Source organism: Burkholderia sp. ABCPW 14, assembly GCF_001523835.1.
Taxonomy (GTDB): Bacteria; Pseudomonadota; Gammaproteobacteria; order Burkholderiales; family Burkholderiaceae; genus Burkholderia; species Burkholderia mayonis.
The window spans coordinates 1-112,888 of record NZ_LOVS01000113.1 but is presented as its reverse complement, the minus strand read 5'-3'; the positions used below and the strand labels follow the sequence as shown (position 1 = coordinate 112,888).

Annotated in this window: 103 protein-coding genes, 1 other RNA gene, 5 pseudogenes and 1 riboswitch (1 of these 110 cut by a window edge); of the genes and pseudogenes, 54 read left to right on the top strand and 55 right to left on the bottom strand. The window is 66.9% G+C overall.

The window, feature by feature from the left end; genetic code table 11:
- Together lptG and lptF are read right to left on the bottom strand one after the other, a co-directional pair.
- Positions 1–988: the 5' portion of an LPS export ABC transporter permease LptG gene (gene lptG, locus WS62_RS18065; protein ID WP_066494085.1), read on the bottom strand. Its footprint begins 161 nt before the window's first position; only the first 988 of its 1,149 coding nucleotides appear in the window; its start codon is at positions 986–988; the stop codon falls past the left edge of the window.
- 3 nt (positions 989–991) lie between these two features.
- On the bottom strand, positions 992–2,089 hold the full coding sequence (gene lptF / locus WS62_RS18060; protein ID WP_066573403.1) for an LPS export ABC transporter permease LptF: 1,098 nt from the start codon (positions 2,087–2,089) through the stop codon (positions 992–994).
- A 120-nt stretch (positions 2,090–2,209) separates the two neighbouring features.
- Here lptF and WS62_RS18055 point away from each other — a divergent pair, with 120 nt between their 5' ends.
- Genes WS62_RS18055 through WS62_RS18045 form a run of 3 tightly spaced genes read left to right on the top strand, consistent with a single transcriptional unit; the run spans position 2,210 to position 4,829 of the window.
- Entirely contained in the window at positions 2,210–3,721 is a 1,512-nt protein-coding gene (locus tag WS62_RS18055; protein WP_066573401.1) for a leucyl aminopeptidase, read from the top strand.
- A 43-nt stretch (positions 3,722–3,764) separates the two neighbouring features.
- On the top strand, positions 3,765–4,181 hold the full coding sequence (locus tag WS62_RS18050) for a DNA polymerase III subunit chi (RefSeq protein ID WP_066573398.1): 417 nt from the start codon (positions 3,765–3,767) through the stop codon (positions 4,179–4,181).
- A gap of 21 nt (positions 4,182–4,202) precedes the next feature.
- Entirely contained in the window at positions 4,203–4,829 is a 627-nt protein-coding gene (locus tag WS62_RS18045) for a DUF2486 family protein (RefSeq protein ID WP_066573396.1), read from the top strand.
- A gap of 130 nt (positions 4,830–4,959) precedes the next feature.
- Here WS62_RS18045 and WS62_RS18040 read toward each other — a convergent pair whose 3' ends face one another.
- The gene (locus WS62_RS18040; RefSeq protein WP_066573393.1) at positions 4,960–5,283 is read right to left on the bottom strand and encodes a c-type cytochrome; all 324 of its coding nucleotides are present in this window, start codon (positions 5,281–5,283) and stop codon (positions 4,960–4,962) included.
- A gap of 205 nt (positions 5,284–5,488) precedes the next feature.
- The gene (gene ilvD / locus WS62_RS18035) at positions 5,489–7,162 is read right to left on the bottom strand and encodes a dihydroxy-acid dehydratase (protein WP_066573391.1); all 1,674 of its coding nucleotides are present in this window, start codon (positions 7,160–7,162) and stop codon (positions 5,489–5,491) included.
- A gap of 178 nt (positions 7,163–7,340) precedes the next feature.
- On the opposite strand from ilvD, the gene WS62_RS18030 reads away from it, so the two are divergent.
- Positions 7,341–8,312, top strand: coding sequence for a LysR substrate-binding domain-containing protein (locus tag WS62_RS18030; RefSeq protein WP_066573389.1), 972 nt, complete (start codon positions 7,341–7,343; stop codon positions 8,310–8,312).
- A gap of 101 nt (positions 8,313–8,413) precedes the next feature.
- A complete protein-coding gene (lgt, locus tag WS62_RS18025) occupies positions 8,414–9,304 on the top strand; it encodes a prolipoprotein diacylglyceryl transferase (protein WP_066573387.1) in 891 nt (296 codons plus the stop codon).
- A gap of 263 nt (positions 9,305–9,567) precedes the next feature.
- Here lgt and WS62_RS18020 read toward each other — a convergent pair whose 3' ends face one another.
- The 5 genes from WS62_RS18020 to WS62_RS18000 form a co-directional block, all read right to left on the bottom strand.
- Complete coding sequence (locus tag WS62_RS18020; RefSeq protein ID WP_066573385.1) at positions 9,568–10,305, bottom strand: SIMPL domain-containing protein; 738 nt, start codon at positions 10,303–10,305, stop codon at positions 9,568–9,570.
- A gap of 197 nt (positions 10,306–10,502) precedes the next feature.
- Positions 10,503–10,964, bottom strand: coding sequence for an EVE domain-containing protein (locus tag WS62_RS18015; RefSeq protein ID WP_066573383.1), 462 nt, complete (start codon positions 10,962–10,964; stop codon positions 10,503–10,505).
- Between the two features lie 75 nt (positions 10,965–11,039).
- Positions 11,040–11,221: non-coding RNA, 6S RNA (gene ssrS, locus WS62_RS18010), on the bottom strand.
- 82 nt (positions 11,222–11,303) lie between these two features.
- The gene (locus WS62_RS18005; RefSeq protein ID WP_059469217.1) at positions 11,304–11,618 is read right to left on the bottom strand and encodes a cell division protein ZapA; all 315 of its coding nucleotides are present in this window, start codon (positions 11,616–11,618) and stop codon (positions 11,304–11,306) included.
- Positions 11,615–11,965, bottom strand: a complete 351-nt coding sequence (locus tag WS62_RS18000; protein ID WP_066573380.1) for an ATPase — start codon at positions 11,963–11,965, stop codon at positions 11,615–11,617. The genes WS62_RS18005 and WS62_RS18000 overlap by 4 nt, the downstream gene beginning before the upstream one ends.
- Positions 11,966–12,168: 203 nt before the next feature.
- A riboswitch (cobalamin riboswitch) is annotated at positions 12,169–12,430 on the top strand.
- A gap of 67 nt (positions 12,431–12,497) precedes the next feature.
- Here WS62_RS18000 and WS62_RS17995 point away from each other — a divergent pair.
- The 6 genes from WS62_RS17995 to cobC all read left to right on the top strand — a co-directional run bounded on the left by WS62_RS17995 (position 12,498) and on the right by cobC (position 18,808).
- A complete protein-coding gene (locus WS62_RS17995; RefSeq protein WP_066573377.1) occupies positions 12,498–14,447 on the top strand; it encodes a TonB-dependent receptor domain-containing protein in 1,950 nt (649 codons plus the stop codon).
- A gap of 96 nt (positions 14,448–14,543) precedes the next feature.
- Complete coding sequence (locus WS62_RS17990) at positions 14,544–15,545, top strand: FecCD family ABC transporter permease (protein WP_066573428.1); 1,002 nt, start codon at positions 14,544–14,546, stop codon at positions 15,543–15,545.
- The gene (locus WS62_RS17985) at positions 15,542–16,375 is read left to right on the top strand and encodes an ABC transporter ATP-binding protein (RefSeq protein ID WP_066573370.1); all 834 of its coding nucleotides are present in this window, start codon (positions 15,542–15,544) and stop codon (positions 16,373–16,375) included. The genes WS62_RS17990 and WS62_RS17985 overlap by 4 nt, the downstream gene beginning before the upstream one ends.
- Before the next feature lie 43 nt (positions 16,376–16,418).
- Positions 16,419–17,474: a nicotinate-nucleotide--dimethylbenzimidazole phosphoribosyltransferase gene (gene cobT, locus WS62_RS17980; RefSeq protein WP_066573368.1), complete on the top strand. Its 1,056-nt coding sequence runs from the start codon at positions 16,419–16,421 to the stop codon at positions 17,472–17,474.
- Between the two features lie 6 nt (positions 17,475–17,480).
- Complete coding sequence (locus tag WS62_RS17975; RefSeq protein WP_066573366.1) at positions 17,481–18,239, top strand: adenosylcobinamide-GDP ribazoletransferase; 759 nt, start codon at positions 17,481–17,483, stop codon at positions 18,237–18,239.
- Entirely contained in the window at positions 18,224–18,808 is a 585-nt protein-coding gene (gene cobC, locus WS62_RS17970) for an alpha-ribazole phosphatase (RefSeq protein ID WP_066573365.1), read from the top strand. The genes WS62_RS17975 and cobC overlap by 16 nt, the downstream gene beginning before the upstream one ends.
- A 360-nt stretch (positions 18,809–19,168) precedes the next feature.
- Here cobC and WS62_RS17965 read toward each other — a convergent pair whose 3' ends face one another.
- The 4 genes from WS62_RS17965 to cobU all read right to left on the bottom strand — a co-directional run bounded on the left by WS62_RS17965 (position 19,169) and on the right by cobU (position 22,665).
- Entirely contained in the window at positions 19,169–20,077 is a 909-nt protein-coding gene (locus WS62_RS17965) for a cobalamin-binding protein (RefSeq protein ID WP_066573363.1), read from the bottom strand.
- Positions 20,078–20,157: 80 nt separating this feature from the next.
- A complete protein-coding gene (cobD, locus tag WS62_RS17960; RefSeq protein WP_066573362.1) occupies positions 20,158–21,177 on the bottom strand; it encodes a threonine-phosphate decarboxylase CobD in 1,020 nt (339 codons plus the stop codon).
- Positions 21,170–22,114, bottom strand: coding sequence for an adenosylcobinamide-phosphate synthase CbiB (gene cbiB, locus WS62_RS17955; protein ID WP_066573359.1), 945 nt, complete (start codon positions 22,112–22,114; stop codon positions 21,170–21,172). The genes cobD and cbiB overlap by 8 nt, the downstream gene beginning before the upstream one ends.
- Complete coding sequence (gene cobU / locus WS62_RS17950; RefSeq protein WP_066573356.1) at positions 22,108–22,665, bottom strand: bifunctional adenosylcobinamide kinase/adenosylcobinamide-phosphate guanylyltransferase; 558 nt, start codon at positions 22,663–22,665, stop codon at positions 22,108–22,110. The genes cbiB and cobU overlap by 7 nt, the downstream gene beginning before the upstream one ends.
- A gap of 27 nt (positions 22,666–22,692) precedes the next feature.
- On the opposite strand from cobU, the pseudogene WS62_RS17945 reads away from it, so the two are divergent.
- The 3 genes and pseudogenes from WS62_RS17945 (at position 22,693) to WS62_RS17935 (ending at position 26,008) form a co-directional block, all read left to right on the top strand.
- Positions 22,693–24,302, top strand: a pseudogene (locus WS62_RS17945) (cobyric acid synthase).
- Positions 24,303–24,772: 470 nt separating this feature from the next.
- Positions 24,773–25,189, top strand: a complete 417-nt coding sequence (locus WS62_RS17940; protein WP_066573351.1) for a DoxX family protein — start codon at positions 24,773–24,775, stop codon at positions 25,187–25,189.
- A 195-nt stretch (positions 25,190–25,384) separates the two neighbouring features.
- Positions 25,385–26,008 carry a ParA family protein gene (locus WS62_RS17935; protein ID WP_066573348.1) on the top strand — a complete coding sequence of 208 codons (624 nt, stop codon included), beginning with the start codon at positions 25,385–25,387 and terminating at the stop codon, positions 26,006–26,008.
- Between the two features lie 137 nt (positions 26,009–26,145).
- Here WS62_RS17935 and panD read toward each other — a convergent pair whose 3' ends face one another.
- The 4 genes from panD to WS62_RS17910 all read right to left on the bottom strand — a co-directional run bounded on the left by panD (position 26,146) and on the right by WS62_RS17910 (position 29,300).
- Positions 26,146–26,532: an aspartate 1-decarboxylase gene (gene panD / locus WS62_RS17930; protein WP_059469203.1), complete on the bottom strand. Its 387-nt coding sequence runs from the start codon at positions 26,530–26,532 to the stop codon at positions 26,146–26,148.
- A 53-nt stretch (positions 26,533–26,585) separates the two neighbouring features.
- Complete coding sequence (gene panC, locus WS62_RS17925; RefSeq protein WP_066573346.1) at positions 26,586–27,425, bottom strand: pantoate--beta-alanine ligase; 840 nt, start codon at positions 27,423–27,425, stop codon at positions 26,586–26,588.
- An 806-nt stretch (positions 27,426–28,231) separates the two neighbouring features.
- Positions 28,232–29,107 (bottom strand): segregation and condensation protein A, encoded by an 876-nt coding sequence (locus WS62_RS17915; protein ID WP_066494053.1) that lies wholly within the window; start codon positions 29,105–29,107, stop codon positions 28,232–28,234.
- Between the two features lie 4 nt (positions 29,108–29,111).
- Positions 29,112–29,300 (bottom strand): DUF3460 family protein, encoded by a 189-nt coding sequence (locus tag WS62_RS17910; RefSeq protein WP_066494052.1) that lies wholly within the window; start codon positions 29,298–29,300, stop codon positions 29,112–29,114.
- Between the two features lie 209 nt (positions 29,301–29,509).
- On the opposite strand from WS62_RS17910, the gene WS62_RS17905 reads away from it, so the two are divergent.
- From WS62_RS17905 to WS62_RS17890, 4 genes and pseudogenes are all read left to right on the top strand, one after another.
- Positions 29,510–31,327, top strand: coding sequence for an autotransporter assembly complex protein TamA (locus tag WS62_RS17905; RefSeq protein ID WP_066573343.1), 1,818 nt, complete (start codon positions 29,510–29,512; stop codon positions 31,325–31,327).
- 13 nt (positions 31,328–31,340) lie between these two features.
- Positions 31,341–35,435, top strand: coding sequence for a translocation/assembly module TamB domain-containing protein (locus WS62_RS17900; RefSeq protein WP_066573340.1), 4,095 nt, complete (start codon positions 31,341–31,343; stop codon positions 35,433–35,435).
- 313 nt (positions 35,436–35,748) lie between these two features.
- On the top strand, positions 35,749–36,459 hold the full coding sequence (locus tag WS62_RS17895) for a hypothetical protein (protein ID WP_066573338.1): 711 nt from the start codon (positions 35,749–35,751) through the stop codon (positions 36,457–36,459).
- Positions 36,456–37,466 (top strand): annotated as a pseudogene (locus WS62_RS17890) (methyltransferase); the annotation flags it as partial. The gene WS62_RS17895 and the pseudogene WS62_RS17890, both read left to right, overlap by 4 nt.
- A gap of 195 nt (positions 37,467–37,661) precedes the next feature.
- Here the strand turns inward: WS62_RS17890 and metG are convergent.
- On the bottom strand, positions 37,662–39,827 hold the full coding sequence (gene metG, locus WS62_RS17885) for a methionine--tRNA ligase (RefSeq protein WP_066573336.1): 2,166 nt from the start codon (positions 39,825–39,827) through the stop codon (positions 37,662–37,664).
- Positions 39,828–40,301: 474 nt separating this feature from the next.
- Positions 40,302–40,949 carry an OmpA family protein gene (locus WS62_RS17880; RefSeq protein WP_066494046.1) on the bottom strand — a complete coding sequence of 216 codons (648 nt, stop codon included), beginning with the start codon at positions 40,947–40,949 and terminating at the stop codon, positions 40,302–40,304.
- 372 nt (positions 40,950–41,321) lie between these two features.
- Between WS62_RS17880 and apbC the strand changes: the two genes are divergently transcribed.
- The 5 genes from apbC (at position 41,322) to WS62_RS17855 (ending at position 46,834) form a co-directional block, all read left to right on the top strand.
- Positions 41,322–42,410: an iron-sulfur cluster carrier protein ApbC gene (gene apbC, locus WS62_RS17875; RefSeq protein ID WP_066573334.1), complete on the top strand. Its 1,089-nt coding sequence runs from the start codon at positions 41,322–41,324 to the stop codon at positions 42,408–42,410.
- A gap of 132 nt (positions 42,411–42,542) precedes the next feature.
- Complete coding sequence (gene sodC, locus WS62_RS17870; RefSeq protein ID WP_066494044.1) at positions 42,543–43,082, top strand: superoxide dismutase [Cu-Zn]; 540 nt, start codon at positions 42,543–42,545, stop codon at positions 43,080–43,082.
- Positions 43,083–43,186: 104 nt separating this feature from the next.
- The gene (dcd, locus tag WS62_RS17865) at positions 43,187–43,756 is read left to right on the top strand and encodes a dCTP deaminase (protein ID WP_066494043.1); all 570 of its coding nucleotides are present in this window, start codon (positions 43,187–43,189) and stop codon (positions 43,754–43,756) included.
- 85 nt (positions 43,757–43,841) lie between these two features.
- Positions 43,842–46,121, top strand: coding sequence for an arginine/lysine/ornithine decarboxylase (locus WS62_RS17860; RefSeq protein WP_066494042.1), 2,280 nt, complete (start codon positions 43,842–43,844; stop codon positions 46,119–46,121).
- 2 nt (positions 46,122–46,123) lie between these two features.
- Positions 46,124–46,834, top strand: a complete 711-nt coding sequence (locus WS62_RS17855) for a lysozyme inhibitor LprI family protein (RefSeq protein WP_066573332.1) — start codon at positions 46,124–46,126, stop codon at positions 46,832–46,834.
- Positions 46,835–46,966: 132 nt separating this feature from the next.
- Here WS62_RS17855 and WS62_RS17850 read toward each other — a convergent pair whose 3' ends face one another.
- The 4 genes and pseudogenes from WS62_RS17850 to WS62_RS17830 form a co-directional block, all read right to left on the bottom strand.
- The gene (locus WS62_RS17850; protein WP_066573330.1) at positions 46,967–47,641 is read right to left on the bottom strand and encodes an HAD family hydrolase; all 675 of its coding nucleotides are present in this window, start codon (positions 47,639–47,641) and stop codon (positions 46,967–46,969) included.
- Between the two features lie 301 nt (positions 47,642–47,942).
- On the bottom strand, positions 47,943–49,352 hold the full coding sequence (argH, locus tag WS62_RS17840; RefSeq protein WP_066573323.1) for an argininosuccinate lyase: 1,410 nt from the start codon (positions 49,350–49,352) through the stop codon (positions 47,943–47,945).
- Positions 49,353–49,531: 179 nt separating this feature from the next.
- Positions 49,532–51,112 (bottom strand): annotated as a pseudogene (locus WS62_RS17835) (fimbria/pilus outer membrane usher protein); the annotation flags it as partial.
- Between the two features lie 131 nt (positions 51,113–51,243).
- Positions 51,244–52,056 carry a helix-turn-helix transcriptional regulator gene (locus WS62_RS17830; RefSeq protein WP_066573320.1) on the bottom strand — a complete coding sequence of 271 codons (813 nt, stop codon included), beginning with the start codon at positions 52,054–52,056 and terminating at the stop codon, positions 51,244–51,246.
- A gap of 191 nt (positions 52,057–52,247) precedes the next feature.
- Here WS62_RS17830 and WS62_RS17825 point away from each other — a divergent pair, with 191 nt between their 5' ends.
- Positions 52,248–53,003, top strand: a complete 756-nt coding sequence (locus WS62_RS17825; RefSeq protein WP_066573317.1) for a class I SAM-dependent methyltransferase — start codon at positions 52,248–52,250, stop codon at positions 53,001–53,003.
- A 275-nt stretch (positions 53,004–53,278) separates the two neighbouring features.
- Here WS62_RS17825 and ppc read toward each other — a convergent pair whose 3' ends face one another.
- Positions 53,279–56,260 (bottom strand): phosphoenolpyruvate carboxylase, encoded by a 2,982-nt coding sequence (ppc, locus tag WS62_RS17820; RefSeq protein WP_066573423.1) that lies wholly within the window; start codon positions 56,258–56,260, stop codon positions 53,279–53,281.
- Between the two features lie 332 nt (positions 56,261–56,592).
- Here ppc and hemC point away from each other — a divergent pair, with 332 nt between their 5' ends.
- The 3 genes from hemC to WS62_RS17805 are packed head-to-tail and all read left to right on the top strand — an operon-like array spanning position 56,593 to position 60,750.
- Positions 56,593–57,576 (top strand): hydroxymethylbilane synthase, encoded by a 984-nt coding sequence (gene hemC, locus WS62_RS17815; protein ID WP_066573314.1) that lies wholly within the window; start codon positions 56,593–56,595, stop codon positions 57,574–57,576.
- Entirely contained in the window at positions 57,576–59,555 is a 1,980-nt protein-coding gene (gene hemDX / locus WS62_RS17810; protein WP_066573312.1) for a fused uroporphyrinogen-III synthase HemD/membrane protein HemX, read from the top strand. The genes hemC and hemDX overlap by 1 nt, the downstream gene beginning before the upstream one ends.
- A gap of 4 nt (positions 59,556–59,559) precedes the next feature.
- The gene (locus tag WS62_RS17805) at positions 59,560–60,750 is read left to right on the top strand and encodes a heme biosynthesis protein HemY (RefSeq protein WP_066573307.1); all 1,191 of its coding nucleotides are present in this window, start codon (positions 59,560–59,562) and stop codon (positions 60,748–60,750) included.
- A gap of 102 nt (positions 60,751–60,852) precedes the next feature.
- Here the strand turns inward: WS62_RS17805 and WS62_RS17800 are convergent, their stop codons facing one another.
- From WS62_RS17800 to WS62_RS17790, 3 genes are all read right to left on the bottom strand, one after another.
- Positions 60,853–62,160, bottom strand: a complete 1,308-nt coding sequence (locus tag WS62_RS17800) for an MFS transporter (protein WP_066573304.1) — start codon at positions 62,158–62,160, stop codon at positions 60,853–60,855.
- A gap of 53 nt (positions 62,161–62,213) precedes the next feature.
- Entirely contained in the window at positions 62,214–62,972 is a 759-nt protein-coding gene (locus WS62_RS17795) for an SDR family oxidoreductase (protein WP_066573301.1), read from the bottom strand.
- An 87-nt stretch (positions 62,973–63,059) separates the two neighbouring features.
- Positions 63,060–64,499, bottom strand: coding sequence for an aldehyde dehydrogenase family protein (locus WS62_RS17790; RefSeq protein WP_066573298.1), 1,440 nt, complete (start codon positions 64,497–64,499; stop codon positions 63,060–63,062).
- A 160-nt stretch (positions 64,500–64,659) separates the two neighbouring features.
- Here WS62_RS17790 and ppa point away from each other — a divergent pair, with 160 nt between their 5' ends.
- Complete coding sequence (gene ppa / locus WS62_RS17785; RefSeq protein WP_066573288.1) at positions 64,660–65,187, top strand: inorganic diphosphatase; 528 nt, start codon at positions 64,660–64,662, stop codon at positions 65,185–65,187.
- Positions 65,188–65,242: 55 nt separating this feature from the next.
- Here ppa and WS62_RS17780 read toward each other — a convergent pair whose 3' ends face one another.
- From WS62_RS17780 to WS62_RS17770, 3 genes are all read right to left on the bottom strand, one after another.
- On the bottom strand, positions 65,243–65,938 hold the full coding sequence (locus tag WS62_RS17780; protein ID WP_066573277.1) for a GIY-YIG nuclease family protein: 696 nt from the start codon (positions 65,936–65,938) through the stop codon (positions 65,243–65,245).
- Positions 65,939–66,041: 103 nt separating this feature from the next.
- Positions 66,042–67,436: a DHA2 family efflux MFS transporter permease subunit gene (locus tag WS62_RS17775; protein WP_066573272.1), complete on the bottom strand. Its 1,395-nt coding sequence runs from the start codon at positions 67,434–67,436 to the stop codon at positions 66,042–66,044.
- Positions 67,437–68,186: 750 nt separating this feature from the next.
- Positions 68,187–69,365: a GNAT family N-acetyltransferase gene (locus WS62_RS17770; protein WP_066573269.1), complete on the bottom strand. Its 1,179-nt coding sequence runs from the start codon at positions 69,363–69,365 to the stop codon at positions 68,187–68,189.
- Between the two features lie 145 nt (positions 69,366–69,510).
- Here WS62_RS17770 and WS62_RS17765 point away from each other — a divergent pair, with 145 nt between their 5' ends.
- Positions 69,511–71,211, top strand: a complete 1,701-nt coding sequence (locus WS62_RS17765; RefSeq protein ID WP_066573266.1) for an NAD+ synthase — start codon at positions 69,511–69,513, stop codon at positions 71,209–71,211.
- A gap of 62 nt (positions 71,212–71,273) precedes the next feature.
- The gene (locus tag WS62_RS17760) at positions 71,274–71,612 is read left to right on the top strand and encodes a P-II family nitrogen regulator (RefSeq protein WP_010102269.1); all 339 of its coding nucleotides are present in this window, start codon (positions 71,274–71,276) and stop codon (positions 71,610–71,612) included.
- A gap of 310 nt (positions 71,613–71,922) precedes the next feature.
- Here the strand turns inward: WS62_RS17760 and WS62_RS17755 are convergent, their stop codons facing one another.
- The 6 genes and pseudogenes from WS62_RS17755 to WS62_RS17725 all read right to left on the bottom strand — a co-directional run bounded on the left by WS62_RS17755 (position 71,923) and on the right by WS62_RS17725 (position 77,334).
- Positions 71,923–73,017, bottom strand: a complete 1,095-nt coding sequence (locus WS62_RS17755; protein WP_010114417.1) for a porin — start codon at positions 73,015–73,017, stop codon at positions 71,923–71,925.
- Positions 73,018–73,605: 588 nt separating this feature from the next.
- Positions 73,606–74,132, bottom strand: a pseudogene (locus tag WS62_RS17750) (LysR substrate-binding domain-containing protein); the annotation flags it as partial.
- Positions 74,133–74,148: 16 nt separating this feature from the next.
- Positions 74,149–74,928 (bottom strand): ABC transporter ATP-binding protein, encoded by a 780-nt coding sequence (locus WS62_RS17745; protein WP_066573261.1) that lies wholly within the window; start codon positions 74,926–74,928, stop codon positions 74,149–74,151.
- A 19-nt stretch (positions 74,929–74,947) separates the two neighbouring features.
- A complete protein-coding gene (locus tag WS62_RS17740) occupies positions 74,948–75,661 on the bottom strand; it encodes an ABC transporter permease (protein ID WP_010102276.1) in 714 nt (237 codons plus the stop codon).
- Positions 75,658–76,347, bottom strand: coding sequence for an ABC transporter permease (locus WS62_RS17735; protein WP_066573258.1), 690 nt, complete (start codon positions 76,345–76,347; stop codon positions 75,658–75,660). Before WS62_RS17735 ends, WS62_RS17740 begins: the two co-directional genes overlap by 4 nt.
- Positions 76,348–76,557: 210 nt before the next feature.
- Positions 76,558–77,334 (bottom strand): ABC transporter substrate-binding protein, encoded by a 777-nt coding sequence (locus WS62_RS17725; protein ID WP_066573255.1) that lies wholly within the window; start codon positions 77,332–77,334, stop codon positions 76,558–76,560.
- A gap of 412 nt (positions 77,335–77,746) precedes the next feature.
- On the opposite strand from WS62_RS17725, the gene WS62_RS17720 reads away from it, so the two are divergent.
- Positions 77,747–78,445 (top strand): pirin family protein, encoded by a 699-nt coding sequence (locus WS62_RS17720; protein ID WP_066573252.1) that lies wholly within the window; start codon positions 77,747–77,749, stop codon positions 78,443–78,445.
- A gap of 452 nt (positions 78,446–78,897) precedes the next feature.
- Here WS62_RS17720 and WS62_RS17715 read toward each other — a convergent pair whose 3' ends face one another.
- A complete protein-coding gene (locus WS62_RS17715) occupies positions 78,898–79,443 on the bottom strand; it encodes a periplasmic heavy metal sensor (protein WP_066573249.1) in 546 nt (181 codons plus the stop codon).
- Positions 79,444–79,685: 242 nt separating this feature from the next.
- Here WS62_RS17715 and WS62_RS17710 point away from each other — a divergent pair, with 242 nt between their 5' ends.
- Together WS62_RS17710 and WS62_RS17705 are read left to right on the top strand one after the other, a co-directional pair.
- Positions 79,686–80,411, top strand: a complete 726-nt coding sequence (locus tag WS62_RS17710; RefSeq protein WP_066573246.1) for a response regulator — start codon at positions 79,686–79,688, stop codon at positions 80,409–80,411.
- Positions 80,395–81,708, top strand: coding sequence for an ATP-binding protein (locus WS62_RS17705; protein ID WP_066494020.1), 1,314 nt, complete (start codon positions 80,395–80,397; stop codon positions 81,706–81,708). The genes WS62_RS17710 and WS62_RS17705 overlap by 17 nt, the downstream gene beginning before the upstream one ends.
- Positions 81,709–81,781: 73 nt before the next feature.
- Here the strand turns inward: WS62_RS17705 and WS62_RS17700 are convergent, their stop codons facing one another.
- Together WS62_RS17700 and WS62_RS17695 are read right to left on the bottom strand one after the other, a co-directional pair.
- Entirely contained in the window at positions 81,782–82,048 is a 267-nt protein-coding gene (locus tag WS62_RS17700; RefSeq protein ID WP_066494019.1) for a double-stranded DNA-specific endonuclease, read from the bottom strand.
- A gap of 126 nt (positions 82,049–82,174) precedes the next feature.
- Positions 82,175–82,441, bottom strand: coding sequence for a hypothetical protein (locus WS62_RS17695; protein ID WP_066573244.1), 267 nt, complete (start codon positions 82,439–82,441; stop codon positions 82,175–82,177).
- 104 nt (positions 82,442–82,545) lie between these two features.
- Here WS62_RS17695 and WS62_RS17690 point away from each other — a divergent pair, with 104 nt between their 5' ends.
- The gene (locus WS62_RS17690) at positions 82,546–84,300 is read left to right on the top strand and encodes an ABC transporter permease (RefSeq protein WP_066573238.1); all 1,755 of its coding nucleotides are present in this window, start codon (positions 82,546–82,548) and stop codon (positions 84,298–84,300) included.
- 42 nt (positions 84,301–84,342) lie between these two features.
- On the top strand, positions 84,343–85,683 hold the full coding sequence (locus WS62_RS17685) for an ABC transporter ATP-binding protein (RefSeq protein WP_066573235.1): 1,341 nt from the start codon (positions 84,343–84,345) through the stop codon (positions 85,681–85,683).
- 213 nt (positions 85,684–85,896) lie between these two features.
- Here the strand turns inward: WS62_RS17685 and WS62_RS17680 are convergent, their stop codons facing one another.
- A complete protein-coding gene (locus WS62_RS17680) occupies positions 85,897–86,415 on the bottom strand; it encodes a hypothetical protein (protein WP_082721059.1) in 519 nt (172 codons plus the stop codon).
- Positions 86,412–86,963: a hypothetical protein gene (locus WS62_RS17675; RefSeq protein WP_066573232.1), complete on the bottom strand. Its 552-nt coding sequence runs from the start codon at positions 86,961–86,963 to the stop codon at positions 86,412–86,414. Before WS62_RS17675 ends, WS62_RS17680 begins: the two co-directional genes overlap by 4 nt.
- A 287-nt stretch (positions 86,964–87,250) precedes the next feature.
- Here WS62_RS17675 and WS62_RS17670 point away from each other — a divergent pair, with 287 nt between their 5' ends.
- From WS62_RS17670 to WS62_RS17660, 3 genes are all read left to right on the top strand, one after another.
- Complete coding sequence (locus WS62_RS17670) at positions 87,251–87,448, top strand: hypothetical protein (RefSeq protein ID WP_066573230.1); 198 nt, start codon at positions 87,251–87,253, stop codon at positions 87,446–87,448.
- A 130-nt stretch (positions 87,449–87,578) separates the two neighbouring features.
- A complete protein-coding gene (gene otsA, locus WS62_RS17665; RefSeq protein WP_066573228.1) occupies positions 87,579–88,997 on the top strand; it encodes an alpha,alpha-trehalose-phosphate synthase (UDP-forming) in 1,419 nt (472 codons plus the stop codon).
- Positions 88,990–89,592, top strand: coding sequence for an AAA family ATPase (locus tag WS62_RS17660; RefSeq protein WP_066573226.1), 603 nt, complete (start codon positions 88,990–88,992; stop codon positions 89,590–89,592). Before otsA ends, WS62_RS17660 begins: the two co-directional genes overlap by 8 nt.
- 150 nt (positions 89,593–89,742) lie before the next feature.
- On the opposite strand, the gene WS62_RS17655 is transcribed toward WS62_RS17660, so the two are convergent.
- The 4 genes from WS62_RS17655 to WS62_RS17640 form a co-directional block, all read right to left on the bottom strand.
- A complete protein-coding gene (locus tag WS62_RS17655) occupies positions 89,743–90,360 on the bottom strand; it encodes a glycine zipper domain-containing protein (protein WP_066573224.1) in 618 nt (205 codons plus the stop codon).
- 410 nt (positions 90,361–90,770) lie between these two features.
- Positions 90,771–92,144: an MFS transporter gene (locus WS62_RS17650; RefSeq protein WP_066573222.1), complete on the bottom strand. Its 1,374-nt coding sequence runs from the start codon at positions 92,142–92,144 to the stop codon at positions 90,771–90,773.
- Between the two features lie 120 nt (positions 92,145–92,264).
- A complete protein-coding gene (locus tag WS62_RS17645) occupies positions 92,265–92,768 on the bottom strand; it encodes a YbhB/YbcL family Raf kinase inhibitor-like protein (protein ID WP_066573220.1) in 504 nt (167 codons plus the stop codon).
- Positions 92,769–93,189: 421 nt separating this feature from the next.
- Positions 93,190–93,570: a DUF5594 family protein gene (locus WS62_RS17640; RefSeq protein ID WP_066573413.1), complete on the bottom strand. Its 381-nt coding sequence runs from the start codon at positions 93,568–93,570 to the stop codon at positions 93,190–93,192.
- A 159-nt stretch (positions 93,571–93,729) separates the two neighbouring features.
- Between WS62_RS17640 and WS62_RS17635 the strand changes: the two genes are divergently transcribed.
- Positions 93,730–94,098, top strand: a complete 369-nt coding sequence (locus WS62_RS17635) for an ecotin precursor (RefSeq protein WP_066494007.1) — start codon at positions 93,730–93,732, stop codon at positions 94,096–94,098.
- Between the two features lie 379 nt (positions 94,099–94,477).
- On the opposite strand, the gene WS62_RS17630 is transcribed toward WS62_RS17635, so the two are convergent.
- Positions 94,478–94,870, bottom strand: coding sequence for a hypothetical protein (locus WS62_RS17630; RefSeq protein WP_066573218.1), 393 nt, complete (start codon positions 94,868–94,870; stop codon positions 94,478–94,480).
- 173 nt (positions 94,871–95,043) lie between these two features.
- Between WS62_RS17630 and eco the strand changes: the two genes are divergently transcribed.
- The gene (gene eco / locus WS62_RS17625; protein ID WP_066573216.1) at positions 95,044–95,580 is read left to right on the top strand and encodes a serine protease inhibitor ecotin; all 537 of its coding nucleotides are present in this window, start codon (positions 95,044–95,046) and stop codon (positions 95,578–95,580) included.
- A gap of 95 nt (positions 95,581–95,675) precedes the next feature.
- On the opposite strand, the gene WS62_RS17620 is transcribed toward eco, so the two are convergent.
- The 3 genes from WS62_RS17620 to WS62_RS17605 all read right to left on the bottom strand — a co-directional run bounded on the left by WS62_RS17620 (position 95,676) and on the right by WS62_RS17605 (position 98,687).
- Complete coding sequence (locus WS62_RS17620) at positions 95,676–96,818, bottom strand: serine hydrolase (RefSeq protein ID WP_066573214.1); 1,143 nt, start codon at positions 96,816–96,818, stop codon at positions 95,676–95,678.
- A 170-nt stretch (positions 96,819–96,988) separates the two neighbouring features.
- Positions 96,989–97,213, bottom strand: coding sequence for a hypothetical protein (locus WS62_RS17615; protein WP_066494003.1), 225 nt, complete (start codon positions 97,211–97,213; stop codon positions 96,989–96,991).
- 487 nt (positions 97,214–97,700) lie between these two features.
- A complete protein-coding gene (locus WS62_RS17605) occupies positions 97,701–98,687 on the bottom strand; it encodes a hypothetical protein (RefSeq protein ID WP_066573208.1) in 987 nt (328 codons plus the stop codon).
- 271 nt (positions 98,688–98,958) lie between these two features.
- Between WS62_RS17605 and WS62_RS17600 the strand changes: the two genes are divergently transcribed.
- On the top strand, positions 98,959–99,435 hold the full coding sequence (locus WS62_RS17600) for an inhibitor of vertebrate lysozyme family protein (protein ID WP_066573206.1): 477 nt from the start codon (positions 98,959–98,961) through the stop codon (positions 99,433–99,435).
- A 15-nt stretch (positions 99,436–99,450) separates the two neighbouring features.
- On the opposite strand, the gene WS62_RS17595 is transcribed toward WS62_RS17600, so the two are convergent.
- Both WS62_RS17595 and rpsU read right to left on the bottom strand, forming a co-directional pair.
- Positions 99,451–99,795 carry a hypothetical protein gene (locus WS62_RS17595; protein ID WP_231748336.1) on the bottom strand — a complete coding sequence of 115 codons (345 nt, stop codon included), beginning with the start codon at positions 99,793–99,795 and terminating at the stop codon, positions 99,451–99,453.
- A gap of 49 nt (positions 99,796–99,844) precedes the next feature.
- Positions 99,845–100,057 carry a 30S ribosomal protein S21 gene (gene rpsU, locus WS62_RS17590; RefSeq protein WP_066573198.1) on the bottom strand — a complete coding sequence of 71 codons (213 nt, stop codon included), beginning with the start codon at positions 100,055–100,057 and terminating at the stop codon, positions 99,845–99,847.
- A gap of 95 nt (positions 100,058–100,152) precedes the next feature.
- Between rpsU and WS62_RS36585 the strand changes: the two genes are divergently transcribed.
- On the top strand, positions 100,153–100,332 hold the full coding sequence (locus tag WS62_RS36585; RefSeq protein WP_156441032.1) for a hypothetical protein: 180 nt from the start codon (positions 100,153–100,155) through the stop codon (positions 100,330–100,332).
- 52 nt (positions 100,333–100,384) lie between these two features.
- On the opposite strand, the gene WS62_RS17580 is transcribed toward WS62_RS36585, so the two are convergent.
- Positions 100,385–100,669 (bottom strand): hypothetical protein, encoded by a 285-nt coding sequence (locus tag WS62_RS17580; protein ID WP_059469147.1) that lies wholly within the window; start codon positions 100,667–100,669, stop codon positions 100,385–100,387.
- Positions 100,670–102,059: 1,390 nt separating this feature from the next.
- Between WS62_RS17580 and WS62_RS38250 the strand changes: the two genes are divergently transcribed.
- Together WS62_RS38250 and WS62_RS38245 are read left to right on the top strand one after the other, a co-directional pair.
- Positions 102,060–102,743, top strand: a complete 684-nt coding sequence (locus tag WS62_RS38250; RefSeq protein ID WP_231748335.1) for an AAA family ATPase — start codon at positions 102,060–102,062, stop codon at positions 102,741–102,743.
- A 64-nt stretch (positions 102,744–102,807) separates the two neighbouring features.
- The gene (locus WS62_RS38245; protein ID WP_231748334.1) at positions 102,808–104,115 is read left to right on the top strand and encodes an AAA family ATPase; all 1,308 of its coding nucleotides are present in this window, start codon (positions 102,808–102,810) and stop codon (positions 104,113–104,115) included.
- A gap of 185 nt (positions 104,116–104,300) precedes the next feature.
- Here the strand turns inward: WS62_RS38245 and WS62_RS17560 are convergent, their stop codons facing one another.
- The 3 genes from WS62_RS17560 to WS62_RS34005 form a co-directional block, all read right to left on the bottom strand.
- A complete protein-coding gene (locus WS62_RS17560; protein WP_066573186.1) occupies positions 104,301–104,876 on the bottom strand; it encodes a recombinase family protein in 576 nt (191 codons plus the stop codon).
- A gap of 344 nt (positions 104,877–105,220) precedes the next feature.
- Positions 105,221–105,499, bottom strand: coding sequence for a hypothetical protein (locus tag WS62_RS36580; RefSeq protein WP_156441031.1), 279 nt, complete (start codon positions 105,497–105,499; stop codon positions 105,221–105,223).
- 1 nt (position 105,500) lies between these two features.
- On the bottom strand, positions 105,501–106,337 hold the full coding sequence (locus WS62_RS34005; protein WP_082721057.1) for a toll/interleukin-1 receptor domain-containing protein: 837 nt from the start codon (positions 106,335–106,337) through the stop codon (positions 105,501–105,503).
- 810 nt (positions 106,338–107,147) lie between these two features.
- Between WS62_RS34005 and WS62_RS37460 the strand changes: the two are divergent.
- The 10 genes and pseudogenes from WS62_RS37460 to WS62_RS38240 form a co-directional block, all read left to right on the top strand.
- Positions 107,148–107,349 (top strand): annotated as a pseudogene (locus tag WS62_RS37460) (transposase); the annotation flags it as partial.
- A 288-nt stretch (positions 107,350–107,637) separates the two neighbouring features.
- Entirely contained in the window at positions 107,638–108,534 is an 897-nt protein-coding gene (locus WS62_RS17550; RefSeq protein WP_231748333.1) for a hypothetical protein, read from the top strand.
- Positions 108,513–109,448: a hypothetical protein gene (locus tag WS62_RS17545; RefSeq protein ID WP_231748332.1), complete on the top strand. Its 936-nt coding sequence runs from the start codon at positions 108,513–108,515 to the stop codon at positions 109,446–109,448. Before WS62_RS17550 ends, WS62_RS17545 begins: the two co-directional genes overlap by 22 nt.
- 699 nt (positions 109,449–110,147) lie before the next feature.
- Complete coding sequence (locus WS62_RS17540) at positions 110,148–110,870, top strand: hypothetical protein (protein ID WP_082721056.1); 723 nt, start codon at positions 110,148–110,150, stop codon at positions 110,868–110,870.
- A 102-nt stretch (positions 110,871–110,972) separates the two neighbouring features.
- The gene (locus WS62_RS17535; RefSeq protein WP_066573178.1) at positions 110,973–111,236 is read left to right on the top strand and encodes a helix-turn-helix transcriptional regulator; all 264 of its coding nucleotides are present in this window, start codon (positions 110,973–110,975) and stop codon (positions 111,234–111,236) included.
- Positions 111,236–111,517, top strand: a complete 282-nt coding sequence (locus tag WS62_RS17530; protein WP_066493415.1) for a hypothetical protein — start codon at positions 111,236–111,238, stop codon at positions 111,515–111,517. Before WS62_RS17535 ends, WS62_RS17530 begins: the two co-directional genes overlap by 1 nt.
- Before the next feature lie 361 nt (positions 111,518–111,878).
- Positions 111,879–112,055 carry a hypothetical protein gene (locus WS62_RS34000; RefSeq protein ID WP_082721055.1) on the top strand — a complete coding sequence of 59 codons (177 nt, stop codon included), beginning with the start codon at positions 111,879–111,881 and terminating at the stop codon, positions 112,053–112,055.
- Positions 112,048–112,305 carry a hypothetical protein gene (locus WS62_RS17525; RefSeq protein ID WP_066493416.1) on the top strand — a complete coding sequence of 86 codons (258 nt, stop codon included), beginning with the start codon at positions 112,048–112,050 and terminating at the stop codon, positions 112,303–112,305. Before WS62_RS34000 ends, WS62_RS17525 begins: the two co-directional genes overlap by 8 nt.
- Positions 112,302–112,646, top strand: a complete 345-nt coding sequence (locus WS62_RS17520) for a hypothetical protein (protein ID WP_066573172.1) — start codon at positions 112,302–112,304, stop codon at positions 112,644–112,646. The genes WS62_RS17525 and WS62_RS17520 overlap by 4 nt, the downstream gene beginning before the upstream one ends.
- A 10-nt stretch (positions 112,647–112,656) precedes the next feature.
- Positions 112,657–112,888 (top strand): hypothetical protein (locus WS62_RS38240; protein WP_156441029.1); only part of this gene is annotated, 232 nt, incomplete at its 3' end.

The following is a 112,888-nucleotide window of genomic DNA, read 5'->3' as shown; positions in this document are numbered from 1 at the left end:
ACACCTTCACGCCGACGACGCCCGCGCGCGTATGCAGATACGCGAACGGCAGCGACAGCACGAGCATCACGAACACCGCGAACGGATACAGCAGCTTGCGCCACAGCGCGATGTCGTAGCGCTGCGTGTCCTGCTGATTTTCCTTCAGATGCTGGATGTAGCGGAACAGGTTGAAGAGCGACATCCGCTCGGGCGACACGAGCAGCACCGACAGGATCTGCGGCGTCAGGTCCGAGCGCAGCGAATACTGCGGCAGCGTAACCTGCTGCGCGCGGTAGACGGGGTTCAGCGCGTCGGCCGGCCGGCTGCCCGCGCCCGACAGGTTCGTGAGCTGCGTGTCGGTGACGTCCGTCAGCAGCCAGTGGCCGGGCGGCTGATAGCGGCCGCGCTTCGCGATCCGCACGTTCTGCAGATTGAACTTCGAATCGAACTCGTAGATCCGCACGTCGCTGATCGTCGAATCGGGCGATAGCTGGCCGACGTTGACGAAGCGCGTGACGGGCTCGCCGTTGTCGCGCGCGGTCAGCGTGTCCTTCACCCAGACGCCCGATGCGAAGTTCGTCGACACCGACGAGCCGAGCGCCTCGAGCCGCACGCGCTCGGACAACTGGTCCGAGTACGGGCCGATGAATTCGCCGATCAGGTAGGTCGCGATGACGATCGGCACGCCGATCTTGATGAGCGAGCGCAGCGCCTGGTTCGTCGCGAGGCCGGACACGCGGAAGATCGTGAACTCGGAGTTCGCGGCCATCTGCGCGAACACGTAGATCGAGCTGATCAGCGCCGCGACCGGGATGATTTCGTAGAAGCGCGACGGCGCCTGCAGCGCGACGCGCAGCACCGCGTAGCCGAACTTGTAGTTGCCGTGGCCGACCGAGTTCAGCTCGCTGATCAGGTCGAAGAAGAAGAACAGTCCGGAGAACGCGAACAACACGAAGACGAACGTGATGTAGATCTGCCGCGCGAAGTACTTCTCGTAGAGGCGCATCAGTCAGACCCCCTGCGAGCGGCCGAACGCGGCGCGCGAGAACAACGGCCTGTTGCGCACGCGCAGCCAGAACAGGAACGCGACGACTCCGGCGACGACGACGTGCAGCCCGATGAGCCCGATGCCGAACGGGAGCTTGCCCCGTTCCATTTGCGATTGGACGACGTTCAGCAGGTTCGAATAGGTGAGGTAGATCAGCACGGCCATCACGAGGTTCACGGTCCGGCCGCGGCGCGGGTTCTGATACGCGAGCGGGATCGCGAGGATCATCAGGTTGATCGCGATGAGCGGCAGCCCGGCGCGCCACGCGAATTCGGCGAGATTCTGGTTGGTCGGATTGCGCAGCAGGTCGATCGTCGACGTGCCCGTCGTCGTCGGCTGGCTGACGATCTGCTTGCTCTGGATCTTCACGCCGTAGCGCTCGAACTCCATGATCTTGAAGTTCGGCTGGCCCGGCACGCCGTCGTAGCGGCGGCCGTTCTCGAGCACGATGAAGCGGTCGCCGTTCTTCATCGTCTCGGTATGGCCCGTCTGCGACACGACGACGTTCACCTTGCCGTGCTCGGTCGTCGTGACGAACACGTTCTGCACCTTGGCCTGGTCGGGCGACATCTTCTCGATGAAGAACACGCGGTTGTTCGCGGCGGACTCGCGGAACTGGCCGGGCGCGAGCAAGGACACCTCGTCGCGCTGCTGGAAGCGCGCCTTGATGAGCTTGCTCTGCTGGTTCGACCACGGCCAGCCGACGAAGGCGAAGAAGGCGATCAGGAGCACGATCGGCGTCGCGAACACGCCGATCGGCTTGATGAGCCGCGTGAGGCTCACGCCGGACGCGAGCCAGACGACCATTTCGGAATCCTTGTACCAGCGCGTGAGCACGAACAGGATCGACACGAACAGCGTGCCGACGAGGATCATCGCGAGATAGCCGATCACGGTGAGGCCGATCAGGACCAGCACGTCCTTCGGGTTCACCTCGCCGGACGCGGCGTAGCCGACGATGCGGATCATCATCGACGTCAGCATGATCGTGAGCAGCACCATGAAAACGGCGCCGGCGGTGTACGCAAGCTCGCGCTGGAGGGAGCGTTCGAAGATCATTATTGATGCGAAGAGGGCGGGAAACAGCGCACGAGTGGGGGGCGCTCACGCCGCACGGGAAAAATAGCGGATAATTGCGGCTTTCATCCTTAGCCCAGATTTTATCCGAGGACAAGCGCGATGGACTTTAGCATAAAAGGCTGTGATTGGAGCAAAGGCACGGCGAACGGCTTCCTGACGGGGAAATCCGACTGCATCGTACTCGGCGTGTTCGAGGCGCAAACCTTGTCCGGCGCGGCGCTCGACATCGACGAAGCGACGAAGGGCCTCGTCTCGCGCGTCATCAAGGCGGGCGACGTGGACGGCAAGCTCGGCAAAACCTTGTTCTTGCACGAGGTTTCGGGCATCGGCGCGTCGCGCGTGCTGCTCGTCGGCCTGGGCAAGCAGGATGCTTTCAGCCAGAAAGCCTACAACGACGCCGTCAAGGCCGCGTGGCGCGCGCTGCTCGGCACGAAGGTGGTCCAGGTCACGTTCACGCTCGCGCAGTTGCCCGTGCCCGAGCGCGCGTCCGACTGGGGCGTGCGCTCGGCGATTCTCGCGCTGCGCAATGAGACGTACAAGTTCTCGCAGATGAAGAGCAAGCCGGACGCGAGCGCGCAGGCGCTCAAGCGTATCGTGTTCAGCGTCGATCCGGCCGACGGCAAGGCGGCGAAGGTCGCCGCGAAGCGGGCCGTCGCGCTCGCGAACGGGATGGACCTGACGCGTGACCTCGGCAACCTGCCGGGCAACGTCTGCACGCCGGCCTACCTCGCGAGCACCGCGAAGAAGCTCGCGAAGGACTGGGGCCTGAAGGTCGACGTGCTGGGCATGAAGCAGGTCCAGGCGCTCAAGATGGGCTCGTTCCTGTCGGTCGCGAAGGGCTCGATCGAGCCGCCGCAATTCATTGTGCTGCAGTATCAGGGCGCGGCCGCGAAGGCGGCGCCCGTCGTGCTCGTCGGCAAGGGCATCACGTTCGACTCGGGCGGCATTTCGCTGAAGCCGGGCGAGGGCATGGACGAGATGAAGTACGACATGTGCGGCGCGGGCTCGGTGCTCGGCACGATCCGCGCGGTCGCCGAAATGGGCCTGAAGATCAACGTCGTCGCGATCGTGCCGACCTGCGAGAACATGCCGGCCGGCAACGCGAACAAGCCGGGCGACATCGTCACGAGCATGAAGGGCCTGACGATCGAGGTGCTCAATACCGACGCGGAAGGGCGCCTCATCCTGTGCGACGCGCTCACGTACGCGGAGCGCTTCAAGCCCGCCGCGGTGATCGACGTCGCGACGCTGACGGGCGCGTGCATCATTGCGCTCGGCCACCACAACACCGGCCTCTTCTCGAAGGACGACGCGCTCGCGGGCGAGCTGCTCGACGCGTCGCGCGAGGCGGGCGATCCGGCGTGGCGCCTGCCGCTCGACGACGAGTATCAGGATCAATTGAAGTCGAACTTCGCGGATCTCGCGAACATCGGCGGCCGCCCGGCAGGCAGCGTGACGGCCGCGTGCTTCCTGTCGCGTTTCGCGGACGGTTATCCGTGGGCGCACCTCGACATCGCGGGCACCGCGTGGAAGAGCGGCGCGGCGAAGGGTGCGACGGGCCGCCCCGTGCCGCTCCTCGCGCAGTTCCTGATCGACCGCGCCGGCGCGTGATGGCGCAGCGTTCGACGACCGGCACGGCGGGGCGCGGCGAGCGATGACGCGGATCGATTTCCATACGAACGTCGGCGATTCGCTCGCGTACGCGTGCCGGCTGCTGCGCAAGGCGTATCAGGCGGGGCAGCCCGTCGTCGTGTGCGCGGAGCCCGCGCGGCTGCGCGCGCTCGACGAGCGTCTGTGGACGTTCTCGCCGCTCGATTTCATTCCGCATTGCGCGATCGACAACGCACACGCGGCGAATACGCCGATCGTGCTGACCGCGGACCTCGAGCGCGCGCCGCATTACCAGATCCTGCTGAACCTGGGCGCGGATGTGCCGACGCAGTTCGCGCGTTTCGATCGCCTGCTCGAATTGGTCGGCAACGCGCCCGACGAGCTCGCGGCCGGGCGCGACCGGTACCGGTTCTACCGCGACCGAGGCTACGCGCTCAACAACCACAAGCAGGGCGGCTAGCCCGAGCGGACGGAGGACAACGTGGTCGAAGCCAACGAATTGTCGATTCCCGTGCTGACCGACGTGCTCGTGCCCGGCAATCCGGCGCTCGCGCGGCAGCCCGTCGCCGAGCACGCGCAGGCGGGCGTGTCGGCCGGTGCCGCGAGCGCGAAGGTCGGCGGCGCGGCGCCCGTCGCACCGTTGCCGTCATCGGAAGCGGCGAGCACGCCGACGCATGCCGAGCCGCCGTTCGTGTCGACGCCGGAGCCGTTCGTGCCCGAACTGCCGACCGCGTATGCCGCACCCGCGACGTACGCGGACGAGCTGCCCGCCGCGCACCCCGCGCCGGATCTTGCGCCGCCCGCTGCGCTGCCGTCGTCGACGCCCGATGCGGCGGACGCCAGGCCGTCGTTCGTCGCGAGCCTCGAAGCGCAGCAGATCGCCGAGCGGCTGAAGAGCCGAATGACCCACTATCTGACGGTGGAAGGGCGCGGCCTCATCGAGGCGCGTTGCCGCGATGCGCTGCAGGACCATGCGGGCTGGCTTGTCGGCCAGATCGCGCGCGAAGTGGCGCTTGCGCTCGAGACCGAGGTCGCCGGTTGGGTGACGGAGGAAGTCGGCGCGGCGCTTGCCCGCCGCAACGAGCCCGGATCGGGCGACATCGCTTGAAGGACGATGGGCGGGCCGACCCGGCTTTCCCGCCGCGCGTCACGCGGCGGTGCGAGGCCTGAGCCGTGCAACCGGAGTCGTTGCGCGCAACCGTGTCACGGGCGCCATCGGCGGCGCCTCTCGATTCGGCTTACTTGAGCGACAGGACCCAATGCGCGAGCGTGCCGGCTTCGGCGCTCGTCAGTTGCGTGTTCGCGGGCATCGGCACGTTGCCCCACACGCCGACGCTGCCCTTGACGATCGTCTGCGCGAGATAGCCGGCGGCGTCGCCGCGCGCTGCATATTTGTCGGCGATCGCGTGGAACGACGGTCCCATCAAAGTCTTGTCGATTGCATGGCATGCCATGCAGTTCTTGTGTTGCGCGAGCGTGAGCCCATCGGCCTGCTGGGCATGCGCATGTGCGGCCGCAGCAACGAGCGCGATTGCCATCAGGCGCAAGGTCGTTCTGTTCATGCTGGTCTCCGCCGGAACAGCGTCCGGCTTGGCGGTGCGCGCATTATAAGAGGAAAGGGGGCGCGAGTATGTCGCGCCCCCTTCGTCGTCTTGTTGCTTTTTGTCGCGTCGCCGTCGCGCCGTTGCGCCGCCACGGCTTCGCGATGCGAGGTGCATCGCGCGCCGGGCGCACGCGCCGGACCCCGGTCCGGCGTGCGTACGCGCGTCAGCCCGTCACCGCGCCCTTGTTCGCCGGGCGGGCGAGCGCCGCATACTTCGCGAGCACGCCGCGCGTGTAACGCGGCGTCGGCTGCTTCCACGCGGCGCGGCGGCGCGCCAGCTCGGCGTCGTCGACGTTCAATTGCAGCAGCAGCTTGTGCGCGTCGATCGTGATCGAGTCGCCTTCCTGAACGAGCGCGATCGTGCCGCCGGCGAACGCTTCCGGCGCGACGTGGCCGACCACCATCCCCCACGTGCCGCCCGAGAAGCGGCCGTCGGTGATGAGGCCGACCGATTCGCCGAGGCCCTTGCCGATGATCGCCGATGTCGGCGCGAGCATTTCCGGCATCCCCGGGCCGCCTTGCGGGCCGAGGTAGCGCAGCACGACGACGTCGCCCGCGCCGATCTTGTCGTCGAGGATCGCCTGCAGCGCGCTCTGCTCGTCGTCGAACACGCGGGCCGGGCCGGTGATGACCGGGTTCTTCAGGCCGGTGATCTTTGCCACCGCGCCGTCTTCGGCGAGGTTGCCCTTCAGGATCGCGAGGTGGCCTTCCTTGTACAGCGCGTCGGCGATCGGGTAGATCACCTTCTGGTCGGCGCGCGGCACGCTCGGCACGTCCTTCAGCTCTTCGGCCATCGTGCGGCCCGTGATCGTCACGCAATCGCCGTGCAGCAGGCCCGCGTCGAGCAGGATCTTCATCACTTGCGGAATGCCGCCCGCCGCGTGCAGATCGGTCGCGACATACTGGCCCGACGGCTTCAGGTCGCAGATCACCGGCACGCGCTTGCGGATGCGTTCGAAGTCTTCGATCGACCAGTCGATCTCGGCCGCGTGCGCGATCGCGAGATAGTGCAGCACCGCGTTCGTCGAGCCGCCCGTCGCCATGATCACCGACACCGCGTTCTCGATCGACTTCTTCGTGATGATGTCGCGCGGCTTCAGGTCCTTCTTCACCGCTTCGACGAGCACGCGCGCCGATTCGGCGGCCGAGTCGACCTTTTCCTGATCGGGATTCGCCATCGTCGACGAATACAGCAGCGACATGCCGAGCGCCTCGAACGACGAGCTCATCGTGTTCGCGGTGTACATCCCGCCGCACGAGCCCGTCGTCGGGCACGCGTTCTTTTCGACCCCTTCGAAATCTTCCTGCGACATGCGTCCCGCGGTGAACTCGCCGACCGCCTCGAACGACGACACGATCGTCAGGTCCTTGCCCTTCCAGTGGCCCGGGCGGATCGTGCCGCCGTACACGTAGATGCCCGGCACGTTGATCCGCGCGAGCGCGATCATGCCGCCCGGCATGTTCTTGTCGCAGCCGCCCACGACGACGACGCCGTCCATCCACTGGCCCTGCACGCAGGTCTCGATACAGTCGGCGATCACTTCGCGCGACACGAGCGAATACTTCATCCCTTCGGTGCCCATCGACATGCCGTCCGAGATCGTCGGCGTGCCGAAGATCTGCGGGTTCGCGCCGGCCGCCTTCACGGCCGCGACCGCGGCGTCCGACAGGCGCTGCAGGCCGGCGTTGCACGGCGTGATCGTCGAGTGGCCATTCGCGATGCCGATCATCGGCTTGTCGAAATCGTCCTTTTGATAGCCGAGCGCGTAATACATCGAGCGGTTCGGCGAACGGGCCACGCCTTGCGTGATGTTCTTCGAGCGGCGGTTGTACGACATGGGGGACTCCATCTATCGACTGGTTGACTGTGGGGCGGCGCGGCGCGCTGCATCGGCGCAGTCCGGCTCAGGTGGGCAAGAATGCAGTTTCTCTTAGGGAATGTCCAATATATTATTCATCATCCATTAGGTCGCTATACATATTAATCCGCGTGTCGAAGCGAGTGAGGAGCGTGATTTGACCCCCGATCTACGTCAATGGCGCTATTTCGTGGCCGTCGCCGACGAGCGGCACTTCGGCCGCGCCGCCGAGCGCCTGTCGATGACGCAGCCGCCGCTGTCGCAGGCGATCCGCGCGCTCGAGGACGCGCTCGGCGTCGCGCTGTTCGCGCGCACGAAGCGCTCGGTCGAGCTGACCGCGGTCGGCGCGGCGCTGTTGCCCGACGTGCGGCGGCTGATCGCCGCCGCCGACGCGCTGCCGCCGCTCGCGCAGAGCCTCGCGCGCGGCGAGGCGGGATCGCTCGCGCTCGCGTTCGTTTCGACGGCCGATTACGGGCTCTTGCCGCAGTTGCTGCGCGAGTTCGGCGCGCGCTATCCGCACGTGCGGCTGCAACTGACCGAGGCGACGAGCGACGTGCAGCTCGAGGAGCTCGTCGCGGGCCGCATCGACGCCGGGCTCGTGATTCCGCCCGTGCCGCCGAGGCATGCGGCGTCGCTGTCGTATCTGCCCGTGCTGCGCGAGCCGCTCGTCGTCGCGATGCCGGCCGACGCCGCCGAGGCGGCGGACGACACGCCCGTGCGGATCGCCGATATCGCGTCGCTGCCGCTCGTCGTCTTCCCGCGTCGTTTGGCGCCCGGCTTTTATGACATCATTACGGGCTGCTACGGCGCGGCGGGCGTCGCACCGCGCATCGGCCAGGAGGCGATCCAGATGCAGACGATCGTCAGCCTCGTGTCCGCGGGCATGGGCGTCGCACTCGTGCCGCAATCGCTGCGTAACCTGCGGCGCACGGGTGTCGTCTACCGCGCGCTCGCCGGCGCGGCGCCCGTCGTCGAGACAGGCCTCGTGTGGCGCACGGACGACGTGAGCCCCGTGCTCGCGGGCTTCATCGACGTCGTGCGCGGCGATGCGCGGCGTGCTTCGCCGCTCGGCACGCCGCCCGACGCGGTCGACCGGCCGGGTTCGGGCACGCGCGCGACGCGGCCGTGAACGTTCGCGCGGCGCGCCCGTCGAACCGCGGTCGCGGCATGCGCGTCGTCGTTGTCGTCGCCGTGCGAGCCGCATCGATTCAGAACCTTCAACGCTAACTCATGATCACTCATCCGAATTTCGATCCCGTCGCGATTCACCTCGGCCCGCTCGCCGTGCGCTGGTACGGGCTCATGTATCTCATCGGCTTCATCCTCGCGATCGTCGTCGGCCGGCTGCGTCTCAAGCTGCCGCACGTCGCCGCGCAGGGATGGACCGCGAAGGACATCGACGACATGATGTTCTACGGCGTGCTCGGCGTCGTGCTGGGCGGCCGGCTCGGCTACGTGCTGTTCTACAAGGCCGGGTATTACTTCACGCATCCGCTCGACGTCTTCAGGGTATGGGAAGGCGGGATGTCGTTCCACGGCGGCTTCCTCGGTGTCACGTTGGCGATGATGCTGTTCGCGTGGCAGCGCAAGCGGCACTGGCTCGAAGTGACGGACTTCGTCGCGCCGATGGTGCCGACGGGGCTCGCGGCCGGGCGTCTCGGCAACTTCATCAACGGCGAGCTGTGGGGCCGCGTGACGAGCCCCGACGCACCGTGGGCGATGCTGTTCCCAGGCGCATCGCGCGACGATGCCGCGTGGCTCGCCGCGCACCAGGATCTCGCGGCGAAGTGGAATCTGAACGAGGTGTTCCTGTCGCACCAGATGCTGCCGCGCCATCCGTCGCAGCTTTACGAAATCGCGCTCGAAGGCATCGCGCTCTTCTTCGTGCTGTGGTTCTTCTCGCGCAAGCCGCGACCGATGGGCGCGATCTCGGCGCTCTTCCTGATCGGCTACGGTCTCGCGCGCTTCACGGTCGAATTCGCACGCGAGCCGGACGATTTTCTCGGCCTGCTGACGTTCGGTCTGTCGATGGGGCAGTGGCTGTCGCTGCCGATGATCATCGCGGGCGTGCTGATGATGATCTGGGCGTATCGGCGCGGCGGCGCAGCCAAGCCGGCCTGAGTGCCGCGTCCGGCGGCCGCGGTTGCGCGATCGCCGGGCGTGCGTGGGCAGGCGGGTTGTGCGTATGCCGATTGCGACGCAAGACGCAGGGGCACGTGGTGCGCGATCGCACATGCACGCAATGTGCGGCACATGATCGCAAGCGCAAGGCACCGCGCGCGGCCTGCGACATGGCGCCGCAAACCGCGACATGTGCAATACGCAAAAAAAACGCCGGCGACGAGCCGGCGTTTTTTTCGACCGCATGCGGCGCGCCGCCGCCGTCACTTCATCTGCACCGAGCCGTTCACGTTGACGGTCACGGTCGTCTTGCCGCCCTCGACGGCGATCGGCGCGCTGACCTTCGCGCTGTCCATCGCGGGCGCGGCCATCGCGAACATCCGCGGATACGGCTGCACGTTGCGACCGCTGCCGACGTTCACGTCGCGGATCGAATAGCTGTTGTAGCCGAACGCGCGCGTCGCCTCCTCGGCGCGTGCGCGAAACGCCTTGATCGCTTCCGTCGTGAGCTTCTGCTCGGCCGCGCGCTGCGCTTCGGGCGACAGCGAGAACGCGACGTTGCCCACCTGCATCATCGGATTCAACTGGCCGGCGAGCTTCGATGCGGCCGCGAAGTCGTGCGATTCGAGCACGACCTCGGTGCGGCCGCGCCAGGCGGAGATCTTGCCGTCGCGGTCGACGCTCGGCGACACCGAGAATTCGCCCGTGCGGGCCGTGACGCCCGTGACGCCGCGCGCCTGCGCGAGCGCCGCGTCCGCGCGCTTGTTGAGCTCGGCGGTCAGGGTGCCCGGGTCTTTTGCCTGCTGTTCGTAGAACAGCGTGATGTCGACGACGTCCTGCGGGACGTCGGTGCTTGCCTGCGCGGACAGCGACAGCACGCCCGCAGGCGGCTGCATCTGGCCCATGCTTTGCGCGCGTGCGGCGGACGGCGCGAGCGCCAGTGCGATCGGCAGCGCCGCCGCGAGCGTGACGGCAACGGCTAGAGCGGATTTTTTCGTCATTGTTGACTCCTTGAGCGTAAGCGCGCACGCAACATGCGGCGTGCGGGGCGCGGACGGACGCCGCGCTTCTTTCGAAACGCCCGGCGGACGCGGCACTGCATCCGTCGAGCGCCCGTTAGGCCGTCGAAAGCGGGCCGAGGTTCCGGCCGGCGCGGCTTCGCGCGCCGTGTCTGACGATGTTTGACGTGGCCGCCGCGTCACTTCATCAGGCGCTTCGTGATGAAGCGCCATTCATCCGGCGTGACGGGCGTGATCGACAGCCGGTTGCCCTTCGCGAGCACGCGCATGTCGGCGAGCGCGTCGTGTTCGCGCAATGCGGCGAGCGGAATGAGCGGCGCCTTCTTGACGAAGCGCACGTCGACGAGCACCCAGCGCGGCGTTTCCTGCGTCGATTTCGGGTCGTGGTACGGACTTTGCGGATCGAACTGCGTCGGATCGGGGTAGGGCGTCGAGCACACCTCCGCGAGCCCCGCGATGCCGGGCTCGGGACAGCTCGAATGGTAGAACAGCACGCCGTCGCCGATCTGCATCGTGTCGCGCATGAAGTTGCGCGCCTGATAGTTGCGCACGCCGGTCCATGGCAGGATCTGGTCGGAGGCGGCGGCGAGGTCGTCGATGCTCGCCTCGTCCGGTTCGGATTTCATCAGCCAGTAGCGCATGGATCGGAATGACTCGACGCAATGAAAAGGCAGCACAAAAGAAAACGGCATCGGGGCTTGCCCGATGCCGTCGAATAGGCCCCCGCCTTAGCCGCTAGGCCGGCATCCTGAACCTGAGGTTCAGAATTGGTCGCAGTTAGCAGCACTTCGGGTACATCAGACAGAGTGACGCGCGCGCCCGTGCTACAAATTTCCGCAACCGTGCACATGGCATTGGTTCAAGGAATATATGACCTTGGCGAACCAGGCAGGGAAGCTGACTTAACTGTTCGAATCACCTTTGAATTCAGCAGCTTGACCACGATGGATCAAGCATGGGCCGAACCCGGTGAAACTTGCTTACTGCACCTCGTGCTGTGCGAGCACTGCACCGAGTTGTTCATTCATTTGGCGCATTGTACGCCGGATTTCTTCCGCAGGGAACGCTTCTCCGTGACGCACGCTCTGTTGCAGCCTCAGCAACTCCGACGCGAGCGACAGCGCTGCCATCACGGCGATGCGATCGGTGCCGCGCACCGAGCTGTTCGCGCGGATCTTCGACATTTCCGCGTCGACGCGCGCGACCGCTTCGAGGAGCGCCGCTTCGGTTTCGGGCGAGCAGGCGAGACGATACGCCTGGCCGAGAATCGACACTTCGATCTGCTTGGCGCTCATGCATGTTCTCCGTGGCCCGTCGTGCCTTCGCCTTCCTCGCTCGCGTGCGGCGCGAGCAGGTCGAGCTGGTTTTCCGCATCCGGCACACTTTTCGTGCGCGGCAATTTTTCAAGGATTGCGTTGAGCTTCACCTGCGCGTCGTCGATCTTCGCCGACAGCGTGTCGCGTTCCGCCGCGAGCGCGTTGCGCTCGTCGCGTAGTTGCTCGAGTTCCGCGCGCAGCGTTTCCGCTTCCGTGCGCAATTGCGCGACCTGCTCCTCGAGCGCGAGCCGTTCCGCTTGATGGCGTTGATTCAGCGCGATCAGGCGGCCAATGTTTTGAGATAGGGTTTCGAGTTCGTTGAGCATCTGCTGCGTCCTCTAAAGACCGAACATTTTAGCGCGGAATAAGCGACATTCCGATATCTGTAACGTTTCTAGACGTAACACCCCCGCTTCTCGCCGCGAAATCGTCTTCGCCGTTCGTTGATGGCGATCTGTTTATCGGCATGCGCGGCGAGGTTTCTTGCGCTGCGTCGTCGCGTTTCCTTGACGCTGCCGCGCGCGCGCTCCTAAACTGGCGCCGCCTCGGTGCTCGCGCGCTTCGCGCGCGGTTAAACGGGAAGCAGGGCGCGACGTCCGCCAGGACCGAGCCAACCTGCGCTGCCCCCGCAACGGTAAGCGATCGCATCGGTTCCGATGCAAGCCGCACTCTCGATGCGTCGGCCCGGCCTCCTCGGCCGGCCGCCGACACTGTGCCACTGCGCTTCGCGCGCGGGAAGGCGAGGCGGTGACGTCGTCAGCCCGGATACCGGCCAAGGCGGGGAGACGGGCGAGCCCGTCTCCGTGATGCGGGGCCTGCGGGGAAGCGGGCCCCGCAGTGGCTCAACAGGATGCCTTCATGCAAATCCCTCTCGCCCGCGCAGCGCTCGCCGCTCTGTCCGGGCTGCCGTGCGTCGCGCTCGCGCAAGGCGACGCGTCCCTTGCGTCTTCGTTGTCTTCTCCGTTTTCTTCGTCCGCTTCTTCCGTCTTGCCTGCGTCGCCCTCGGCTTCCGCGTCTTCTGCTTCTTCCGCATCGGCTTTCGCCGCGCAGCTCGCGCCGATCGTCGTCACCGCGCAGCGCGGGCCGCAGACGCTCGCCGACGCGATCCCGCAAACGACGCTCTTCGATGCGCAGGACATTGCCGACAGCGGCGCGACCGATCTGCCCGGCCTGCTCGCGCTCGCGCCCGGCGCGCAGATCGTGCGCAACGGCGGGCCGGGCGCAAGCGCAAGCCTCTTTCTGCGCGGCGCACAGCCGACGCAATCGCTCGTGCTTATCGACGGCGTGCGTGTCGATTCGGCGAGCCTCGGGCAGGCGCAGATCAGCCAGTTGCCGCTCGACCAGATCGAGCGCGTCGAAGTGGTGAACGGCAACGTGTCGTCGCTGTATGGGTCCGGTGCCATCGGCGGCGTCGTGCAGGTGTTCACGAAGCGCGGCGGCAATCATCCGCCGCGCTTCGATTTCTCGGCGAGCTACGGCAGCTATCACGCGCAGATGCAGAGCGCAGGCGTGTCGGGCCGGCTCGGCCAGGATGGAAAGACGACGTTCAGCGTGTCGCTCGCGCGCTTGAAGACCGATGGATTCTCGTCGCTCGATCCCGCGCTCAAGCCGCAGGCGAATCCGAACGCGAACGGCTATCTGAACGAGAGCGCGTCCGCTTCGCTCAGGCACGCGTTCAGCGACAAGTGGGATGCGGGCGTCACGTACTTCCAGGCGAACGGCAAGAACAGCTTCGACGACGCATTTGGCTTGCCGACCGATCTGAACGATCTGTACAGCCGGGTCCAGCAGGTGTCCGCGTTCGCGAACGGCCAGCTCACCGGCTGGTGGACGACGCGCGTGAACGTGTCGAGCGGCAAGGACCGCAGCCAGTCGGCGCTGAACGGCGCGTACACCGACCACTTCGACACCGACAACCGCCAGTACACGTGGCAGAACGATTTCACGATCGCGCGCGGCCACAAGATCCAGGCGGGCTACGAGCGGCTCGACCAGTCGTTCGGATCGAACGTGTTCGCCGCACCCGAGCGCCACGTGAATTCCGGCTGGCTCGGCTATACCGGGCGCATCGGCGACAGCCAGTTCCAGGCGAACGTGCGCCGCGACCAGTACTCCGATTTCGGCGGCGCGAACAGCTACTATCTCGGCTACGGGCTCGACGTCACCGAGCGCTGGAAGGTGTCCGCGAGCTATTCGAGCGCGTTTCGCGCGCCGAGCTTCAACGATCTGTACTATCCGAACGCAGGCAATCCGTCGATCCGGCCCGAGCGCAGCCATTCGATCGAGGCGGCCGTGCAGTATGCGTCGGATGCGGTGGGCGTCGTGCGCGTCACTGCGTTCCAGACGCGCTACACGAACCTGATCGACTATCGGCCCGCCGCGAGCGGGCCCTACTATGTCGCGCAGAACGTCGGCCGCGCGAAAGTGCAGGGCGTCGAGGGTTCGTGGCAGGGGCATGTCGGCAAGACCGACGTGCGGGTCGCGGCGACGCTGCAGAACCCGACCGACGAAACCGCCGGCCAGGATCTGAACCGGCGCGCGCGGCGCTTCGCGTCGGTCTCGGCGAATCGCCCGTTCGGCGGCTGGCGCGTCGGCGGGGAATGGCTCGTGAGCGGACCGCGCGACGATTACGGCAACCGCCTCGGCGGATACGGGATCGTCAATCTGTCGGCGCGCTACGACATCACGAAGTCGTGGTACGTGAGCGCGCGCATCGACAATCTGTTCGACAAGGACTACGAGCTTGCATATGCGTACAACACGCCGCGCCGCGGCGCCTATGTCACGCTCGGCTGGCAGCAGCGCTGACGGCCGGTCGCGGCGTCGGCGCAGTCTGGGCCGTTCGCGGCGGTCGTGCCTTCGCGCGCGGGAGGCGACATGAGAGCCGATGCGCGCGGCGCCGGCATGCACGCGGCGCGCGCAGCCGCGATCTGGGCCGCGCTCGCGCTCGTCGCGTGCACGGCGTTCGTCGCGTCGCTCACGCTCGGCAGCGTGCCGATGACGCCGCTCGACGCGCTCGCGGCGCTCGTTCATCGCGCGAGCGCCGATCCGCTCGCGGCCGACATCGTCCGCACGCTGAGGCTGCCGCGCGCGCTCGCCGGCTTCGGCTGCGGCGCGCTCCTCGCGCTCGCGGGCGCGCTGCTGCAGGTGCTGCTGCGCAATCCGCTCGCCGAGCCGTACGTGCTCGGCGTGTCGGGCGGCGCGGCCGCGTTCGCGCTCGTCGCGATGATCGCGGGCGGCGCGTGGTGGCTCGTCGATGCGGCATCGTTCGCCGGCGCGCTCGTGTCAATCGCGTTCGTGCTCGGGCTCGCGCGCCGCGAGCTGTGGCGCGGCGAGCCGCGCGACGCGTCGCCGCGGCTGCTGCTCACGGGCGTCGTGGTATCGGCAGGGTGGTTCGCGCTGATCACGCTGATGCTGTCGATCGCGCCCGAGGAGCGGCTGCGCGGCATTCTGTTCTGGCTGTCGGGCGACTTGAGCGGCGCGGCGTCGCCGTGGTTCGCGCTGGCGGCGCTCGTCGTCGCCGCGCTCGCCGCATTGCCGGCCGCGCCGCAATTGAACGTGCTGCTGCGCGGCGACGCGGCGGCGGCCGCGCTCGGCGTGCCGGTCGCGCGGTTGCGGCTGCGCATCTATCTGATCGCGTCGCTCGCGGCGGCCGCGGCCGTCACGACGGCGGGCACGATCGGCTTCGTCGGCCTCGTCGTGCCGCATGCGCTGCGGCTCGCGTTCGGCAACGATCAGCGGATGCTATTGCCCGCGACGATGCTCGCGGGCGGCGCCGGCGTGATGGCCGCGGACTTGCTCGCGCGCACGGCGATCGCGCCCGCGCAGTTGCCGGTCGGCGTGATGACTGCGCTGATCGGCGTGCCGCTCTTCCTGTGGATGCTGCTGCGGAGGGCTTCGCGATGACGACGCACGGCGCGCCGACGGCGCGCTCCGCCCGCTACGGCACGCGGCGTCTCGCGCTGAAGGCGGGCGCGCGCACGCTGCTCGACGATTTCACGCACACGTTCTATCCGGACGAGCTGTGGTGCATCGCCGGGCCGAACGGCGCGGGCAAGACGACGCTGATCACGACGCTCGCGGGGCTCGCGAAGCCCGCGGCCGGACACGTCGAGGCAGACGGCGCGCCGCTCGCCGATTGGCGGCCCGAAGCGCTCGCGCGGCGACGCGCGCTGATGGCGCAGACGCTGCACGATGCGTTCAGCGCGAGCGTGTTCGACACGGTGCTGCTCGGCCGCTTCCCGCATTTGACCGGCTGGGGCTGGGAGCGTCCCGACGATCGCGCTGCCGCGCACGCGGCGCTCGAGCGGCTCGGACTCGAATCGTTTGCCGCGCGCGACGTGCTGTCGCTGTCGGGCGGCGAGCGGCAGCGCGTCGCGCTTGCCGCCGCGCTGTGCCAGGATGCGCCGCTGCTGCTGCTCGACGAGCCGCTCGCGCACCTGGACCTGCATCATCAGATCGACTGCCTCGCCGCGCTTGCCGACTGGCTGCGCGCGGGCGAGCGCACGGCGATCTTCTCGTGCCACGACCTGAATCTCGCGCGCCGTTTCGCGACGCACGCGCTGCTGCTCGACGGCGACGGCGCCGCGCACGCGGGCCCGGTGCGCGACGTGCTGACGCCCGAGTTCGCGAGCCGCGCGTTCGGCTATCCGCTCGTGCTGATCGAGCGCGACGGCCACGAGGCGCTCGTGCCCGCGTGGCCCGACGCGCGCGGCGGCCGCAACCGCATCACCTGATCGACGTGCATCACGCGACCTTTTCCATTCACAAGACGAACCGATGACCTCCACCTTCTCCCTGCCGCACGTCGACCCGCTCGACGACGCCGAACTGCGCGCGACGCTCGCACGCATCATCGATCACAAGACGAAGCCGCCCGGCAGTCTCGGCCGTCTCGAAGCGCTCGCGCTGCGGCTCGGCCTGATCCAGCGCACGACCGCGCCGAGCATCGTGCGTCCCGCGATGATCGTGTTCGCGGGCGACCACGGGATCGCCGCCGAAGGCGTGAGCCCGTATCCGCAGGCGGTGACCGCGCAGATGGTCGCGAACTTCGTTGCGGGCGGCGCGGCGATCAACGCGTTTTCGGGCGTCGCGGGCCTGACGCTCGAGATCGTCGATGCGGGCGTCGCGTCGCCGTTGCCCGAGTCGCCGCTGATCGTCGGCGCGGCGATCGCGCGCGGCACGCGCAACTTCGCGCACGAGCGCGCGATGTCGCGCGACGAAGCGTTCGCCGCGCTCGCCGCGGGCGCCGCACGCGTGCGGCATCACGCGGCGCTCGGCACCAACGTGATCGGCTTCGGCGAGATGGGGATCGCGAACACGTCGCCCGCCGCGTGCGTGATGAGCCGCCTGCTGAACGTGCCGCTCGACGCATGCGTCGGGCGCGGCACGGGCCTCGACGACGCGGGGCTCGCGCACAAGCGCGCGGTGCTCGAACGCGCGCTCGCGCGCCACGCCGACGCGATCGAGCCGCTCGACGTGCTCGCGACGTTCGGCGGCTTCGAGATCGCGATGATGGCGGGCGCGTTCATCGAAGCGGCGCGCGCGCGGATGACGATTCTCGTCGACGGCTTCATCGCGACGTCGGCGCTCCTCGTCGCCGATGCGCTTGCGCCTGCGGTACGCGACTACTGCGTGTTCTCGCACGTGTCGAACGAAGCGGGGCATCGGCGCATGCTCGATCATTTCGGCGGCGAGCCGCTCCTTGCGCTCGACCTGCGTCTCGGCGAAGGCACGGGCGCCGCGCTCGCGCTGCCGCTCGTGCGTGCGGCGGCCGCGTTCGTCAACGAAATGGCGAGCTTCGAGTCGGCGGGCGTCGCGAACCGGGATGCGTGACGCGCGATGAATCCGCTCGCCGAACTGCGCTACTTCGTCGTCGCGCTCGGGTACTTCACGCGCGTGCCGGTGCCGCGCGCGATCAGCGGCGCCGCCGTCGATCTCGCGCACGCGGCGCGTTATTTTCCGCTCGTCGGCGTGTGCGTCGGCGCGCTCGCGGCGGCCGTGCATCTCGCCGCGTCGCGCGTGTGGCCGACGGGCGTCGCGGCGCTGCTGTCGATCGCGGCGACGCTCGTCGCGACGGGCGCGCTGCACGAGGACGGCCTCGCCGACAGTTGCGACGCATTCGGCGGCGGCTACACGCGCGACGACGTGCTGCGGATCATGCGCGATTCGCGAATCGGCACGTTCGGCGCGGCGGCGCTCGTCGTCGCGCTTGCGCTGAAGTGGCAGACGCTCGCCGCGATGCCGCCGATGCGGGCCGCCTGGACGATGATCGCCGCGCATGCGGCGAGCCGCACGCTCGCCGCGAGCTTGCTCGTCACGCTCGACTACGCGCGCGCCGAAGGCAAGGCGCAGCCGGTCGCCCATCGAATGAGCGCGAGCGCGTTGATGTTCGCGGCCGCGTTCGGCCTGCCGTGGCTGTTCTGGCCGGACTGGCGCGCGGGCGCGCTCGCGCTTGCGGTGACGCTCGCGCTGCGCGCGTGCATCGCGCGTTATCTCGACAGGCGCATCGGCGGCTACACCGGCGATTGCCTCGGCTTCGCGCAGCAGGTGTTCGAGCTCGCGATCTATCTGGTGATGCTCGGATGGATCTCGTCCTGATTCGCCATCCGGCCGTCGCCGTCGAAGCGGGCGTCTGCTACGGCAGCAGCGACGTGCCGCTCGCGGCCGACGCGGCGATGGGCGCGGCCGACGTGCTGCGCCGGGTCCGCGCGCTCGACGCGGGCATTGCGCGCCACGTGTGGTCGAGTCCGCTCGCGCGCTGCGCGGACGTCGCGCGCGTGCTCGCGCGCGAGGCGGGCGCAACGCTCGAATGCGATTCGCGCTTGCGCGAGATCGATTTCGGCGCGTGGGAGCTGAAGCGCTGGGAGGCGATCGGCCGTGACGCGCTCGATCGATGGAGCGCCGATCTGATGCATGCGCGCGAGCACGGCGGGGAGAGCGCCGCGCAGTTCGTCGCGCGCGTGCGGCCGGCGCTTGCGGCGTTCGCTGCTTCGGGGCGGGCGGGCTGGGTCGTCACGCATGCGGGCGTGATGCGCGCGCTGGCGGCGCATGCGCTCGACGCGTCGCTCGAAACGATGCTCGCGCGGCCGATCGCGATGGGCGGCATCGTGTGGCTCCGACGCGGCGGCGATGCGGGCGGCTGGCGGCTCGTTCATTGGGACGCGTGATTCGACGGCGATTCCGCGCGTTCGAGGCGACGCTTGCATGAAGGTGCGCTGGCGCGCGTCGTTGCATGACGCGCGTTCGAACGACGAAGATCGCGAGATGCCGTGCGCGCACGAAGCGTGGGTGCTTCGAATCCGGGCCCGTTCGAATCGATGAGCGTTACGGCGAACTGCCGAATCGCCTTCGGGCGGGATCGAGCGATGTGCGCGGCATGCCGCGGCGCGTGGGCGTCCGACCGGTTCCTGACCGAAGTCGATCGAACGCCGGCGTGCGCGGACAGGCTCCGGACGCTCCCGTCGAAGACGAGCGATGCGCCCGCGCATCTCGCGGCATTGTCAATGCGACGGAGGCAAGACGCCGCTTCACGGCTTCGGCCGCCGAGACCGCGCGACGTCGAGATCCCGGCACAGCGCTTCGGCCCCTTGCGCGATGCGCGGCGCGGGCCGCGTCAGCAGATCGCCGTCGATCGCGAAGAGATTGCCGCGCGCGACCGCCGTCATCTTCGGCCATGCGCGCCAGCGTGCGAAGTCGGGCAGTGAATCGCGCGTCGCGGTTGCGCCGGCGGCCGTCGTCACGATCGCTTCCGGGTTGGCTGCGAGCACCGCCTCGTCGGTGACGGACGGCGCGATCGGCTGCAATTGCGCAAACACGTTGCGCCCGCCGCACAGCGCGATCACGTCGCTGACGATGTGATCGCCGTTCAGCGTGATGAGCGGCTTGTCCCATGCCTGGAAGAACACGGTGACGGGCGGCTTGTCCGCGTAGCGCGCGCGAAGCTGCGCGATCCGCTGCCGGTACGCGTTGGCCGCCGCCGACGCGATGTCGCGCGTGCCGAACAGCATGCCCAGCTTGTCGAGCGACGCCGCGACGTCGTCGAGATGCCGCGGCTCGCTGAAGTAGAGCGGGATGCCGAGCGCGCGCAGCCGCTCGGTCTCGCGCTCGGCGTTGCCGTGGCGCCAGACGACGATCAGGTCGGGCTTGAGCGCCGCGATCCGTTCGAGATCGAGCGCCTTGTTCGAGCCGACGCGCGAAATCGCCTTCGCGGCGGGCGGGTAATCGCTGTACGACACCGCGCCGACGAGCCTCGCGCCGCCGCCCGCCGCATAGATCAGCTCGGTCACGTGCGGCGCCAGGCTCACGACACGCTGCGCGGGCGCGGCGAGCGTGATCGTGTGGCCCGCGTCGTCGGTGACGGCGATGCTCGCGCACGCGGCGGCGAACGGAAGCGCGCAGGCGCAGGCAGCGGCAAGACGAAAGAGGGCGGCGCGCATCGGCCTCGATCTCGTCGATCTCGTCGATGTTGTCGATCTTGTCAATTTCATCGATCCCGGCGGTCTCGTCATGTCGCCCGTCAAGCGGAAAGCATCGGTACGCACTCAGCGAGCGCATGTTCGAGCTGTCGCCATTCTTCTTCATGAGCGGGCAGCCCGATCCGCACGCTCGGCGCGTGTGCGAAGTAGCGGGTCCAGATGCCGCGTGCGGCGAGCGCTTCGTGCAGCGCGTGCGCGCGCGGATCGGCGGTCCAGCCGAAGAGCGGCGTCGCGTGCGTGACGAAGCCGTTCGCGCGCAGCAACGCGGCCACGCGCGCGCCGTCGCGCGCGAGCCGCTCGCGCGTCGCTTGCTGCCATGCTTCGTCGGCGAACGCGGCGAGCACCGCATGACGCGCCGGGCCGCTGACGGTCCACGCGCCGAGCGTGTCGCGCAGCCGCTTCAGCAGCGCGGGCGCGGCGAGCGCGAAGCCCGCGCGCACGCCCGCGAGCCCGAAGAACTTGCCGACCGAGCGCAGCACGACGAGGCCGTCGCGGTTCGTTTCGGCGGCGAGCGACGTGCTCGCGGGCGCGTCGGCGTCCGCGAACGCCTCGTCGACGACGAGTGCGCCGCCGCGCGCGGCGAGCTGCGCGTGCCATCGCAGCAGTCGCGCACGGTCGACGCGCTCGGCGGTCGGGTTGTTCGGATTCGCGACGATCGCGTATGTGAGCGATGCGGGCAGCGCGTGGCTGCCGTAGTCGAGCGACGCAATCGCATGGCCGTGGCGCGCGAACGCGGGCGCGTACTCGCTGTACGCGAGCGGCGCGACGCCGACCGTGCCGCGCTCGAACAGCGCGGGCAGCGCGCGGATCGCCGCCTGGCTGCCCGCGACGGGCAGCACGTGCGCGGCGCTCGGCGCGCCGTAGTAGCGCGCCGCGTGCCCGGCGAGCACGCCGTCGTCCTCGGGCAGCCGGCGCCATGCGTCGGCGGGCACGGGCGGCACCGGATAGCCTTGCGGATTGATGCCCGTCGACAGGTCGAGCCATGCGTCGCGCGGGATGCCGTAACGGAGCGCGGCTTCGTGCAGATTGCCGCCGTGCGCGATTATCGGTGCGTCAGCCATGATGCGTGGCGATCGTGAGGGCGGCGCCGGCGATCAGCAGCGCGAGCCAGAGAATCATCGTGCGCGCGACGAGCGACAGCGCCGCCGCGACGTGCCTGGGCGCTGCGGGCTCGCCCGCGCCGAGCACCGGGCGCGCCTCGATTTCGCCGTGATAGACGGCGGGGCCGCCGATCACGACGTTCAGGCTGCCGGCGCCCGCCGCCATCACGGGGCCGGCGTTCGGGCTGTCCCAGTGGCGCGCCTGCGCGCGCCAGCAGCGCCATGCGTTCGCGGTGTCGCCGAGGAGCGCATAGCTTGCCGCGGTGAGGCGCGCGGGCGCCCAGTTGAGCGCGTCGTCGATGCGCGCGGCCGCCCAGCCGAAGCGCGCGAAGCGCGGCGTCCGGTAACCCCACATCGCGTCGAGCGTGTTCGCGAGCCTGAACAGCAGCGCGCCCGGGCCGCCCGCGACCGCGAACCAGAACAGCGCGCCGAAGATCGCGTCGTTACCGTTCTCGAGCGCCGATTCGACCGCTGCGCGCGACAGCGCGGCTTCGTCGGCGGCGCTCGTGTCGCGCGAAACGATGCGCGACGTCAACGCGCGCGCGGCCGCGAGATCGCGCCGCAGCAATGCGGCGGCGATCGGCGCGATGTGTTCGGCGAGGCTTCTCGCGCCGAGTGCGAACCACAGCAGCGCGACATGCAGCGCGGCGGCGAGCGGCCACGGCAGCGTCGCGACGAGCCATGCGGCGAGCGCGACGGGCGGCGCGACGACGGCGAGCCATGCGGCGAGGCCGGCGAGCCGGCCGCGTCGGCCGGTGTTGAGGAGGCGTTCGACGTGCGCGGCGAGCCGGCCGAAGCCGACGAGCGGATGCGCGGCGCGTGGCTCGCCGACGAGCTTGTCGACGACGCAGCCGGCGACCGCGAGGAAGGCGACGGCGGGCAGGGACAGCATCAGCATCGCGGATCGCCTTCGTGCTTCACCGTGACGGGCAGCCCGGCCACGCACAGCGTGACGCGCGTCGCGAGCGCCGCGATGCGCTGGTTGACGCGGCCGAGCGTATCGACGAAGCGGCGCGTATCCGCGCCAAGCGGCACGACGCCGAAGCCGATCTCGTTGCTGACGACGATCACCTGCGCGCGCGTCGCGCGCAGCGCCGCCTCGAGCTCGGCGACGCGCGCGTCGCACAGTGCGTCGTCGACGCCTTGGCCGTCGGCCGGGCAGAGCAGGTTCGTGAGCCAGAGCGTCAGGCAATCGACGAGCACGCACGCGTTCGGCTCGTCGAGCTGCATGATCGCGCGCGCGAGCTCGACGGGCGCCTCGACGAGCGCCCAGCCGACGGGCCGGCGCGCGCGATGGTGCGCGACGCGCTCGGCGAATTCGTCGTCGGCGACGCGCGCGGTGGCGATGTAGGTGACGGGTCGGCCGCCGGCGGCGGCGAGCCGTTCGGCGTGCGCGCTCTTGCCCGGGCGCGCGCCGCCGAGAACGAAGGTGAGGTCGCGCGGAGTCATCGCATGATTGTAACGGGCCGCGCGATAATGCGGCCTTCGCCATTTGTCTTTGTCGCGCGCCGCGCGTCGCGCATTTCGAATCCACGATGACTGCCAACGCCAACGCCAACGCCAACGCCAACGCCAACGCCAACGCCAACGCCAACGCCAACGCCGCGCTTGCGCGCGGCACGCTGATGATCCAGGGCACGACGTCCGATGCGGGCAAGAGCACGCTCGTCGCGGGCCTGTGCCGGCTCGCGCGCCGCGCGGGCGTGCGCGTCGCGCCGTTCAAGCCGCAGAACATGGCGCTCAACAGCGCGGTGACGGCGGACGGCGGCGAGATCGGCCGCGCGCAGGCGCTGCAGGCGCTCGCGGCCGGCATCGACGCGCACACCGATCTGAATCCCGTGCTGCTGAAGCCGACGGGCGACCGCGGCGCGCAGGTGATCATCCACGGCAAGACGCGCGCGAACCTGAACGCGCGCGCCTATCACGACTACAAGCCTACCGCGATGCGGGCGGTGCTCGAATCGTACGGCCGGCTGCGCGGCGCGTACGATGCGGTGATCGTCGAGGGCGCGGGCAGTCCCGCCGAGATCAACCTGCGCGAAGGCGACATCGCGAACATGGGGTTCGCGGAAGCGGTGGACTGCCCGGTCGTGCTCGTCGCGGACATCGATCGCGGCGGCGTGTTCGCGCATCTCGTCGGCACGCTCGCGTGCCTGTCGGACAGTGAGCGCGCGCGCATCCGCGGCTTCGTGATCAACCGCTTTCGCGGCGATCCCGCGCTGCTCGAGCCGGGGCTGCGCTGGCTCGAGCAACACACGGGCAAGCCCGTGCTCGGCGTGCTGCCGTATCTGCACGGGCTCGCGCTCGACGCGGAGGACATGCTGCCCGCGCGCGCGCGCACGTCGGCTTCGCGGCGCGACGCGGGCGTGCTGCGGGTCGTCGTGCCCGCGCTGCCGCGGATCAGCAACCACACCGATTTCGACGCGCTGCGCGTTCATCCGCGCGTCGATTTCACGTACTGGAAGAGCGGGCCCGTGCCCGACGCCGATTTGCTGATCCTGCCCGGCTCGAAGAACGTGCTCGCCGATCTCGCGTGGCTGCGCGACGCGGGCTGGGATGCGCTGATCAAGCGTCATCTGCGCTACGGCGGCAAAGTGATCGGGATCTGCGGCGGCATGCAGATGCTCGGCCGCGCGCTCGACGATCCGCATGGCGTCGAAGGCGCGGCGGGCGCGACGAGCGCGGGTCTGGATCTGTTCGACTACGTGACGACGCTGATGCCGGACAAGACGCTCGTCAACGTGACGGGGCGGCTCGCGTTCGCGGACGGCGCGCGCGTATCGGGCTACGAGATCCACATGGGGCAGACGCGCGGGCCGGCGCTCGCGTCGCCCGCGCTGCGGCTCGCGGGGCCGGGCGGCGAGCGGCCGGACGGCGCGGTGTCGGCGGACGGGCAGATGCTCGCGACCTATCTGCACGGCCTCTTCGACACGCCTCACGCCTGCGCGGCGCTCCTCGAATGGGCGGGGCTCGGCGGCGCGGAGCCGGTCGACTATCCGGCGCTGCGCGAGGCGTCGCTCGAGCGGCTCGCCGATACGCTCGCCGAGCATCTCGATCTCGATCGCGTGTTTGCGGCGTTCGCCTGACGGGCGTCGTCGTCGCTCGAAGTTCGGGGCTGGCCTGCGTACGTCGAGCGCGTGCGTGGGGGCCGTGGGCGGCGGTGGTTCGGTGATTTGGTCGCGCGCTGGTTCGGTGCCGGCTGGCCGGCCAGTGCCGAGGCGCGACGCGAAAGGACCCGGCCGGCTCGACGCCACCCATGTTCACTCGTTTCGGGGCTTCGAACGCATTCCCTTGCATTTGTCGGCCGACGGCGAGGCCGCGCGTGCGCTCGGTGCTTGGTGTTCTGCGAGCGATGGACGACGGGCAACGAGAGACGGACGGCACAAGGCACAAGGCACAAGGCACAACGGCCTCGGTCGCCCCCTCCGGCCCGCCTCGTTTTATCGGCGATTAATTCCTTTTGAGAATTAATTTAAGTTAAGGCGGCTGTTTTTCAGCGAAAACGGTTCGAATAAAGTTCGTTCCATCCAAACTTCGACAAAAAGGAAACCCCAACATGGATTCGAACCGTATGAACGACATCGGCGCTGCATTGCTGCGCGTCGCGCTCGGCGTGCTGTACCTCGCGCACGTCGCGCAGAAGGTGTTCGTGTTCACGCTGCCCGGCACCGCACAGTTCTTCGCGTCGATCGGCCTGCCGGGCTGGCTCGCGTACGTGACGACGGTCGTCGAGATCGTCGGCGGCCTCGCCCTCCTGACGGGCGTGCAGGTGCGGCTCGCGTCGCTCGTGCTGCTGCCGTTCATGCTCGGCGCGACGATGACGCACGTCCCGAACGGCTGGAGCTTCGCCGCGCCGCATGGTGGCTGGGAATATCCGGCGTTCTGGGCGGTCACGCTCGTCGTCCAGGCGCTGCTCGGCGCCGGCGCGTTCGCGCTGGGCGGCGCGCGCGGCCTCGTCGGCAAGGCCGCATAAGCGGCGTCGCGGCCGCCGCGACGGCCCGGCTGCGGCGTTCGACCGCGGCCGGGCCATCGTCCGTTCGCCCAATGCGCGGTCGCCCCTGTTTCGGTGCAAGCGCATTTGCCGATATCATCGCACCCTGTATCCGCATCTTTCGCGGCGCGTCGCCTGTGCCAGGCGTCGCGCCGCGCGGCTTCTTCGGGGGAATTCATGACGGTGATCGTGGTGGCGAATCCGAAGGGCGGCGTCGGCAAGAGCACGCTGTCCACCAATCTGGCTGGGTATTTTTCGGCGCAGGGCGCGTGGGTCGCGCTCGCCGATCTCGACCGGCAGCAGTCCGCGCATGCGTGGCTCGACCTGCGGGCGGCCGCGCTGCCCGCGATCGAGACCTGGGCGCTCGATCCCGATTCGCCGTCGAAGCCGCCGCGCGGCCTCGAATACGCGATCGTCGACACGCCCGCCGGCCTGCACGGCAATCGGATGAACGTCGCGCTCGAGTTCGCCGACAAGGTGATCGTGCCGCTGCAGCCGTCGATGTTCGATATCCTCGCGACCCAGCAATTCCTCCAGCGCCTCGCGAGCGAGAAGGCGGTGAAGAAGGGCGCGATCGAAGTGGGAATCGTCGGGATGCGGGTCGACGCGCGCACGCGCTCGGCCGAGCAATTGCACCGCTTCGTCGAGGGGCTCGATCTGCCGGTGCTCGGCTATCTGCGCGACACGCAGAACTACGTGCAGCTCGCCGCGCACGGCCTCACGCTGTGGGACGTCGCGAAAAGCCGCGTGGAGAAGGATCTCGAGCAGTGGCTGCCGATCGTCGAATGGGCGCAGAAATAGCGCGCCGGCCGGTGCGCTGCCGGCCGATTGGCTCGCGGGAGCCGGCGGTTTTGGGGCGGTTTGGGGCGGCGTCGGCGGTTTCGGGGCCTCGCAGGTTCGCGGCGAGGCATTGACTCGAGCGGCCGGCCGAACGCCGTTCAGGTCCAGTTCTGCGTCGGCACGTGGTCGCGGCTGCCCTTGATCTTGTTGTCGTCGCCGACGAACACGAGATCCGGCTTCCAGCCCGCCTTCAGCTCTTCCTCGTCGATCATCGCGAACGCGGCGATGATCACGAGGTCGCCCAATTGCGCGCGGCGCGCGGCCGAGCCGTTCAGCGAGATCATCCCGCTGCCGCGCTCGCCCTTGATCGCGTACGTCGAGAAGCGCTCGCCGTTGTTGATGTTCCAGATGTCGATCCGCTCGTTCTCGACGATGTTCGCGGCTTCGAGCAAGTCCTCGTCGATCGCGCACGAGCCTTCGTAATGCAGCTCGCAGTGCGTGACCGCCGCGCGGTGAATCTTCGATTTCAGCATGTGGCGCTGCATGATGGCTCCCTTGGTGCTACCAGACGATGAGCAGTCGGCTTCGTGGCCGGCCGTCAGATTTCCAGATTGTCGATGAGGCGCGTGGCGCCGAGCTTCACGGCCGCGAGCACGACGAGCGGCTCGCCCGCCTCGGTTTCGGCCGCGCTCGGCGCGACGAGGTTCGCGCGCCTGCGGATCGACACGTAGTCGGGCTTCCAGCCGCGCGCGGCGAGGCTGTCGACCGCGCGCTGCTCGATTGCCGCGAGGTCGCGCTCGCCGCCCTGCACCGCGTCGCGCACCCGCGCGAGCGTCTTCGCGAGCTCGGGCGCCTCCGCGCGCTCGGCCGGGCTCAGATAGCGGTTGCGCGACGACAGCGCGAGGCCGTCGGCGTCGCGCACGGTTTCGGCCGCGATGATGTCGACGGGTATTGCGAGCTGCTGGCACATCCGGCGCACGATCATCAACTGCTGGTAGTCCTTCTTGCCGAACACGGCGACGCGCGGCTGCACGCACGACATCAGCTTCGTGACGACCGTGCACACGCCGGTGAAGAAGCCCGGGCGGAACTCGCCTTCGAGGATGTCGCCGAGATCGTGCGGCGGCTGCACGCGATATTCCTGCGGCTCAGGATACATGTCGCGCTCGGTCGGCGCGAACAGCACGTAGACGTTTTCCTTCTGCAGCTTCTCGATGTCGTCCTGCAGCGTGCGCGGATATTTGTCGAAGTCCTCATTCGGACCGAACTGGAGCCGGTTCACGAAGATGCTCGCGACGACGGGATCGCCGTGCTGGCGCGCGAGCCGCATCAGCGACAGGTGTCCCTCGTGCAGGTTGCCCATCGTCGGCACGAACGCGATGCGGTTCTGGCCGCGCAGTTGGTCGCGCAGTTCCTGGATCGAGCTGATGACTTTCATGAGTTGGCGGTTCCTCGCGCGATGGGCGCGTTGGCCGCGCGAGGCGGCGTGGTCTGGATCGTCGTGGCCGGGACGCCGCGCAGGGCGTCGAGCGTCGGCGATTGTAGAGGATTTGCCGTTTTAGCGCATCGATAAAAGCACGGTCGTTCACTTTAATCGGCGAAGGCACGGCGTGGGAGCGGCAATCAAATGGGGCAGGACCGACATGCCGGCGACGGCGAGCGCGTTGTCGAAGCCGCCAACGCGCAGCGTGCGGTGGCGGCGCAATCACGCGCTGCGGCGGAACGGTCGGGACACGGCAAGCGGGAGGGCGAGCCGTATCGGCCGGGCGCGTTTCAACGGAGCGGGCGTGTCAGGCGCGGGCCGGCAACGCGCGACCGGACGAGTGCGTGCAACGGCGAGCACGCGATCGGAACCGGGGATGGCGGATCGCCTGCAATCACGGCGGCGCATGCGAATCGGCGAATCAATACGACGAGATGCGGATGCGTATCGACGGCCGACGCCGTCGGCGGTGGCAGCAATCGACGCCGGCGAGCGCGCGGCGCGCATGCGCCGAGTGCCGAGTGCCGAGTGCCGAGTGCCGAGCGCCGAGCGCCGAGCGCCGAGCGCCGAGCGCCGAGCGCCGAGCGCCGAACGCCGAACGCCGAACGCCGAACGCCGAACGCCGAACGCCGAAGCGGCAATCTACAGAGGAAATGACCGCGGCCCAGGCCCAAGCGCCCGAGCGAGGCTCGCCGAACCAGCCGCCATATTCGAAAAAGGACCGGCGCTTGGCCGAACGACGGACTCGCGCGCGCGGCCGCTCAAGCCGGCAGATAAGCGAGCCGCACGTAGATCGGCGCGAACGGCTCGGCCTGCGTGATCTCGACGAGCGATTCGCGCGCGAGTTCGAGCATCGCGATGAAGTTGACGATGACGACGGGCACGCCGCGCGACGTGTCGAACAGATCGGCGAACTCCATGAAGCGCGCGTTCTGCAGCTTGCGCAGGATGAGGCTCATGTGCTCGCGCACCGACAGCTCCTCGCGCGAGATCTTGTGATGCTGGACGAGCTTCGCGCGCTTCAGCACGTCGGCCCACGCGACGCGCAGGTCGTCGGCGTTCACGTCCGGGAAGCGCGGCGTGATGCTCTGCTCGATGTACACCTCGGCGCGCAGGAAGTCGCGGCCGAGCTGCGGGAGCTGATCGAGGCGCTGCGCGGCGAGCTTCATCTGCTCGTACTCGAGCAGGCGCCGCACGAGCTCGGCGCGCGGGTCCTCCGCTTCCTCGCCCGTGTCCGCCTTCTTCACGGGCAGCAGCATCCGCGATTTGATCTCGATCAGCATCGCCGCCATCAGCAGGTACTCGGCCGCGAGCTCCAGGTTCGATTCGCGGATCTGGTCGACGTAGCCGAGATATTGCGCGGTGACGTCCGCCATCGGGATGTCGAGCACGTTGAAGTTCTGCTTGCGGATCAGGTACAGCAGCAGATCGAGCGGGCCTTCGAACGTTTCGAGAAAGATTTCGAGCGCGTCCGGCGGGATGTACAGGTCCTGCGGCAACTTGAAGAGCGGCTCGCCATACAGGCGAGCGAACGCCGCGACGCCGTCGACCGTGTCGGGCGTCGAATCCGCGCCCGCGGGCGCGGCGATCGCGTCTTCGGGCTGCGCGCTGGCGCTGGCCTCGTCGGCGGCGCTCACGGCGTCAGAAGTTCTGGTAGTAGACGTACGAGGTCTGGTGCACGCTCGATTGCTGCTGCGTGTCGCGCTCTTCGAGGTCGATCGGCTGCTTGTCCCACAGCAGCGAGCGGCCCTTGCGCTGTTCTTCTTCGAGCGTCGGCTTTTGCTGCTTCAACTGATTCAGGAATTGCGTGATGTCGGACTGGTACGGCATGGCTTGGCTTTCCGTTCTGGGCCGGGCGCGGCGCGCCCGCGAATGCGATCGACGGGATTTTACCGCAACGCGGGGAACAGCCGGCGGCAAAACGGCGTCGAAAGCGCGATCGTCGTGCGGCAATGTGGCCGAAAGCGCGTCCTGCGCGCACCGCACTGTGTTCAAATGACGGCTTTGGTCCGACGAAATTCTTACAACGGAGGTCTTGTTTGGCAGGGCGGGCACCACGACAGCATGCTTTTTCGCGCGCCGCGCGCGGCGCGCCGAGCCGGGCGCCCGGATGGCACGCATTTGCGCGGCGCGGCTTGCACGTGCTGCTCGCCGGCTGCGCGGCCGCGCTCGCGGCACCCGCGTTCGCGAAGTACGCGGTCGAGATCGACGCGCCGCGCTCGGTCAAGAGCCTGCTCAAGCAGCACCTCGACATCGCCCGCTTCGCGAAGCGCGACGACTTGAGCGTCGACCAGTTCGAATTCCTCGTGACCGCGACGCCGCAACAGGTGCGCGAGCTCGCCGCGACGGCCGGCTACTTCTCGCCCGTCGTGCGCACCGACGTGCGCACGCGCGGCGGCGAGCGCCGCGTGACGGTGTCGGTCGAGCCGGGCGCGCAGACGGTCGTGTCGGCCGTCGATCTGACGTTCGACGGCCCGGTCGCGAGCGAGGACCCGAAGCAGGAGACGGCGACGCGCCTCGCGTTCTCGCTCAAGCCGGGCGACGCGTTCACGCAGTCCGGCTGGGACGACGCGAAGAACGCGGCGCTCAAGCAATTGCAGGCGCGCCGCTATCTCGGCGCGAAAATCACCGCGTCGGAGGCGCGCGTCGATCCGCGCACGCGCGAAGCGAGGCTCGCGGTGACGTTCGCCAGCGGGCCGACGTTTACGATCGGCGAGCTCGACGTGTCCGGCGTGCGCCGCTACCCGGAGAAGATCGTGCGCCACGTGAATCCGCTGTCCGCCGGCGAGATCTACGACGCGAAGCGCATCGCCGAATTGCAGCGCCAATTGCAGAACACGCCGTACTACGCGAGCGTCGCGATCGACGTATCGGACGACGTCGCGCGGCCGCTCGACACGCCCGTGCACGTGAAGGTCAGCGAGTATCAGTACAACAGCGTGCGCGGCGGGATCGGCTACGCGACCGACACGGGGCCGCACATCCAGGGCTCGTACACGTATCTCGACACGTTCGGCGCCGCGTGGCCGCTGTCGGTGTCGGGGCGGATCGACCAGATCCAGCAGTACGGACAGGTCCAGCTTTCGATGCCGCCCGGCCCGCGCGGGTGGACCAACAGCATCCTCGCGTCGTACACGAACACGAACGTGTCGGACACGCGGATCTACAGCGCGCGCATCGGCGCACAGCGCACGCGCGCCGGCCAGTTCATCGACTATACGTACTCGCTGATGTTCTATCAGGACCGGCTCGACCAGAACGGCGCCGGCCCGACGACAAGCCGCGCGCTCGTCCCGCAATGGGCGTGGACGCGCCGCAACGTCGACGATCCGCTGTTCCCGCGCTCGGGCAACCTGATCCATGCGGAGGCCGGCTTCGCGGTGAAGGGCGTGCTGACCGACCAGACGTTCATTCGCGGCTACGCGCGCGGCCAGCAATACGTGCCGATCGGCAAGCGCGATCTCTTCGTGTTTCGCGCGGAGCTGGGCGGCGTGTTCACGAGCGGCGGCTCGTCGGGCGTGCCGGCGTCGCTCCTCTTCCGCGCGGGCGGCTCGAACTCGGTGCGCGGCTACGGCTATCAGAGCATCGGCAATTCGGTCGACGGCTCGGTGCTGCCGACCAAGTATCTCGTGACGGGCACGGCCGAATACCAGCACTGGTTCAATCGCGACTGGGGCGCGGCGACCTTCTTCGACATCGGCACGGCGACCGACGCATGGGGCGAGAAGGTGTTCTATCCGGGCGCGGGCGTCGGCGTGCGCTGGCGCAGCCCGGTCGGCCCGGTCAATTTCGATCTGGCTTACGGCTTGAAGAACAAGAGCGTGCGTCCGTATCTGACGCTCGGCATCGCATTCTGATTTTTCATTTGGCATGACGAAGGACGTATCCGACCCGACTCCACCCAACGCGCCGGACGGCGGCGCGCCCGACGGCCCGCGCGATCCCGCGCCGAACAGGCGCTCGCGCGGCCGGCGCGCGTTCGCCGCGCTCGCGTGGACGGCGCTCGTCGTCGTCGTGCTCGTCGCCGCGACGGCGGGCGCGCTCTTCGCCGCCGCGACGACCGAGCGCGGCACGCAGCTCGCGTGGCACGCAGCCGTCAAGCTGCTCGGCGGGCGGCTTTCGGGCACGCTCGAAGGCGGCGCGCTCGCGACCGGCGTGCGGCTTACGCGCCTCGCGTGGACGAGCCCCGATGGTTCGGGCACCGAAGTGAGGATCGATCGCGTCGCCGGACGCTGGGCGCTCACGCGCGCGCCGTGGCGCTTCACGATCGCGTCGCTGCGCGCGGGCGCGATCGACGTGCGCGTCGCGCCTTCGCCGCCTTCGCCGACGGTCATGCCGCAGGATCTGCAACTGCCGCTGCAACTCGCCATCGAGGATCTGCGCTTCGACAAGCTGCTGATCCACGAAGCCGGCTCGACGACCGAGCTCGACAACCTGATCTTCCGCGGCGCGAGCGACGGCCGTCGCCATGACGCGACAGTCGAGCGCCTCGACACGCCGTTCGGCGCGCTGACCGCGAACGCGCGGCTCGACGGCGTGCGGCCGTTCGCGATCGATGGCGGCGCGACCTACGCGGGCAAGCTGTCGGGCGAGCCGGTCGATGCGCGCGCGCGCGTGTCGGGCTCGCTCGAAGCGCTCGTCGCGGAGCTCGACGCTTCGGGGATGAAGCTCGCGGGCCGCGCGCACGTCGAGGCCGCGCCGTTCGGCGACGTGCCGCTCACGCGCGCGTCGATCGTGTTCGATCACGTGAATCCGCGTGCGCTTTCGCCGAGCGCGCCCGTCGCCGATCTCGCCGTGCGCGCGCAGCTCGAGCCCGCGACGCCCGATCCGAAGACGCCGAAGGCGTTCGTCGTCACGGGCCCGGTGTCGATCGTCAACGCGAAGCCCGGCACGCTCGGCGACGAACTGCTGCCGCTCGTCGACGCGCACGCGAACGTGCGGCTCGACGCGCACGCGCAGCGCATCGACGCGCTCGAGGTGCGCACGATCCGCGACGGCAGCGTGACGGGCGGCGGCGCGCTCGCGAACGGCCGCGGCAAGTTCGATCTGAAGGTCGCGAATCTCGATCTGAACGCGTTCGTCGCCGCGCTGCGGCCGATGCGGCTCGCGGGGCCCGTCGGCGTCGCGCTCGAGCACGGCGCGCAGACGGTCGACTTCGATCTCGCCGACGCGAAGCTCGCGCTCGGCGCGAAGGCGAAGATCAAGCTCGACGCGAAGCAAACGACGATCGCCGACGCGCGCGTGACGGCGGGCAAGGGGCGCGTCGAGCTCGCGGGCGTGCTCACGCACGACGCGCGCTCGACCTACGATCTGAAGGCGAAGCTCGTCGACTTCGATCCGCTCGCGCTGGCGGCGGCCGGTGCGTCGTCCGCCGCGAAGCCGGGCGGCGGCAAAGGCGCGAAGGGCGGGATTATCGCGAAGGGCGGCAGGCGCGGCGGCAACGCGAAGGTCGCGCAGAGATCGGCCGGCCCGCGCGCGGGCGCGGCGCGCGTGAACGGCACGCTCGCGGCGACGGGCGCGCTCGCGCCCGGTTTCTCGACGAAGGCGCAGTTCAAGCTCGGCGACAGCGTCTACGACGGCCTGCCGATGACGGGCGAAGGCACGGTGCAGACGGCGGGCTCGCGGATCTTACCGAGCAACGCGAACCTGTCGATCGCGGGCAATCAGGTCGACCTGCGCGGCAGCTTCGGCGCGCCCGGCGACCGGCTGCGCTTTTCCGTCGACGCGCCGCAGCTCGAGCGTCTCGGCTTCGGCCTCGCGGGCCTCGTGCGCGCGAACGGCGAGCTGACGGGGTCGTTCGCGCATCCGAACGTCGTCGCCGAATACACGGCGAGCGGCGTCGTGTTCGGCTCGAACCGGATCGGCACGGCGCAAGGCCGCGCGGACATTCGCGACGGCGCGAAAGGCGCGCTCGTGTTCACCGCCGACGCGAACGACATCGCGCTCGGCTCGATCAGCCTGAAGACGCTGTCCGCGCATCTGAACGGCACGCGCGCGAAGCACACGTTCGATGCGACCGCGCTCGGCATCGCCGAAGGCCGCGTGATCAATCTCGCCGTCGCAGCGAATGGCGGAGTGGTCGAAGCGCGCGACGGGATGCGCTGGGACGGCACCGTCACGCGCCTGTCGAACCGCGGCACGCCGTCGATCTCGCTCGACACGCCGCTCGCGATCTCGGCGGGCGCGCAGCGCGTGACGCTGAGCGCGGCGAAGCTGTCCGTCGAAGGCGCGACGCTCGATCTGCAATCGTTCGCGCTCGAACGCGGCAAGCTGCGCACCGCGGGCTCGATCACGAACCTGTCGGTGGCGCGCGCGCTCGAGATCCGCGCGGAGCTCACGGGCAAGCGCTCGCCGCTGCGCACCGATCTGATTCTCGACGGCGACTGGGACGTCACGCTCGGCGACACCGCCGCCGGCCATGCGCAGATCAAGCGCAGGAGCGGCGACGTGACGATCGCAACCGGACGCGGCGTCGCGTCGCTCGGCATCGGCGACCTGTCGGCGCGCGCGACGTTCATGCCGGGCAACCGGCTGAACGCGACCGCGCACGCGCAGGCGACCCGCATCGGCACGCTCGACGCGAGCGTCGCCGTGCCGTTCGCGCTGCGCGACGGCGTGTTCGGCATCGCCGAGGACGGTCCGCTCACCGGCCGCATCGACGCGGACGTGCCGGCGCTGAAGTCGACGGGCGGCCTGTTCGGCCCGGGCTACCTGCTCGACGGGCGCGCCGCGCTGAAGCTGACGGTCGCGGGCACGCCCGCGAAGCCGAAGCTGTCGGGCACGCTCTCGGGCGACAACCTGTCGGCGACGCTCGTCGACCAGGGCGTGCAGCTCAAGGACGGGATCGTGCGCGTGAAGCTGACCGAGAACCTCGTCGAGTTCGAGCAAGTCGAGTTTCACGGCGGCGACGGCACACTGCGCGCGATCGGCCGCGTGCGGCTCGACGGCAGCGAGCCGGACCTGACGGCGAGCATCGTCGCCGACAAGCTCGAGCTTTTCGCCGCGCCGGACCGCAAGCTGTCGCTGTCGGGCAAGGCGGTCGTCGAGAACGACACGCCGCGCGGCGGCATCGCGATCAACGGCAAGTTTACCGTCGATCGCGCGCTGTTCGATCTGCCCGAGGAGGCGGCGCCGCACTTGTCGGACGACGTCGTGATCGTGCGTCCGGGCAGCCTCGAGCGCGGCGAGACGAAGACGGGCACCGCGATCGCGAAGCCGGCGCCCGCGACCGAGAAGCCCGCGCCGTCGCTCGCGCCGCGCGCGAACATCGACATCGGCCTCGGCCGCGACTTCCGCTTCAAGGGTCACGGCGCGGATCTGCGGCTCGCCGGCACGGTGACGGTGATGAGCGCGCCCGGCGTGCCGCTGCGCGCGGTCGGCAACGTGCGCGTGACGGAAGGCTCGACCTATACGTCGTTCGGCCGCAAGCTCTCGATCGAGAACGGCTTCTTCACGTTCAACGGGCCGGTGTCGAATCCGGGCATCAACATTCTCGCGATGCGCCGCAATCAGGAAGTCGAGGCGGGCGTGCAAGTGACGGGCACGGTGCAGTCGCCCGCCGTCAGGCTCGTGTCCGAGCCGAACGTCAACGACAACGAGAAGCTGTCGTGGCTGCTGTTCGGCCACGGCACCGACCAGGGCAACAACCTCGGCCAGCAGAATGCGATGACGACGGCGCTCGCGCTCCTCGGCAGCGCGACCGGCAAGCGCGTCGCGCAGACGGTCGGGCTCGACGAAGTGTCGGTCGGCCGCAGCGACGTCGGCCTGACCGATCCGCAGGTCGTGCTCGTGTCGAAGGCGATCAACGAGCGCTTCGTGCTCGGCTACGAGCAGGGGCTGCAGTCGGCGAGCAACGCGTTCAAGGCGACGATCAACCTGACGCGGTTCTGGGCGATATCCGCGTATGGCGGCACGTTCCAGGGCGTCGACCTCAACTACACGCGGCGCTTCGATCGCTGGTGGTGACGCGGCGGCCCGGCGGCGGGTGCCCGTCGCCGGGCCCGCGGCGCGCGGGCCGGCGCGCGCGGCAACGATCGCGCGTCGCGTGCGCCCCGTTTGGGCCCTCGCTTGACATTCATTCCCGATACTCTAATTTGAGGTAATCAATCCTCATATCGTTGCGCCGGCACTCGGCGCCGGCGCAGCGATCGTGTACGGGGAGATTGGGCCGCTCGCGCGCGTGTCGAAGGCGCGCGGACGCCTGTCGCCGTCGCGATCGTTCGCGATTCGACCGGATATGTCGACGACGACGCGGCCTTGATTCGGGGGGCGCATTCCTATGAAAACCGTCATGACCCACATCATGCGGAGGAAGCGGCGATACGCGACGCTGCCGCTGTTCGCCTGCCTGCGCGACGAACGCTTGCCGCCGCGCGTGCGGCTCGGCTTCATGCCCGGATTCGCGTTCTTCGTCATGGCCTTCGGCGATTTCAATCGCTACATGCTGCGCAAGGAACTCGCGGGCGACGTGCACCAGGCGCGCGTCAACGCGCATACGCGCGAAGACGATCATCACTGGCCGTGGTTCCTCGAGGATCTCGACAAGCTTGGCTGGAACCGCGCGACCACGATGACCGACGCGCTGCGCGCGCTGTGGAGCGAAGACACGCATCGATGTCGTCTGCTGATGTACGAGTTGTGCGCGATCGTCGACGCGGCCGACGGCGTCGAGCGGCTCGCGATCGTCGAAGCGATCGAGGAAACCGGCAACGTGCTGTTCGCGCTCACGACTCGTCTCGCCGCCGAGATGCAGGCGGAAACGGGGCGCGAGCTGCGCTACATGGGCGCGTATCACTTCGCGCTCGAGACGGGGCACATGCAGAACGGCGAGCAGGCGAAGGCAAGCCGCATCGTGCTCGACGATGCAAAGCGGCGGCGCTGCATCGCGCTCGTCGACCGCGTCTTCGATTCGTTCTCCGCATGGACGCACGAAGCGGTGCGCGAGATTGCCCGCGCCGCGTCGCCGCCCGCTTCGCTGGAACTGCCATGATGCGTGCACTGCCTCGACACGACGACGTCGCCGCGTACGACGTCGCGGTGAATCTGTTCGTCTATCCGGCGATGCTGATCGCGAACCGGCTGGGGCTCTTCAGCCGGCTGGGCGACGGGCCGTGTACGCTCGGCGCGCTCGGCGCGGCGCTCGGGCTCGCGCGGCGGCCTGTCGAGGCGCTCGTCAACGTGTCGGTCGCGCTCGGCTTCGTGCGCCGCAACGCGGATCGCTTCGCGCTGACGACGCTTGCGGAAGACTTGCTGCTGCCGCGCAGCCGCCAGTACTTCGGCGCGTTCTGGGACCTGATGTACGACAACGGCGACACGTTCTCGGTCGCCGGCCTCGAGGCCGCGCTGCGGCGCGACGCGTCGCACGCATACGGCGAGACCGACATCTTCGATTCGCATCAGCGGCACGCCGAGCTCGGCACCCGCTTCACGCACGCGATGCAGAGCCTGAGTGCTGCGCATACGGCCGTGTGGCCGACCAAGCTCGATCTCGCGCGGCATCGCGTGATGCTCGACATCGGCGGCGGCTCGGGCGCGCACGTGATCGGCGCGCTGTCGGTGTGGCCGTCGCTGCGCGGCGTGGTTTTCGACTTGCCGGCTGTCTGCGAGCTGGGCCGGAGGTTCGTCGACGCCCGCTGGCGCGATCGCGTCGCGTTCCAACCGGGCGACATGTGGCGCGATCCGTTCCCGCCCGCCGATCTGCATTTCTACTCGAACGTCTTTCACGACTGGCCGGCCGACAAGGACGCGGCGCTCGCGCGCAAGAGCTTCGACGCGCTGCCGTGCGGCGGGCGCGTCGTGCTGCACGAGATGCTCTATCTAGACGACAAGAGCGGGCCGCTCGCCGCGGCCGCGTACAGCCTGATGATGATCGGCTGGACGCAGGGCGAGCAGTACACGTCGCGCGCGCTGTCGGCGATGCTCACCGACGCCGGCTTCACGTCGATCGAGACGATTCCGAGCTTCGGGTACTTCAGCCTCGTGACGGGCGTGAAGCCGAGAAGCCGACAAGCCGAGAAGCCGAGACGCCGAGACGCCGAGACGCCGAGACGCCGAGACGCCGCGATGACGCGATGACGCGATGACGCGATGACGCGATGAGCACGTGACCGCGCATTGCCGCGTGCCCGCGCAAAAACGCGAAGGGCCGCTGTCGCGGCCCTCCGGATGCATCGCGGCGACGTGCGTCGCCGCTTACCTCACGCGCATGCCGGGCTTCGCGCCGCTATGCGGCTCGAGGATGTAGAGGCCCGGCTCGGCCTTTTCGTCGGCAGCCGACGCGGCGAGCACCATCCCTTCGGACACGCCGAACTTCATCTTGCGCGGCGCGAGGTTCGCGACCATCACCGTCAGCTTGCCGACGAGATCGCCCGGCTGGTACGCCGACTTGATCCCGGAGAACACGTTGCGGGTCTTCTCCTCGCCGACGTCGAGCGTGAGCCGCAGCAGCTTGTCGGAGCCGTCGACGGCTTCGCACGCGACGATCTTCGCGATGCGCAGATCGATCTTCGCGAAATCGTCGATCGCGATGATCGGCGCTGCGTCGTCGCTGGGCGCGGCTTTCGCATCCTTCGCGCGCTTCGCATCCTTTGCATCCTTCGCGCCGTTGCCGCTCGCCGCGCCCGCATCGGCCGCCGCCGCGGCGGCGCCCTGAAGCGAGCCGCGGTTCGCGGCGAGGAGCGCGTCGAGCTGCTTCGGATCGACGCGGGTCATCAGGTGCTGATACGCGCGGATCGGCTGCTCGGACGACAGCGGCTTGTTCGCGTCGGCCCACACGAGCGGCGCGATGCCGAAGAACGCTTCGACGCCCTCCGCGACGCGCGGCAGCACGGGCTTCAGCGCGAGCGACAGCAGGCGGAATGCCTCGAGGCTCACGCTGCAGGTTTCGTGCAGCGCGGCCGCGTTCGCCGGGTCCTTCGCGAGCTCCCACGGCTTCGCCGTGTCGACGTAGCCGTTGACCTCGTCGGCGAGCTCCATCGTCTGGCGCAGCGCGCGGCCGTACTCGCGCGCTTCGTAGTGTGCGGCGATCTGCGGGATCGCATCGCGCAGCGTCGCGAGGAGCGGATGGTTCATCGCGCTGTCCTGCACGCGGCCGTCGAAGCGCTTGATCAGGAAGCCCGCCGCGCGGCTCGCGATGTTCACGTACTTGCCGACGAGGTCGCTGTTCACGCGCGCCTGGAAGTCCTCGAGGTTCAGGTCGATGTCTTCCATCGTCGCGTTGAGCTTCGCGGCGAAGTAGTAGCGCAGCCATTCGGGGTTGAGGCCCGTGTCGATGTAGCTCTGCGCGGTGATGAAGGTGCCGCGCGACTTCGACATCTTCGCGCCGTCGACCGTCAGAAAGCCGTGCGCGAACACGTTGGTCGGCGTGCGATGCTCCGAGAACTCGAGCATCGCGGGCCAGAACAGCGTGTGGAAGTACAGGATGTCCTTGCCGATGAAGTGATACTGCTCGGTCGTCGAGTCCTTCTTGATCCACGCATCGAAATCGATGCCGCGCTGCTCGCACAGGTTCTTGAAACTCGCGTAGTAGCCGACGGGCGCATCGAGCCACACGTAGAAGTACTTGCCGGGCGCGCCGGGGATCTCGAAGCCGAAGTAGGGCGCGTCGCGCGAGATGTCCCAATCGGCGAGCTTCGCGTCGCCCGCGTCGCCGAGCCATTCGCGCATCTTGTTGGTCGCTTCGGGCTGCGCGAGGCCGCTCACCCATTCGCGCAGGAATGCCTCGCAGCGCGGGTCGGACAGCCGGAAGAAGTAGTGCGTCGACGTCTTGCGCATGGGCGTCGCGCCCGACACGACCGAGTACGGATTGACGAGATCCGTCGGCTGGTACGTCGTGCCGCACACTTCGCAACTGTCGCCGTACTGGTCTTTCGCGTGGCACTTCGGGCACTCGCCCTTGATGAAGCGATCCGGCAGGAACATTTCCTTGACGGGATCGTAAGCCTGCTCGATCTCGCGCTCGGCGATGAAGCCGGCGTTCTTCAGCGCGAGGTAAATCTTCTCGCTCAGCACGCGGTTTTCGTCGGAGTCCGTCGTATAGAAGTTGTCGAACGAGACCCCGAAGCTGTCGAAGTCGCGCTTGTGCTCCCGCCACACGCGCTCGATCAGCTGCTTCGGCGTCACGCCTTCCTGCTCGGCGCGCAGCATGACGGGCGTGCCGTGCGTGTCGTCCGCGCCGATGTAGTAGATCTCGTGACCGTGCATTCGCATCGTCCGCACCCAGACGTCGGTCTGGATGTACTCGACCAGGTGGCCGATGTGAATCTGCCCGTTCGCATAGGGCAGCGCGGACGTGACGAGGATCTGGCGGCGGCCTTGCGGCGCGCCGGCCTGCACGGTGGTGAGGTCGGATGCGGACATAGGGTCTCTGAAGGGACTGCTTGCGGAAAATCGTAGGGAAGCTGCGATTCTAGCAGGGCGGCCGCCAGCCGATGTACGGGGCCAACGGCGCGCGGTTGCGCCTGTCGAGCGGGGTTGCGATGCGGCGCTCGCGGACGCGCGCGGCGCGTCATGAGCCGTAATATTTTTCGAATTGAAAGCTTTTGGTAAAGAGGCTATGTTTGCGTCGGCTGAGCGATGTGCGGCGACGTCGGAGCAGGCAGGTCGGATGTTGCGACGCAGAACGGCGTCGCGCGGGCAAAAAAAACCGGGGCGGATGTGGCCCCGGAGCAACAACGACAAGAGGAGAATGGTGACGCGCCGGCAGCACCGTCACGTACCGTAAAGACAGACTCCGCCGCTCGCAAGAAGTTCGAAAATTTTTTCGAGTTGTTACAAGCGGCCTCGAAAGCCTTGTCCGGCGGGGCTCGGCACGCCATTCTCCAGCGGTCGGATTTACTGCGCCGCTTGCGGAGCGCGCAGGTAGATCTCGACGCGGCGGTTCTGCCCGCGACCGGCTTCCGTCGCGTTGTCGGCGATCGGGTTCGATGCGCCCATGCCTTGCGCCGACAGGCGGCCCCCCGCGACGCCGCGCTGCGACAGCGCGTTCACGACGCTCTGCGCGCGATTCTGCGACAGCGTCTGGTTGTGCGCCGCCGAGCCCGTGCTGTCGGTGTAGCCGACGACGGATGCGGTGATCTGCGGGTTTTGGTTCAGCGTCGACGCGAGGTCGTTCAAGAGCGGCGTGAACGCCGGCGTGACCGCGTACTGGTTGGTCGCGAACGTGACCGAGCTCGGCACGTTCAGCTTGAGCGAGCCGTCCGGCTGCTCGGTGACCTGCGTGCCCGTCTGCTGCGCGGACGGCGCGAGCTTGTTCTTGATCGCTTGCCAGTTGTAGCCCGTCACGCCGCCGACGAGTGCGCCGACGCCGGCGCCGATCGCCGCGCCCTTGCCGCCGCCAGCCAGCGCGCCGATGCCTGCGCCGAGCGCGGCGCCCGTGCCCGTGCCGACTGCCGTGTTGGTTCCTTGCGGGGTCGCGCAACCCGCCAGCAGCGCGCCGGCGAGAGCGAAAACGGACAAGCGCGTCGCGATTTTGGTATTCATCTTGGTTTCCTCTCTTGAGTGACTCGACAAGAACAAAAAAGAACTGCTCTTTCGGCGGGGGGACCCGCGCGCCGGCGATGCGCACGCGCGAGCGCCTCGATCCGTCCGGCGCCCGGCCGTGGAGCCTGCCGCCGATGCGACAAGCCCCGTTTGCCAGGATGGCTGTTCGGACCAAGCGCGCCCCAGCCTCTACAATATAGGCGGTGTGGGCCCGATGTGGCCCCGAAGCGCGCCGCCCGCGAAGATTGCGCCGCAAGTCGGCTTTACGCAATGGCGTGCAATAAATTCTTTCACTTTTTTCGCTTTTCGCCCGGATATTTGAAGATTATTGACCTTATGGGCGATTTTGAGCGACGTTCCCACGGAGTTTCGATGAGTATCGACAGGGCGCTCGTCGACGCCGCACTCGCGGCAGTCGTCGACCCGAACACCGGCCGCCCGTACGCGGCGCACCGCGGCATCCGCAATGTGACGATCGACGGCGATGCCGTTTCGGCCGACGTCGTGCTCGGCTATCCGGCCAGAAGCCAGTTCGACGACGCGCGCGCGCGCGTCACGGCCGCGCTTTCCGCCGTGCCGGGCGTGCGCGAGGCGCGCGTCGAGGTGTCGCAGGAGATCGCCGCGCATGCGGTGCAGCGCGGCGTGCAGCTACTGCCGAACGTGAAGAACATCGTCGCGGTCGCGTCGGGCAAGGGCGGCGTCGGCAAGAGCACGACGGCCGTGAATCTCGCGCTCGCGCTCGCGGCCGAAGGCGCGTCGGTCGGCATCCTCGACGCCGACATCTACGGCCCGTCGCTGCCGACGATGCTCGGCATCCACGAGCGGCCCGAGTCGCCCGACAACAAGTCGATGAATCCGCTCGTCGGCCACGGCCTGCAGGCGAACTCGATCGGCTTCCTGATCGGCGAGGACAATCCGATGGTGTGGCGCGGCCCGATGGCGACGTCGGCGCTCGAGCAATTGCTGCGCCAGACCAACTGGCGCGAGCTCGACTATCTGATCGTCGACATGCCGCCCGGCACGGGCGACATCCAGCTGACGCTCGCGCAGCGCGTGCCGGTGACGGGCGCCGTGATCGTCACGACGCCGCAGGACATCGCGCTCCTCGACGCGAAGAAGGGGCTCAAGATGTTCGAGAAGGTGAACATCCCGATTCTCGGCATCGTCGAGAACATGAGCATCCACGTGTGCTCGAACTGCGGGCACGAGGAGCACATCTTCGGCGCGGGCGGCGCCGAGCGGATGGCGAAGGAGTACGGCGTGACCGTGCTCGGCAGCCTGCCGCTCGACATCCGGATTCGCGAGCAGGCGGACAGCGGCGCGCCGACCGTCGCCGCGGACCCGGGCGGCAAGCTCGCCGAGCGCTACCGCGCAATCGCGCGGGGCGTCGCGATCGCGATCGCCGAGCGTGCGCGGGACATGTCGTCGAAGTTTCCGACGATCGTTGTTCAAAATACGTAAAATCCCCGGCAGGGCCGCGTCGGACGGTGTTTGCGGCGCGGCGAGTCACGGTATCATGACGACTTTCCCGAAGGTCCCCTTTACCGGCCCGGCGGGCGCTCGTCCGAGCGTTCCGCCCGGCATGAGGATCGCATGAAACGACGACTCGACGGCGTGCCGGGCTGGCTCGCGCGCCATGCGCCGCTTGTCCTGGCCGCCATCGGCCTCCTGGCCGGCTGCACCACGTTCGCATCGCATCACGAAAAGCGCGCCGACGCGCTGCTCCAGCCGACGGTCGGCAGCCAGGCGCGCGGCACGGTGACGCTCGCCGAACGCCCGGACGGCGTGCAGGTCACGTACAACTTCGCGGGCCTGCCGCCCAACAGCGATCACGCGCTGCAGGTCCACGAGCGCGGCGACTGCAACGCCGCCGACGGCTCGAGCGCAGGCGCCGTGTTCGCGCCCGCGGCGGACCGCCTGCGGGCGGGCGCGCGCGTCGGCGGCGATCTCGGCAACATCCACGCGGATGCGAACGGCGTCGCGGCGGGCTTCATCGTCGCGCCCGACGTCGCGCTCGACGGCGTGCGTTCGGTGCTCGGCCGCTCGGTGCTCGTTCACCGCGACCCGGGCGATCCGGCGTTCCCGCAGCACGGCGCGGGGCCCGCGCTCGCGTGCGGCGTCGTGCGGCAATGACGCGAGTCGGTCCGTTCCCGATCGCGTAAAATGTGCGCCTTTCATGGCCGCCGGACCGTCCGGCGGCATCCATCCAGACACGCAGCGTTTTCCGGCGCCTTTTTATGAGCATCAAGTCCGACAAGTGGATCCGGCGCATGGCCGAAGAGCACAAGATGATCGAGCCGTTCGTGCCCGGTCAGGTTCGCACCGCCGAAGACGGCCGCAAGATCGTCAGCTACGGCACGTCGAGCTACGGCTACGACATTCGCTGCGCGGACGAATTCAAGATCTTCACGAACATCAATTCGACGATCGTCGATCCGAAGAACTTCGACGAAGGCTCGTTCGTCGATTTCAAGGGCGATGTGTGCATCATCCCGCCGAACTCGTTCGCGCTCGCGCGCACCGTCGAGTACTTCCGCATTCCGCGCACCGTGCTGACCGTGTGCCTCGGCAAGTCGACGTACGCGCGCTGCGGGATCATCGTCAACGTGACGCCGTTCGAGCCCGAATGGGAAGGCTACGTGACGCTCGAATTCTCGAACACCACGCCGCTGCCCGCGAAGATCTACGCGAACGAAGGCGTCGCCCAGGTCCTCTTCTTCGAGAGCGACGAGGTGTGCGACGTGTCGTACGCGGATCGCGGCGGCAAGTACCAGGGACAGCGCGGTGTCACGCTGCCGAAAACCTGATCTGGTTGCATATCGGAACACCGACCAGTTTCCGGGTGACCGCTGCGCGTCTCGCGCCGCGGTCGTTCTTTTTGGAGAATCGCCCATGAAGTTTCGTTTCCCCGTCGTCATCATCGACGAAGATTTCCGCTCCGAGAACATCTCGGGCTCCGGCATCCGGGCGCTTGCCGAAGCGATCGAGAAGGAGGGCGTCGAAGTCCTCGGCTTGACGAGCTACGGCGATCTGACGTCGTTCGCGCAGCAGTCGAGCCGCGCGTCGTGCTTCATCCTGTCGATCGACGACGACGAACTCATGCTCGGCGAAACCGGCCCGGACGGCGAGCTGCCCGAACTCGCGACCGCGATCATCGAGCTGCGCGCGTTCGTCACCGAAGTGCGCCGCCGCAACGCGGACATCCCGATCTTCCTGTACGGCGAGACGCGCACGTCGCGGCACCTGCCGAACGACATCCTGCGCGAGCTGCACGGCTTCATCCACATGTTCGAGGACACGCCGGAGTTCGTCGCGCGCCACATCATCCGCGAAGCGAAGGTCTACCTCGATTCGCTCGCGCCGCCGTTCTTCAAGGAGCTCGTCAAGTACGCGGACGAAGGCTCGTATTCGTGGCACTGCCCGGGCCACTCGGGCGGCGTCGCGTTCCTGAAGAACCCGCTCGGCCAGATGTTTCACCAGTTCTTCGGCGAGAACATGCTGCGCGCGGACGTCTGCAACGCGGTCGACGAGCTCGGCCAGCTGCTCGACCATACGGGCCCCGTGGCCGCATCCGAGCGCAACGCCGCGCGGATCTTCAGCGCCGATCACCTGTTCTTCGTGACGAACGGCACGTCGACGTCGAACAAGATCGTCTGGCACGCGACCGTCGCGCCGGGCGACATCGTGCTCGTCGACCGCAACTGCCACAAGTCGATCCTGCACGCGATCACGATGACGCACGCGATCCCCGTGTTCCTCACGCCGACGCGCAATCACTTCGGCATCATCGGGCCGATCCCGCGCGACGAGTTCAAGCCGGAGAACATCCGCAAGAAGATCGAGGCGAATCCGTTCGCGCGCGAGGCGCTGAAGAAGAACCCGAACCTGAAGCCGCGAATCCTGACGATCACGCAGAGCACGTACGACGGCGTCGTCTACAACGTCGAGCAGATCAAGGACTTGCTCGGCGATTTGCTCGACACGCTGCACTTCGACGAAGCGTGGCTGCCGCACGCGGAGTTCCATCCGTTCTACCAGGACATGCACGCGATCGGCGCGGGCCGGCCGCGCACGGGGGCGCTGGTGTTCGCGACGCACTCGACGCACAAGCTGCTCGCGGGCATCTCGCAGGCTTCGCAGATCGTCGTGCAGGATTCGGAGAACCGCACGTTCGACAAGCACCGCTTCAACGAGGCGTACCTGATGCACACGTCGACGAGCCCGCAGTACGCGATCATCGCGTCGTGCGACGTCGCGGCCGCGATGATGGAGCCGCCGGGCGGCACCGCGCTCGTCGAGGAATCGATCGCCGAGGCGATCGACTTCCGCCGCGCGATGCGCAAGGTCGACGCCGAGTACGGCGATGACTGGTTCTTCAGCGTGTGGGGCCCGGACAACCTGTCGGGCGAAGGCATCGGCTCGCGCGCGGACTGGCTGCTGAAGCCGAACGACCGCTGGCACGGCTTCGGCCCGCTCGCGGAAGGCTTCAACATGCTCGACCCGATCAAGGCGACGATCATCACGCCGGGGCTCGACGTCGACGGCGAGTTCGGCGAGACCGGCATTCCGGCCGCGATCGTCACGAAGTACCTGGCCGAGCACGGGATCATCGTCGAGAAGACGGGCCTGTATTCGTTCTTCATCATGTTCACGATCGGCATCACGAAGGGCCGCTGGAACTCGATGGTCACCGAGCTGCAGCAGTTCAAGGACGACTACGACAACAACCAGCCGCTCTGGCGCGTGCTGCCGGAGTTCGTCGCGCAGTTCCCGATCTACGAGCGCGTCGGCCTGCGCGACCTGTGCACGCAGATTCACGACGTGTATCGCGCGAACGACATCGCGCGTCTCACGACCGAGATGTACCTGTCGAACATGGAGCCGGCGATGAAGCCGTCCGACGCGTTCGCGAAGCTCGCGCACCGCGAGATCGATCGCGTGCCGCTCGACGAGCTCGAAGGCCGCGTGACGAGCATCCTGCTCACGCCGTATCCGCCGGGCATTCCGCTGCTGATCCCGGGCGAGCGGTTCAACAAGACGATCGTCAACTACCTGCGGTTCGCGCGCGACTTCAACGAGCGCTTCCCGGGCTTCCATACGGACATCCACGGTCTTGTCGCGGAAGAGATGAGCGGCCGCACCGAGTACTACGTCGACTGCGTGCGCGACTGACGATGATCGAAGTCCGGAAGACGCTCGTGCGCTTCGCCGCCGTCGCGCTGGCCGCCTGGCTGGCGGCGGGCGCGGCGCATGCCGAGGTCGCGGCGGCCGATCCGATCGACGTCGCGATGCGCCAGTGTCTCGCGCGGCGCGACCGCTCGTCGACCGTCGGCCAGATCCAGTGCATGGACGAGGCGCGGCAGCAGTGGCTCGCTGAAGTCGACGCCGCGTACCAGCGGTTGCAGAAGGCGGCGCCCGCCGATGCGCTGCGCGGCTGGCAGGAGAGCCAGCGCCGCTGGCTCGCGTGGCGCAAGGACGAAGCGCATCTGGTGCGCGCGGTCTACGAGACGACGCAGGGGACGATGTACGCGATGGCGAGCGCCGACATGCGGTTGCAGCCGGTGCGCGATCGTGCGCGCGCACTGCGCGGCGTGGCCGACCGCTATGCGCAGCCGGGCGGCGGCAAGGGCGCGGTGCATCGCGTGCGGCCTTGCATGCGCGATGCGGCGTGCGAGCACGCGCTCTTCGACATGAACCGCTATTACGCGAAATTGCAGTCGCGGATGCCCGCGGCTTCGCTGCCGGCGCTCGTGCAGGCGCAGCGCGAGTGGGCGGCGTTTCGCGACGCGATGACGCCGCTCATCAGCGAGGATGAGCGGGTCGATCTGATCGGTGCGCGCGTCGCGACGCTCAAGCGGTTCTCGGAGACGGTCAACAATCGTTGAGCGCCGTGCGGGCGCTTTGCGCGCCGGTGCGCATGTCTTGCGCGGGCGGCATCGATTTTCCTCGGATGCGGCCCGCGCGTTCTTGCGATTTTCTTCGAATGCCCATGCTCGTGCGGCGGGCGCCGCGCCGACTCACGCGAGCTGTGCGGCGCGCGGCCCGAACCACGCCGGCACGAGCGCGACCGCATCGTCGAGCGAAGCGAGCACACGCAGGCTCAGCGCGACGATCTCGGGCGTCGGCGCCTTCAGGTCGGGCACGGTGACGACGGATGCGCCCGCGCGCGTCGCGGCGAGTGCGCCGAAATCGCTGTCCTCGAATGCGACGCACGCGTGCGCCGGCAAGTTCAGCCGCTCGACCGCGAGCCGGTAGACGGCCGGATCGGGCTTGCCGCGTTCCACTTCGTCGCCGCCCGCGATCGCGGCGAAAAATTCCAGTACGCCGACCGCGCGAAGCCGCGTGCGAATCACGTCGCGCGCGGACGACGACGCGACCGCGCACGGAATGCCGGCGTGGGCGAGCGTGTTCAGCAGCGCGTGCGCGCCGGTCTTCAGCGGAAATTTCGGATGGGGCTGCGGTGCGGCGAGCTGCTCGCGCACCTGCGCGGACACCGAGCGGAACGCGTCGTCGCCGAGCAGTCCGGCGAGGACCGTCTGGCCTTCCCGGAACGAGCGGCCGACGATCTGCAGGTAGTCGGCGGAGGACAGCGCGACGCCGTGAGCGCGCGCCACGTCGATCCACGTGTTCATGATGGTCCGCTCGGAGTCGACGAGCAGGCCGTCCATATCGAAGATTGCCGCAGAGAACATGGGTTCCGTTCCGTCCGTGAGTCGATGCGTGGGCCTCCGGTGCAAGGCTATCGCGCGTCCGAGCGGCGTTGCCGGCGCGCGCCGCGCTTGCGCGAACCCGGAAGCGATGCGCGCCGATCTCGGTGATCGCCGCGCGTCGCGTCGCGCGTCACGGGCCCGGCTTCGTGGAATCCGCGCGCGGCGGCGATGAGCCGCTTGCGGGCACCGCAGCCGGGCGCGTATCGCGCCGCGGGCCGCACCGCAGATCGCGCAGCGGATGAAAAGACGGACACCGCCCGGTGTCCGCCACGTGCATGCCGGCTTACTCGCCGAGCGCCGCGCGCGCCGCCTTCACCGCCGCGCGCACCTGGTCCGGCGCCGTGCCGCCCGGATGGTTGCGGCTCGCGACCGAGCCTTCGAGCGTCAGGTAGTCGAACACGTCGTCGCCGATCAGGTGCGCGACGTTCGGCAGTTCCTGCTTCATCTCGTCGAGCGTCAGGTCCGCGAGATCGCAGCCGCGCACGTCGCAAACCTTCACCGCGTGCGCGACTGCCTCGTGCGCGTCGCGAAACGGCAGCCCGCGCTTTACCAGATAGTCGGCGAGATCGGTCGCGGTCGAGAAGCCCTGCAGCGCGGCGGCGCGCATCGCCTGCGGCTTCACCGTGATGCCGGCGACCATCTCCGCGAAGATCCGCAGCGTGTCGGCGACCGTATCGACTGTGTCGAAGAGGGGCTCCTTGTCTTCCTGGTTGTCCTTGTTGTACGCGAGCGGCTGGCCCTTCATCAGCGTGAGGAGCGCCATCAAGTGGCCGTTCACGCGGCCCGTCTTGCCGCGCGCGAGCTCGGGCACGTCCGGATTCTTCTTCTGCGGCATGATCGACGAGCCGGTGCAGAAGCGGTCGGCGATGTCGATGAAGCCGACGCGCGGGCTCATCCACAGCACGAGCTCTTCCGAGAAGCGCGACACGTGCGTCATGATCAGCGCGGACGCCGCTGTGAATTCGATCGCGAAATCGCGATCGGACACGGCGTCGAGCGAGTTCGCGCAGATGCCGTCGAAGCCGAGCGTCTTCGCGACCGCGTGGCGGTCGATCGGATAGCTCGTGCCCGCGAGCGCCGCCGCACCGAGCGGCAGGCGGTTCACGCGGGTGCGGCAGTCGCGCATCCGCTCGGCGTCGCGCGAGAACATCTCGACGTATGCGAGCAGATGATGGCCGAACGTGACGGGCTGCGCGACCTGCAGATGCGTGAAGCCCGGCAGGATCGTGTCCGCGTTCTGTTCCGCAAGGTCGATCAGCGCGCCGCGCAGGTCGTTCAGGAGGCCGCCGATCCGGTCGATCTCGCCGCGCAGCCACAGGCGGATGTCGGTCGCGACCTGGTCGTTGCGCGAGCGGCCCGTGTGCAGGCGCTTGCCCGCGTCGCCGATCAGCGCGGTCAGGCGCGCCTCGATGTTCAGGTGGACGTCTTCGAGATCGAGCTGCCATTCGAATTCGCCGCGCTCGATCTCGCCCTTGATCTGCGCCATTCCGCGCTCGATCGCGGCGAGGTCGTCGGCGCCGATGATCTTCTGCGCGGCGAGCATGTTCGCGTGCGCGAGCGAGCCGGCAATGTCGACGAGCGCGAGCCGCTTGTCGAAGAAGACCGACGACGTGTAGCGCTTGACGAGCTCGGACATCGGTTCCGAAAAGCGGGCCGACCAGGCCTCGCCCTTTTTGTGCAGTTGGGACGTCATGGCGATTCTTAGAGGGGAGTGGAGCGGCGCGCGCCGCGAATGGATATCGCGGATTTTAGCATTCGCGCGGCGGGCGGCTGGTGCGGGGCGGTTGGGGCAGCGGAGCGCGGGCGGCGCGGCGGGAGGCGCGCATGCCCCGGTTCGCCGCCGCTCCTGGGCGCGCCCGCGGCCTCGCCGCGTCACCTCAAGTCGCAAGTCAGCGGCCCGATCGTCGGCGGCGTGCCGTCGGCCGGGCGCGCGTAGTCGAACGCGACGGCGCAGCGCTTGCCGCGGCCCGTTATCTCCAGATGATTGACGGGCGCGAGGCCGGTCACGAACGTGAGCCCGTCGTAGCCGACGATCGTGCCCGCGCCGCTCTCGCGATGCGTGACCGACAGCCCGGGCGGCAGCGGCGCGCCCGATGCGTCCTGGAGCACGATCGACGCCGACTGCTCGCGCGCGATCGAGAAATGCGCGAGCACACCCGAGCGCGACTGCGGGACGACGTTGCGGAGCGTGTCGGACACGCGCGCGTCGAGCGGCAGCTTCAGCGTGTCGATGCCGATCCGGTTGTTCTGATACGCGTTCAGGTCGGGGATCAGCAGATGGCCGTTGCGGTCGGTCGCGCCGATCACGCGGTTCTCGTGCAGCACCGGCACGCCCGGCGAAGCGTCGGTCGACACGAGCGCGAAGCCGTCGTCGATGCGCCGCGCGAGGAGCGCGTTGCCGTCCATCAGCACGACCGCGCCCGTCACGTCGAGCGCCGCGTTCTGCCGTCCCGCGATGGTCTGAGCGAGCGCCGTCACTTCGCCCGCGCGGCCGAGGTATTGCGCCTGCGCCAAGCCGTAGCGCGTGCCGCCCGCGTCGCCCGCCTGCGCGCTCCAGCCGAAGCCGCCGCCGTAGTCGGGCGCGCGCATCGCGTTCACGTTGTAGATCGTCTTGCCGTTCTGCCGGCCGACGTTCGTGTTGACCGACGTGTTGTTGCCGAGCGCGACGTTCAGGCTCACGAACACGCCGCGCGAGTTGTGCTGATGAAAGTCCTGGAAGGCGCTGACGTTGATCGACGCCAGGCTGCCGACGTTCACCGAGTACGACACCGAGCCGATCCGCGATGCCTGCAGGCCCGGATACTTGAGGCCGATGTAGCTGATCGCGAACGTCTGCGAACGGATGAACGGCAGCGACAGCGTCACGCGGTCGGTCGCGGTCGGCACCGGCGTGCCGTCGCGCGCGGCGAGATCGCCGTAGTTGCTGTACGCGCGCAGCGTCTCGGCATCGATCGAGAAGCGCGGGCGCACCAGCTGATAGCCGAGTCCGACCTGCGTGCCCGCGAGGCGTCCGACGCTCTGCGCGATCGACGCGCTCGCGACGCCCGCGCCGCCGAGCCGAACGAGCGCGCCGGCGCCGGCGTTGTAGAGGCCGGGCGTCGCCTCCGCGTGCGCCTCGACGGTCAGGCGGTCGCTCGCGCCATAGCGCGCGGTCGCGCTGGCGGCCGGGCGGCGCGTGTAGTCGAACGAGCGCAGGCCCCACGCGCGCCGCAGGAAGCCCGCCTCGACCGAGTAGCTCGCGAGGCCGGGGGCCAGCATTCGCGTGTCGATGTAAAGCGGCAGCGACGTCGCGATCGTGCGCCCGAGCGCGTCGCGCGTGACGACGGTCGCGTTGCCCGCGCCCGTGATGCCCGGCACGCTGTTGATGACGAACGGGCCGCTCGGCACGTCGCCGCTGAACTGGCGCACGCCGTTCACGTACAGATCGACCGTCGACGGCACGACGGCCGTGCAGACAACGCCCGTGCCCGGCACCTACAGCGACACGATCACCGCGACGATCACGTTCTGACGCGGCTTCGCCGCGTTTCGCACGCACATGCATATGCGAACGCACCGGCGAACGCAGACGCGCGCCCCCGCGGTCATGCGCCTTCGCGAACCAGCACGACGAACTTCAGGTCTTCGCGGTGCGCGGGCTTGAGCGTCATCTGCTGATAAACGACGCGGCCTTCGCGGGGATGGTCGAACGCGCGCTGGCCGCCTTCGCGCTCGCCGACGTCCTGCGACGCCCAGTAATGCGCGAACGCGTCGCTTTCGGCGAGCAGCGAATCGATCAGCGTGCGAGTGGGCGCGTCGTTCAGATGGCGGATCGTGTCGGCGCGGAATTCGGCGACGAGCCGCCGCGCGCGCGTCTCCCAATCGACGATCAGCGTGCGGGCGGCGGGCGACGTGAACGTGAAGCGCAGCAGGTTGCGATCGTCGCGCTCGCCGTCGAGCCAGCCGGTGAAGAGCGCGGCCGCCGCGTCGTTCCACGCGAGCGCGTTCCACTGGCGGTCGAGCACGTACGCGGGCGTCGCGATGAGCTTCACGGCCGCGACGAGCGTCGCGGGCACGTCGGTCGCCGCGAATTCGGGCTCGGCCGGGTCGCGCTGCGCGGCGAGCTCGAACAGATACGCGCGCTCTGCGCGCGACAGCCGCAGCGCGACCGCGATTCGCGCGAGCGCGTCGGCCGACGCCGATACCTCGCGGCCTTGCTCGATCCACGTGTACCAGGTCGGACTCACGCCGCACAGCTGCGCGACCTCTTCCCGACGCAGTCCGGGCGTCCTGCGGCGCGGGCCGGGCGGCAGGCCGACCGCCTCCGGTGACAGCCGTTCGCGGTGCGCGCGAATGAAGTCGCCGAGCGCGCGGGCCGGCGTGGAGTCGAGAGACGGAGGGGCGGGCGGGCGGCTCATGGGAGTCTGGTCGGGTGATGCGCGTGAGGACAAAGAACGGAAAACGGGCTCCGGCCGGCTGGCTGGTGGAGCGGATACCAGGATAATTGCTTGGCTTGTACCGGTACCAATCGGGCTCTATTGTAGCGGCTCAAGGCGGCCGATGCAGTCGGCCGGCCGTCTCCGATCCCCGCGCGACAAGGAGTCAGCCCATGAAGCATCACGATCAGGTCGCCGACGCGTTCGGCACGACCGCGTCCGCTTATTTGACGAGCGCCGTCCATGCGACGGGCGCCGATCTCGACACGCTCGCCGCCGAGATCGGCGCGACACCCGACGCGCGCGTGCTGGATCTCGGCTGCGGCGCGGGCCATGCGAGCTTCGCCGCCGCGCGCGGCGGTGCGAAGGAGGTGGTCGCGTACGATCTCGCGCCGCAGATGCTCGCGACGGTCGAAGCCGCGGCGCGCGAGCGCGGCCTCGCGGGCGTGCGGGTCGAGCAGGGTGCGGCCGAGCGGCTGCCGTTCGCCGACGCGTCGTTCGACTGGATCGTCAGCCGGATGAGCGCGCACCACTGGCACGACGTGCCGCGCGCGCTCGCCGAGGCGCGCCGCGTGCTGAAGCCGGGCGGCCGCGTGCTGTTCGTCGACATCGCGGGCGCCGATCATCCGCTCGTCGACACGCATCTGCAGGCGGTCGAGGTGTTGCGCGACGCGTCGCACGTGCGCGACTATCGCGCGGACGAGTGGCTCGCATTGTTCGCCGCGGCGGGCTTTGCCGCGCGGGTGCGCGAGCGCTGGCGCCTGCCGATCGCGTTCGAGGGCTGGGTCGCGCGGATGAGGACGCCGGAGGTGCGCGCGAACGCGATCCGCGCGCTGTGGGCGGGCGCGCCCGACGAGGTGCGCGCGTACTTCGATGTGCAGCCGGACGGCTCATTCGCGCTCGATGCGGTGATGATCGACGCGCGTTGACGCGGCGGGGCGATGCCGGGGCGGACGCCGAGCCGCCAAGACGCCAAGACGCCAAGACGCCAAGCCACGCGGCTCTCGGTTCAAATCGAAGCGCCTTCGCGATTGCTTCAGCAAAAAGAAAACGGCCGTGCAACACACACGGCCGTCATCGCTTCGACGCTAGCGTCAAGCGCAGGCGCAGGCGCAGGCGCAGGCGCAGGCGCAGGCGCAGGCGCAGGCGCAGGCGCAGGCGCGTCGCGCGCGACGTGGCACCGCCGCGCGCGATGCCCCATCGCTCAGCCCGTATTGCGCAGGCCGGCCGCGATCCCGTTGATCGTCAAATGAATCCCGCGCCGCAGGCGCGCATTCGTGTCGCCCGAGCGGTGCCGCTTGATCAGCTCGACCTGCAAGTGGTTGAGCGGATCGAGATACGGGAAACGGTTCTTGATCGAGCGCGCGAGGAGCGGATTCGCGGCGAGCCGCGCGTCGCTGCCGGTGATCTCGGCGAGCGCGTCCGACGTGCGGTGCCATTCGGCGACGATCCGCTCGAACACGTGCTTGCGCAGCTTCCTGTCGGCGACGAGCTGCGCGTAGCGCGACGCGACCGCGAGATCCGTCTTCGCGAGCACCATGTCCATGTTCGACAGCAGGTGAGCGAAGAACGGCCAGGTCTTGTTCATCTTCTTCAGCAGCGCAACCCGCTTCGCGCGCTCGGCGGCGTCCTTCGTGCCGTCGAGAAATGCGGCGACCGCGCTGCCGAAGCCGTACCAGCCCGTCAGCAGCAGCCGGCACTGGCCCCACGAGAAGCCCCACGGAATCGCGCGCAGGTCCTCGATCTTGCGGTGCTTCGGATCCTGCAGCTTGCGCGACGCGGGCCGGCTGCCGATGTTCAGCTCGGCGATCTCGGCGATCGGCGTCGACGAGAAGAAGTAGTCGGTGAAGCCGGGCGTCTCGTAGACGAGCGCGCGGTACGAGGCCATCGCGGCGTCGGACAGCGCCTGCATCGCAGTCTCGAACGCGGGCAACTGCTTCGGCGCGTTGCGATGCGGCAGCAGCGTCGCCTCGAGCGTCGCGGCGACGACCGTCTCGAGGTTGCGCCGGCCGATCTCCGGGTTCGCGAACTTGCTCGCAATCACTTCGCCCTGCTCGGTCAGGCGGATCTGGCCGTTCACCGTGCCGGGCGGCTGCGACAGGATCGCCTGGTAGGTCGGGCCGCCGCCGCGGCCGACCGTGCCGCCGCGGCCGTGGAAGAGGCGCAGCTTGATCCCGCGCTCGCTGAACAGATCGACGAGCGCCAGTTCCGCACGATAGAGCTCCCAGTTCGACGTGAGGAAGCCGCCGTCCTTGTTGCTGTCCGAATAGCCGAGCATCACTTCCTGCTCGTGGCCCTGGTGCGCGACCAGCTCGCCGACGCCCGGCAGCGCGAAGAACTCGCGCATGATGTCGGGCGCGTTGCGCAAGTCGGCGATCGTCTCGAAGAGCGGGATCGCCATCAGGCCGTTGCGCGCATTCGCGTGCGGCGTGCCGAGCGTGCCTTCGAAGAGGCCCGTTTCCTTTTGCAGCAGCAGCACTTCGACGAGGTCGCTCACCGTCTCGGTGTGCGAAATGATGTAGTTGCGCACCGCGCGCGGACCGAACTGCGCGCGGATCGCGTGCGCGCGCTCGAGCACGCCGAGCTCGCTCTTCGCGAGATCCGAGTAGTCGAGATACGGCGAGCGCAGCGGCCGCGGATCGGCGAGCGCCGCGAGCAGCACGCGCAGCTTGTCCGCTTCGGCCAGCGCCGCGTAGTCGGGTTCGACGCCGCCGCGCGCGAGCAGCTCGGCGATCACCGCTTCGTGAATGTCCGAGCTTTGCCGCAAGTCGATGCTCGCGAGATGGAAGCCGAACACCTCGGCCGCGCGCATGAGCGGCGCGAGGCGCGGCGTCGCGAGCGATTCGCCGTGATGCAGCGCGAGCGAATCCGTCAGCACGCGCAGGTCGGCGACGAATTCCTCGGCGTGCGCATACGGCGTCGCGCGCACGGGCGCGGCGCCGCGGCCCGCGCTGCGCACCGGCACCGCGCCTTCGCCGAGCCGCACGCGCGCGCTCGCCGCAAGCCGCGTGTAGACGCCGATCAGCGCGCGGCGATACGGCTCGTCGACGCGGTGCGGCGACTGGTCCGGCGACGCGGCCGCGAGCGCCTTCAGCGCGTCGTTCGCCCCGACGAGCAGGTTCGACACGGAGAGCTCGGCGCCGAGCTTGTGCACCTGCTCGAGGTAATGCTCGAAGATCACCGCGGCCTGGCGGTTGATCGCTTCGTCGAGCGTCGCCGCGGTGACGTTCGGGTTGCCGTCGCGGTCGCCGCCGATCCAGCTTCCCATCTGGAAGAACGCGGGCACGCGCGCGGGCAGGCCGTGCTCGGCGAGCGCTTCCTCGATGTCCGCGTAGAGCGCGGGCAGCTCGTCGAGGAACGTCGCGCGGTAGTACGACAGCGCGTTCTCGATCTCGTCGGCGACCGTCAAGCGCGCGTCGCGCAGCATCCGGGTCTGCCAGAGCGTCGTCACGCGCGCGCGCAAGAGCGCCTCGTTGTGCGCGAACTCGCGCGCGGTCAGCGGCTGGTCGCGCTCGGCCAGCAGGCGTGCGATGTCGTGCTGCGCGTCGAGAATGCTCTTGCGCTGCACCTCGGTCGGGTGCGCGGTCAGCACGGGCACGATGAGCGCGCCTTCGAAGAACCGCTTGATCACCTTCGACGACGCGTCGCCCGCTTCCTTGAGCTTGTCGAGCGCGTACGCGACGGTGCCCGCCTGCGGCGTGGAGCCCGCGAGCGCGTGAATCCGGCGGCGGCGGTTGTGATGGCGGTCCTCGGCGATGTTCGCGAGATGCGAGAAATAGCTGAACGCGCGCACGACGCTCACCGTCTGCTCGGGCGTGAGCTTGCGCAGCATCTTCTCGAGCGTCTGCGCGGCGGCGCTGTCGTCCTCGCGGCGGAACTTGACGGCGGTCTGGCGGATTGTTTCGACGACGTGGAACACGGCGTCGCCTTCCTGTTCGCGGACGACATCGCCGAGCAGGCGGCCGAGATAGCGGATGTCTTCGAAGAGCGGGCGGTCCTTGTCCTCGCGCGTGCGGCCGTTCGGCCTGGCCGGTGCGGCGCTCGCCGGCTCGGCCGCGCGCACGGCGGCCTCCTTCGGCTTGCGGGCCGTCTGCGTGCGGCGGGGTTGGGCATCGGCGTTCGCCGGCGCGGAGGAGGACGAGACAGCATTGCGGCGCGTCGCGCGCGCCGATCCGGAAGACTTCACGATTGATTTCCTTGGGAAAGCATGAGTGAACGGGAACTGCGGTCCAGCAACAGCGAGCGCGATCAAGCGGCGCGGCGGCGTGCGCTGCACGGTGCGCGAGACGCGTCGCGCGCGATCCCGTCGGACGACGAAACCGTGCGACGCGGCGAGCGACGCGACGACTGCGAACCGGACCCTGACGCGGATGCCGGATTCCACCTCGAACCGAACGACCGTTCGGGACCTTGGCGCAGACCGTGCGTGCGGCTCGCGCCGGCCGCCCGGCGGGCGGAAGCGCAAGGCGCGCGTGCTACCATAGTCTGTTCCTAATCCCGTCCTGCGATGTCCTTGCAATGAACACCGAGACTCTTTCGGCCGAGCTGCCCGCGACGCTGATGATCGCGTCGCGCGAGAGCCGCCTCGCCATGTGGCAAGCCGAGCATGTGCGTGATGCGCTGCGCAAATTATATCCAGCTTGCGACGTGAAAATCCTCGGGATGACGACGCGCGGCGATCAAATTCTCGATCGCACGCTGTCGAAGGTCGGTGGCAAGGGGCTCTTCGTGAAGGAACTCGAGAACGCGCTCGCCGACGGCCGCGCGGATCTCGCGGTGCATTCGCTGAAGGACGTGCCGATGGCGCTGCCCGAAGGCTTCGCGCTCGCGGCCGTGATGAGCCGCGAGGATCCGCGCGACGCGTTCGTGTCGAACGCGTACGCGTCGCTCGCCGAGCTGCCGGCGGGCGCCGTCGTCGGCACGTCGAGCCTGCGCCGCGAAGCGATGCTGCGCGCGCGCTATCCACAGCTCGACGTGCGGCCGCTGCGCGGCAACCTCGACACGCGGCTCGCGAAGCTCGACCGCGGCGACTACGCGGCGATCATCCTCGCCGCAGCCGGCCTGAAGCGGCTCGGCCTCGCCGCGCGAATCCGCGCGCTGCTCGACGTCGACGACAGTCTGCCCGCCGCGGGCCAGGGCGCACTCGGCATCGAGATCGCCGCGCGCCGCGCGGACGTCGCCGCATGGCTCGCGCCGTTGCACGATGCCGCCACCGCGCTCGCGGTCGAGGCCGAACGCGCGGTGTCGCGCGCGCTCGGCGGCAGTTGCGAGGTGCCGCTCGCCGCGCACGCGGTGTGGCGCGGCGACGAGCTGCATCTGACGGGCAGCGTGTCGACGACGGACGGCCGCCGCGTGCTGAGCGCGCGTGCGCAGGCCCGCGCCGCGACGCCCGCCGACGCGCTCGCGCTCGGCCGCGCCGTGTCCGACGATCTCGAGCGCCAGGGCGCGCGCGCGATCGTCGACGCGCTCGTCGCGGCGAGCGCGCAAAAGGGCGGCGCGTGATGACGGGCGCGCCGCGCACGTTCACCGCGGTGCTCACGCGCCCCGACGGACAGTCGGCGACGCTCGCGGCGCAGCTCGCCGCGGCGGGCATCGACGTGCTCGACTTTCCGCTCATCGACATCGCGCCGCTCGCCGACGATGTGCCGCTTGCCGACGCTTTCGCGCGACTCGATGCGTACGCGCTCGTCGTGTTCGTGTCGCCGAACGCGATCGATCACGCGCTCGCGCGGCTCGGCGCGATCTGGCCGCATCCGCTGCCGATCGGCGTCGTCGGGCCGGGCAGCGTCGCCGCGCTCGCGCGGCACGGGATCGCGGCGCCCGCGCATCGCGTGATCGCGCCGCGCGAGCCCGGCGACGGCAGCGAGCCGCATTACGATTCCGAAAATCTCTTCGCCGAAATCGAGCGCGCGTTCGGCGGCGCGGCCGATCTTGCCGGCAAGCGCGTGCTGATCGTGCGCGGCGACGGCGGCCGCGAATGGCTCGCCGAGCGGCTGCGCGACGCGGGCGCCGAAGTCGAGCTCGTCGCCGCGTACAGGCGCGTGACGCCCGAGCCGTCGATCGGCGCGTGGGAGCGCGTGCATACGCTGCTGTCGGGCGCGCCGCATGCGTGGCTCGTGACGAGTTCGGAAGGCGTGCGCAATCTGCAGGAGCTCGCGCACGAGCATTTGAACGAGGCCGAGATCGACGCGCTGAAGCACGCGCAGTTCGTCGCGCCGCATCCGCGCATCGTCGAGACCGCGCGCGCGCTCGGTTTTGATAGGATTACGCTGTCCGGCGCGGGCGATGAGCGTATCGCTCGCGCGTTTCGTACGTTGGCCGATCAGGCCGATCAACCGGCGATTGCCGCACCGATGCCTTCTCGCATGACAGACACCAACGATACCAAAGACGTCTCTTCCAAACCGGCCGCGGCCCCCGTTCCGCCGCCGAATCAACCGTTTACGCCGTTTGAAACGAAAGCGCGGCGCAGCGGCTCGAACGCGGCGCTCTGGTTCGTGATCGTTGTGATCGCGGCCGCGGCGGGCGTCGGCGGCTATGCGCTGAACCGCAAGGTCGATCGTCTCGACCAGCACGCGCTCGAGCGGCAGAAGGCGCTCGACGCGCAGACGGCCGACATCCGCACGAAGACCGAGCAGGCGCTTTCGAGCGTGCATCAGGCCAACGCGCAGCTGTCGCAGCTCGAAGGCAAGCTCGCCGATGCGCAGGCCGCGCAGGCCGCGCTGCAGCAGCAATATCAGGACCTGTCGCGCAACCGCGACGCGTGGATGATCGAGGAAGTCGGCCAGATGCTGTCGAGCGCGAGCCAGCAGCTTCTGCTGACGGGCAACACGCAGCTCGCGCTGATTGCGCTGCAGAACGCCGATTCGCGGCTCGCGGCTTCGCAGAGCGCGCAGGCGGTCGTCGTGCGCAAGGCGGTCGCGCAGGACATCGAACGGTTGAAGGCCGCGCCGTCGGCGGACCTCACGGGGCTTGCGATCAAGCTCGACGACGCGATCGCGAAGGTCGACACGCTGCCGCTCTCGGGCGAAGCGCTCACGCCGCACGCGCAGACGAGTCCCGACGTTGCCGCGAGCGCCGAGCACGCGGCCGCGGCGGCGGGCGAGCCGCGCTGGAAGGCGTGGTGGCGCGGCTTCTCGGCGGGCATCGGCGCGCAGTTGAAGTCGCTCGTCGAAGTGCGCCGCATCGATCATGCGGATGCGATGCTCGCGTCGCCCGAGCAAGGCTACTTCGTGCGCGAGAACGTGAAGCTGCGCCTGTTGAGCGCGCGGCTGTCGCTTCTCTCGCGCAACGACAGCGCGATGAAGTCCGATCTGCATGCCGCGCAGGCGGCGGTCGCGCGCTACTTCGACGGTGCGTCGAAGGATACCCAGATCGTTCAGGATCTGCTCAAGCAGGTGGACGCCGCGTCGCTGACGGTCGCGGTGCCGAACCTCAACGCGAGCCTGAACGCGGTTCAACAGTTCAAGAGCCGGGGTTGACGACATGACGCTGCGTGGAATCATTTGGCTCGCCGTGCTGTTCGCGATCGCCGCGGGACTCGCGACGGTCGGCCGCTTCGATACCGGCCAGGTGCTGATCGTCTATCCGCCGTATCGCGTCGACGTGCCGCTTAACTTCTTCGTGCTCGCGATCATCGTCGCCTTCATCGTGCTGTACGCGCTGATGCGGATCGTGCGCAATGTGTGGCGGATGCCGCAGCGCGTCGCCGCGTACCGCGCGCGGATGCGCAACGAGCGCGCGCAGGCATCGCTGCGCGACGCGCTCGCGAACCTGTACGCGGGCCGTTTCTCGCGTGCGGAGAAGGCCGCGCGCGACGCGCTCACGGTCGATGCGAACCAGGGCGCGGCGAGCCTCATCGCCGCGGCGGCGACGCACCGGATGCACGAGTATGCGCGCCGCGACGAGTGGCTCGCGAAGGTGAGCGGCCAGGAATGGCAGGACGCGCGCCTGCTCGCGACGGCCGACATGCGTGCGGACGGCCGCGACGCCGAAGGCGCGCTCGCCGCGCTCGCCGAGATGCAGGCGTCGGGCGGCAAGCGGATCCACGCGCAGCAGATCGCGCTGCGCGCGCAGCAGCAACTGAAGAACTGGGCCGAGGTGCTGAAGATTGCGAAGGCGCTCGAAAAGCGCGAGGCGCTGCATCCGGCCGCCGCCGTGCGTCTGCGCCAGCAGGCCGCCGAGCATCTGCTGCGCGATCGCCGGCACGACGCCGACGCGTTCCTCGAGGTGTGGCAATCGCTGTCGGCGGCCGAACGGCAGTCGCCGCGTCTCGCGGATCTCGCCGCCGAACTATTGATCGCGCTCGAGCGCCGGCCGGAAGCGCGGCGGATCGTCGAGGACGCGCTCGCGCACAACTGGAACGCGCGGCTGTTGCGCCGCTATCCGGACACGGCGGGCTCCGACGCGCTTCCGTTGATCCAGAAGGCGGAGGGCTGGCGCCGGGACCGGCCGGAAGACGCGGACCTGCTGTTCGCGCTCGGCCGCCTGTGCCAGCAGCAACAGCTGTGGGGCAAGGCGCAGTCGTTCCTCGAATCGGCGCTCAAGCTTGCCGACGACGAGCCGCTCAAGATCCGCACGCATCGCGCCCTTGCGCGTCTGTTCGAGCGGCTCGGCGAATCCGACAAGGCCGCGCAGCACTATCGCGAAAGCGCGCTCGCGATGACGGTCGTCTGAGCGTTCGCGCCGGGTTCTCGCTCGGCGGGCGGTGACGGCGGAAAGAAAGCGGCGGCCTCGATGGCCGCCGTTTTCGTTTGCAGCGATGCGTCGCGAATCGACTCAGATGTCGACGAGCGACTTCGGCACCGATAGCGCGAGCAGCCCGCCCAGCACGAGGAACCCGGCGAGCATGTACATTCCCGCGTCGTTCGACGCCGTCGCCTGCTTGAGCCAGCCGACGAGATACGGGCTCAGGAAGCCGGCGAGGTTGCCGACCGAATTGATGATCGCGATGCCCGCCGCAGCGGCCGTGCCGCCGAGGAACGCGGTCGGCAGGCTCCAGAAGAGGGGGAGCGTCGTCAGGATGCCCATCGTCCCGATCGTGAGGCCGAGCATCGCGAGCAGCGTGTCGTGCGCCCATACGACGGACAGCACGAGCCCGACCGCGCCCACCGCCGCGGGGATCGCGAGGTGCCAGCGCCGCTCGCGGCGGCGGTCCGCGCTGTGCGCGATCGCGAGCATCGCGACGACGGCCGCCGCGTACGGCACGGCGGACAGCAGGCCGATCGTGAAGGTATCGGTCACGCCCGTCGACTTGATGAGCGTCGGCAGCCAGAAGCCGACGCCGTAGAGCCCCATCACGAACGAGAAGTAGATGAGGCCCATCAGCCACACGCGCGGACTCGTGAACACGACGGAGAGCGGCAGGTCTTCCTTGCGCGCATCTTCGAGCGCGATGTTGCGCGCGAGGAGCGCCTTTTCGTCGTCGTCGAGCCATTTCGCCTTCACGATCCGGTCGTCGAGCGCGAACAGCAGCAGGATGCCGACGAGCACCGACGGCACCCCTTCGAGCAGGAACAGCCATTGCCATCCATGCCAGCCGTTCGCCCCGTCGAAAGTCTTCAGGATGTAGCCGGAGATCGGGCCGCCGACGACGCCCGACAGCGCGACGGCCGTCATGAAGAGTGTCGTCATCCCGCCGCGGCGGTGCGCCGGATACCAGTAGGTCAGATAGAGGATCACGCCGGGGAAGAAGCCCGCCTCGGCGGCGCCGAGCAGGAAGCGCATCGTGTAGAACATCGCGGGCGTCGACACGAACATCGTCAGCGCCGAGATGATTCCCCACGTGACCATGATCCGCGCGATCCACACCCGCGCGCCGACCCGGTGCAGGATCACGTTGCTCGGCACTTCGAACAGGAAGTAGCCGACGAAGAAGATCCCGGCGCCGAGACCGTAGACCGCATCGGACAGGTGCAGGTCGGACGCCATCTGCAGTTTCGCGAAGCCGACGTTCACGCGGTCGAGATACGCGACGACATAGCAGAGCAGCAGCAGCGGCGCGAGCCGCCACGAGACCTTGCGATAGGTCGCCGCCTCGAAGGCGGACGGCGGGGTCGGCGTGAACGCCGGCGCGGTGCTGGCCATGATTGTCTCCTCTGGCGTGTTTTGATTGCGAGGGGCGGCGCGCGCCGCCGCGTTCAGACGCAGCGGCCGCCGTCGACTTCGAGGCATGCGCCGGTGACGAACGCGGCGTCGTCGGATGCGAGATAGAGCGCCGCGTTCGCGATGTCCTGCGGCGTCGACAAGCGGCCGAGCGGGATCGTCGCGATGAAGCGCGCGCGGTTCTCCGGCGTGTCCGGCACGCCCATGAACTCGCTCGTGAGCCCGGTCTCGCCGAGCACCGGGTTCACGCAGTTCACGCGGATCCGGTCGGGGCCGAGCTCGACGGCGAGCGTCTTGCTCGCGGTGATCATCGCGCCCTTCGTACTGTTGTACCAGACGAGGCCGGGGCGCGGCCGCACGCCCGCCGTCGATGCGACGTTGACGAACGCGCCGCCGCCCGCCTGGCGGAAATGCGGAACGAACGTTTGCACGCTCCAGAAGAGGCTCTTCATGTTGACTGCGTATACGCGGTCGTATTCGGCTTCGGTCACGTCGAGCACCGGTTTGTTGCGATGCGTCGTGCCGGCGTTGTTGACGACGATCTGCACGCCGCCGAATGCGTCGAGCGCCGCGTCGAGGAGCGCGCGCCAATCGTCGCCGCGCGATACGTCGCCCGCGACGGCGAGCGCGCGCCCGCCCGCGAGTGCGATTTCGCTCGCGACGCGCTCGGCCGCCGGCGCGTTCAGATCGTTGACGACGATGCACGCGCCTTCGCGCGCGAACGTTTTCGCGATGCCTTCGCCGAAGCCCGAGCCTGCGCCCGTGACGACGGCGGTCTTGCCGCTGAGCCGCATCCGTTGTCTCCTGGATTTTGTTTTGGGTCTTGCCGTGACGAGCACGGGCGGCGACGCGCGATCGCGCGCGCCGTGCCGCGCCTTCGGTCAGTCGTGCTTGAGCGCGATCGTCTTTAGCACGGTGAAGCCGTACAGCGCCTCGAAGCCTTTCTCGCGGCCGTAGCCCGAGCGGCCGGTGCCGCCGAACGGCAGCTCGACGCCACCGGCCGCGCCGTAGTTGTTGACGAACACCTGTCCTGCGCGCAGCCGTCGCGCGAGCCGCATCTGGCGCGCGCCGTCGCGCGTCCACACGCCTGCGACGAGCCCGTATGGCGTGCCGTTCGCGAGCGCGAGCGCTTCGTCCTCGTCGGCGAACTTCATCGCGGCGAGCACCGGGCCGAACACTTCTTCCTGCGCGAGCCGGTGGGTGTGCGGCACGTCGCGCAGCAGCGCGGGCGCCTGGTAGAAGCCCGTTTCGGGTGCGTCCGGCACGACTTCGCCGTGCGCGGCCATCACGATGCCGTCGTGCTGCGCGTCGGACAGGAAATCCCACACGCGCTGTTGCTGCTTCGCGCTGATGAGCGGCCCGCAGTCGAGATCGGCGCGGCCGGGGCCGACCTTCAGGGCGTTGAACGCGGTGGCGAGCCGCTCGACGAGCGGCTCGTAGACCGCCTTGTCGATCAGCACGCGGCTGCCGGCCGAACAGGTCTGGCCGCCGTTCTGCACGATCGCGGACACGAGGACGGGCAGCGCGGCGTCGAGGTCCGCGTCGGCGAACACGATCTGCGGCGACTTGCCGCCGAGCTCGAGCGTGACGGGCGCGTGGTGTTCGGCCGCCGCTTGCGCGACGAGGCGGCCCGTGTCCGGCGAGCCGGTGAACGAGATGTGGTCGATGCCCGGATGGCGCGCGAGCGCCGCGCCGGCTTCGTGGCCGTAGCCCGTCACGACGTTGAACGTGCCCGCGGGGAGCCCGGCTTCGGCGGCGAGCGTCGCGACGCGCAGGATCGACAGGCACGCGTCCTCCGACGGCTTGACGACGCATGCGTTGCCCGCGGCGAGCGTCGCGCCGACGCTGCGCCCGAGGATCTGCATCGGGTAGTTCCACGGCACGATGTGCCCGGTGACGCCGTGCGGCTCGCGCAGTGTGAGCACCGTGTAGCCGTCGCGGTAGGGCAGTGTCTCGCCGTGCAGCTTGTCCGCCGCGCCCGCGTAGAACTCGAAGTAGCGGGCGAGCGCGTCGGCGTCCGCGCGCGCCTGCGTGAGCGGCTTGCCGGTGTCGCGCGATTCGATGAGCGCGAGCTCCTCGCGGCACGCGGCGACGAGCATCGACAGCCGGTACAGCATGCGCCCCCGCTCGGCCGCGCCCGCTGCGCCCCACGGGCCATCGAACGCCGCGCGGGCCGCGTGCGCGGCCGCGTCGACGTCGGGCGCGGTGCCGCGCGCGAGCCGCGCGAACGGCTCGCCGTCGGACGGATCGATCACGGCGATCGTCTCGCCGCCCGCGGGCGGCGCCCACGCGCCCGCGATGAAGTGCTTCGCCTCTTCCATGCTCGCTCCCGGCGCGTCGCGCCGTGTCTGATCGTTGCCCGATTATCGGCCGAACGCGACCGGAGCGCCATCGGGCGATTGGCTATAATGCGCATTCCATCGGAGGCGCCCGCGAGGCCGCCATCCGTCCCGATTCCCATCCGAACTTCAGAGAACGCTCATGAGCTTCAGCAACGTCCCGGCCGGCAAGGATCTGCCGCAAGACTTCAACGTGATCATCGAGATCCCGGCGCAAAGCGAGCCGGTCAAGTACGAAGCCGACAAGGAACTCGGCCTCCTCGTCGTCGACCGCTTCATCGGCACGGGCATGCGCTATCCGGTGAACTACGGCTTCATTCCGCAGACGCTGTCGGGCGACGGCGATCCCGTCGACGTGCTCGTCATCACGCCGTTCCCGCTGCTCGCGGGCTCGGTCGTCCGCGCGCGCGCGCTCGGCATGCTGAAGATGACCGACGAATCGGGCGTCGACGCGAAGCTCGTCGCGGTGCCGCACGACAAGGTCTGCCCGATGACGGCCAACCTCAAGTCGATCGACGACGTGCCCGGCTACCTGAAGGACCAGATCAAGCACTTCTTCGAGCAGTACAAGGCGCTCGAGAAGGGCAAGTGGGTGAAGGTCGAAGGCTGGGACGACATCGACGCCGCGCACAAGGAAATCAACGAAGGCGTCGCGAACTTCAAGAAGTAACCGGCGGGCCGGCGCCCGCTGCGCCGTCCGGTTGCGCGAAACCGCGCGTGTCTCGTCACGAGGCCGCGCGGTTTTGTTTGGTGCGCGCGCGGCGCGGGGCGGCGGCGGTTTCGGATGCGCTCGTGCTTGCCGCGGCCGCGCGAATGGTCTTTGCTGCTTTGGGGGCTTTGGGGGGTTGGGGGGCTTTGGGGGCTTTGGGGGCTTTGGGGGCTTTGGGAGCGTCCGACGCCTTCGATGTTTTCGACGCCTTCGATGTCTTCGATTTCCTCGCCACCGTTTGCACGCCAGTCGCCTCAGCCGCCTCAGCCGCCTCGATCGCGTCGGACGTGCCGAGCGCCCGGGCGACATCGCGACGAGACGCGGCCTTCGGCTCCCCCGACGCCAGGGCCAACGCGACGACGTTCGCCGCCTCCGCGGCTTCGCTCGCGTCCGCCGCCGCCCCGGCATCCGCCGCCGCGTCGCCTTCCGCGGCGACAACCTCCGCCGGCAGTACCGACTCGAGCGTGCGCCCGCCCGCCGCGAGCTCGCGCTTTTGCGCGGCGGTCAGCCGTTTCACCCAATACTCGGCGCGCGACGCGCTCGAGCGATCGGCGAGCTCGAACGACGCGAGCACGGCCTTCGGCTTGCGCGCGCGCGTGTAGCGCGCGCCCTTGCCTTGCGCGTGCTGCGCGAAGCGTGTGGCGACGTCGGTCGTGATGCCGGTGTAGACGCTGCCGTCCGCGCATTCGATCAGATACAGGTACCAGGACATGAAGGGCGGCGTGATGCGAAGCCGCCAGTGTCGCAGAAATTGCGCGGCGCGAGCGCGCGATTCGCCCGTCGGTTCATCTGGCGGCGGCCCCCCGGTCGCGCGGCTAGCGGTGCGCGACCGCGTGGCCGGGCCGCGTGCGCGTCACGGGCGCTTCCTGGATTCGCCGGAAGATCGCCGCGGACACGAGCGTCACCGCGCCGACGCAGACGAAGCTCAGCTTGAAGCCGAGCAGCGCCGAGCCGGTCTGCTCGCCGAACAGGCTCGTGAGCCCGCTTCCCACCGACGCGCCGAGCCCCATCGACAACATCTGCACCATCGAATACAGGCTATTGCCGCTCGCCGCGTCGCGGTGCGGCAGGCCTTTCAGCGTCACGCTGTTCATTGCCGCGATCTGAATCGAGTTGATCGCGCCGAAGATCGCAATCAGCGCCATTTCGGCGACGAGCGGCGTGTCGGGGCCGATGGCCGCGAACAGCGCGATCACGGCGCCGACGATCAGCGTGTTGACGAACAGAAACGTACGATAGCCGTAGCGGCGAACGAGCGGCGCGATCCACGGCTTCGCGATCACACCCGCGATGGCGGCCGGCACGAGCATGAGCCCCGAGCGCAACGGAGAATAGCCGAATTCGAGCTGCATCATCAGCGGCAGCAGGAAGGGCGTCGCGCCGATGCCGATCCGCGAGACTAGGTTGCCGGCGAGGCCGACTGCGAAGTTCGGTTCGCGCAAGAGTTCGAGCCGGAAGAGCGGATTCGCGCGCCTGCGCGCATGGGCGACGTACACGATCGCCGCAGCCGCGGCGATCGCGGTCACGCCGACGGTCCAGTTCGTGTAGCCGCCGTCGGACAACGAGTCGATCGCGAGCGAGCCGGCGATCATCGCGATCGACAGCAGCGTGTAGCCCGTGTAGTCGAACGGCGGAGGATCGATCGGCTCGTCGCGCGGCATGTAGCGGTGGACGGCGACGAGGCCGACCGCGCAGATCGGCAGGTTGACGAGGAACACCCAGTACCACGACATCGACTGCGTGAGCCAGCCGCCGAGCGTTGGGCCGAGGATCGGCCCGATCTGGCCGAAGATCGACACGAACGCGAGCGCGGCCACGTATTCGTTGCCGGGCACGCCGCGCAGTACCGCGAGCCGGCCGATCGGCAGCAGCATCGAGCCGCCGATGCCTTGTAGCACCCGGGCGACGATGAGCTGCGTCGCGCTCGTCGCGGCCGCGCAGCACAGCGAGCCGAGCGCGAACACGACAATCGCGACGAAGAACACGCGACGCGTGCCAAAGCGATCCGCGAACCAGCCGGACGCGGGTGTGAGTGTGGCCATCGCCAGCGTGTAGGCGGTGACGACGCCGTGCATCGAGAGCGCGTCCTGGCCGAGCGCGTGGGCGATCGACGGCAGCGCCGTGTTGACGATGGTCGTGTCGACGGACTGCATGAAGAACGCGGTGGCGACGATCCATAGCAGCGTCGTTCGGGAAGAGGTGTTGGGCATGAGCGCGGACCGATGAGTTGGGTGCGTCGCGCCTGGCGCGCGCGACGCAAGCCCCGCCGCCTCGGGCGGCGCGCAGCGCTTGCCCGAGATCGTCGGGGGCGTTGGTTAGTGGGCGCGCGTGTCGAGGCGCGTGGCGGGCGGCAGGCCAGTGGCCGGAGCGGCTCCCGCCGCGCGGGCCGCTCGGCGAGCGCCGGGGGGTGGGAAGCCTGATGGCTTGCGCCGCCACGCTGGTTTCGAAGACGCCATTTCAAACGGCGTTTCGGGACTGATATCGAGCGATAAGAATGGTCGGCGCATGCCGTTTAGAATCGGCAGATCGAATGGCATCATTTAATACTCCTAATTGATAATCCGCGTGAAGATTCTCAACCAAAAGATCAAAATGTCTCCCCATCCTCTCCGACCGCGTCAGGCGGTGCGCCGAAGGGTGAAGCTAGCGGGTGGCCCTGGAATATGAACGTTTTTATCGATTTTCAGAATATCGATTCTGAAAATCAGAAACAGGGACGAAAGCGAATGAAATCCGTTTCTCTCTATTTCGTGCGCATTAAGCGCACCGAAAGTCTGGGGGGGTTGTGCGAATATTGCAACCGAATAATCTTTCAATTTCCGATTTGGAACGAATGATAATCAAATATCTCGCATAACCTGTTAAGGGAAATGAATGGCGATGCCGTTTTGGAAGCCGGCGCGCCGCGCTCGCGCGACTGCCGGCCGCGGGACGAGGCGCGCGCGGGCGTCGCGTCGTGGTCAGCGCTCGCCGTCCTTGAATGGATTGTGCTCGCGCAGCTCGTCGACGTACGCGTGGATCTGGTTCGTCTCCTGCGCGAGGAAGCGGCCGACCGCATCGGCGAACGCCGGATGCGCGAGCCAGTGCGCGGAGCGCGTGACGGTCGGCATGAAGCCGCGCGCGAGCTTGTGCTCGCCTTGCGCGCCGCCTTCGAATGTGTCGAGCCGCTCGTCGATGCAGAACTCGAGCAACTGGTAGTACGCGGCCTCGAAGTGCAGGCACGGCACCTGTTCGAGCGCGCCCCAGTAGCGGCCGTACAGCGTGCCGCCGCCCGCCGCTTCGCGCTGGTAGACGGCGAGCGCGCTCGCGATCGGCCGGCCGTCGCGCTCGGCGATCACGAGCAGCAGGTTCTCCGGCATCGTCGCGCCGATCTCGCGGAAGAAGTCGAGATTCAGGTACGGGCTCGAAAAGTGCTCGCGGTACGTCTGCCGGTAGCAGCGCGTGAAGAGGCGCCAGTCGGCGTCGGTCGCGTCCTCGCCGCGCACGCGGCGCAACGTGACGCCGGCTTCAGCGACCTTGCGGCGCTCCGCGCGGATGTTCTTGCGCTTCTTCTGTTCGAGCGTGCCGAGAAATTCGTCGAAGTCGCGATAGCCGTCATTCAGCCAATGGAACTGCACGCCTTCGCGCAGCATCATCCCCATGTCGGCGAGCACGCGCGCTTCGTCGTCGGTCGGAAACAGCACGTGCAGCGACGACACGTCGCTCTGCTCGGCGAGCGCGACGAGCGTCGCGGCGAGCCGGCGGCGCGCGTCGTCGCCGACGGCGAGGAGCCGGCTGCCTTGCACGGGCGTGAACGGCACCGCGCACAGCAGCTTCGGGTAATACGGCAAATCGTTGCGCTGATACGCGTCGGCCCACGCCCAGTCGAATACGTATTCGCCATACGAATGGCGCTTCGCGTAAACGGGCGCGGCCGCGACGAGCGCGCCCGTCGCGCCGTCCGTCAGCGTGACGAAGCGGGGCGCCCAGCCGGTGCCGTCGACCGCGCAGCCCGCGCGGTGCAGCGCGCTCAGGAAGGCGTGCTTCAGAAAGGGCGTCGGGCGCTCGGCGCGCGCGACGAGCGCGTCCCACTCGGCGGCGCTTGCGTCGAGCGGAGACGACAGGATGCCCATGCGATAATCGCAGCGTTCGTGTTTCAACGATCTGAATCCGTTTCGTTCGTACCCGGTTGTACCCGTTCGTACCCGTTTGCACCGTCGGTCAGGCGCGCTGCCGCGCCAGCCGTCCGTGCGTTTGATCAAAGCCGCACGCGCTGCGGCCCGAGGAGGCCGCGCTGATCCCGTGATGAAAACCCGTATCGCACTTGCCCAACTCAACGTCACCGTCGGCGATTTCGCCGGCAACGTCGCCAAGATCGCCGCCGCCGCGCGCGCCGCGCACGACGCCGGCGCGCAGCTCCTGATCGCGCCGGAACTCGCGCTGTCCGGCTATCCGCCCGAGGACCTGCTGCTGCGCCCCGCGTTCTACGCGGCGTCGGACGCGGCGCTCGCCGAGCTCGCCGCGCTGCTGAAGCCGCTCGCGGGGCTCGCGGTGCTGGTCGGCCATCCGCAGCGCGCGGCCGGCTCGGGCGCGCCAAGCGCCGATGGTAATGCAAACCGTCCGATCGAGCGCGGCGTCTCGCCAACCGATACCTATAACGCGGCGTCGCTGATCGTCGACGGCGAGGTCGTCGGCACGTACCGCAAGCAGGACTTGCCGAACACCGAGGTGTTCGACGAGAAGCGCTATTTCGCGACCGACGCCGCGCCGTACGTGTTCGAGCTGAACGGCGTGAAGTTCGGCGTCGTGATCTGCGAGGACGTGTGGCACGCGTCGGCCGCGCAGCTCGCGAAGGCGGCGGGCGCGCAGGCGCTGATCGTGCCGAACGGCTCGCCGTATCACATGAACAAGGAAGCGGTGCGGATCGACATCCTGCGCGCGCGGATTCGCGAGACCGGCCTGCCGATGATCTACGTGAATCTCGTCGGCGGCCAGGACGAGCTCGTGTTCGACGGCGGCTCGTTCGTGCTCGACGGCGCGGGCGAGCTCGTCGCGAAGATGCCGCAGTTCGAGGAAGGCAACGCGATCGTCGAATTCGACGGCGCGCGGCCGCTGCCTGCGCGAATCGCGCCGGAGCTGCCCGTCGAGGCGCAGGTGTATCGCGCGCTCGTGCTCGGCGTGCGCGACTACATCGGCAAGAACGGCTTTCCGGGCGCGATCATCGGGCTGTCGGGCGGCGTCGATTCGGCGCTCGTGCTCGCGGTCGCGGTCGACGCGCTCGGCGCCGATCGCGTGCGCGCGGTGATGATGCCGTCGCGCTACACGGCCGACATCTCGACGACCGACGCGGCCGAGATGGCGAAGCGCGTCGGCGTGCGCTACGACGAGATCGCGATCGCGCCGATGTTCGACGCGTTCCGCGCGTCGCTCGCGGGCGAATTCGCGGGCCGCGCCGAAGACGCGTCCGAGGAGAACATCCAGGCGCGGATTCGCGGCACGCTCTTGATGGCGCTGTCGAACAAGTTCGGCTCGATCGTGCTGACGACGGGCAACAAGAGCGAGATGGCGGTCGGCTATTGCACGCTGTACGGCGACATGGCGGGCGGCTTCGCGGTGATCAAGGACATCGCGAAGACGCTCGTCTACCGGCTCTGTCACTACCGCAACGCCGCGCTCGAATACGGCAAGCTCGACGTCATTCCGGAGCGGATCCTGACGCGCGCGCCGTCCGCCGAGCTTCGCGAGAACCAGACCGACCAGGACAGCCTGCCGCCGTACGACGTGCTCGACGCGATCATGCGGATGTACATGGAAGAGGACCGGCCGCTCGCGGCGATCGTCGCGGCGGGCTACTCGGAGGCGGACGTCAAGCGCGTCACGCGGCTCATCAAGATCAACGAGTACAAGCGCCGCCAGGCGCCCGTCGGCATTCGCGTCACGCATCGCGCGTTCGGGCGCGACTGGCGCTATCCGATCACGTCGCGCTTCACCGAGAGCATCGACTGACGCGGCGCGCGGCGCGTAGAATCGGCTGACGACTTTCATTCATTCGAAGCAAGGGGCACATCATGAAACGCATCACCGCCATCATCAAGCCGTTCAAGCTCGACGAAGTGCGCGAAGCGCTCGCCGAAGTCGGCCTGACGGGGCTTACCGTGACGGAAGTGAAGGGCTTCGGCCGCCAGAAGGGCCACACGGAGCTCTACCGCGGCGCCGAGTACGTGGTCGACTTCCTGCCGAAGATGAAGATCGAGGTGGTGGTCGCGAACGATCTCGTCGATCAGGTGATCGACGCGGTGATCGGTGCCGCGCGCACCGGCAAGATCGGCGACGGCAAGATCTTCGTGTCGGATGTCGAGCGCGTGATCCGGATTCGGACGGGCGAGGAGAACGAAGCGGCCGTCTGAGGCTGGATTGCTCGGAAGAGGGAGGCCGTCTCGGCGCGGCGGGGCCGGGCGGCTCCGGCGGCGCGACGTCGTATGGGTGCGCGCGTTCGCGCATGGCGTTTGACGTATCGTGTCGCGCGCGAGGTCGCGCGACGTGCCGCTCAGTCTTGCTTCGTCAAGCGTTGCGCCGTTCCGCCATTCCGCCATTTCACGGTTTCGGCCCGCGCAGCATAAAAAAACGGTGCGATACCCATGGGCATCGCACCGGTACGCGCCTCTCGCAGCAGCGTGAAAAGATCCTCTATCGGTTCAGACGATCCAGCGTCCGTGCTTAGAACAGGTGCTGGATGCCGGCGTACACGCCCGTCTGGCTGCCGCCGAACTTCGGATTGCCGGTCGAGATGTCGGTGCCCGCGCCGTTGGCGTTCAGGCCGAAGTTCGCGGTCTTGCTGTTGCGCACCGTCGCGACCTGAACGTCGAACAGCGTGCGCTTCGAGATGTTGTACGAGCCGCCGACCGTGTAGATGTTCGCGTTGCCGCCGCCGTGGTTCGCGTTGACGTGATACACGGCTGCGATCAGCGCGGCTGCCGGCGTGGCTTGCCACGTCACGCCGCCCCAGACCTGCTGGGTGCCCGTGATGCCGTTGTTGGCGACCGGGCCGCCGCTGCCGTCGGCGTGCGACGACTGGTAGGCCGCCTGCAGCTTGAACTGGCCGAGGAACACGTTCGCGCCCGCGAAGTATTCGCGCGAGTAGTTGAACACGTCGGAGAACTTGCCGTTGCTGTCGCGCGTTTCATCGTAGATGCCGCGCAACTGGAACAGCGATGTCGTGTAGGTGATCTGCGCACCGGCCGCGCGGCCCGGCTGGCCGGCCGTGGTGTTGCCGTTGAAGCTCGTCGAGTTCGAGAACGAGAACTGGCCGTAGAAATCGAGACCGTAGTACTTCGGCGACTGGTACGACACGTTGTTGCTGGTCTTGTTCCAGTTGCGGCCGCGCACGAGCGAAGCCGTCGACCACGACGACTGGCCGAACGGGTCGAAGTCCCACACGCCGTTCGCGATCGCGAGTTCGCGGCCGAGCAGCAGGGTACCGTATGCGTCGTTGGAGATGCCGATCGTCGCCCAGCGATTCCAGAGGCTGCCGCCGCCCGGGCCGTTGCCGCTCATCGTGTCGAAGCTGCCTTCCAACTGGAACACGATCTTGTTGCCGCCGCCGATGTCTTCGGAGCCCTTCAAGCCCCAGAGGCTCGTGCCCCAGTCGCCGCTTTCCGCGCGCCAGCGGCTCGAGCTGCCGCCGTTCGCGCTCGGCAGGCCGCTCATGTATTCGATGCCGGCGTCGAGACGGCCGTACAGCGTCACGCTGCTTTGAGCGTGAGCCGCCACTCCGGCAGTCGCCAGTACTGCCGCGAGCATAACTTTCTTCATCATCTCCTCCATACCCTGTCAAAAAGTCAACCCAGAACTGCGCAACATGTCCGGCTTTGCATGCCGGACAAAATGGGTAACCAGAGAGACCGCGTGCAGGCCGGGTGGGCGACGCACGTGAGCGAGCGGCGGGAGTGCCGTTTTGCGGGCCCGTGCGGCCGGATGGCCTGCCGGGGTCTCCTGTCGTCATGAAGTCAAACTACATTTCATGACTTTCGTTTTGCTACTTTGGTTACTAATTTAGCAAAAATACACTTTTGTGGCGACGAAAATCGTTGTTTGACTAGCACGTGTCGCCAAATTGCCATATACGTGTGCGCAAGCACGCCGAGCGACGCTCGTGGAGGCGGTCGGAACCCTTGTCCACCAAGGCACTCACGGAACCCGGCGGGGTGGGTCAAGGATTGCCACTATTGACGCTGGAAATACGTGGGAGTAGGCGCGTCGGCGCCGATTGTGTCGGGAATTCGCAATGAAAATGCGCGGCCGCGGACCGTGCGAACGTCGTTCGGCCGGACGGCCGAACGGACGCGGCGCGGTCGACGGCGGCCGGCGTCAACGCGCGTGCGCGGGCGCCGACTCGATCGGTTACGCGCGAATCCAGCGATGCGCATCGGTGTGTGCGTGCTTCGCGTGTGAATACACCTTCACCGTGTCGCGCGGGATCTCGAACGGCGCGGCGAAGATCCGGATCGGCGCCGCGTGGCGCAGCACTCGGCCGCGTGGCGCGGGACCGTCATCGGCAAGTCGGAATCGGCGACGATGGACGGCGCCGCGAGCACCGTCGGCCACTGTACGGCGACCCGCCGCTCGCGTCCGAACTCGTTGTGCACGTAGCCGATCACGCCGCGCGTCTCGCTCCACGGCGTGACGACGACGTGCCGCGCCGCGCGATGCTGCGCGACGCTCAGGCGGCGCCGGATCGGCGGACGGCGTTCGCTCGCGATCGCGACGCAGTCGTCGGCGAACCAGTCGAAGTTCTCGATGCCGGGCGCGACCGCGCTGGTTTCTTCGTGATAGCCGGGCGCGAAGTCGAGCCGACTTGCCGAGAAATCCTCGGTCGCGACCTTGCGGCCCGAATGGACGACCCGGAAGCGCAATGGCGGCGCGACGCGCCCGCTCGGCGGTTGTTTACTTGAGGCTGCCGGACAGGAACTGCTTCAGGCGCTCGCTCTTCGTGCCGCCGAACACGTCGGCCGGCGCGCCTTCCTCTTCGACGCGCCCCTGGTGCAGGAACATCACGTGATTCGATACGTTGCGCGCGAAGCCCATCTCGTGCGTGACGACGATCATCGTCCGACCTTCTTCGGCCAGCTTCTGCATCACCTTCAGCACTTCGCCGACAAGCTCGGGGTCGAGCGCCGACGTCGGCTCGTCGAACAGCATCACGTCCGGATGCATCGCCAGCGCCCGCGCGATCGCGACCCGCTGCTGCTGGCCGCCCGACAGGTGCGACGGATACTGCTTCTCGACGCGCGGCGCCAGCCCCACTTTCTCGAGGTATTCGCGCGCGCGCTCCTCGGCTTCTCGTTTCGGCATGCCGAGCACGTGCACGGGCGCTTCCATCACGTTCTCGAGCACGTTCATGTGCGCCCACAGATTGAAGTGCTGGAACACCATCGCGAGCTTCGTGCGCACGCGCTGCAACTGCTTCGAATCGGCCGCCTTGAGCGCGCCCGTCTTGTCCTGCGCGGTGCGCACTTCTTCGCCGTCGACGAAGATGCGGCCCGCGTTGGGCTGCTCTAGGAAGTTGATGCAGCGGAGCATCGTGCTCTTGCCCGAACCGGACGAGCCGATCACGCTGATCACGTCGCCCGCGTTCGCGCGCAGCGAGACGCCTTTCAGAACTTCGTTGTTGCCGTAACGCTTGTGGAGATCGTCGACGAATAGCTTGTGCATCTGGGTGTTCATCCGAGGCGGATCCGGAAATTCATTTGCCTTGCGGGCGCAGATACGCGAGCCAGCGACGCTCGGCGCGGCGGAACAGCCACACGAGCGTAAACGAGATCGCGAGATAGAGAAGGGCGGCGATGCCGAATGCGTGGAACGACATGTAGGTTGCCGAATTGACGTCGCGCGCGATCTTCAGGATGTCGGGCACGGTCGCCGTGAATGCGACCGTCGTCGCGTGCAGCATCAGGATCACTTCGTTGCTGTAGAGCGGCAGCGCGCGGCGCAGCGCCGACGGCAGCACGACCCGCCGATACAGCGTGAACGTCGACATCCCGTACGCGCGCGCGGCTTCGATCTCGCCGTACGTGGTCGCCTTGATCGCGCCCGCGAAGATCTCGGTCGTGTACGCGCAGGTGTTCAGCGTGAACGCGAGCAGCGTGCAGTTCATCCCGTCGCGGAAGAACGCGTCGAGCATCGGCGCGCCGCGCACGACTTGCAGGCTGTAAAGCCCGGTGTAGCAGAGGAGCAGTTGCACGTAGAGCGGCGTGCCGCGGAACACGTACGTGTAGAGCCAGACGGCGCCCGCGAGCCACTTCTTCTTCGACACGCGCGCCACCGCGAGCGGCACGGACAGGCAGAAGCCGATCCCGATCGACACGACGAGCAGCCACAGCGTGATCGCGAGTCCCGTGAAGCGATACCCGTCGGTATACAGGTAGTTGCGCCAGTATTCTTGGATCAGCTCGATCATAGGTCAGCCTTGCGTACGCCCGTCGAATAACGCTTTTCGAGCCACATCAGCACGAAGTTCGAGATCGTCGTGATCGCGAGATAGATCGCGCCGGCGAGCAGCGTGAAGAAGAAGAACCGCAGCGTGCCCTTGCCCGCGTCCTGCGACGCCTTCACGACGTCGGCGAGGCCGATGATCGACACGAGCGCCGTCGACTTCACGAGCACCTGCCAGTTGTTGCCGATGCCGGGCAGCGCGAAGCGCATCATCTGCGGGAACATGATCCGCGTGAACACCTGCCAGTTCGTCATCCCGTACGCGCTGCCCGCTTCGAGCTGGCCGCGCGGCACCGACAGGAACGCGCCGCGAAACGTCTCGGTGAAGTACGCGCCGTAGATGAAGCCGAGCACGAGCACGCCGGCCGCGAACGGATCGATGTCGATCTGATCCCAGCTCATCAGATCGGTGAGCTGGTTCAGCCAGATCTGCAGGCTGTAGAAGAGGAGCAGCATCAGCACGAGGTCCGGCACGCCGCGGATGAGCGTCGTGTAGAGCGTGCCGATTCCGCTCGACAAGCGGTTCTTCGACAGTTTCGCTGCCGCGCCGACGAGGCCGAGCAGAAACGACAGCACGAGCGACAGCACCGCGAGCTTGACGGTCTGCCAGGTGCCGGAAAGTATCAGCGGGCCGTAGCCTTGAAGAAACATATGTAGTCCTTGACGGCGCGTCGTGCGCGCCGCGAAAGACGCGTCCCGCGTGTTGCGCGAGACGCCCCGTGCGTATCATTGCCGCTCCGCCTTCGCGGATCGCGCCGTCGCCTGCGTTCGGGCAGGGCGGCGGCGCTTCGCAGCGCGTGGTGTCGACCGCTGGTGCTGCACGGGCCGCGCGCCGGTCGCGACGCGCGGCCCGCTCGGCGGCTACTTCGCCGAATAGATGCGGTACGGGAAGTACTTGTGCGACAGCTTGTCGTACGTGCCGTCCTTGTGCATTGCCGCGAGCGCGCGGTCGATCGCGTTCTTCAGGTCTGTGTCTTCCTTGCGCAGCCCCATCGCGGTGCCGTCGCCGAGCGTCTTCGGATCCTTGACGGCCGGGCCCGCCCACGCGAAGCCCTTGCCGCGCGGCGTGCGCAGGAAGCCGTAGTCGGCCTGCAACTCGTCTTGCAGCGTCGCGTCGAGGCGGCCCGAGCCGAGATCGGCGTACACCTGATCCTGGTTCTGGTACGACACGACCGTCACGCCCTTCGGCTCCCAGTGCGCCTTCGCGAACGTCTCCTGGGTCGAGCCCTGCTCGACGCCGACGTGCTTGCCCTTCAGCGACTCGACGGTCGGCGCGAGCGGCGAGCTCGCCTTCGCGATCATCCGCGCGGGCGCGTCGTACAGCCTGTCGGAGAAATCGATCTGCTCGCGGCGCTTGTCGGTGACGGTCAGCGACGACACGATCACGTCGAACTTCTTCGCCTTCAGCGCGGGGATGATGCCGTCGAGATCCTGCGGCGTCCAGACGCACTTCACGTTGATCCGCTTGCAGACTTCCTTCGCGAGATCGACGTCGAATCCGACGATCTCGCCGCTCGGCGCGGTCGATTCGAACGGCGGATAGCTGGCGTCGACGCCGATCCGCACGGTCTTCCACTCCTTCGCGAAGGCGCCGCCCGCCGCGATGGCGAGGGCCGCGCACAAGGCGAGCTTCTTCATGTCGTTCCTCATCCTGACTTCCCCGCCGCGCGGCCGGATGCACCGGGCATGCGCGCGCCGGGCGTATTCTAGGCGGCCAAAATTCGCGTTCGTCGATGCCGGTGCGGCCTGCTTTGGGGCGGAGCGCCGTCGACGGCGGCCAAAAGCGCGGTATTTTACCCGAACGTCGGCCGCGGCTTCGAAGAAACGGCGAGTGGGTCTTGCCGGCCGCTCGGCCGCCCGGCGTGTGAGGCCGCGCGACACCGCGCGGCGCATCGCGTCGGCTCCTTGGCGTCGCTTGCCCATGCGCGGCGCGCCGCTTGTGCAGACGATTGCGCGGATCGGCGCAACGATCCGGTGCGCGCGCGCAGGATTGTTGCGGATGCGTGCCGCCCCTACATTCGAGGATGTCGATTTTTCAGTGGGAGGCGCCATGTTCCAGATCCGCCGCGCAGGTGACCGCGGTCATGCCAATCATGGCTGGCTCGATACCCGTCACAGCTTTTCGTTCGCCGACTATCGCGATCCCGATCACGTGCATTTCGGCGCGCTGCGCGTGCTGAACGACGACCGCATCGCGCCGACGCGGGGCTTCGGCATGCATCCGCACCGCGACATGGAGATCATCACGTACGTGCTCGACGGCGCGCTCGCGCACCGCGACAGCATGGGCAACGGCTCGATCATCCGCGCGGGCGACGTGCAGCGGATGAGCGCGGGCACGGGAATCGTGCACAGCGAATACAACGCGTCGCGGGACGCGCCGCTGCATCTGCTGCAGATCTGGCTGCTGCCGATCGAGCGGGGCGGAAAGCCCGGCTATCAGGAGGTGCGCTTCACCGATGCCGACAAGCGCGGCCGGCTGCGGCTCATTGCGTCGCCGGACGGGCGCGATGGGTCGGTATCGACGCGGGCGGACGCGACGATCTACGCGGGCCTCGTCGACGGCGGCGAGCGCGCCGAGTTCGCGGTGCCGGCGGGGCGGCGCGTGTACGTGCACGTCGCGCGCGGCAGCGTGACGGTGAACGGCAAGGCGCTGGCGGCGGGCGACGGCGCACGCATCGCCGACGTCGAGACCGTTGCGTTCGAGCGCGGCGAGCGCGCGGAGGTGCTGTTGTTCGATCTCGCGTGACGCGATTCGCGGCGGGCGGGAGGTCGGGCGCTTGGCACCGGCACGGAGAGACGGCGCAAGGAGAGGACGCGGCAAGCCGTGTGCCGATGCGAAAACACCGCGAGCGGGCGTGCGCCCGTTCGCGGTATTTGCTTCAACGGCGACCGGTCGCCTGGCCGATAGCCACGGACGAGATACGGCCGACGAGATGCGATCGGTCGGAGCGCGTCGTCGGCCCGATGAAGCCGATCGGGCGGCGGATGGTCATGCCAAGCCGAGCGAGCGGGGGCCGATCAAGCGGAACCGATCAAGCGGATCGATCCCGCGCGATCGCCCGGCCCGGCAGCCGAGCGCGCCCATACCCGCCGAACGCCATCCGGCCGGTCGCCAAAGGCCGCATCATGCAGCCGCGACGCAATCCATGGACGGCACGACCCACCCGAACCCGCCGGGCGAAGGCGCGCCGCCCGGCGTCACTGCTGCGGCGCGGGCGCCGACGCGCCCTTCGCCGCGCGGCGTTGCTCCCAGCGCTCCTTCATCTTCGCGTGACGTTCCTCCATCTTCGCGAACTGCTGCTTGAGCGCCGTGCTGACCGTCGCCTTCTGCTGGTCGTTCAGGCCGTTGTAGAACGCGAGCCATGCGGACGCCGTCTGCTCGCGCAACTGCGCGTTCTGCTGCTCGGCCTGCTGGCGCGCCGCGTGCATCGCGTTCAGGTCGAGGATCGGTTGGTTCTGCTGCGCCTGGAACTGCTGGCGCAGCGCCTCGTGGCTCTTGCGCATCGCCTCGCGGTTCTGCTTCATCGTGCCGACGGCGGCCTGCCATTGCTGCTCCTGCGCGGCGCTCAGGTTCAGCTTGTCGTGCACGCGCTGCATCATCATGAACGGGCCGCCGTCCATGTGGTGATGTTCGCCGTGGCCGCCCGGCGGCGGCATGTCGGGCGGCGCGGCGTGCGAGACGGCGCTGAACGAAAGGGCGAGCACGGCGGCGGCGATGGCCAGACGGGCAGTCTTCTTATACATTGAGCAACTCCTGTATTGAAAAGTCCGGTGCTGCGGCCGGCTCGGCGTCCGGGCGTTCGCGCCCCGCCGCCTGCCGGCGTATCCGGTAAGGCGCAGCGTAGCCAAGCGGCGGCGCCGCCGTGTTACGCGCACTGCGGCCGCGTTTACCGCGCATTACACTTTGCTTGCACGGTAATCCGCAGTAACCCTTTCGGGTATTTGTTTCGCTCAGCCCCGCCAACCTGCACGGTAAACTTCACGCCATGACTACTCAGATCCTCATCGTCGACGACGACCAAGAACTGCGCGACCTGCTGCGCGACTATCTCGTGCGGCAAGGCATCGAGGTGTCGGTGCTGCACGACGCCGCTTCGCTCGAAAAGCGCCTCGAACGCGAGCGCCCGGATCTCATCGTGCTCGACCTGATGATGCCGGGCGTCGACGGCCTGACCGCGCTGCGCCAGCTGCGCGCGGCGGGCGACGACATTCCGGTGATCATGCTGACGGCGCGCGCGGACGATGTCGACCGCATCGTCGGCCTCGAGCTCGGCGCGGACGACTATCTCGGCAAGCCGTTCAACCCGCGCGAGCTACTCGCGCGCGCGCAGGCGGTGCTGCGCCGCCGTCGCGCGACGCCGTCGGCGGCCGCGCCCGAGCAGCGCGAGCCGTACGCGTTCGGCCGTTTCGTGCTCGATTTCCAGGCGCGCACGCTGTCGGTCGACGACAAGCCGGCGACGCTGTCGAGCAGCGAATTCGCGCTCCTGAAGATCTTCGTCAACCATGCGTTGCGCACGCTGACCCGCGAGCGCCTGCTCGAACTGCTGCACGGCCCCGAGTACGACGGCACCGACCGCGGGATCGACGTGCAGGTCTGGCGCCTGCGCCGGATCCTCGAAACCGATCCGTCGACGCCGCGCTTCATCCAGACGGTGCGCGGACGCGGCTACGTGTTCGTGCCGAACGGCGAGGCTCATGCGCAAGCCCATTGATTCGCTGTTCGGGCGGCTCGCGCTGCTCGTCGTCTGCGTGCTGCTGCTGTCGCACTTCGCGTGGTACTTCGCGATCCGGCTCGAGCGCAATCAGTTCCAGACGCGCTATGCGGTCGAGGAGGCCGCGTTCCTCGTCGACGCGGTGCGTCAGCACGTCGAGCGCTCGCCCGATCAGCCGCTGCCGTCGCGCGTGCGGCTCGTCGCGCCGAGCAGCAGCGACGTGCCCGAGGCGAACCCGGATCTGCCGCCCTCGCTCAGACGCTTCACCGACGACCTGCGCGACCGCCTGCCGTCCGGCACGCTGGTGCGCATCGGCAAGCCGGGCCGTCCGCCCGTGCTGTGGGTGAAGCAGCCGACCGACCGCGACTGGATCGTCGTGCCGGTGCAGCCGCTGCGGCCGCCGCGCTCGCTCGACCGGATGGTGCTCTGGCTCGTGATGATCTTTTCCGCCGCGGTGATGGCGGCGCTCTTCGCCGCGTGGCAGTTGCAGCAGCCGCTCAGCTCGCTCGCGCGCGCGGTCGCGCGCTTCGGCCGCGGGATGACGGTGCCGCCGCTGCCCGAGCGCGGGCCGCGCGAGCTGCGCCAGCTCACGCACGGCTTCAATCAGATGGTTCAGCAGGTGTCGCGCGCGGAGAACGATCGAGCGGTGATGCTCGCGGGCGTCGCGCACGACCTGCGCACGCCGCTCGCGCGGATGCGGCTGCGCGCCGAGATGATGGAGGACGCGCGGCTGCGCGATGGCGTCGTGCGCGACGTCGACTCGATGACGCACATCGTCGACCAGTTCCTCGTGTTCGCGCACGGCGATGCCGATCGCAGCGAGGCCGTGCCCGTCGATCAGGCGTGCGAGCGGATCGCGCGCACCTATCGCGCGGTGTCGCCGAACGCGCCCACCGTGCAGACCGAGCTCAAGGCGGGGTCGGGCTTCCGCCTGCCGACGGCGACGCTCGACCGGGTGCTGTCGAACCTGCTCGACAACGCGCACGCGTACGGCGCGCCGCCCGTCGTGATCGCGACCGCGCGCACCGCGACGGGCTACACGCTGACGATCAGCGACCATGGCAAGGGCATCGCGCCGCGCGATCTGGCGGATGCGACGCGCCCGTTCGTGCGGCTCGACCCGGCGCGCGGCGGCAACGGGCATAGCGGCCTCGGGCTCGCGATCGTCGAGCGGCTCGTGCTGCGCACGGGCGGCGCGTGCGAGATCGGCAACCGGGAAGAAGGGGGGCTGCGGGTCGCGATGTCGTTTCCGTTCGACGTCGTGCCGAAGGCGGAACCGCAGGCGGCGGCGTCCTGACGCGCCGCCGTCCGGGCGGCGCGGGACCCGCGGGCGTCCGGCACGACCTCGCCGGACGGCCGCGGGCGGCGGGTCACTCGCCGAAGAGCGTGCTGAGCGTCTCGGCGGCGTTGCTGTCGATCGTGTTGTAGGTGACGCTCGTCGCCTCGAAGATGTAGAGCGTCGTGTATTTGCCGAGACGGTCGAGGATGTTCTCCTGGAGCGTCTCCGGCACGATGTTCATGTTCAGATACCAGGTCGTCGACGACAGCCGCGTCTGGAACGAGCCGTATTCCTGCATCAGTTGATCGAACGCTTCGGCGTCCTGGTCCCGGCACACGATAACCAGATTTCCTGCCATTCACCCCTCCTGATTGACCATCGGCCCTATCGGGCAAATACCGATCATACCCGCTTCGGCGTGTCCGTTCGTCGATGAACTTCTCGCTTGGCCGGCGCGTGCGTCGCGCGCTCGCGCCAGGCGGGTTCACGGCAGGGCCGGATCGCGGCATAATTCGGCCTTGCGGCGCAGCAGCGCCCAGCCGGCGCACCGCCACTTCTTGCAGATTCGCCCGCCGCCCGCCCGCTTCGGGCACGATGCGCTCGCGGCCGGGCCGAATTTCCACCGTTCGTCGTCCGGAAGGTTGTGCCTGAAATGCAGGATGTAGTAGTGTCGTGCCGTCGCGAGGCCGGGAGATCCCTGCTGCGCGAGCGAAACGCCCGCGCCCGAGGTGCGCGGCAGCTTTCGCGGCACCTGTAGTCAAAACGAATTACTGCGTTAGCGCGCCTTGCCATGAGTCACATTCGCTTTCTGGCCTCATTTATCGATTCGCACGGCCTTGCCGGGGAGGGCGCCTGATGGATCTCGGATTCGATCCGAACCGGATCGCCAACGCGTCTGCGTGGCGTGTCCTGCCGAACCGCTGGGACTTCGTCGCGTTCCCGCTCATCATCTGCGTGATCGCGATGGCGGCGATCGGCTTTCACGAAACGATGGCGCCCATCGCGACGCTCGAGACGCAGAAGATATCGCTCGACCCGGCCAACCTGCCCGAGTACGCGCTGCGCACGACGCTGCGGATGCTCGCGGCGATGGTCGCGTCGCTCGTCTTCACGCTCGTGTACGGCACGCTCGCGGCGAAGAGCCGCCGCGCGGGGATGGTGCTCGTGCCGATCCTCGACATCCTGCAGTCGGTGCCCGTCCTCGGCTACATCTCGTTTACGGTCGCGTTCTTCCTCGCGCTCTTTCCGAGCCGCGTGCTGGGCGCCGAGCTCGCCGCGATCTTCGCGATCTTCACGAGCCAGGCGTGGAACATGACGTTCAGCTTCTACCAGTCGCTGCGCACGGTGCCGCGCGATCTCGACGAAGTGTCGCGCGGCTTTCACCTGACCGCGTGGCAGCGCTTCTGGAAGCTGGAAGTGCCGTTCTCGATGCCGGGCCTCATCTGGAACATGATGATGTCGATGTCGGGCGGCTGGTTCTTCGTCGTCGCGTCGGAGGCGATCACGGTCGGCAATCACACGATCACGCTGCCCGGCATCGGCGCTTATCTCGCGCAGGCGATCACCGATCAGAACCTGCGGGCGGTCGGCTGGGTGATTCTCGCGATGACGGTCGTGATCCTCGCGTACGATCAACTGCTGTTCCGTCCGCTCGTCGCGTGGGCGGACAAGTTCCGGATGGAGACGACGAGCTCCGGCAACGCGCCCGAATCGTGGCTGCTCGATCTCGTGCGCCGCACGCACCTCATTCATCAGTTGCTCGTGCCGGCCGGCTGGTTCTTCGCGAAGGCGGCGCGCATTCCGCTGCGCGTGCCGTCGCTCGACGCGGTGCGCTTCACGATGCCGCGCGTCGAGAAGAAGGCGTCGCGCGTCGCCGACATCGCCTGGGCGATTCTCGTGATCGTCGGCACGATTTACGTCGCCTGGCGCGTGTTCGTCTACGTGAAGACGGGCGTGACGCTCGCCGAGGTCGGCCACGTGCTCGTGCTCGGGCTCATCACGCTGCTGCGCGTCGTGCTGCTCATCGCGCTCGCGTCGCTCGTCTGGGTGCCGGTCGGCGTGTGGATCGGCCTGCGGCCCGCGATCGCCGAGAAGGTGCAGCCGATCGCGCAGTTCCTCGCGGCGTTCCCCGCGAACCTGCTGTTTCCGGTGTTCGTGATCGTGATCGCGCGCTTTCACCTGAACGCCGACATCTGGCTGTCGCCCCTCATCGTGCTCGGCACCCAGTGGTATATCCTGTTCAACGTGATCGCGGGCGCGACCGCCTATCCGAACGACTATCGCGAAGCGGCCACCAATTTCCGCATCCGCGGCTGGCAGTGGTGGCGGCAGGCGATCCTGCCCGGCATCTTTCCGTACTACGTGACGGGCGCGATCACCGCGTCGGGCGGCGCGTGGAACGCGAGCATCGTGTCGGAGTTCGTCCAATGGGGCGACACCAAGATCCAGGCGCACGGCCTCGGCGCGTACATCGCGCAGACGACGGCCGCGGGCGACTACCCGAAGATCATCCTGGGCATCGCCGTGATGTCCCTGTTCGTCACCTTGTTCAACCGCCTGTTGTGGCGTCCGCTGTACGCGTATGCCGAAGCGAAGCTGCGTCTCGATTGAGACTGATGTCAGCCGATTGAGACCGACCGAGAGCGAAACGCGATGCAAAACCAGAACGATGTAAACGCACCCGTCCAGACGCCGGCCGCGCCGCCGCGCGCCGGCGAAGAAATCCTGCGCGTCGAGAACGTGAGCCGCGGCTTCAACAAGACGCAAGGCGAGCTGCTCGTGCTCGACGGCGTGAACCTGTCGCTGCGCGAAGGCGAGATCGTCGGCCTGCTCGGACGCTCGGGCTCCGGCAAGTCGACGCTCTTGCGCATCATCGCCGGCCTCATCGAGCCGACAGGCGGCGAGATCACCTACCTCGGCAAGCCGCTCTCCGGCCCGGCCGACGGCGTCGCGATGGTGTTCCAGACTTTCGCGCTGTTCCCGTGGCTCACCGTGCTGCAGAACGTCGAAGCGGGCCTCGAGGCGCTCGGCGTCGGCGCGCGCGAGCGGCGCGAGCGCGCGCTCGCCGCGATCGACCTGATCGGTCTCGACGGCTTCGAGAACGCGTATCCGCGCGAGCTGTCGGGCGGCATGCGCCAGCGCGTCGGCTTCGCGCGCGCGCTCGTCGTCGATCCGACGCTGCTGCTGATGGACGAGCCGTTCTCCGCGCTCGACGTGCTGACGGCCGAGACGCTGCGTACCGACCTGCTCGATCTGTGGACGCAGGGCCGGATGCCGATCAAGTCGGTGCTGATCGTCACGCACAACATCGAGGAAGCGGTGTTCATGTGTGACCGGATCCTCGTGCTGTCGTCGAATCCGGGGCGCGTGATCGCCGAGATCAAGGTGCCGTTCAAGCATCCGCGCAACCGTCTCGACCCGGCGTTCCGCCGGCTCGTCGACGACATCTACGCGAAGATGACCGCGCGCCAGGTCGGCGAGGCGACGAAGAAGGGGCTCGAGCTCGGCAGCTGGCTGCCGCAGGTGTCGACGAACCTGATGGCCGGTCTCATCGAAACGCTTGCCGCGCCGCCGTACCACGGCCGTGCGGACATGCCGGAAATCGCGCGCACGCTGCATCTCGAGGTCGACGACCTGTTCCCGATCGCCGAAGTGCTGCAGTATCTCGGCTTTGCCGATGTGCGGGAGGGCGACGTGTTTCTGACGCCGCCGGGCCGCGTGTTCGCTGAGTTCGGCACGCAGGAGCGCAAGATGATGTTCGCCGAGCATCTGCTGCGCCACGTGCCGCTCGCCGCGCGGATCAAGAAGGTGCTGAACGAGCGTCCGGGCCATCGCGCGCCGCGCGTGCGCTTCGAGCAGGAGCTCGAGGACTTCCTGTCGGACGGCGCGGCCGAAGAGACGCTCGACGCGGTGATCGACTGGGGCCGGTACGGCGAGATCTTCTCGTACAACGACCAGACCGAAATCTTCAGTCTCGAGGACGTCGAGTCCTGAGCGGCGGCGGGCCGTTCGCGGCCCGCGGGCTGTCGATCGGCGAGGAACGAAAGAGGCTTGCGGTTGCCTCGTGCGCCGTTGCCGCGGCGCGCGGTCGCAAGCGCGTTCGAATTCGTTTGGGCGTCGAGCGGGAGCGGGCGGGGCGAGGGCGGTGTTCTAGGCCGCGCCGCGTTGCCGCTGCCTGGAACGTGGCAGTCGCCCGAAACGCCGCCGTTATTGCAGATTGCCCCAGCGCTCGACGGCCGGCTCCGCCGACGCCCATTGCCAGCCGTGCGTATCCTGGCACGCGCTCGCCAAGTACCATTCCGCGCGCGCGCCGTCCTTCACCGAAAACGCGAATTCCTTGCAGAGCGCGAGCGGCGTCTGGAATGCGCGCGTCACGCGCACCTCGCCTTCGCCGTTTTCGAGCGGCACTCTGTTCTTCACCTGCCACGCGCGGGTCTCGCCGACCGCGAGACCGCCCGCCGCCTGCGCGATCGCGTCCTGCTGATTCTTGTGCAGTTGCTTCATCGTCCGGTTGACGGCTTCGTCGGTGGCCGCCTGCACCGCGATGCCGACGCCGATGCCGACAGCCGGATTCGCAGTGACGAGGCCCGTCGCCGCGCCCGCGAGCGCGCCGCTCGCCGCGCCGACCGAGCCGCAGCCGGAAAGGCCGATCGTCGTCGCGGCGAGCACGAGCACGAGCACGAGCGCGGTCGCGAGCGGCAGCGCCGCGCGCGCGCTCACGCTCATTGCAGCGCTCCCCAGCGTTCGGTCGCGGGCTCCGCGGACGCCCACTGCCACGCCGGGCCGTCCCGGCAGATCGTCGCGACGTAGAAGCCCGATTGTGCGGGCGCGTTCTGCTTCGCGTCGGCATCGACCGAGAACACGATTTCCTTGCAGTCGAGCGGTCCGACGCTGATGAGCCGGCTCACGGTCACGCGGCCGTGCTCGTCGTCCTCGATCGGGAACGCGTGATGCGTCGACCAAGGCGCGACGCCGCCGACGTCGAGCGGCCCGGCCGCCGTCGCGATCTGCACCTGCGAGTAGCGGTGCGCGACGCGCTGCGTGTACTGGACGCCTGCCCGCGCGCCCGCGACGGCGCCGAGGCCGATGCCGGTCGCGACGGCGGCGTTGTTGGTGACTTTCGATGCGATGGCTGCGCCGGCGATACCCGCGCCTGCCGTCGCGCCTTCGCTATAGAGCGAATTGCAGCCGGACAGCAGCGTGGAGAGTGCGGCGGCGCCGAGCGTAGCCCACGCGGCCCAACGGCGCGTAGGCCGTGCGATGCGATGGTTCATCCCTGAATGCGGTCCTGTCTTCGTGCGTTGCGCGTGTGCGCAGCGAGCGTAGAGCGCCATTGTTCTGCAATTGTCCGACGAGAACTGCAAACAATTGACAAACGTTTGCCGCGCACATCGAGCGCGCGCGAGCGGCAATATTGTGGTGCAAAGCCGCGCTGAGGGGTCGAATCTTTACAAATTGAATGTAATTGTTACCGTGAACTAAGTCCGACGCACCTAGACTAAAGAGCTATGGACTGTTTCACCGACGGCCTCGCGCCGCTCCGATCATGAGACACCCTGCCATGCGCCGCTCCAAGCGCCCCGAGCATCGCGGGCGCGACGCCGGCACCGGCCCGTCGCGGCCGGCCAACGTTCCGAACTCTCCCGCGCCTGCCGGCTCCGCGCCCGATATGCCAGCGGACGGCGATCACAACCAGGGCGGCACCCGCCCGGAAGGGCTCGACTATCAACGCGACCTCGGCTCGGAGCAGGATGCATGAGGACGTCCTTGTTACATGCGCTTGCATTTTTAACATTTGAACTGTCGCGAGGTGGCATGCGACTTGCCTGATTCGACGGGAAGCCGTTTCCTGTCCGCCGGGCAATCTGAATACAGGAGGGTCAACCGTAATGAGCAGATTGATCGTGGTATCGAATCGGGTGGCGGCCGGCCAGGATGCGCGTCCGACTGCGGGCGGGCTGGCGGTCGGCGTGCTCGACGCGCTGAAGGAAACGGGCGGCGTCTGGTTCGGCTGGAACGGCGAGATCGCCGGCGCGCCGGACGAGCCCGTGATCGAGCGGGACGGCAAGGTCACCTATGCAACCGTCGGCCTCACGCGCCGCGACTACGACCAGTACTACCGCGGCTTCTCGAACGCGACGCTCTGGCCGGTATTCCACTATCGCGGCGATCTCGCGCGCTTCGATCGCCAGGAATACGCGGGCTATCTGCGCGTGAACTGCTCGCTCGCGAAGCAGTTGCGCGCGCTCGTCCAGCCCGACGACATCATCTGGGTGCACGACTACCACCTGCTGCCGTTCGCGCATTGCCTGCGCGAACTCGGCGTGAAGAATCCGATCGGTTTTTTCCTGCACATCCCGTTTCCGACGCCGGAGATCCTGCGGATGGTGCCGCCGCACGAGGAACTCGTGAAGTTCATGTGCGCGTACGACGTCGTCGGCTTCCAGACGGAAAGCGACAAGCAGGCGTTCGTCGACTACATCGAGCGGCGCGGGCACGGCACGTCGAGCGACGACGGGATGCTCCATGCGCACGGCCGCGTCGTGAAAGTCGCCGCGTATCCGATCAGCATCTATCCGGACGCGATCGGCAAGGCGGCCGTCGAATACGGCTCGCGCAAGGCAGTGAAGGCGCTGCGCGACACGACGGGAAACCGCAAGCTCGTGATCAGCGTCGATCGTCTCGATTACTCGAAGGGGCTCGTCGAGCGCTTCCAGGCGTTCGAGCGGATGCTCGCGAACGCGCCCGGCTGGCAAGGGCGCGTGTCGCTCGTGCAGATCGCGCCGCCGACCCGCTCCGACGTGCAGACCTACCAGCGCATCCGCCAGACGCTAGAAGGCGAGGCGGGGCGCATCAACGGCCGCTTCGCGCAGCTCGACTGGACGCCGATCCAGTACCTGAACCGCAAGTACGAGCGCAACCTGCTGATGGCGCTATTCAGGCTGTCGCAGGTCGGCTACGTGACGCCGCTGCGCGACGGGATGAATCTCGTCGCGAAGGAGTACGTCGCATCGCAGGATCCGAACGATCCGGGCGTGCTCGTGCTGTCGGAATTCGCGGGCGCGGCGGCCGAGCTGCCGGGCGCGCTGCTCGTCAATCCGTTCGACTTGTCGCAGATGGCGGAATCGCTCGAGCGTGCGCTCGCGATGCCGCTCGAGGAACGGCAGGCGCGTCACGCGGACAACATCGCGCGGCTGCGCCAGAACGATCTGTCGGTGTGGCGCGATTCGTTCCTGACCGATCTGCGCAGCGTCGCGACGGCGGCCTCCGTCACGCAGCGCGCGGGGCGGCGCGTCGCGAATGCTTGACGCGGGCGTCGAAGCGCGCGCCGGCGAGCCCGATGCCGATGCCGGCGCGGCGGCCGCGCGTTTCTTCGTGATCACGGGCGGGCCCGGCTCGGGCAAGAGCACGCTGATCGATGCGCTCGAAGCGCGCGGCTACGCGCGCTCGCACGAAGCCGGGCGCGGCGTGATCCAGGATCAGATGGCGATCGGCGGCCACGCGCTGCCGTGGCGCGATCCCGCCGCGTTCGCCGAATTGATGCTCAGTTGGGAGATGCGCTCGCACCGTCTCGCGCGCGGCGCGCGCGGGCCAGTCTTCTTCGATCGCGGCGTGCCGGACGTGATCGGCTATCTGCACCTGTCCGCGCTGCCCGTTCCCGCGCATCTCGCCACAGCCGCCGATCGGTTCCGCTATCGCCGCGACGTGTTCATCGCGCCGCCGTGGCCGGAGATCTATGCGCAGGACGTCGAACGAAAGCAGGATTACGCGGAGGCCGTGCGTACCTACCATGCGATGGTCGATACGTACGCGGCATGCGGCTATCGGCTGATCGAATTGCCGCGCGCGAGCGTCGACGAGCGCTGCCGCTTCGTGCTCGACGTCGTCGCGGCGGCGGCGTGATCGCCGCCGCGCGTTCCGTCTCTTCTTCTGCGCGGTGAGGGCGCCGATCGGCATCGCACCGGCCCGGCGCCTTTCCCGTCGTCGTTTCGCTTTCCTTCCTGTTCGTTGCCGTCGTTTCGATCTCTCGTTCGACGCATGCGGCCGCGTCGCTCAAGCGTGGCGATGCGTCGGCTGCTGCTGTGCGCCGGTGAACGGCTCGGGCGTTCGGGTCGGATCGAAGTCCGCCCAGCGGCCCGACTGCCAGCGTCCCGTCGCGCGCTCGATGTCGCCGCCGCCCGCCTCGGCGAGCACGCGTGCGGCTTCGCCTTGCGAATCGGTCGTCACGTGCACGGCGACGAGCATTCCCGACGCGCGCATCTCATGATGGATCGCTTCGTGCGTGATTTTGCGCACGTGCGCGCGAGAGAAGTCTTCCTTGTGCATCATTCTGCCGACCCATCCGCCGAGATACGCGCCGACGCCCGCGGCACAGATCGCGACGACGAGCGACGGCGTGGCGAGCGAAAACAGCGCGACGCCGAGGATTGCGCCGGCGACGGCGCCGATCGTCGCGCCGTGCCTCGCGTGCTGCATCGCGCCGATGGGAGGCGGCGCGGCCTGGGGTTCGGCGTGGGACGGGTATTCCGACGTTTGCCGCGCGTGCTGGCCGCGCGGATTGACGAAGAACAGACTGACGTCCTCGGCGACGAAGCCGCTGTCGAAAAGCCGCTTGGCGGCGGCCTCGGCGGCGCGCTGCGTCGTGAAGCGTGCTGCGACGATCAATGACATGGCGCTCTCCTGACGATGGCGTGAAGGCCATCCGAAACCCGTCGCCCGAACGGCGGATGCGCTCGACTTGCGGCGCGGGCATGTGTTGGACAGACGGTGCGGGAAGGAGTGCGGGCGCGGATGGGCCGGGCGTGCGGATTCGGGTGAGGTTTGTCGCGGTGACTGGCGGGGAATAACGGGGCGGGGATGGGGGGCGGTGGCCGGCGACGGGCGGCTGGATCGTCGATGGGTTCGATCGACTGGATTGTCCGAATGGCCGAATCGACGGGGCTGCGCCGTGCTGCGAAAGTGGCGGGGTGCGGCGGCGGGATGCATATGGCGATGGATCGGCGAAATCGGCCGGCTGGCGAAGCGACGCGCCACCGATCGCGCGCCAACCCGCGCGGGCGACCTCGGCGAGCGGCTTCGCGTCACCCCGCGGCGGCGGCCGTGTGGCGCTGCGCCTTGATTCGCATCAGGCTGACGGCCGCCGCGACGGCGGCGAACGCGGTTGCGGCATAGAGTGCGAACGTCGGTCCATGTTGCGGCGCGACGCCGAAGATCAGCGCGACGAGCGCGGCGCCGAGCGTCTGTCCGGTGAGCCGCGCGGTGCCGAGCATCCCGCTCGCGCCGCCCGCGCGCTCGCGCGGCGCGGACGACAGGATCGCGCGATTGTTCGGCGACTGGAAGAGTCCGAAGCCTGCGCCGCAGAGCGCCATCCGCCAGACGATGTCGCCGGGCGTCGGATGCGCGCCGATCGTCGCAAGCGCGAGCAGGCCCGAGGCGAAGAGCGCGAGGCCGATGCCGCCCAGCGCGCCCGCCGAATAGCGGTCCGACAGCACGCCCGCGAGCGGCGCGGCGATCACGATGACGAGCGGCCACGGCGTCATGTAGAGCCCGGTCTGCACTTGCGAGAAGCCGAGCGTGTTCTGCAGCCAGAACGGCAGCGCGACGAACGCGAGCATCTGCGACGTGAACGACGCGACCGACGTGCCGATCGACAGCGCGAAGATCGGGATGCGCAGCAGATCGACGGGCAGGAGCGGCGCAGGCTGCGTCAGTTGACGTTTGACGAAGAAGTAGCCGATGACGATGGCCGTGAGCGCGGTGGCCGCGGCGCTCGCGTGGTTTTTGCCATGCCCGAGCTCGTCGACGGAAACGATCAGCAGCCCGAACACGCACGCGTTCATCACGGCGCCGATGAAGTCGTACGGCGCGTCGCGGCCCGGATTCACGGGCAGCGCGCGCAGGCTGCCGTACACGGCGGCGACGCCGATCGGCACGTTGATCGCGAAAAGCCACGGCCACGGTGCGACGGCGAGCACGGCGGACGCGACGGTCGGTCCGATCGCCGACGAAAGCGCGACGACCATCGCGTTGATCGCGACGCCGCGTCCGAGCTGCGACGACGGATAGATCATTCGGACGAGCGCGGTGTTGACGCTCATGATGCCGGCGGCGCCGAAGCCCTGAATCACGCGCAGTGTCGCGAGCGCGGGCAGCGTGCTCGACAGCGCGCAGCCGAACGACGCCGCCGTGAAGAGCACGAGCCCCGCGATGTAGACGCGCCGATAGCCGATCCGGTCGCCGAGCGACGCGAGCGGCAGCAGCGAAATCGTGACGGCGAGCTGGTACGCGTTGACGATCCAGATCGACGCGGCGTCGGATGCGCGCAGATCGCGGGCAATCGTGGGCAGCGCGACGTTCGCGATCGCGCCGTCGAGCACGGCGAGCGTGATGCCTAGCGCGACGCAGACGATCGCCCAGTAGCGTTGCGGGAGCGGCAGTCCGGAGTCGGCGTTCATGGCGGAAGCGTTGGCGAGGCGGCGAGGTGCGGCGATTCGTTGCGGATGCAACCGCCGGCTTGCGCGTTGACGCGCACGGCCAGCGGCGAAGGACCGGGCGGGGCGCCCGGCCCGGACGGCTTACTTCAGTTCGTAGAGGCCGGTGTAAGTCGCCGAATCGAGTTCGTTCAGATGGATCATGAAGCGGGCGACCGCATTGGTCGTGTCCTTCGTGACGGGCAAGGCGTCGACCTTCAGCGCGTGCAGGCGGAAGATGTAGCGGTGCGGCTTGTCGCCGCGCGGCGGCGCGGCGCCGCCGAAGCCTTCGTCGCCGTAGTCGTTGCGCACTTGCACGGCGCCCGCGGGCAGCGCGGCGCTGCCTGCTGCGCCCGCGCCTTGAGACAGGGTCGCCGCGTCGACCGGGATGTTGACGACGGTCCAGTGCCAGAAGCCGCTGCCCGTCGGCGCGTCGGGATCGTAGACCGTCAGCGCGAGGCTCTTCGCATCGGCGGGCACGCCTTCCCAGTGGAGCGCGGGCGACTGGTTGCCGCCGTCGACGCCGAAGCCTTCGTGTTTGTATTCCTGCGCCTTCGGCATGAAGCCATTGGCCGGAAACTCGTCAGTCCAAAGCCGGAAATCAGCCATGGGGGCCTCCTCGTGAAGTTCGACAGAAAGACGCCTGCGTCGCGGCGACGAATGCTCGCGGGCATCGGCGTGAGCCGGTCGAGTGTATCACCGGCGCTTGAATCGTGAGGTAGGGCGGAGCGAGGGAATAACGGCGGATTGCGAGCGGCCCCGTGCGTTGCGCAGGGTGGCGGCGAAGCGGTGCGGAATCGGCGAAGGCGCGGCCTCTCGAACTCGTGCGGGAGGGAGGGGCGGGCGAGCGCTCGGGATCAGGCAATCAGGTGATCGGGCGATCGGGAGACCGTCGGCGAGGTGATCACGCGTGATGTGACGTCGAACGGCCGCGACGGCCAATCGACAGGCCAGTCGATGCATCGCGACGCTTCGGGACGCGGCGAATCCGTCCGCCAATCGAGCGAGACGACACGCCCCGCCACCGCTGTCATGCCTCGAAATCGAGCCCGCCGATCAGCACGAGCGCATCGGCTTGCGTGCGCGAGCCGAAGTCGATGTCGCGCGCGTTTTCCCAGGCCGGCAGCTTGCGCCCCAACGCCGCGACATAGCGCTCGAAGCGCGCGGGTCCGTCCGCCGCCATCAGACGCTCGATCTCGTCGGTGTCCCACGTGAGCGCGATGTCGAGCGGGTGCGCGTAGCCGCGCGCGTGCTCGGCGGGCGGCGCGGCGATCCGCACTTGTGTCGGATGGCCGTGCCCGCCGTAGCCGATGACCTCGGCGTTCGCCCGGTGACCCAGCAAGTCGGCGATTGCGCGCGCGATGCGCGGCGCGAACTCGGTATCGAATCGGCGGGCGGTGTCTGGGTTCATCGAGGGCGTCTCCTTGGTGCCGAAAATCGTAGCACGGCCCGTGCGGCGCGCGAGCACGGATGTGACACGCGTAATTGCGCGTTACTGCTTGCTGCATCTATTACGGTCGACGGCGCCCACAATGGGTTTCGTCTTGCACCACGTTTGGCGGAGTCCAACATGAAGAAGATCGTGGCAGTTCTGGTGACGGCGGGCAGCCTCGCGCTTGCCGGCCCGGCTAGCGCACATGATCGCGGCGGCGATATCGTCGGCGCGCTGATCGGCGGCGCGGTGCTGGGCGCGATCGTCACGTCCGCGCTGAACCCCGCGCCGGCCGTCGCGTACTCGGCGCCCGCATATCAGGCCCCCGCGTATCAGGTGCCTGCCTATCAGCCGGCGCAGTACCAACCCGCGCCGGCGTACGGCGGTCCGCCGGCGGGATATTGTTACGACCAGTATCGACGCGCATACGTCGGTTGCGGCGCGCAAGCATACGACGACGGCTACGACGCGTATGGTTACGCGCGGCCGCAGCCTGCCGGGTGGTAACCGGAACGATATGCCGGGGAGTCCGCGCGATGCGCGGCCCGGTGCGCGCGACGGCGGCCACATCCATGCGATGTGGGTTGGATCGCGCGAGTTCGATTGAGCGGATTTTGCGGCTGCCGGACGCCTTGAATGCCGATGCCGATCGAACAGCGACGCGCTATCGAAACGCGTGAAGCGCTCCGCCTGGACGATCTTCGAGAGGCGCGACGAGGGCGGATGCCGCGACCGGCGGCGTCGGACGACCGTGTCACCGACGCCCCGAGCTCCCTTCTTCAGGCAAGCCGATAGTCGGCGCGTCCGCTGCGATCGTCGCAGCGATCCGCGACCGCAGCCGCCGTGCGTTTGTTCGATACAACTCGTTGCAAATCGACGGCGGACCTCAATGTCGTCCGCCGTGGCCGCCGCCATTGCCGCCTCCGCCGCCCGGCCAATCGTTGCCGCCGCGGCCCTCGCGGCCGCCAGCGGTGCCACGGCCGCCTTGCCAGCCGTTGCCGCGCCCGCCACGCGATTGATCGCCGTGCCAATTGCCGCCGCCGCCGCCGCGCCAGCCGCCTCGCCAGCGGTTGTCGTCGCCCCGCCAATGGTCGCGGTCCCGCCATCCGCCGCCGCCCCAGATGTTCACCGTCCCGTACACGGGCGAATAACCCGGCCCGTACACATAGCCGCCCGGATAGTACGGCTGCGCGTAGCCATAGCCGTAACCGTCGTCCGGCACGGCGACGCAGCCGGCAAGGAGCGCCGCGGCTCCGAGCGAAGCGACAAGTTTCAGCATGGCCTGCTCCCTTCTCCCTGTTTTCACTGCCGTTTCCATTGTGAAGCGCACAGACCCGCTTAGTTCGAAGCGAATTGTGTCTGCACATTACAATCACGAAAGCAGTCGAAATGCGGAAGTTGGCTGCGCGTGGCGCTTCAGTTCATGTTCAATCACTCTTTCAGGAGCACTGTATGAAATCAGCCTCTCGCTTGGCCGCCTGGGCGGCGTGCGCCGCATTCGTCGGCTTCCCCGGCGTCGCGGCGGCGAGCGCGTCGACGCCCGCCACGGGCGTCGACGCCGCGTCCACGCCCAAGCCGTCAGCGGAAGACATCAAGATGTTCCCGGCCGCGCAGGCGGGGCAGACGCGCGCGGTGATCGTGCTGCCCGCCGAAAAGCTGGAGGACGACATTCGCGTCGAGCTGATCATCGGCAAGACGATCAAGGTCGACTGCAACCAGCACTGGTTCGGCGGCGATCTCAAGCATGAGACGGTGCAAGGCTGGGGCTATTCGTATTACGTGCTCGCCGACGCGAAGGGGCCGGCCGGCACGTTGATGGCGTGCCCGGGGCAGGACGCGCAGGAGGCGTTCGTGCCCGTCCGCGGCAGCGGCTATCTGCTGCGCTACAACAGCCGCCTGCCGATCGTCGTGTACGCGCCGAACGGATTCGATGTCCGCTACCGGCTTTGGTACGGGTCGAACGAAGTGGCGCGCGCGGTCGAGAAGTAAGCGGCGCTGCGCCTATCCGGCGCACGCCGGCTTGGCCACGCCGCGCAATGTGCGGGCGGCGTGCGGCGCCCCGGCGGCGGACGCACGCCGGGGCGTCATGGCATCGAGCACGTGAGCCAGCGACGGATCTTCATCGCATCGGCGATATGATCGCGCGGCCCCGGTGCGCCGAGCAGCACGATGTCGACGGGGCGCCCGCGCACCGCGTAGCGGAGCACCACGCAATGGCCGGCTTCGTTGATGAAGCCGGTCTTCTGCAACATGATGCTCGAGTCGCCCGCGCGCACGAGCGCGTCCGAATTCACATACTGGAGCTGGCCGCGGCCGGGGAAGACGGTTTTCGACGTATCGGTCGAGAACGTCTTGATGCGCGGATAGCGGCTCGCCGCGGCGACGAGCCGCGACAGATCGTGCGCCGTCGACACGTTGCGAGGCGACAGCCCGGTCGCGTTGACGAAATGCGTGTGCTTCATCCCGAGCGTGCGCGCCTTGCGGTTCATCGCGGCGACGAATGCGGGGCGGCCGCCCGCATAGTCGCGCGACAGCGCCGCTGCCGCGCGGTTTTCCGACGACATCAGCGCGATGTGCAGCATGTCGCGGCGCGACAGCACCGAGCCGACCTTCAGGCGCGATCCCGTGAACTTCTCGTAGTCGCGGTCCTGTGCGCTCACGCGCAGTGGCCGCGACAACGGCGCGCGCGTATCGAGCGCGACCATCGACGTCATCAGCTTCGTGACCGACGCGATCGGCACGACGCGCTTCGCATTTTTCTCGATCAATACCGTGCCCGTCCTTTCGTCGACGACATAGATCGCGCGTGAGCGCAGCAGGCTGCGCGCCGCGCTGGTGTAGCCGCAGCTTGCGAGCAGCTGCGGCTTCGCGGCCGCGGCGGCGACTGTGCGCGATGCGCGGTGGCGCTTGCGCGTCGGTTGATGCGGACGCGCGGTCGAGCGCGCGCGATGCCGGGTCTTCTTGTGGATCGCCGCGGGCTTCGTCTTCACGTGCAGCCGATGATGTCGCGCGCGCGCTGTGCGCTTGACGGGCTTCGCATGAACGCTGCGCGCGACGCGGCAGGCGTGGCCGTGCGCGGCCGACGTGCGTGCACAGGACCTTCCCGCCGCGTGTGCGGGTGGCGCGAACGCGATGCACAGAATGGACGCGATCCAGACGAGGCAAACGGCGGACAGCAGGCGGACGACGAAGCGGCGGGAGCGTGGACGATGCGGCGTGGATGACATGGCGATCGAGCAAGGAACGGAATTCGGGCGAACGTATCGCGCGGTAGGACAGCGGACCGACCGGGAAATTCGCGGCGGCGGCGATTTCGGTTGCTTCGGCGGAGGGGCGTCGTGCGAGCGGGCGCCAAGGACGGCGAGTGCGAGGCGACGCCGTCGCGAGCGAAGCCGCGTCACTCCCAGATGCTGCGCACGGCAACCGCGACGATCACCGGCACCGAAAAGACGAGCGGGATCGCGAAGTATGGCGCTTCGCGGTCGACGAGCCACGAGTAGATCACCCACGCCGCGCCGAGGCCGAACGTCACGAGGCCGACCAGCACGGCGAATAGGTTGAGCGCGAGGTTCGACGGGCGGCGGCGTTTCTTGGCGGCGGGATCGGGAGGGCTGGCTTTCATCGCGATTCGGAAGGCTTCGTGGCCGGCCGCGCGCAGGCTGCTGGCGGCGGTCGGGTGGCGGATCGGCGTGCCGGCGGCAAATGCGGCGCGGGTCGCAGCAGACGGTGGGGGGCGGTCGTGCTCGTCGCTTCGCCGGCGGTGTCCGGAACGGTGGATCGACGCTAATCATCGCAGCAAAGCTTGCGGCCTTGCAAGGCACGCATCGCGCGTGCCAGGCGAAAGGGGATGTCCATGGCGATTCGGGCGAGGCGCTGTGCAGGCTCGCGCGCGGCATCGTCCGAAGGCCGCGTTGCCGATGCGGTCTCGTCGGCCGCGATCAACGGTGCGGCATGACGCGCGTTCGACGGGCGCTCATCATGCCGCCACGCGCGAATCGAAAGCGCATCGCGCGCGCTCGCTCGCGCGTAGGGCGATCGGCGCCGTGGTTTCGCGCCGGCCGCCGTGCGGTCGGCGAGTGGCGGTGACCGGCGCCGTTGCGTCCGGGAGATTATTTGCGCTTGTCGAGCAGCCCGTTCTTTCGGACGACGATGCCGGCCGACGTCACCACGTGCGTCGCCATCAGCAGCTTCAGGTGCGTCTCTTGCCGGTACGGCGGCAGATCGATATACGCATCGAGGTAATGCGAATCCGGCGCGACGACGAACGGCTGCACTTCATGCCCGAGATCCTGCAGACGCTCGACCAGCGCCAGCATGTCGCGCTTCCGATAGAAGACGACGGGCCCGTGATCCAGCGTGCCCTCGTTCGACGACAGATTGAATTCGGTCGTGTGGCACGCGATGCCGCCGTCCTTCAGCGTCTGCTCGACGCTGTCGACGACGAACTGCAGACCCGCCTCGAGCGAGCCGAGGTGCTCGAAGCAGCACGACGACCACGTGAAATCGAAGCCGGTGAGTGTCTTGTCGATCGCGGTCATGTCGCAGATCCGGTACGACACGTGGCGATCGAACTGCTCGTCGGACACGATGTCCGGATAGCGCAGCTGATCGCGCGAGCTGCTGTGCTCGAACGACTTCGTCCAGCCGACCTGCTCGCCGATTTCTTCGGGCGCGTCGGTCGCGACGACCGATACGCCGCGGCTCGCGAAGTATGCGGGCAGCCGTTCGCGCCCGACGCCGAACACGAGCCCGCGCTTGCCGGCGGTCAGCATGCCGGCCTGTTCCAGCTTGTGGATGATGAACGCCCATTCCCAAATCTTGCGATGAAAGCGCGGCTCGATGTTGAGGCGCGCGCAGATTCGTCGATATTCGGGATGCAGGAGATCCGATGCGCTGCAGGTCGAGGCTGACATGAACGGGTGCGTATCCACAGCATCGGCGATGTCGAATCTCGGTACGAACATCTGCTTGCGGAGGCTCGTCTTGACCTGCACGTCGAGCGTTTCCGTCAACTGCTCCACTTGGAATTCGAGCTTCTGGATGCGCGTCAGGAGAGCGGCATGGCTTTCCGTTTGGCTCACGTCGTTGTCGTTCACTTGATGTCGTCCTGGTAATAGTTTTAATTACGCGACTGCCGGGTAATGCCGATTGGAGCAGCGACGATCATAGCGCAAAAGAATACGAATACCGGGCTTTCCGCGGGAGTCGAAGGGGGCGTGGACGCGGGCGTCGGCGGCGATACGGTGCGGGTGTTTATTGCGCGTTTTCACATCGGAAGCGGATGGCCGGCCGCATCCGGGCAACGCGACCGGAACTTGCCGACGGGGCTGACGTCTCATTCGGAACGAATAATCCCGGGGAGCATTCATGATCTTTCATCTCTTTCGTTCGTCCGCACGGGCCACAGCGGTGGCCGTACTGATCGCCGGCGTGGCGGGTCCGGCGGTCGCCGCCGACGAGCCGGCGCCGACTTTCTCCGAGGCCATTGCGCAAAGCGCGAACCGCACCGCGTGGAAGCGGATGCTCGCGAAGGAAACGCGCGTGCCGGGATGGCTCGCGAGCGACAACCGGGTCAGTTCGCCGTACAAGCGCGAGCAGGTCGACGGCGCGCCGTATCTGGTGGGGTGGATGTGCAAGCCGCACGATTGCGCGGCCAACCAGTTCTACGGCGTGATCGACGAAGACGCACACCGGATGTGGGGGATGCTCGTGACGCTGCCGGAGATGCCGGGCGCCTACGACGCGCCGAGCAAGTATGCGAGCTTCCGCTGGTTCGGCAAGCCGGACGAACGGATGAAGACGTATCTACAGGAGCAGTTGAAGCAGGATCCGAACTGGAAGTGACGCGCGCAATGCGGTTCAGACGTGCGTTCGCAAGTACTGCACGCATTTCGCGCGAAGCATCAGCGCTTCGATCGTCGTATTGTCGACGTCATGGCAGCGGAGCTGAAACAGCGGAGAGGCCGAAGGGAGCGCCCGTTCGTCGACGGAGTACATCGAGCGTGCAATTTCGCCGGACGCGCGCGCGAGCCAGATCCGGTCGCGCCAGTCGCATTGGGTTTGCCGCGACGACAGCCACGCACGCATCGATTCGACCAGATAGTCGGGGCGCAACCACCTGCGGGTCAGCGTCCGGGTGACGAGCTGGTTGATCACCAGAAAGCACAGCAAGTCGACGTATCGGGTATGAGTCGGCGGGTGCATGTCGTATCCGGGTTACGCGTCCGGCGCCCGGCCGGACGCCACGGCATCGCTAGTACGGCTTCTTGGGCGGCATCGACCGCTTCAGACGCGCTCGCTGGCGCGCGGCCGCGCTGGCCTTCTTGCGTTTTCGCATCGCAGTCGGTTTTTCATAGCTGCGGCGGTCGCGCAATTCGCGTATCAGGCCAATGCGTTCGATTTCTCTTCGAAAGCGCCTGAGCGTGACGTCGATGGGTTCGTTGAGCCTGGGCGTGATGGTCGTCACAAGTTTCCTTGGCGTGAGTAGGAAGACGGGGCGAAGTGCGTTCGTCGGGGTCGGCACATGATCTTGCCGGCGATGCCGTCCGATTCGAGCTCCGAATGTCCGACGCCGGGCGACAGCGTCCGGACGGCGGTGTACGTCAGGGATGCGCGGTAACGGGATCGGACGTCGTCGAAGGTTTCGGATGGCGGCTTGCCGTCGACCTGCGCGATTTCATTCCGCAGCACGAGACACGAAACCTCGCCGATGAGCATTTCATCGGGCGGGAATCGTGTTAGGCGACTCTCGTCGAATCGAGGTTTTCTGCGGAATGCGAAGAAGTGACGCCGGTCAGCCAGCTTCGGAAAACACCCAGTGCTCGCCTTCGTTCCGGTCGATGATCTCCTCCGCGTACAGCAGCGATGCCCGTCGCGCGTCGCCGGCGTTGGAAAACGGCGAGCGGTCGGCGAGCTTGAAGATGCGGCCTTGGGAGGCGGCTGTTTGCTGCGAGCGCGGACAGATTCGCACGGCGGCGTCGAAGCCTGCTTCGTAGTTGTGGCCGCGGCCCTCTCCGGCGGGCACATGGGGATAGATGAGCGGATGAATTTCGAATCCGCGATACACATGCATGCTCATGGCGAACTCCTGGCGATCGTGAGCAGCGGATCGCGATGATGGGATGGCTTCGGCTTCGTGCGCGTGCGACGCATCGAGCGTCCTGTGCAGCGCTGAGGGCGTCGATTGCGTGAAGAGGCAGCGACGCACGAGGGGAAGGGTGCGACGGACAATCTGAACGTTTGTGCAAGGAACGCAAGCAGATTGACCCATCATACGCGCGTTGGGTGAGTTGTCCAGAAAAAACGAGCGGCGGCGGGCGTGCCGTCGGCTCGCAGCGTTTTGTTCCGGCTGTTTCTTTCCGAAAGCGAATTGGGTCGAATGCGCACTGTCCCGTTACGCCGCTCGCTATGACGATCACGGACGACGTTCGGTCGTCGACCTCCGTGTTTCATGAGCCGACACGTGGGTATGACGTGATTGCCATCGTCCGCAACCGATCGGATATCTATCTCGAGGATCGCGTTACGTATGCTATGAATGCGCCGCAACGGAACGGCTCAATCCCGCCGCACTTTTGGAGAGAAGGTCGACTTGCCGCCTACGTCGAAGAGGAGGGTGTTCGACGCGTACTGCAACTCGCGCGAATGACCGAATGCGCATGATGCGGACATCGTCGTTTGCGGACCGGTTGGCGCCGGCTTCGGTGACGATACTTGCGGGATTCCCGATTCATCAAGGCATCACGTTCGAGTTCGTCCGCAACGCCGACTTCGAAGACGTTTGTTGGTATCTGGAGGGAACAACAGAAATACCGACAGAAATACCAGCAGATTCTCTGGTTGTCACTGGGTGACGTTGGGCGAAGCTGGAGGCAAAAAGGCCCGCCAGACGGGGCTGGGCGGGCATTTTCTGGTGAAGCTTGGGAGACGTTCGGGGCTTGGCTGGTCCCCCGACAGAATTCATATCTCTACGCTGACAAAGAGCTTCGGGCGTCATCTGTACATAGATACCAACAAAAATACCAACAGGCAGCAATGCATAGGCTGAAGGAGCGCGATACACAACATCGTCCGCCGCCGGAAACAAAAAATTCTGGAGAGTTGGAGATAAGTACGTTTTTTCGTTTGTCAGCCTTGTCCGGTAAGGCTTTGACTATCTCCAAGTCTATCTCCAAAACACATATTTCTTGGAGATAACTTTGGAGATACGTGGCTGCGCGGTCGGCGTTTGCTCTGTTGTTCAGCGAAATGCCCGCTGTCTGGAACGTTCCGCGCAAAGGATCTCCCCGCGCCCCCGCTGGCCCGGTCGCGAAGTTGCCCTTTGACGTCTGTTGCTACCTCCTTCAGCGGGGCCGAGCTGCGCTTTGTTAGCCTCGTCACCGAAAGGCTCAGAATCGGTCTTATACTTGTCGTGATCAAAAGAGCAAAGTTTCGTCCTGGTAACGCCAATTGACCAACGGGGTGCCATCGTGAAACTTCGACGTGTAGTAATTAAGAATTTCAGAAAGCTGAGTGATATCGATTTTTCAATATCAAAAAATCTTTCGGTGGTTGTTGGGCCAAATGCGTCAGGGAAAAGCTCTATCTTCGAGGCGATTCGTCTCGCTAAAGCGATTTTATTCCCCCGCGTACATGATGAATTGCGTAACGTGATGGTTGCTTTGGGTGCTACCAGCGCGCATTTTGCGCAGGGAAATTTTCAGTACGATATTTCTGCGTTGGCAGGAGACGCGACAAAGCCTATTTCGATTGCGCTAACGATCGAGTTTTTGGATCAAGAGATTTTGGATCTGCAAGACGCCATTCCACAGGTAACGAAAAACTTGATCGCCGCGCAGTTGGGTCGGCAGCCTAACGATCCCACGTTGGATTTGGTGGCTTATATGTCGACGCCGATCGGGCAGGAGGCTGAGAAAACGGCTAAGAGTGCAGTGGATGAGGCGATTAAAGTAATAACCTCCAGTAAGCGCGTGGAGGTGAGGGTTGAAATTGATTCAAATCGAATCAATGGATCGTCGGCTATTTACAATATGATCATCGGGTATATAGAGCAAAGGTTGTCTCCTGAAAAAACAATTTTTAGTTATTTTCCCGCTGATCGTTCGCTCCCTGTGGGGGGAGATCGTTATTCAAATAGGGCCGCAAGATTTTAAGGCGCAATTAGATAGTCATTTTTCGACGGCGACTGCGAAATATGGAAGGCTAAAGCAAACGGTTGTGAATCGTGCTGTCCTGTCTCGTTTCAATGATATCGATCTTGCGCCGGAATTTAATTCGATCTTTGATGCATTCTTGCCGGGTAAGGAATTCGTCGGGTTGCAGCAAAAACCGACAGGGTTGGTTACGGTTCTGGTGAGGGATAAGCTTTCGGAAAAGGTATTCGACATAGATAGTCTCAGTAGTGGTGAAAAAGGACTGGTTCTCAGTTTTCTTTTGTTCAAAACTTCGCTTGTTCCAGGGTCGATTTCGCTCGTTGATGAGCTGGAGCTTCATTTGAATCCGGCTGTTTGTAGAAAAATTCTTCCGTATCTGGCGGAAAGGGTTGCGAAATCTATGGACTGCCAGTTTATTGTGTCGACACACAGTGCGGAAATAACCCGAGACGCATATGATCGCGATGATGCCGAGCTTTTTCATCTCCGCAATGGGAGCGATATATCACCGATTCTCAGGCAGGACGTGCACGAAGTCGTCGAGGCTATCAGTCTGCTAGGCGTCAGCGCTGAGCAAGCGCTAACGGCTAAGGCATTGATATTTGTTGAGGGCGACAGTGACGTCGATATTCTGCAGGCCGCGTTTCCAGATGCGCTTTTTGGAATTGAACTTCGACCGTTGAAGGGCCGGCAAGAAATCGAGGCGTCAATAATGGCGTTGCAAGCTGCTGAGAAAAAAGGATTGTTGAAGGAGCGGCAAAGTTTCCTTTTTGATAATGATAGAAAGGAAACATCTTTGAAGAGTACTGAGTTGGTGAAGATAGAACAATTGGAGCGATATTGCCTTGAAAACTATCTTGTCAACGAGGAGATTCTGTACGATTTGCTTAGGACACACGCTTCCAATCCGCCGGAGTCGCGTGGAGCGCTATCTAAGCGGATTCGCGAGTTGGCTATCGGTCAACTTGACTCTGTTATAACGGCTGAGATACTCGCTGATTACAGAGGGCTGCGCGTTGGTCTCACCGCGAAAGAGATAAAGGGGAAAAACATTGAGGAGATTGCGAATCTCCAGCTTCAAAAATTGAAGGAGGTTGAGTCGGTGCTGAATTCTCGGACTGCAAATTCGGAATGGGCTCATGAGTTCAAGTGCCGTCACGCTGAAAAGAAATTGGAGCGGGAGCCGATTTGGGAAAACGATTGGAAAAGACTTTGTAGTGGGAAGGTTCTGATGGAGGATATTCAGCGTGAATATACGCTGAACATGGATCTGACGAAGTTCAAATGCTTAGTCGCATCTGGGCTTGCTCGTTTGCAAAAGGACGATATTACAACTCTCAAAGGAATTGTCGATCGACTGCTGCCGGCATAGATTTATCGGGCGATTGAGCGTTGACTTGATGATATCGGAGACGGTGGCAGGGAGCCGCCGTCTGCGATCTATTGGTTTGTGGATGCTCCAAAATATCATGATCCTCCACTATGGATGGGTTCGCGTCGCATTTGCGCTTCGAATGTGAGGGTGTGAGTTACCAGAAAGTCACTTTTGGCAGCCGCTCACACTGCGTCTCGGACGCGCATGATTGTCTGGCGACTGGTGCCATAACGCCTCGCAAGGCTTGCGACGCTCGCGCCCGCGCTGAGTTGCTCGCGAACCTCATGCTGCTGCGGTTTGGTAAGTGCGGATGGGCGGCCCATCGCTTTTCCTTCAGCCTTTGCTCTCGCGATCCCGGCTTGCGTTCGTTCGATCAACAAGTCGCGTTCAAATTCGGCAACGGCGTTCAATACCTGCATCGTCATTCGTCCGGCCGCGCTGGTGAGGTCGACGCCGCCGAGCGCGAGGCAATGAATCCGGATGCCGCGTTCTGCCAAAGCTTCAACAGTTGCGCGGACGTCCATCGCATTCCGGCCAAGTCGGTCGAGCTTCGTCACGATTAACACATCGCCTTCTTCCATCTTGAGAAGCAGCTCGGCAAATCCGGGCCGCTGATCTGCACTAACGCTACCCGAGATACTCTCGGTAACGACTCGGCGCTTGTCGACAGCGAAGCCGGCTGTCTCGATCTCGCGGAGTTGGTTGGCTAGCGTCTGATCGGTCGTGCTGACACGTGCATATGCGAAGGTTCTCGGCATATTGTGCTCTTAGGGTGTTCGAAAAGGGCGTCCGAATCATAACCTATGTACGAACCGGGCGAATGCTTATTTTCGGACATGGTCGCATGCCTATGTCCGAAAGGGAACGGTTTCGGACATGATGCTTGGGTAGGGGGCAGAAGCCGGTGGCCGCCGGATTGGGCGTTGACGGCGTGAATTGAAGGAGTGTCTTATGGGAATGGCATTAACCGACCCGTTGCCGTCATTCGGGTCTCCGCGACGGCAACGTCCGTTCTCAAAGTCTGACCGTCATTCGTTCACGCTGTTCGGCGGTTATTAATGGACATTGCCTTATGAGCAAAAAATGCGCAACGAATTCAATTTCACTGGTTAATTTTCGCTTGCAGCCAATCAATCACTTCTTTTGAATGTCGTCCAAAATAAGGGCTTGTCAAAGTAAAGACCATAAAATTATCTTTTTCATCAAGATAGGGTCTAGCTCTTTCGTAAACTGCCTTGGGTGTCATGTTGGTATGCATTGCATATGACGACTCGGACAGCTTTGCCCAGTTTTTTTCACTCTTTATAATATTTAAGATGGACGTATAAGCTTCGCTGTTTGTCTGTTTGATTAAGTCATAGGTCACGATAAGAACGTTCATCTTAGCCCTCGGCAATTTTCCCAGTTTCTACGGATGGCACCGATCGTTTCGGTTGAAATTCAGCCTCCGGCATCCGCATGCGCATTTTTTCGTATGCCTCCGGAATGCCCGCTTCCAAGCAGAGAAACTTTAGCGGCTTGCGAAGCCTATCAAAGACGCGACGAGATACATCTAAGTTTTGTGGACCGAGAAAAAGCTGAAGCTCCTCTAGTCCCTCCATCAGTTCCATAACAACTCGCGGGGACATTCTTGACGGCCGCTCAACTCGAGCCGCGGTCATTCGCGACAATTCAAGCAATTCTTCTAGAATGTCCCTCTCCGAGCGCTTAACTGGTTTGCCTTCTATGCCGTGATTTTTGAGAATATCGGCAACCTGGTTTTCGAGTTTGGGCCACCACATTTCAAAAACCGCATCCATCACTGCCGTATCAAGGCGCAGATCACCAGAGGAAGAATTAATTGTTAAGACAAGCTTCTTAAAATCTTCTTTCGAAAATTTCGTTGCCTGAAAGCTTGTAAGAGGGCCTTTTATATCGGTTGGCTCCAAATCAAAAAGCAGCGTGCATACATGGCTTTGCTGGATGCTCTTCGAAAGGGCTCCTGCCTCAAACAAGATCCAGGGTTTTTCAGTGTTATCTCGAGTTAGACACACGATCCCTATATTTGAACTCTCTAACTCTTTCGAAATTTCGGGGCCCCATTTAGATCCCTTTTCGATGTCCTCGGGAGTGAAATACGGTTTAACTGATTGCAACGCGGATGGCAACCATCCTCGCAAAGCATCTGCGAGCTTACGGCTAAGCTCCCCACTCCAACTCAAAAAGACTTTCGTTGCCAATTTGCCACCCTCCGTTCAATGATATACCCCTAATATTATTGCGTCGACCCACGATTCCGTCCATTGCGAAATGCAAAAAACGAAGTGGCATTGCATCTGAACGAGGCATTCGACAAACCTGCCACCTTCGCGCGGAGTCGGTCCATAAATGGCCACTTCGGACCGATTGCAGCCAAACGACACCGCGCTGCAAAGCATTGATCGCCGCTTCGGATGATATGACATCAATGATCACAATGGCCGATGATTCGGCGCACATCATCGGTACGCAAGCGGCCGGTAACTGATCCGAGGCAGACACCGGAATGCCCGGCCACGCCTAAAGGCGAACGACGCTTCGTGGCCGGGAGCTGCCGCCGACAATCGGCGACAACTGGCCGGACGGCGAACTTCGAGCAGTCTCGGTCGGGCCGCTGGTAAACTCCGGCAGCCAAAGCAACTTTTCCCGGTCACATGAGCACGGACCCCGCCACCGCACCTGCAACTTGATGCAGAGGTCTTTCTGCCTTATCTGACAGGGCCCTGATCAGAAAGCTACGCTAAAACCTACGCTCGACTTTTTCAGGATCGGCCGTTCCCGACCCGTTTCAGCTGTTGTGCGCGGTACTGCCGACCGTCCTCTAATCGGCGCATCACCGCCTCCCAACTCAATGCCCAATAGGGAGAACGTCAACATTCCCAAGTAAAATTACGCAGAATCACTGAGCCACGTCACGAACTTCGTCCAAAAGCTCTAAAAGACACTAACAAAATGAGTCGATGAGGGGCTGTTAACCCACATCGCACTCTGTTATTCCTTCTTTTTTATCTCTGACGAGGAAACCGATACTTGATGACGCACTGTGGCCACTGATCCAACCGTTGCCGCCGCCGAAGCCACGTCGGGCGTGATATCCAGTGGCGCAAGCCGCTGGACGATCGCGCCGTGCTGACCGGCATCATCTTCGTGCTGCAATCCGGCATTCTCTAGGAAGTGCTTCCGCAGGAAATGGGTTGCGGCTCAGGCATGAGTTGATGGCGCAGACTGCGCGACTGGCAACAGGCAAGTCGCTTGGGATCGGTTTCGTACATCAGCAATCCACCGTTTAGTATCAACCCTTTCGCGTAATCACAACCGGTCGTTCCGGTCCGCTTGTAATCCGACGCGCCTGTTGACCGTGCGCGCCAGAGGACGGGAGGCGCTAGATGCTGCTGCGCGCTGTTTATCGTCCACGGAAATTTTTGCTACAGTTAAACGACGCGAGCGCACACTGAATCTTGCCAGTCCGCCTATAGCCTTCATGCAAATTCGGGGGTTACGTTGAACGAGAACATTCCAGCCGATCTACGAGAAATCACAGATCGACCTCCCGTCTATCGTCTCCTTGGCGTACCGGAAAAAGTCGCCGGGAAGCACCTCAATCACGTGTGGAAAGGTTTGGCCGGCATTCCAGGTGAAGACGAGCCCGCAATTCCAGTAGTCGTCAAATACCTGCCGAATGCTGCTCAGTTGGACATCGAGCTTGCATGCGGCCTTGCATCGCAAGTGCTCAAGCTTCCGGTGCCGAATCCCGGCCTAGTAATCGCCGAGCCTGGCGATTTGCCGGGACGGCCGACCAGCATGCAAGCCAGTAGCGTGGTGCTGTTCGGGAGCCTCTTCCAGCCGCCCGATCCGTTCATGGCGCGCCAAGCGAGCACGGGGGAAATTGGCGAGGAGCATGTTTGGGAAAGCGTCTGCCATAACGATACGGGACGAGCGGGTGCCGCGTGGGACGAATTGGTGGCGAACCCCGATCGACACGCCCAGAATTTGCTTTTTGACGGTGTCAAATGGTGGCTGTTCGATCACAATTTGGCACTAGAGCCGGTAACCAAGCTCTACAAGGCGATTGCTGAGGCCAGTTCACAAAGAAACGTGGTCACGTACACCGCGCGCGTCAATCAGTTACTCGCCCAGTTGGTGAAGCGGCGGCCAGCGGATCATGGTGTCGAAGATGAAGCAGCGAAGTTCGCTCGTCACGCGCAGCGGCTTAAAATGCTGGCGATCGAGATGGGCCGCTGGAAACTCCCGCCCGAGAGGCGGGTAACCGCCACCATAAGGATGGCAGCACTGATCGTCGACCTCATCGCGCTGCGCTTGGAGCCACTTCCGCTATACCTTGCGCAGCGCCTTCAAAAGCCCTCTGCAGAAACGCTATGGAACGACTCGAAGACATGAGCATGTGGGACGCGCCACCGTACTCCGCGAGGGTGGTGCCTATATTGTGGGAACCGAACCATTCGACTGGCGAGAGGTTCGTCGCCATCATTGCAATCAGGTATGAGGCTCCGTCCACGGGTAACGTTTCGACGCATGTGGCGTTCGATCCGCGTCAGCTGCGCGCGATGATAGGCGCAAAGCGCGCAACCTCTGCCCTCGGTATTCTCGAGCATGTGTCGGGATTTATCCATCAGCAACTTCTCGCAGGGGTGGATTTCGATGATCTTCAGTCGCCATTTGACGGTTTTCGCATTGGAAGGCCAACGCGGGTCAGAGGATATTCAGAGCGTCAGGTAGTGGACTCCTCGATCCGGATGCTCTCAGCGTTCGGAACACGCGATACTTACAACGAGTCGGTGGAGGCAATCCAGCGCAACTCAGTTCCGACAAGCCAATTCATTAAATCGCTGCGCGCGGTATTCGCACGTGACGATGAACAACGTCGGATACGCTTTAATCGGCGCGTCCAGTGGCCTGGAACACCAGAGATCACAGTAGATTACGCCCATGGCCAGTGCCTTGTTCAGGTCACGAGCCTTCCACAGTCTCCATCACACTTGATCGCGCTGCAAAAAGAAGCCGAAAGCAAAATACTGGAGCTGGATGTTGCGACATTGCTACTACGACAGGACACGGCGATCGTGTCGCCGTACTTGCTGATTAATACTGAATCAACGTTGCAGCCGATCAACGCAGAGGCCCGACGCCTTGCGACCGAACTGTTGGATCGACTCAAATTCATGAGTTCGCAAAAAGAAATGCGCGTGCTCGAGGCTCGCAGCCCTGAGGACGGCGCGGGCTTGCTGGAAGACCTTCAGGTCCATATCGGCCCGGCGCGGGTCGACACGCTACGTGCTTCTCTGTCTGCTTAAGCAGGACCGGCGCGTCGAAGACAACGCAACGAAGACCGGGTTATTCGCCGAACACAATCCGTGGCGCACCAACAAGGCGTGCCCGATGTAGCTCTATCAGCAGCGAAATCTCGGAGCCATTTTACCGAGGCTCTCTACCAAGCCGCGGCTAACGCGTCTGTGCCCCCCTAGAGAGATAGCTTGCGTTTCGTTTGTGCGTGGTCGGCACTAATCCAGATGCGGCAAACCGTCCTTGTGTTGGACGGCGAATTGGAATCGTTGTGTAGCGTGAAGATCGACATCGCATCTCAGCCACAAAGCGGACGTCCAATGAGCGGCCTTGGTTGACCGCGTCTGGCCGAACTCGGCCCGATTAAGCATCTATGGCCAAGGAGCGGTCCCGGCTAGATATGCCCGCTGTTTCGAATGGGTACCGCGTCGTTTGGCTTTGAACATGGAGTGGCTGGTTAGCCAGCTCGCAGACTCGTGAGAAAATGCCGCCCGTCAAGCCTAGGGCGGCCACCCGAAAACCGGACACCTTCCCCGGCTGGCTTGGCGTTCTCCGTGAAGGGCGCATGCGAAGGGTGTGCGATGAATCAGGATTATTGTTCGTGGGTGCCGGAGCCAGTCCGGCAGGAGTGCGATCGCGTGTGTCGTCTTGCGACGCCCTATTCGCCAAGAGAGGTCGAGGCGGCGAGGCGACTTGCAGCAGATCCCCGGATGGAAGCTTTTTACGGCTCTGCATCTCTTAAATGGGCGTGTGGGTTGAATGCTGACGCGGCGTGGCGGCTATGGTTTCAGGCTGCGCTGTCCGTGACGGACAGAGACGAGAAGGGCCAGCGTGAAGCAGTGGCGCGACAGCGAGAGAATGTGTCGCAGCTCGTTCGCGTGCTTGGCGACGCGCGCGAATTGCTTAACGATATCGAACGGGAACAGGGGCACGCGCCCATTTCGGTGCCACTGGAATTCACGGATATCCTGCATCTGATCGAGGCAACCGCCGCACATCCGGGGATCGTCGAGCCGTATGATCGGGCGCGGTATGAAGAAAATGCACGTCCTCGCCTTGACGAAATACTCAGTTTCAACGGCAGTTCGGCTTGTTTCATTCCATCGGTGGTTCAGGTGTTGACCGGGTTGGAGAGCATCGCATTCGGTTTGGAAGCGGCGCTAGAGAGCCGCCAGACTATCCCGTGGCGTGGGAGCTTCGTGGCCGATCAGCTCACGTCACAAAAATCGAGCGAGGTTCGCACCTACGTCCGAACCGTTGATCGCGCCATGTGGGAAATTCGATGGGAATTCACGAACTCCGATGGTGCGGAATGCTGGCGGCTTCCCGACTCGCTGGTTGCGCTCCAGTGCAAAGTGGCTTTGGGTCTGAACGACCTTGAGGGCTTCGTTGATCGCGTGCGAAAAGGTCGAATGAAGCCGGAAGATTTCTAGCCAGCGGCAAGTCGAAATGTTCCGTGTTCTGATTTTTCGCGATTAATTACGATGCTTCCGCTTCTGCGCCAATGGTGGCGTAGATTTGCTTAGGGAGCACAAATGTCCGCAAAGACTCAATTCGCATTTCAGGCTCCGGCCGGATTGCCGCTCGATGGCTTTTCGCGCTGGGGGGATCTCCGCGCCTTCATTCCTCTGTCCCGCGAAACCGTTCGCCAGCGCGAACTGGAGGGCCGGTTTCCCCGCGCTCGTCGTCTGACGCAGCGCTGCACCATTTGGCCGAATCGCGAAATCCATCGCTGGATCGCTGACCCGTTGAATTATCGTGCCGACGGCGCAGCGTTCGAGATGAAGGAGGGCGCGTAATGGCGAATCTGACAAAGGCGTGTGAGCGCTCGGCAGCGCGTGCGGCCAAGAAGCAAGCAGACGCAGCATTTTACGAAAGCGAGTTGGAGCGCCAGCGCGATCGGTTTGCCGATGCGCACGCGCGAAGCAACGATGAGGTGCGGCGTGAAGCCGCCTCTTGGATTGCCGCAGCAGCGTCGGTTTTCGAGCGTGACGCCGAGCGTATGCCGTCGCGTACAAAGCGTGCCGTCGAGCTGCTCAAGCATGCTGTTTTCATGCTCGATCCGAAGGCCCCGGCGTGACGCGGAACCAACGCTATTTGGCCCCGGCAGTGCGCGGACGGCTTCGGCCTTTTCGCCCCACCTTCTCTGGCGTGTTGCTTGGCGGATTTGCGTTGCGCGGCGGTGCGCGGTATCCTGTGAGCGCCGCTGAAACAGCAGCGAACCGGGGTGACAGCCGGAATAGTTCCAAGGCGGACAGCCGCCTTCGCGCGGTTTTTTTGCGTCCGTACACCTTGCGCCTTCTATGGTCGGGCCTTGGTGGGGGTGCGTTCGCGCACGCCGGTTCCCTTGGACGCCGGTCTGTCAACCCTGCCCTGTGCCCGGCCACCCCGTTTGACAGCGGGAGCCGGGTTCGTCAACCCGTCCAAGGAGGCCGCATCCAATGCGCCAGCCGACGCACGCTCATATCGGGCGGAACGTTCCCCTTATCCATTCGATCATCCGCGCCGCCCTGCGCGACGCAGCCACCGCCGACACGTACCAATCCGCGCTCGATGCGACCGGCGCGGCACTCGTCGCTATCGCAGCGCTCGTGCGTGCGGAGGTGCGGCATGGCTGACGCGCTGTCGATCCACATGAACGACGGCCGCCGCATCGAATTCGCCGGCACGCTCGCGTTGTCTCACTTCGTCGCGAGCCGTGCCATGCACCTCGAATCGCTGCTGCTGGCGTTCGCCGACGACGGCTTCACGACGTTTCAGGACATGAGCGAGGGCGCGCGCGTCAACCTGCTTTGGCTGGTGCAGGGCATGGCGAGCGAGCTGCGCGAGCTGGCCTTTGCGATGACCGATGTCGGAGGTGCGCAATGAGCCAGTACGTCCGAACCGCCGTGATTGAAGGATTCGACAACGCGCCGCCGCTCGACACGGGCGCGCCGATCGAGCTGCAATTCGCCGTCGATCTCGGCGCGATCTGCGCTGACGCATGGCTTGACCTGAAAGGCGACGTGCGACTGCACGACTATGCGGCCCATCAAACAGCGGCCTTTGTGCGCGGGCTGGAAGGCTCGATGCGCGAGGCTGGGGAGGTGGATGCGCATCGCGTCACGGTGAGCCGCCATGCGTTCGCGGCCGGCCTGATGGGACGCGTGCAGCAACACCTGTTCGCGGCGCTCGGCGTCGTCACGTGCGATCCGCGCACGACACACTGAGCGGGCGATCATGGCAACCAAAAACAACAAAGCCACGCAAGCCGCTCGCGGGTCGTTTGCCGGTCAGGACCACCGCACGGAAGCCGTGTCAATGCACACGGCCAATGTCGTCCACCTATTGAGAATTACTGAATCCATGACAACCGATTTTCTGCCGGTGCGTTATACAGTCATCACGCTGAATGGAGGTTCGGTTGATGGCCAAAATGGACGAAGCTACGCGCAAGCGGGTGCGTGCTGGT

Coding starts and splice junctions, on each gene's coding strand:
- WS62_RS17975 (WP_066573366.1), top strand. CDS start 17,481: ATGAATCCGCTCGCCGAACTGCGCTACTTCGTCGTCGCGCTCGGGTAC.
- WS62_RS17765 (WP_066573266.1), top strand. CDS start 69,511: ATGAAAACCCGTATCGCACTTGCCCAACTCAACGTCACCGTCGGCGAT.
- dcd (WP_066494043.1), top strand. CDS start 43,187: ATGAGCATCAAGTCCGACAAGTGGATCCGGCGCATGGCCGAAGAGCAC.
- WS62_RS17795 (WP_066573301.1), bottom strand. CDS start 62,972: ATGCGGCTCAGCGGCAAGACCGCCGTCGTCACGGGCGCAGGCTCGGGC.
- WS62_RS17755 (WP_010114417.1), bottom strand. CDS start 73,017: ATGAAGAAAGTTATGCTCGCGGCAGTACTGGCGACTGCCGGAGTGGCG.
- WS62_RS17615 (WP_066494003.1), bottom strand. CDS start 97,213: ATGAAAGCCAGCCCTCCCGATCCCGCCGCCAAGAAACGCCGCCGCCCG.
- WS62_RS17860 (WP_066494042.1), top strand. CDS start 43,842: ATGAAGTTTCGTTTCCCCGTCGTCATCATCGACGAAGATTTCCGCTCC.
- WS62_RS17535 (WP_066573178.1), top strand. CDS start 110,973: ATGTCCGCAAAGACTCAATTCGCATTTCAGGCTCCGGCCGGATTGCCG.
- sodC (WP_066494044.1), top strand. CDS start 42,543: ATGAAACGACGACTCGACGGCGTGCCGGGCTGGCTCGCGCGCCATGCG.
- WS62_RS17620 (WP_066573214.1), bottom strand. CDS start 96,818: ATGTCATCCACGCCGCATCGTCCACGCTCCCGCCGCTTCGTCGTCCGC.
- WS62_RS17775 (WP_066573272.1), bottom strand. CDS start 67,436: ATGCCCAACACCTCTTCCCGAACGACGCTGCTATGGATCGTCGCCACC.
- cobU (WP_066573356.1), bottom strand. CDS start 22,665: ATGACTCCGCGCGACCTCACCTTCGTTCTCGGCGGCGCGCGCCCGGGC.
- eco (WP_066573216.1), top strand. CDS start 95,044: ATGAAATCAGCCTCTCGCTTGGCCGCCTGGGCGGCGTGCGCCGCATTC.
- WS62_RS17990 (WP_066573428.1), top strand. CDS start 14,544: ATGCACGCGGCGCGCGCAGCCGCGATCTGGGCCGCGCTCGCGCTCGTC.
- cbiB (WP_066573359.1), bottom strand. CDS start 22,114: ATGCTGATGCTGTCCCTGCCCGCCGTCGCCTTCCTCGCGGTCGCCGGC.
- WS62_RS17650 (WP_066573222.1), bottom strand. CDS start 92,144: ATGAACGCCGACTCCGGACTGCCGCTCCCGCAACGCTACTGGGCGATC.
- WS62_RS18055 (WP_066573401.1), top strand. CDS start 2,210: ATGGACTTTAGCATAAAAGGCTGTGATTGGAGCAAAGGCACGGCGAAC.
- WS62_RS17720 (WP_066573252.1), top strand. CDS start 77,747: ATGTTCCAGATCCGCCGCGCAGGTGACCGCGGTCATGCCAATCATGGC.
- WS62_RS17900 (WP_066573340.1), top strand. CDS start 31,341: ATGACGAAGGACGTATCCGACCCGACTCCACCCAACGCGCCGGACGGC.
- WS62_RS17540 (WP_082721056.1), top strand. CDS start 110,148: ATGGAAGCTTTTTACGGCTCTGCATCTCTTAAATGGGCGTGTGGGTTG.
- WS62_RS17690 (WP_066573238.1), top strand. CDS start 82,546: ATGGATCTCGGATTCGATCCGAACCGGATCGCCAACGCGTCTGCGTGG.
- cobD (WP_066573362.1), bottom strand. CDS start 21,177: ATGGCTGACGCACCGATAATCGCGCACGGCGGCAATCTGCACGAAGCC.
- WS62_RS17745 (WP_066573261.1), bottom strand. CDS start 74,928: ATGAACACCCAGATGCACAAGCTATTCGTCGACGATCTCCACAAGCGT.
- WS62_RS17705 (WP_066494020.1), top strand. CDS start 80,395: ATGCGCAAGCCCATTGATTCGCTGTTCGGGCGGCTCGCGCTGCTCGTC.
- WS62_RS17525 (WP_066493416.1), top strand. CDS start 112,048: ATGGCTGACGCGCTGTCGATCCACATGAACGACGGCCGCCGCATCGAA.
- WS62_RS17995 (WP_066573377.1), top strand. CDS start 12,498: ATGCAAATCCCTCTCGCCCGCGCAGCGCTCGCCGCTCTGTCCGGGCTG.
- WS62_RS17805 (WP_066573307.1), top strand. CDS start 59,560: ATGACGCTGCGTGGAATCATTTGGCTCGCCGTGCTGTTCGCGATCGCC.
- cobC (WP_066573365.1), top strand. CDS start 18,224: ATGGATCTCGTCCTGATTCGCCATCCGGCCGTCGCCGTCGAAGCGGGC.
- WS62_RS17595 (WP_231748336.1), bottom strand. CDS start 99,795: ATGCACCCGCCGACTCATACCCGATACGTCGACTTGCTGTGCTTTCTG.
- WS62_RS17740 (WP_010102276.1), bottom strand. CDS start 75,661: ATGATCGAGCTGATCCAAGAATACTGGCGCAACTACCTGTATACCGAC.
- WS62_RS17600 (WP_066573206.1), top strand. CDS start 98,959: ATGATCTTTCATCTCTTTCGTTCGTCCGCACGGGCCACAGCGGTGGCC.
- WS62_RS18050 (WP_066573398.1), top strand. CDS start 3,765: ATGACGCGGATCGATTTCCATACGAACGTCGGCGATTCGCTCGCGTAC.
- WS62_RS17580 (WP_059469147.1), bottom strand. CDS start 100,669: ATGAGCATGCATGTGTATCGCGGATTCGAAATTCATCCGCTCATCTAT.
- WS62_RS17520 (WP_066573172.1), top strand. CDS start 112,302: ATGAGCCAGTACGTCCGAACCGCCGTGATTGAAGGATTCGACAACGCG.
- WS62_RS18020 (WP_066573385.1), bottom strand. CDS start 10,305: ATGACGAAAAAATCCGCTCTAGCCGTTGCCGTCACGCTCGCGGCGGCG.
- WS62_RS17940 (WP_066573351.1), top strand. CDS start 24,773: ATGGATTCGAACCGTATGAACGACATCGGCGCTGCATTGCTGCGCGTC.
- otsA (WP_066573228.1), top strand. CDS start 87,579: ATGAGCAGATTGATCGTGGTATCGAATCGGGTGGCGGCCGGCCAGGAT.
- WS62_RS17670 (WP_066573230.1), top strand. CDS start 87,251: ATGCGCCGCTCCAAGCGCCCCGAGCATCGCGGGCGCGACGCCGGCACC.
- lptF (WP_066573403.1), bottom strand. CDS start 2,089: ATGATCTTCGAACGCTCCCTCCAGCGCGAGCTTGCGTACACCGCCGGC.
- WS62_RS17830 (WP_066573320.1), bottom strand. CDS start 52,056: ATGAGCCGCCCGCCCGCCCCTCCGTCTCTCGACTCCACGCCGGCCCGC.
- hemDX (WP_066573312.1), top strand. CDS start 57,576: ATGACGGGCGCGCCGCGCACGTTCACCGCGGTGCTCACGCGCCCCGAC.
- WS62_RS17790 (WP_066573298.1), bottom strand. CDS start 64,499: ATGGAAGAGGCGAAGCACTTCATCGCGGGCGCGTGGGCGCCGCCCGCG.
- WS62_RS17800 (WP_066573304.1), bottom strand. CDS start 62,160: ATGGCCAGCACCGCGCCGGCGTTCACGCCGACCCCGCCGTCCGCCTTC.
- WS62_RS17895 (WP_066573338.1), top strand. CDS start 35,749: ATGAAAACCGTCATGACCCACATCATGCGGAGGAAGCGGCGATACGCG.
- WS62_RS17985 (WP_066573370.1), top strand. CDS start 15,542: ATGACGACGCACGGCGCGCCGACGGCGCGCTCCGCCCGCTACGGCACG.
- WS62_RS17910 (WP_066494052.1), bottom strand. CDS start 29,300: ATGCCGTACCAGTCCGACATCACGCAATTCCTGAATCAGTTGAAGCAG.
- WS62_RS17640 (WP_066573413.1), bottom strand. CDS start 93,570: ATGAACCCAGACACCGCCCGCCGATTCGATACCGAGTTCGCGCCGCGC.
- WS62_RS17725 (WP_066573255.1), bottom strand. CDS start 77,334: ATGAAGAAGCTCGCCTTGTGCGCGGCCCTCGCCATCGCGGCGGGCGGC.
- WS62_RS17645 (WP_066573220.1), bottom strand. CDS start 92,768: ATGGCTGATTTCCGGCTTTGGACTGACGAGTTTCCGGCCAATGGCTTC.
- WS62_RS17855 (WP_066573332.1), top strand. CDS start 46,124: ATGATCGAAGTCCGGAAGACGCTCGTGCGCTTCGCCGCCGTCGCGCTG.
- WS62_RS17680 (WP_082721059.1), bottom strand. CDS start 86,415: ATGAGCGTGAGCGCGCGCGCGGCGCTGCCGCTCGCGACCGCGCTCGTG.
- WS62_RS18000 (WP_066573380.1), bottom strand. CDS start 11,965: ATGCTCAACGAACTCGAAACCCTATCTCAAAACATTGGCCGCCTGATC.
- WS62_RS17545 (WP_231748332.1), top strand. CDS start 108,513: ATGGAACGACTCGAAGACATGAGCATGTGGGACGCGCCACCGTACTCC.
- WS62_RS17735 (WP_066573258.1), bottom strand. CDS start 76,347: ATGTTTCTTCAAGGCTACGGCCCGCTGATACTTTCCGGCACCTGGCAG.
- WS62_RS18005 (WP_059469217.1), bottom strand. CDS start 11,618: ATGAGCGCCAAGCAGATCGAAGTGTCGATTCTCGGCCAGGCGTATCGT.
- WS62_RS17700 (WP_066494019.1), bottom strand. CDS start 82,048: ATGGCAGGAAATCTGGTTATCGTGTGCCGGGACCAGGACGCCGAAGCG.
- WS62_RS18015 (WP_066573383.1), bottom strand. CDS start 10,964: ATGCGCTACTGGCTGATGAAATCCGAACCGGACGAGGCGAGCATCGAC.
- WS62_RS17635 (WP_066494007.1), top strand. CDS start 93,730: ATGAAGAAGATCGTGGCAGTTCTGGTGACGGCGGGCAGCCTCGCGCTT.
- WS62_RS17715 (WP_066573249.1), bottom strand. CDS start 79,443: ATGTATAAGAAGACTGCCCGTCTGGCCATCGCCGCCGCCGTGCTCGCC.
- WS62_RS17675 (WP_066573232.1), bottom strand. CDS start 86,963: ATGAACCATCGCATCGCACGGCCTACGCGCCGTTGGGCCGCGTGGGCT.
- WS62_RS36580 (WP_156441031.1), bottom strand. CDS start 105,499: ATGAACGTTCTTATCGTGACCTATGACTTAATCAAACAGACAAACAGC.
- cobT (WP_066573368.1), top strand. CDS start 16,419: ATGACCTCCACCTTCTCCCTGCCGCACGTCGACCCGCTCGACGACGCC.
- argH (WP_066573323.1), bottom strand. CDS start 49,352: ATGACGTCCCAACTGCACAAAAAGGGCGAGGCCTGGTCGGCCCGCTTT.
- WS62_RS17965 (WP_066573363.1), bottom strand. CDS start 20,077: ATGCGCGCCGCCCTCTTTCGTCTTGCCGCTGCCTGCGCCTGCGCGCTT.
- WS62_RS17780 (WP_066573277.1), bottom strand. CDS start 65,938: ATGTCCTGGTACCTGTATCTGATCGAATGCGCGGACGGCAGCGTCTAC.
- WS62_RS17655 (WP_066573224.1), bottom strand. CDS start 90,360: ATGTCATTGATCGTCGCAGCACGCTTCACGACGCAGCGCGCCGCCGAG.
- ilvD (WP_066573391.1), bottom strand. CDS start 7,162: ATGTCGTACAACCGCCGCTCGAAGAACATCACGCAAGGCGTGGCCCGT.
- metG (WP_066573336.1), bottom strand. CDS start 39,827: ATGTCCGCATCCGACCTCACCACCGTGCAGGCCGGCGCGCCGCAAGGC.
- WS62_RS17660 (WP_066573226.1), top strand. CDS start 88,990: ATGCTTGACGCGGGCGTCGAAGCGCGCGCCGGCGAGCCCGATGCCGAT.
- WS62_RS34000 (WP_082721055.1), top strand. CDS start 111,879: ATGCGCCAGCCGACGCACGCTCATATCGGGCGGAACGTTCCCCTTATC.
- WS62_RS17935 (WP_066573348.1), top strand. CDS start 25,385: ATGACGGTGATCGTGGTGGCGAATCCGAAGGGCGGCGTCGGCAAGAGC.
- WS62_RS17530 (WP_066493415.1), top strand. CDS start 111,236: ATGGCGAATCTGACAAAGGCGTGTGAGCGCTCGGCAGCGCGTGCGGCC.
- apbC (WP_066573334.1), top strand. CDS start 41,322: ATGAGTATCGACAGGGCGCTCGTCGACGCCGCACTCGCGGCAGTCGTC.
- WS62_RS36585 (WP_156441032.1), top strand. CDS start 100,153: ATGTCCGACGCCGGGCGACAGCGTCCGGACGGCGGTGTACGTCAGGGA.
- WS62_RS17560 (WP_066573186.1), bottom strand. CDS start 104,876: ATGCCGAGAACCTTCGCATATGCACGTGTCAGCACGACCGATCAGACG.
- WS62_RS17850 (WP_066573330.1), bottom strand. CDS start 47,641: ATGTTCTCTGCGGCAATCTTCGATATGGACGGCCTGCTCGTCGACTCC.
- WS62_RS17825 (WP_066573317.1), top strand. CDS start 52,248: ATGAAGCATCACGATCAGGTCGCCGACGCGTTCGGCACGACCGCGTCC.
- ppa (WP_066573288.1), top strand. CDS start 64,660: ATGAGCTTCAGCAACGTCCCGGCCGGCAAGGATCTGCCGCAAGACTTC.
- WS62_RS17685 (WP_066573235.1), top strand. CDS start 84,343: ATGCAAAACCAGAACGATGTAAACGCACCCGTCCAGACGCCGGCCGCG.
- WS62_RS18040 (WP_066573393.1), bottom strand. CDS start 5,283: ATGAACAGAACGACCTTGCGCCTGATGGCAATCGCGCTCGTTGCTGCG.
- WS62_RS17630 (WP_066573218.1), bottom strand. CDS start 94,870: ATGCTGAAACTTGTCGCTTCGCTCGGAGCCGCGGCGCTCCTTGCCGGC.
- WS62_RS17710 (WP_066573246.1), top strand. CDS start 79,686: ATGACTACTCAGATCCTCATCGTCGACGACGACCAAGAACTGCGCGAC.
- panC (WP_066573346.1), bottom strand. CDS start 27,425: ATGAAAGTCATCAGCTCGATCCAGGAACTGCGCGACCAACTGCGCGGC.
- WS62_RS17760 (WP_010102269.1), top strand. CDS start 71,274: ATGAAACGCATCACCGCCATCATCAAGCCGTTCAAGCTCGACGAAGTG.
- WS62_RS17880 (WP_066494046.1), bottom strand. CDS start 40,949: ATGAATACCAAAATCGCGACGCGCTTGTCCGTTTTCGCTCTCGCCGGC.
- panD (WP_059469203.1), bottom strand. CDS start 26,532: ATGCAGCGCCACATGCTGAAATCGAAGATTCACCGCGCGGCGGTCACG.
- hemC (WP_066573314.1), top strand. CDS start 56,593: ATGAACACCGAGACTCTTTCGGCCGAGCTGCCCGCGACGCTGATGATC.
- lgt (WP_066573387.1), top strand. CDS start 8,414: ATGATCACTCATCCGAATTTCGATCCCGTCGCGATTCACCTCGGCCCG.